The sequence below is a fragment of the Ruegeria sp. THAF33 genome (assembly GCF_009363615.1).
Classification (GTDB): Bacteria; Pseudomonadota; Alphaproteobacteria; order Rhodobacterales; family Rhodobacteraceae; genus Ruegeria.
In genome coordinates, this window is record NZ_CP045384.1 from 3327501 (window position 1) to 3442843 (window position 115343).

Below are 115343 nucleotides of genomic sequence, written 5' to 3' on the forward strand. Positions count from 1 at the left end.
TTCGATGAAGCCGGCCTGTGAGGGATCCGGTGGAGAGATCACTAGTGAGAATGATGACATGAGTAGCGACAAAGAGTGTGAGAGACACTCTCGCCGAAAGTCCAAGGGTTCCTGCTTAAAGCTAATCTGAGCAGGGTAAGCCGGCCCCTAAGCCGAGGCCGAAAGGCGTAGGCGATGGGAACTAGGTTAATATTCCTAGGCCAGGAGGATGTGACGGATTGCAGGTGTAGTTCAACCTTATCGGATTGGTTGGGCTGCTGAGCAGTTCCTGGAAATAGCCCTCCATCAGACCGTACCCTAAACCGACACAGGTGGACTGGTAGAGCATACCAAGGCGCTTGAGAGAACGATGTTGAAGGAACTCGGCAAAATACCTCCGTAAGTTCGCGAGAAGGAGGCCCGGTTCCTAGGCAACTAGGGGCTGGGGGCACAAACCAGGGGGTGGCGACTGTTTATTAAAAACACAGGGCTCTGCGAAGTCGCAAGACGACGTATAGGGTCTGACGCCTGCCCGGTGCCTGAAGGTTAAAAGGAGAGGTGAGAGCCTTGAATTGAAGCCCAGGTAAACGGCGGCCGTAACTATAACGGTCCTAAGGTAGCGAAATTCCTTGTCGGGTAAGTTCCGACCTGCACGAATGGCGTAACGACTTCCCCGCTGTCTCCAACATCGACTCAGCGAAATTGAATTGCCTGTCAAGATGCAGGCTTCCCGCGGTTAGACGGAAAGACCCCGTGCACCTTTACTACAGCTTCGCACTGGCATCAGGATTGTGATGTGCAGGATAGGTGGTAGGCTTTGAAACCGTGACGCCAGTCGCGGTGGAGCCTCCCTTGAGATACCACCCTTCGCACTCTTGATGTCTAACCGCGGTCCGTTATCCGGATCCGGGACCCTGCGTGGCGGGTAGTTTGACTGGGGCGGTCGCCTCCTAAAGCGTAACGGAGGCGCGCGAAGGTTGGCTCAGAGCGGTCGGAAATCGCTCGTTGAGTGCAATGGCAGAAGCCAGCCTGACTGCGAGACTGACAAGTCGAGCAGAGTCGAAAGACGGCCATAGTGATCCGGTGGTCCCGAGTGGAAGGGCCATCGCTCAACGGATAAAAGGTACGCCGGGGATAACAGGCTGATACTGCCCAAGAGTCCATATCGACGGCAGTGTTTGGCACCTCGATGTCGGCTCATCTCATCCTGGGGCTGGAGCAGGTCCCAAGGGTACGGCTGTTCGCCGTTTAAAGAGGTACGTGAGCTGGGTTTAGAACGTCGTGAGACAGTTCGGTCCCTATCTGCCGTGGGTGTAGGAGACTTGAGAGGAGTTGCCCCTAGTACGAGAGGACCGGGGTGAACGATCCACTGGTGGACCAGTTGTCGTGCCAACGGCAGTGCTGGGTAGCTATGATCGGACAGGATAACCGCTGAAGGCATCTAAGCGGGAAGCCCCCCTCAAAACAAGGTCTCCCTGAGGGCCGTGGAAGACCACCACGTCAATAGGCCGGAGATGTAAGCGCAGTAATGCGTTCAGTTGACCGGTACTAATCGCCCGATAGGCTTGATTTGATCCAGTAATGGAAAGACAAGACCAAAGCATACACCGACCTTGACAATGGATGATCGTGTCGCACCAAGCGACACTGTTGGTTGATAATTACAACCGTGCGGGAACGCGCATTCGCAAGCGAATACGCTGCCTCCCGCGCGTCGCCTTTTTGCAAAGCAAAAAGAGCGACGTGGGCTTTTCCTCGGTTTGGTGGTCATAGCGCAAGTGAAACACCCGGTCCCATCCCGAACCCGGAAGTTAAGCACTGCCGCGCCAATGGTACTTGGGCTTAAGCCCCGGGAGAGTAGGTCACCGCCAAACCTAGTAAAAGCCCACATCTCTCTAAACGATCAAAAAACAATACCCGGCCTTAAATAGCGCAAGCGATAGGCCAACCAAAGACCTCAAGTAGCGTAAGCGCTAGGTCACAAAAACTGTCGCGGGATGGAGCAGCCCGGTAGCTCGTCAGGCTCATAACCTGAAGGTCGCAGGTTCAAATCCTGCTCCCGCAACCAATAATTCCAGCAGACCGTTCGATCTATAAACAGTCCACTGGACTGTTCGCTAAACGATCAAACCTCGTCAGGCTCACAACCTGAAGGTCAGAGGTTCAAATCCTGCTCCCGTAACTAATTCTTAAAGCCACCGTTGGATCCACCAACAGTCCCTTAGACCGTTTGACCCGAAACTAATCCTCAATTGGCTAATAGATTCGAATTGGTTGAACGGTTGGTAGGCATCGATGAGTCAATTCCTATTTGGACCTGCCCACCGAGCGGAAACAAGGCTCTAAGCGACGGATTTAACTTCATTCGACTTTCGGTGTTAAAGAACTTTGCTTCCAACTCACATGAACTAACAGTAGAAATCACTGCTCAACTCGGTCTCGGCGAAGCGGCTTGCCGGGCTCAAAAATTGCAAAATTTTTCGAAAAACCTTAAACTCAGCAGATTAAGGTCAAAAGCCATTTCCGGTTTTTGACAGCAAAGTCATACGAATACAGAAAATTCTCGGCTGAAATTTATTTCGTGGAGCCAAAAATATGACTGGAAAAAACACCTTTATTGACATGCACACCCACCTGTTCACGGCGCGTTATTTGCCGTTGCACAGTATCTTCTACTTGTTCTTTTCAAAGTATTGGCTTTCGCTTGGATTGGCCGTTCTGGCGGTTCGTGTGACCCGCATGAGCGACTTCAGCAGACCCGCGACGGAAGAACCTGATCAGGATGATTTGATCGACGCATTGCTCAATCACGATGTCGACCAGCTTATGCGGGCCATTGCACATCCGGTTCGTGAGAAGATTAGAGAGTTTCAATCGACACCCAACCCCAGCCACCGGGATTGGAAGGACATAGAGGAGCTGATCCGAGCCCTGAACGATATTGACCATGATATCAACTATTCAAGGGCGGGCGACCTCCCAATAGGTGTTCAGCTTGTGGGCGGTGGCAGAATTTCTGACAGGTCCGCTTTTGGAGACAGTGGCACGGACCCTGATTTGCTGGATCGGTTTATGGCCGAGGCCTTCAGGGTCGCTGGTCAAAAAGCGGCAGAAAGCGATTTCTTTCATGAAGCTGAACACATGCGCTCAGGTGGGTTGTACAAACCTGGCTCTGATGCAGGCTTTCGTGCCGCAGGCATTCCAACCGATCAAACCGGTAGCATCTTTCAGTTGCTTGAATTCATTGTCATCATGACCTTGTCCGAGCGAAACCGGTTCAAAGCGCTCAAGAGGGATTTCAAGAAGAATGGTCAGCCGAGTGACCCGGAAGCCAGCCTTTTCGTGGGCGTCCTGCTGGATATGCACCGCGCCTTCGAAAAACTCAAGAAGCCTGGGATGCTTGGGTTCTTACCGCCGTATTTTGACTTCACCGAACAAATGGACCGGATGCAGTTGCTCGCGGCTGAGAACCCGAATGAATTGATCAATTTTGGTGCGGTTGACCCGTTTCGAGGCGGGAACTGGAAACAGATCGTTGATTCAGGCGTTGCACTCGGAATAACGGGCTACAAAATCTATCCGCCCTTGGGGATCCGCCCGATCGATATGCGCGGCTACCAGACCCCGGTCGCCTCTGGGCGAAGTCTGGACAAGTACAGAAAAAAAGCATCGAACCCTGCGCCCTACCCGATGGCACAGGCCAAGATGGGTGACATCATTCGCCATTTCTCCAGCCGCAACCTACGTTTGTTTGCCCATTGCAACCCGATGGGGTTTCAGGTGGAGGAAGGATACGGCATCTACTCCGATCCAGAGTTATGGAAGCACGCGATGGAGACCCACAATGCCCGGAACCTTTGGTTGTTCCTGGCGCATGGTGGTGGCGCAAAAGAAGTAGATTGGATGGGATGGGCAGCAACCAACAATTTCGAACAAACATTTGCCTATCGTGCTATTCGCTTGGTTGAGGAATTCGACAATGTTTATCTTGGCTTGGGTCATATTTTGGGAATTCTGGATCCAAAGCTTAAGACAAAGATATTCCAGCGGCTAAAATCAGTACTAGTGGGCAAGAGAACCAAGAACGCACCGCACCATTTCCGGGACAAAGTGTGTTTTGGAACGGATTGGGCGATGCCCCTGATGGTCGGCAGAACCCGTGAATACCTGATCGAATTTGACACGTTCTTCAGCGATCCACAGATCAGTCCTTGTGCACCAAACTTTTTTGAAGGGAATGCAAAAAAATTCTTGGGTATTTGATGGGTTTTCAGGCTGAGAGTGCCTGACCGGCGCCCAAGACAACCTGAATTTCCGATGGCCCTGTTTCAAGCGGATTCCCGGTGCAGGGGGCGGTTCAGGAATATTATATTGTGCATTGTAAATACATGTTATGTTGGTTGGGGGGTATTTTTATGAGTCGTATTTTGGAAGAGTCCTATAGGGCTTACGAACCTCGTCCTTTTACTGCGGATCAGCGCAAGGATGTCACCTTGTTGTTTGGTGGGGTCACATGGCGCGCCGAAAAACTGCTGGAAGGCCTGTTCAAAAGTGCGGGTTACAATGCGCAGCGCCTGCCTGATGTGACAGTTGAAGACTTGTACCTGGGACGTGAACTGGCGGATGTCGGACAGTGCTGCCCCACCGCCTTCACAACGGGCAACTTGTCGAGTTTTCTCAGAAACGAAGCCGAGGCTATCGGTGCTGACGAAGTGGCCGAAAAATATGTTTATGTGACCGCCGGAGCCTGCGGGGCCTGCCGTTTCGGTCAATATCACCAAAGCTATGAGCTTGCGCTGAAGAATCTGGGGCTCGAGGCGTTCAGGATGTTTCTGGTTCAGCAGCATGAAATCGATCAGTCGAAATGCAAAGACGCCGGTTTGCAGACTGATATTCACCTGCTGCTGAGCACGGCCTTGGGCATGATGGCAGCGGATGCCATTCAGGATCTGGAATACCAGCTGCGGCCCTATGAGCTAGAGCAAGGCGCGACCAACCGGGCGGCGCAGAAGGCGGTTTCCGAGATATACGACGCCATGTTGAGTAGGCCGAAGCAAATGCCGAAATGGGGATCGGTCCTGTGGCATTCGACGACCAGACGCTTTCTGAAGGCCATGAGGCGTGCACGCGACCACTTTGAAGACATCCAGCTTGATCGATTGAGGGTCAAGCCCATGGTCAAGATCACCGGCGAGTTCTATCTGGCCACCGCCGAAGGGGTGCAGAACTACAATATGCACAAATGGCTTGAAGGCGAAGGCGCCGAAGTGCAGCCGGCGCCGATGGTCGTATGGTTCGATTACCTGATGCGGTATGGCGGACAAAAGCTCAAGCTGGGCTTCGGGATAAAAGACAAAGCGCGTCAGAACTATGCTCTGTTGAAACTTGGGCAGCGCTTTTTCAGGTTCAAATACGATCAGATGCGCCGGATGCTTGGGGGCGTTCCCCGTCCGATGCCCGATCAGGACAAGCTGCGGAAACTGGCGGCTCCTTTTTTTGACAACATGATCAACGGGGGTGAGGGTGATTTGCTGATCGCCAAGGCGATCTGGGCGCATACCCAGCGAAAAGCACATATGATTTGCGAGCTGTCGCCCTATGGCTGCCTTCCAAACACAATGAGCATCGGCGCAATGGCGGCCGTACAGGGCCGGTATCCCGACATGCTGTATGCCCCAATCGAAGTAAAAGGGGACAGCGACGTACATGCTTTGTCGCGGTGCCAGATGGTGCTGGCGGACGCCAAGATCCGCGCGCAGGAGGAATTTGAATCTGCTCTTGCCGCCGCCGGGTTGACAGCGGACGAGGCCAGAAGGCGCGCCAAAGAGCATCCCAAGGTCAACACGCCATTTTGGAAAGTTCCCCATCGTGGCGCCGTGGGTACGGCATCCAATGTCGTGCTTGAGCTGGGAAATGCCACGTTGTGAAATTCGCTGGGGTAGATATTGGATCGACAACTGTAAAAGGCGTCGTGGTAGAAGATGGCGAAGTCATCTGGAAAGCCTATGGTCGTCACAAAACACGCCAGGCCGAGAAAACCCTTGAACTGCTGTCGCAGATGGAGCTGGAGGCCGGCCTGACCGCCGGTCGCGATGTTGTCACGTTTACAGGATCCGGGGCAGGGACACTGGCAGATCATGTGAACGCGCGGCAAATCCAGGAGGTTGTCGCCGTCGCCGCCGCCGTCGAAGCGTTGCATCCGGATGTGCATTTCGTGTCTGAAATTGGCGGGGAAGACATGAAGACGTTGTTCTTCACGCCAACCTCCGCAGGCAAGGCCAAGCAGGTCTATATGCAATCAGCGTGCAGTGGCGGTACGGGCACCTTTATCGAAAAGTCAGCACGAAAGCTGAATATTTCTCCGGACGAACTGACCACTCTGCCTTTCGATGGTCAAACTCTTCATCGGATCAGTGCCAAATGTGGGATCTTTGCTGAGACTGACGCAAACAGTCTGGTCAAGGCCGGAGTTCCCAAGACCGAAATCATCGCAAGCTTGTTTGACGCGGTCGTGCGGCAGAACCTGGCGACTTTGACAAAAGGCAACACCCCCACACCATCAGTGCTTTTGCTGGGCGGACCGAACATGTTCTTTCAAGGTCTTCAGCAGGCATGGGCAAGCCATTTGGCCGCGCTGTGGGACGAGCGCAATGTCGTATTGAAAGCTGGACAGAGCGTCACCGATGCTATCCTGGTCCCCGGCGACGCCTTGTACTATGCGAGCCTCGGCTGCGTCGAGATTTCTCGCCGGGAACAAAACGTATCCGGGGCCTATTCCGGCACGGATGGCCTGAAGTGGTGGGTTGAAACAGGCCAGCACGGTGAAAAGGCCAAAACCGGGCAAGAGGCCTTGGCCCGGAACGGTGAACTCGTCCGGTTCCTGAAGGATTTTACGCAACCCGTGATCCAGATGCCCCAGCCTGTTGCGGCCGAGACATATTATGTCGGGTGCGATTTCGGCAGCACCACGGTCAAGGCGGTGGCGTTGGACCGCGACGCGGAAATCAAGGCTTCGGTCTATCAGCACAGTCAGGGAAACCCGATCGAAGATGCCAAGTCCGTTTTCCGCAAGTTGCGTGATGCAGGGATCGAGAATATCGGCGCTCTTGGGCTGACGGGGTATGGGAAAGATCTGCTGAAGGATATTTTGGGGGCGGACGTTCCGGTGGTCGAGACGGTCGCACATGCGGCGGCTGCCATGCACATACATCCCGACGCAGACGCGATATGCGACGTCGGTGGGACCGATGTCAAAATCATGCTGTTGCGGCAGAAAGCGGTCGTCGATTTTCGGCTCAATTCCCAATGCTCTTCCGGCAATGGGGCGTTTCTTCAAGGCGTTGCCGAACGCTATGATGTCCGGCTTGAGGACTATGCCGAAAAAGCCTTCAGCGCCAAGCGGATGCCGAAACTGATGATGGGGTGCGGCGTGTTCCTTCAGTCCGACATCGTGAACCAGCAACGCAAAGGGTGGGCGGCAGAAGAGATTATGGCAAGCCTTGCCGCGGTCCTGCCTCTGAACGTTTGGGTCTATGCCGGGCAGTTTCAGAACCTCAAGGCCATCGGCCGGAAGTTTGTCCTGCAAGGTGGAACACATCGAAACCTGGCCGTCGTCAAAGCCCAGATCGATTTTATCAGGGGCAAAATTCCTGACGCAGAAATTACTGTGCACCCTCATGCTGGCGAGGCTGGCGCTTTGGGCGCCGCCCTTCTTGCGGTCGAACATGTGAACACCGGGCAAAAGTCCCGGTTCGTTGGGCACGACCGCGTCGAAGAATTGGAATATGTCAGCACTACCAACAGCAAAACCACCTGCAAGTGGTGTGCGATGAACTGTAGCCGGGCCTTTGTGGATGTTCAGATCCCCGGCGGTCGCGGCCGGGCAAACAGCAAGGTTCCTCTGGCGGAAGGGTGGGAGCGGGTGATTACCGGCAATTCCTGCTCGAAAGGATTGATTGAAGACGCAGCCGAGATGAAAGCGCGAAAAAAGCAAATCGACGAGGAAGCGAATGCCAATCCAAATATTGCAGAAAGCGTTCGCGAAGGCGCCTTTCGCTAAGTCCAAACCGCCCAAGCGGGATTTTCGGATCGGCATCCCTCGGGTCCTGAACCAGTGGTCGACGCACAGGTTTTGGACGACATTGTTCGTTGAACTGGGAATCAATCGCCGCAGTATCGTCTATTCGTCGGACACATCAGAAGTACAGCAGCTGAAATTCGGAAAAGGGCGCGGTGCTGTTGACTGCTGCTATCCTGTCAAATGTATGTCTGGCCATTATGGCGAATTGCTGAACGGGCAAAAGCGCCCCATTGATATACTGTTCGTTCCCATAATCCTGACTGTCCCATCCTTTTTGCGGGGTCATGTCCGGGAAAACATGGCCTGCCCGCGCGTCATTGCCGGCCCCGAAAGTACTCGGGCCGGCTTTCGGCGGGAAAAGGACGTGTTCAAGGAAATGGGCGTACACTATCTTTCGCCGGCCGTATCCTTGGCAGACCCACAAATTGCGACCCGGCAGTTGTACGATGCCCTGAAGGGCGTAATCACCGACTTGCGCATGACTGAACTGCGCGCGGCTGTTGCCACGGCTTACGATGCCCTTCAAGAGTTCGATCAGAGTCTGCGGCGGCAAAGTCTGGCGGTACTGTCCGAATGCGCCACGCAAAATCGACCTTGCATCCTAGCCTTGGGTCGCCCGTACCACATGGACACCGGAATTGGCCACGCCATTGAAAGCGAGTTGCAGGCCTTTGGTTATCCGATCCTCTGGGGTCAATATCTGCCATTGGACGCAGAGATACTGGACTGGTTGTACGGCGATCTGATCAAAGCCGGCCGAATTCAAAGCCCTTTTGACATTTCGGATATTTGGAAAACATCCCACAGCGCAAACACGAATGAACTTCTGTGGGCTGCACGCTATGGATCCATTATGCCCTGGATAACCTGTTCGATCCGGTTTTCCAGCTATGAATGCGGAATGGATCAGCCGACTTATTCGCCAGTCCAGGAAATCACCGAAGCGCTTGGAACGCTTTTCTTCGTGTTTCAGGATCTTGATGAGACGAAACCCGCCGGCTCTGTTCGAATTCGCGTGGAAACCATTGCTTACTATCTGGAACAGAAATCGCCGAATATCATTCAAAGCAAACTGGAGGCCCTGAAAACTGCACCACCTGAATTGCTGTTGCCAACTTGATCCATCGGTCGGTTTTCAAGGCAGTACGGCACCCGTTTGCGGGCACGAGGCCAAAAGCGGTTCAGCCTGTGTTGGCGCCGCGACGCGAAAGAGACTTCTGAACAAACAACCTGGGGCTTATCGACTAAGAAGCAGATTTGAGGGATATTTTGCATAGAGCTGGCGCGGGGGCGATGCTTTGCTTGAACACATTGTGGACTCTGAAAAACCCATCGACGATGGAAAAATAAGACGAAAGATGCAGGTTGTTAACGTTGCAGCCTTTATTGCGTCGCTTGGGTTTGGTTTCACAGCCTTCTACCAGTTCCAACTTGGACCAGACTGGAGATATCTTGCATGGGTGAACTTTGGGCTTGGCTTCGCGGCGCTGTTGACGATGACGCTGGATCGCTTCGGCCTTGAGGTCAAAGTCGCTTATTTTACAGTATGGTTATTCCTGTTCCTGGCCCATGACATCAGCGTCGGCAAAAACGGTGAAGATCACCTGGTCTTGCTTGTCGGCCCGCCCTTGCTTTTTTATTTTCTGGGGGCCGCATATTGGCGTTGGATCACTTTGATAACGATCCTCAGCGCAGCTTTGTTTATTTACATATCGCTTGTCGTTCCTTTGCACATACCGCCCGGCGAAACGATTTGGGATATTGTTACGCGATCATATCAAGACGGATTTGTTAGGCACCCTCAAGATGTTATTTTCATCGTGCTGATTTTGGGAATCGTCTCGGCGCTTTTTTTCACGTCCTATTCTGCAAACGCCGCAATAGATCGATACGAAGAAGCGTTGGAAAAGGAGTTCGCTGTTTCCGAGCGGCTGATAAATGTTCTTTTGCCTTCACGTATTGCCAAGCGCATCAAAGCGCACCCGGACAGGCTAATTGCTGAAAGAATTGATGACGCTACAATTCTGTTTTCTGATTTGTCTGGATTTTCTGAATTCGCGGCCGCCAATGGGGCAAGGGCGACGGTCAAATTGCTGGGCTCCGTGTTCTCGGCATTCGATGAACTGGTTTTGAGTTACAAGCTGGAGAAAATCAAAACCATCGGTGACAGTTACATGGTTGCAGGTGGTCTGGACCCCTCGGTCAAAGAGGCGCAACCGGATTCGGTTCGCATGGCGGCGTTGGCGATTGATATGATTGCGACGGTCGAGCGGGTGACAGACAATCTGCATCCAAAGGTGTCCCTGCGGGTCGGAATTCACAAAGGCCCGGTAATCGCAGGTGTAATCGGCGGCGACAAACCGTTTTTTGACGTTTGGGGTGATACAGTCAACATCGCCTCAAGAATGGAAAGCACCGGAGAGCCCGGGCGCGTTCAAATCTCACCCGAGGTAAGAGATGAGATAGCCGAATATGTGGATTGCGAGAGACGAGAGGTTATCAATATCAAGGGAAATGGCGAAATCCAACCGTATTGGCTGCTGAAAGTCCACGACAAACCTGCGACTTCACACTCGTCCGAGCGGCTCATCAAAGGCTGAAAACCTTATCTTCTCGGTGAAACGTTCCAATGTCAGTGCGGGTTCAATCAGTGACTGGAATGGGACGAACCTGGGTCAGCTGAAACAACGGACCGCTCGGAGGTAGCTGCGAGCCGTAGCCGGATGGCCTGTTGAGACGGTGAGAGCATGCCCTTGAAACCAGACCTTTTTTAAAAAACGAGCCGCCGGTTGGTGATCCCGGCGGCCCGGACTTGAAGCATTACAGTGAAACTGGGACAGCCGTAGTCAGCGGTTTCATGCAGCGACTTCCTGCTCGGGCGCGCTGAGCGAGATGACAAGCACCACGGCCGCACCGTTCAACCAATAAAACACCGCATCCAGTCCTGAGAACCCCAGAACGCTGGGTGCAAACAGGAAGGTGATGCCGACAATCAAGTCTACGGCCAGATGGAACTTGTAGGGAAGGACCCGCCAAATCCCAAGGTGGTGATCCGTCAGTACCGTCAGAACAAACGCGGCAACACCGGTGACAACCGACAGCCACAGGGCCAGGGGGTTGGATTGGCCCAATCCCAACAGGAACGGCAACGTCATGAGGGCAATGGCGACAGGGTAGTCGAGGTAAGCATGGACAGAGCGGGTAACGAAACGCAGGGACATGAGATCTTCCTTTTCTCAATCAATGATAAAGGGAAGGTAGGACGCCCAAGCCGAACGCTGAATTCCTGATCGTCTCTGATACTGTGCAGATCGTTCAGAAAACCTGGGGGATCAATGCATCGCTCGGTACGCAGCCGGTGACAGCCCAACCTGTTTCTTGAACACGCGTGAGAATGCCGCTTCGGAGGCATACCCAACCTCGGCCGCTGCATCTGCCACGTTCCATCGTGCCTCGGTCAGGCCGTGGCATGCGATCTGCATCCGCCAATCCGTGAGGTACTGCATCGGCGTAGTATCCATCTTTTCAGCAAAAAGCTGAGCAAAGGCAGTGCGCGACATACCCGCCACACGTGCCAAAGACGCGACGCTCCAGTCCTTGGCCGGGTCCTGGTGGAACGCGGTCAAGGCCCGCGAGATGCGCTGATCAGCAAATCCTGCCAATGCGGAATCCTGCGGGCTCTGACGCTCCAGATAGGCCCGGATCGCCTGAGCGAACAGGGCCTCGGACAGTTTCAGCGCGATAAGGTCTCCACCGATTCTTGCGCCTGAAACCTCAGAGCCGATCATGCGCAGGGTGGCTTCCATCCACGATCCGGCCTCTTCGCCATAATTCTCGATCAGGATATAGGGCGGCAGGCGGTCTATCAGCATATGCCCGGTGCCTTTTCGGCCGGCCGGGCCGGAAAAAGAGAAATGACCGCAGATCAGCTGTGTGTCCCGTTCCTCGTCATCACCGCCATAGACCAGCACGCCTTCGCCTGTGTAGCCCGCGCGCTCCAGCACCTGCTCCAGGGGCAATGCGTCCAACGGCTTGACCTCGGCACAGAGCAATGCGTGCGGCGCCCCGTGGGGGATCAGGATCAGGTCCCCCTGCCTCAACCGCAGCGTTTCGCCTGTGGTCGAGACATGAACCTTGAGCTCACCACGCTGCACAAAATGAAACCGCGCCACGTTTTCGAACCCCGGCACCTGAATTCCGAAGGGCGGTGTGAATGACGTGCGGAAGTAAAACGTGCCGCGCAGGGAAAGGCGGGTGAGAATATCGCTGAGAAGGTCCAACATGTGCCGAAGATACGCATTCTGTGCAATCCGTCCAGATGGCCGAACGGTTTGCACAAAAATTTGCACGTTTGGCAACAAAAAGCCCCCGACAAAGCGGGGGCAACAGCTTACGAGCGAACCAGTTTCTCGTAGTCTTCGGCGATTTGGCGGGTCAGGTCGCCGACCTCGAATGTATATTCGCCGATCTGTCCGACAGGCGTGACCTCGGCCGCGGTGCCGGTCAGCCAGCACTGTTCGAAGTCAGCCATTTCTTCGGGCTTGATGCGGCGCTCATGCACGGTGATGCCCTTGTCTTTCAGCATCTGGATCACCGTCTGGCGGGTGATGCCGTTCAGGAAGCAGTCTGCCAGCGGGGTATGCACCTCGCCATCCTTGACGAAAAACACGTTTGCGCCGGTGGCCTCGGCGACATATCCGCGCCAGTCCATAAACAATGCGTCCGAGCATCCTTTGGCCTCGGCCTTGTGCTTGGAAATGGTGCAAATCATGTAAAGACCCGCCGCCTTGGCATGGACCGGGATGGTTTCCGGGCTGGGGCGTTTCCATTCGGCGATGTCCAGCTTGGCACCCTGCATCTTGGCATCGCCGTAATAGGCGCCCCAAGGCCAGACTGCGATGGCCATGCGCACCGGATTGCGCGCCGAGGCCACGCCCATATCCTCGCCCGAGCCACGCCAGACCAGCGCCCGCACATACGCGTCCTGCAAACCGCTGGCTTTCAGCGCTTCTTCCTTTGCGGCTTCGATTTCATCAACCGAATAAGGCATCGGCATGTCCAGCGCTTCGGCCGAGGCGATCAGACGCTGGGAATGTTCGCGGCTTTTGAAGATCTTGCCGTTGTATGCGCGCTCGCCTTCGAATACCGATGACGCATAGTGCATTGCGTGGGTCAGAATGTGCACATTGGCCTCACGCCAGGGCACCAGCTTGCCATCCATCCAAATGGTGCCATCACGATCATCATACCCCGCCATGCGAAACCTCCTGAACCGGGTTGAGTTTTCGATTGTTGCGCGACTTAGGTCCGGTGCGGACATAATATTGCGCAAAAACTGCAATTCGATACCGCTCTACTCTTGGAATGTCAATAACGCTGACATAAACTCGGCCCGGTAGTAACGAATGAGGCATGATATGTCCGACATCCGTCCGGCCCCGCGTTATGGGGGCGAGAGCCTTTTGTTTTTGACCGATGAGCAATTGAGGCAGGGGATCGAGGCCATGTTCTTCGCCTATCGTGGCTTTACGGCTGATCCCGATCGCATCCTCGCAGAGATGGCCTATGGACGCGCCCACCACCGGGCAATCCACTTCATCAACCGCGCGCCGGGCACGACGGTCAACAATTTGTTGGCCATCCTTGGCGTAACAAAACAGTCGCTGAACAGGGTTTTGCGAACCTTGATCGAGGATGGTTTGGTGGAAAGCCGCGTGGGTACAGTGGACAAACGCGAACGCCACCTATTTCTGACAGAAAAGGGGCAGTCGCTGGAAACCACGTTGTCGGATGCTCAGCGGGCAAGAATGCGCGCCGCCTACAAGGATGCCGGTCCCGAAGCCGTGGCTGGATTTCGCAAAGTGCTTGAAGCAATGATGGATGCTGATATGCGTCATGCCTATACGAAACTTCGGGATACGACCACATGAGCGATATGGATGCCCATCTGCTGATTGTTGACGACGACGAGCGCATTCGTGATCTGCTCAAGAAGTTTTTGATGCGAAACGGGTTTCTGGTTACTGCGGCACGGGATGCGGCCCACGCGCGGCGCGTATTGTCGGGGTTGGATTTCGACATGATCGTCATGGATGTGATGATGCCGGGCGAGGATGGTGTCAGTCTGACCCGCGCTTTGCGGGAAACGCATACGACACCGATCCTGCTGCTGACCGCAAAGGGCGAGACGGAACACCGGATCGCGGGCCTCGAGGCCGGGGCGGATGATTACCTGGCAAAACCGTTCGAGCCGAAAGAGCTGCTGTTGCGGATCAACGCGATCCTGCGCCGGATGCCGGAAACGCCGGCAGAAGAAACCACGGCGAAGATCCTGAACCTCGGGCCCATCCGCTATGACATTGAACGCGGTGAGATGTGGCAGGGCGAAGATCCGGTCCGTCTGACCGCAACCGAAAGCCAGTTGATGAAGATATTTTCGGCCCAGCCCGGAGAGCCGATCAGCCGCGCCAAGCTGGTCGAGGACCTGGGGCGCGACAAAGGTCAGGCGCAGGAGCGCGCAGTGGATGTGCAGATCACGCGCCTTCGACGCAAAATCGAACAGGACCCCAAGCAGCCACGATATTTGCAGACTGTGCGGGGCGCAGGGTATATGCTTGCGCCGGATTGAGATGCCGCTGCGCGGCGTTTTTTGGCCTTCGGCGAGGATATTTGTAGTCAGATGAAGATGGGATCCCAATGACAACCGCCCTTTTGACCCACGCCGATTGTCTGGGCCATGTGACACCTGACGGGCACCCGGAGCGGGTGGCGCGGCTGGAGCATATTCTGCATGCGTTGGAAGCGCTGGAGCTGAAGCGGGTGACGGCTCCGATGGCTGCGGATGACGATCTTCTGCGCATTCACCCCGAGAGCTATGTTCGCGACATTCGGGCCGCGCGCCCTGCGGACGGGTTCGCACAGATCGACGGGGATACGCTCCTGTCTCCGGGATCGGTGGACGCAGCTTACCGCGCGGCGGGTGCGGTGGTGCGGGCCGTCGATCTGGTTTTAGGTGGTGAAGCCTCGAATGCATTCTGTGCCATTCGCCCGCCGGGGCACCATGCGGAAACCGAAACGGCCATGGGCTTCTGCCTGTTTGGAAATGCAGCATTGGCGGCGAAACACGCGCTGGACCATCACGGTTTGAAACGTGTGGCCGTGGTCGACTTCGACGTGCATCACGGCAATGGAACCCAGGACCTGTTGTGGGATGAAGCGCGGGCTTTGGTGATAACCAGTCAGCAGATGCCTTTGTGGCCCGGATCGGGCCGGCCCGAGGAAACGGGTGTTTACGATACGGTTCTCAACATCCCTCTGGCGCCCGACAGTGGTGGCGCCGAGATGCGTGCCGCCTATGAAACGAAGGCCTTTCCGCGCTTGCGGGCCTTCAGGCCGGAACTGATTATCATTTCCGCCGGGTTCGACGCCCATCAGGACGACCCGCTGGCCAATCTGAACTGGGCCACTGATGACTTCGCCTGGATCACCGCCGAGCTGTGCAGGATTGCCGACGAGGTTTGCGACGGTCGTATCGTCTCGACTCTGGAAGGCGGGTATGATCTGAACGCACTGGCCCAGGCCACACGCGCCCATGTGGAAGAATTGATAAAGGCAGCCCGATGACCCAGACTCCCGTAGACCAGATGACATTCGAACAGGCGATGAAAGAGCTTGAAGCCGTAGTTGGCCAGCTGGAACGTGGCGATGTCGCGCTGGATCAATCAATTGCGCTGTACGAACGCGGCGCGGCGCTGAAAAAGCGGTGCGAGGAGGAGTTGAAGCGCGCGGAAGAAAAAGTCGCAGCGATCACTCTGGACGCCAGTGGTCAGCCGACCGGTACGACGCCTGTTGAAGGTATGTGAATGTTCCCCGAAAGACTTGCGCAGGATGCTGCCAGCATTCAAAGCCATTTTGATCTGGTTTTGGGCGTGTTTGCAGACGTGGATGTCACCCGGGCCATGGCATATGCCACCCGAGGCGGAAAGCGGTTGCGCGGATTTCTGGCATTGGAAAGTGCCCGACTGCATGATGTTGAAGAAGACCGGGCGATCTGGCCGGCTACGGCCATAGAGGCGCTGCACGCTTATTCCCTGGTGCATGACGACCTGCCCTGCATGGATGACGATGACCTGCGCCGCGGGCGGCCCACCGTTCACGTAGAGTGGGATGAGGGCACGGCTGTTCTCGCCGGGGATGCCCTTCAGACGCTTGCTTTTGAACTTTGCACCTGTTCGCAGGTTGGGTCCGCAGACATTCGCGCAGACCTTGCCCTGACCCTGGCCAAAGCCAGCGGCGCACAAGGTATGGTGCTGGGACAGGCGCTGGACATTGCCGCGGAAACGGCCGCCGAACCGCTGTCGCTGGACGAAATCACGCGTCTTCAGGCCGGAAAGACAGGCGCCCTGATCGAGTGGTCTGCCTGCGTTGGCGCCGTTATGGCCCGATCCGATCCTGACCCGTTGCGCCGATATGCCCGGGCAATGGGTCTTGCTTTTCAGATCGCAGATGACATCCTTGATATTGAAGGCGATGCCCAAAAGGCGGGCAAGCGATTGCAAAAAGATACAGAGGCAGGGAAAGCCACTTTTGTTTCGCTTTTGGGTCTGCCTGCTGCCAAAGCCCGCGCAAGTGAGCTGGTGGAACAGGCCTGCGCCGCTTTGGACGGGTTTGGTCCGAAGGCGGAAACCTTGAAGGAAGCCGCCCGCTTCGTTATTGCCCGGGACAGCTAAGCCAGGAACGCGCCATATGTCTGACCGCCCCAATACGCCCCTGCTGGATCTTGTGAACCGCCCTGCGGATCTCAAGCAGTTCTCGGACGCGCAACTGCACCAGGTCGCACAGGAGTTGCGGGCCGAAACAATTTCGGCGGTTGCCGTGACCGGCGGGCATCTGGGGGCCGGCTTGGGGGTTGTTGAACTGACCACCGCCTTGCACGCCGTGTTTGATACGCCCCGAGACAAGATCATCTGGGATGTGGGTCATCAGTGTTATCCGCACAAAATCCTGACCGAACGACGTGATCGCATCCGCACATTGCGCATGAAAGGTGGGCTCAGTGGTTTCACCAAGCGCAGCGAAAGCCCCTATGACCCATTTGGCGCGGCGCATTCCAGCACGTCGATCAGCGCTGCTTTGGGCTTTGCTGTTGCGCGGGATCTGGGTGGTGTAACGCCCGAAGGGTTGGGCGACGCAATTGCGGTGATCGGCGATGGTTCGATGTCTGCGGGCATGGCCTTTGAAGCGATGAACAATGCAGGCCACCTGAAAAAGCGTCTGATCGTCATTCTGAACGATAACGAAATGAGCATCGCGCCGCCAGTTGGTGCGTTGTCCAGCTATTTGTCGCGTATCTATTCCGAAGAACCGTTTCACGATCTGAAAGCCGCTGCAAAAGGCGCTGTCTCATTGCTGCCCGAGCCGTTCCGGGAGGGCGCCAAGCGCGCCAAAGAGATGCTGAAAGGCATGGCGGTGGGCGGCACGCTGTTCGAAGAGCTTGGGTTTTCCTATCTCGGCCCGATAGATGGCCATGACATGGACCAGCTGCTGCCTGTTCTGCGTACGGTCAAATCAAGGGCAACCGGGCCGATTCTGATCCATGTATTGACGAAAAAAGGCAAGGGGTATGCCCCCGCCGAACAGGCCCGCGACAAAGGCCATGCCACGGCCAAGTTCGATGTGGTTACTGGGGAGCAAAAGAAGGCACCTTCAAACGCGCCCTCTTACACGTCTGTATTTGGCAAGGCGCTGGTGGATGAGGCCGCGCGTGACGACAAGATCGTTGCCGTGACCGCTGCGATGCCCGACGGAACTGGCCTCAACCTGTTCGCCGAGCGCTATCCGTCACGTTGCTTTGATGTGGCGATTGCCGAACAGCACGGCGTGACGTTTTCGGCTGCGCTTGCCGCAGGAGGAATGAAGCCGTTTTGCGCAATGTATTCGACCTTTCTCCAGCGTGGTTACGACCAGGTGGTACATGACGTGGCGATTCAGCGCCTGCCCGTACGTTTTGCAATCGACCGGGCAGGTTTGGTCGGGGCTGACGGCGCCACCCACGCGGGATCGTTCGACATTGCCTATTTGGCCAACCTGCCCGGTATGGTCGTCATGGCTGCCGCTGACGAGGCCGAGCTGATGCATATGGTGGCGACCGCCGCCGCGCATGACGAAGGCCCCATAGCGTTCCGCTATCCGCGCGGCGAAGGTGTCGGGGTCGACTTGCCCGAACGCGGTGAGGTTCTGGAGATCGGCAAGGGCCGCGTGATACGGGAAGGTGCGCGGGTTGCTCTGCTTTCATTCGGTACACGTCTGGCAGAGGTTCAGAAGGCGGCGGAATCTCTTTCAGCCAAAGGCATAACGCCCACGATTGCCGACGCTCGTTTTGCCAAACCTCTTGACCGTGACCTGATCCTGGACCTGGTGTCCCGCCACGAGGCGTTGATCACCATAGAAGAAGGGGCCGTTGGCGGTTTTGGCAGCCATGTCGCTCAACTTTTGGCGGATAAAGGTGTATTTGATCAGGGGCTGAAATACCGCTCGATGGTTTTGCCTGATATCTTCATCGATCAAGCCAGCCCCGCGGACATGTATGCGGTGGCCGGCATGAATGCCGAGCATATCGAAGCGAAAGTTCTGGACGTTCTGGGTGTCGCCTCGATCGGAGAGAAACGCGCTTAGCGCGCCTGTCGGCAGGGCAGCGGACGTTGCGAGGACCGAAATCCGTTTGACTTGGATTTATCTGGTGCCGCTGAGGGAAATCCAAAACCAAAATCTTGGAGCGCCACGGAACACTCATGTTTTCTGACCATACCTAAAATACGTTTCTATGTTTCCCGCTATTCCGTTCTGCACCACTATACCCCATAGCTAGGCTCAGGATGCATTATTTTTCGCTGCGCTGCGTGACTCACGGCTCCCAGAACGGAGCGGAGACATGAGCGATCTTTATTGACGAACCGACGCGCAGATGGCGAAGCTTGTCCCATTTTTCCCGAAGTCGCACAGCAAGCCCCGGGTTGATGACAAAAGGGTTTTGAGCGGTATTATCTTCATCAATCGCAATTGTTTGCGCTGGTGAGATGCCCCGGAAGCTTACGGACCGCACAAAACGCTTAACAGCCGATGGACGCGTTGGAGCGAGAAAGGCATCTTCGCACGGATCATGTCTGGTCTGGCCGCCCAGCATGGCGAAGAGACGACAGTCATGATTGACGCGACCTATCTAAGAGCACACTGCATTGCCACCAGTATGGCCGCAAAAAGGGGGCGTGGCCGACTGATCGGTAGAACCAAGGGCGGCATGAATACCAAGCTGCATGCTATCTGTGATAGCGAGGGTCGCCCGTTCAACCTGTTCGTTACGGCCGGGCAAATCAGTGAATAAATCGGTGCTCGGGCTCTGCTCAGCAGCATACCAAACGTGAATTGGCTTCTCGGGGATCGTGGTTATGACGCCGACTGGTTTCGAGAAGCGTTGAAAGACAAAGGGATACGCGTCTGCACCCCCGGGCGAAAGCAGCGAAAGACGCCTGTCGAGTACGACAAGCGCAGATACAATCGGCGAAACCGCATTGAGATTATGTTTGGCAGGCTTAGGGACTGGAGGCGCGTGGCGAAACGCTATGACCGTTGTCCCAAGGTCTTCCTATCAGCCATCGCACTCGCGGCAAACCTCATCTACTGGTTATGGGTCCTGACCTAGCCTGAGCCCAAAATTGCTTCAATCTTTGACAGGGTTGCGGAGTTCACTGCGACTCCCGCTTTGCTTGACGAAAGCCGGCTCTTGCGGCGGCCATCACCGGGCAGATGCGCGCCGTCCTGAGATCTGATCGACTCAACCAGAGTTGCCATGGCGTTTGAAAACAAACCTGCGGACGACGCCACGGGATCAATCGCAATGAAGAACTGCCCCGTTTTCGGGGGGCCACCGGCCGTTCCGGAAAAAGGCGATGCGTTCAACCCAAGTGTCGATCCGGTAAGGGCTGCGGCCATGACTTCGGTCAGCAAAGCAACACCCACGCCCTTGTAGCCGCCCGAGGGGGCCATGCTGCCTTTCAGTCCAACGTCAGGATCCGTTGTAGGGTTGCCGTCAGCGTCCAGCGCCCATCCGACGGGAATGGCCTTGCCTTCCCTTGCATGCTTCATCACTTCGCTTTTGGCGATGGTGCTGGCGCTCTGATCTATCAGCAGTGCGGGTTGACCATCTGTTCCCGGTGCAGCGATCGAGAACGGATTGGTCCCGACGACAGGTTTCGATCCGCCCGAAGGTGCGATGGATGCTGGCGCATTGGTGAACCCCAATCCGACCAGCCCTGCCTGGGCCAGCCGATACGTGTGATAGCCCAGCACACCGCAATTGTAGCTGTTTGTAATCGCCAAAGCGGCGATGCCCTGTTCCTGTGCCGCTGGGATCAGCGCCTCGAAACCCAGATCAATGGCCGAATGTGCAAACCCGGTTTTGGCATCGACGCGGATGAGGCCCGGACGCGGGGTTTCAAGGGCCGGTTTTGCCTGACCGTCCACCTTGCCGCATTGAACATGCTCGCAATAGATCGGGATATACGCCAGCCCATGGCTGGCCACACCGTCTGCCTCGGTCGCGGCTGTGGCAACAGCCAAAGGGCGCGCGTTTTCTTCGCTTGTGCCGGCGGCAACCAGCGCATTGAATGACAGCTCTTCGATTTCGGCAAGCGAGAGGGTTCTGGTTTCGGTCATCGGGTGGTCCTTCAATCGTTGTCTGACAAGCCTGAACCAGCGCCAAGCAGCCGGGATTCTTCAGTTGCGGGGGCATAGGTGCGATGCGCCACAGTGTTGAGGAATTGCCACGCCCCCGGATCCGGGTCAGCGCGGCTGTGCAAGGAACGGGTGGGTCTGATGCGGCCGGTTTCGGTTATCCCGACGCGATTTGCCCTCTCCATTCCGAAATCGCCACAGCTGAGATGAACACCATCAGTGGTCGCTGAAACCCCGTCCAATGTGATTTCCAAAGTCGATTTCCGCTTTTTCGCCATGGTGGCGACAAAGGGCAGCAACAGAAGAGGAGCGGCAACATTGGAAATCAGAACTTTGCCTTGCGACAGGGCGTCCGGGAAATCTGATAATGCTGATCCGGTCATAAGGGGACACAGATCCCGGGCGCCGGACCACACGCCGTCCCGGGCCTCTGGGATGTGATGTTCCAGGTGCGGCGCAAATTTCTGCTTAAGCAACTGGGCCAGGATCGCAGGCCCGTCAAACCCCTGGACGCACAGCCATCGGGTTGCTTTCGCAGCTTCTTCCGCCACACCCCAGGCATATCCAGCCCCACGGGTTGCGCGTTTGGCGGTGGCTTCCACTTCGTTCAACGAGAAGGTCATTGCGCAACCTCCGGATAAACCCAAAGATCGGCGTTCGCGGTGTTCAGCTCTTCCGGGTAGGGCGCGCCCGCATACATGCAGATACGCACCCACCGATCCGAACGCGGGTCGAAATGCGTCGCCCCAAAGAAGGACAGTTTGGCGCGCAGCATATCAATGGGCATCACCTGCGCGCTGATCGTGTTGTCTCGAATTTCACCGTAGGGAGCGATACGGCTGATTTGCGCGCGGCGCACGCTGTGGCGGTGTTCCGGATGGCGCAACAGAAACTCTGCTATCGGAGCGTCATCTAGCCAGTTCTGCAACGCTTCGAAAGCCAAGGTTGCATCCCGCGCCGGTGCAAGAGGTTGTTCATAATCCGAGATCGGCTCTTCGAACCGCTCGCCCAGCCGGGGTTCCAGCTTTTCTTCGGATACGTACCAGGCCCGCGCGCAGTTTTCGGCGGCGGCCCAATCAAGGTTCAAAGCCCAATCAAAGCTGTTCCGGATCAACGCACGCACCGCTGATACCGGCATGGTCCCATCAATCACCTGTGCAGAGGCGTCGGTGTCTGCCATGCAGCTCGCAAGCCCGTCAACAAGCGCGCCGTAAGGTTCAAGGATCAAAGAGGCCAGCAGCTCCTGACCTTCTTCGGTCAGCGCGGTTTCGGACCAAAGGATCAGACGGTTCCAGGGGTGATTCTGTGTCAGATCATCCTTGGCCAGGTATTTTTCGATTTCTTGCAGATCCGAATTCAGCGCCGCCAGCTTTTCCATCTGCACCGGGTGTTCAGATCGCCACCAGGCGATTGACTGTTTGCAGCGTGCAAAGACATCGCAAAAGACACGTGCCTCATCCGCCGAAGCCACATCAATGGACCGAACGCGCGAGATCGCCTCCTCGCGCACTATGATCCAGTTGTTGAACAGTACCGGGTGATTGACGATGAACGGTGCCATACCCAGGCCGGTCGAATTCCCGATACCCAGCCAGCGCGCGATGTCCGGATCAAGCTCTGCGGTCTGGTCTCGGCCTTTGACCCATGCCATGTGCTGTACCAGATCGCGCACAAAGGCGCGGGTCAGATAGACCGACAGCATCTCGATCTGGAACGGACCGCTGACTTCGGACCGGCCGGCTGTCTTTTCGCGGTCCGCCGCGCCGAATTTGCCCGAACCATAAACGGCCGTGGTCCGCATCAGATAGCCGACCTTGTAGATCTGTTCGAGGTCGGGTTGCCGTCCCGCAGCAAGCTGATCCACCACATGAGCCCAAAGCCGTACGGAACGGTTCGCCCGCGACAGGGACAGTTCGGCTTCGCTGACGCGTCCGGCTTCTTGCAACGGAACATTCTGCGACAGACGATCGATATCCTCCGCCGTTGGAATGCCGTCAAACAAGGTAAAGGTGGCATCCCAGGCCTCGGCAATCACCCGGTCCGATCGTTGATCGGGTGGCAGGTCATGGGCAAAGGCGACCAGCGAATAGGCCCGATCGGGGCCTTGCGCGGTATAGACCGCATGGCCCACACCCTTGTTGTCAATTTCGAACGCGGGGCGCGAAAAGCTCCAGTTTTCTTCGGCCATGCGACGCGTCAGCTGCCGCATAAAGCTGAGCCGACATTGGTGCAACGATCCCAAACGTGACAGCCGCATGACCGTGGATGGGTCACGTCTGGCGATCTCTGTCTGCGCGTGTGGTTCCATTTAGTTACCTTTGTGGGGCGAAGTTCTCGGCAAAGAACCGATACCAGTTCCCGCCCATGATCCCGGCCACTTCGTCATCGTTCAGGCCGGTCGCGCGTAACCCTTTTTCGATGTTGCCAAAGTCCCGGTTGTCCTGGAACCAACCCGGCATCGGTGGGAATCCCGGCGCCGAGGCCGAGCCTTCGCCATAGTCGATCTCTTTTGTCCAACGCCCCACACGCATCCATTCCACGACGCTGTCGGGCTGATCCTGACACAGGTCGGTGCCGATCCCCAGATGTTCGGCCCCGTATTTGTCGGCAGTGCGGGCGATCATTTCGCAAAAGCTCTCCAGCGTGCAATCGGACTTGTCTTTCAGGTGGTGAGGGTAGACCGAAAAGCCCAGCATCCCACCTTTTTCCGTTACCGCGCGGATGACGTCATCCCGCTTGTTGCGCAGGGCCGGGGACCATTCGTGCGGATTGGCGTGTGTAATCGCGATGGGCCGGTCCGAGATTTCAGCCGCCTCGATCGTGGAGCGGTCCGCCGAATGGCTCATGTCGACCACAAGGCCCACACGGTTCATCTCTTTGATGACCTGCTTGCCCATGCGGGTGATGCCGGTGTCTTCGGCCTCGTAGCAACCGGTCGCCAGCAGGGATTGGTTGTTGTAGGTCAGTTGCATGAACCGCGCGCCCAGATCGTGCAGGATTTCGACCAGCCCTATATCGTCTTCAATGGGCGACGGGTTCTGAAACCCGAAAAACACGGCGGTTCGGTCCGTTTTACGGGCCGTGTCGATATCGCTGACCCAGCGGCCTTTCATGATCAGATCCGGGTATTGCTCGAACCAGCGGTTCCATTTCTCGAAATTCAGAACCGTTTCGCGGAAATTCTCATGATATGCGATGGTGACGTGGATCGCGTCCACGCCCCCTTCGCGCAACTGGCGGAAGATCTTTTCCGACCAGTTGGCATATTGCAGGCCATCGATCCGCATCAGACGGGGCCTGCGCTGATATAGGCGGTTTTGACGGTCGTATAGAATTCAGCCGCCGCCTTTCCCTGTTCGCGGGGTCCGTACGAGCTGTCGCCCCGGCCACCGAAAGGCACGTGGTAATCGGTGCCAGCGGTGGGCAGGTTGACCGTCACAACACCGGTGCGCGCGTTGCGGCGGAAATGCGTGGCGCGGGCCAGCGATTTGGTCACGATGCCCGAGGTCAGGCCGAAATTGGTGTCGTTCACAACGCTCAGCGCCTCGTCATAGCTGCCGACCTTGATGACGCTGGTCAGCGGTGCGAACATTTCTTCGCGGTTGATGCGCATGTCGTTGGCGGTGTTCAGGAACACGCCCGGCGACATGTAGAAACCGTCATGGGGCATCTCCAGCCGCTGACCGCCACAGGCCAGCTCGGCGCCTTCGGTTTTGCCCAGTTCGACATAGGCAAGGTTTTCATTCAACTGCTGCTGGCTGACGACCGGACCCATCTGAACCCCGTCCTCCAGCGCGTGACCCACTTTCATTGCCTGCGCACCGGCAACCAATTTTTCGACAAAGGCATCATGGATGCCCGCGTGAACCACCAGACGCGACGAGGCGGTGCATTTCTGACCGGTGCCGCCAAAGGCCCCGCCCAGTGCCAGCGTCACCGCAAGATCCAGATCGGCGTCGTCCATGACAGTCAGCGCGTTTTTGGACCCCATTTCCATCTGCACCTTGGTCAGGTTCTGGATCGCCGCGGCGGCAATGCCTTTGCCCACGGGCACCGATCCGGTGAAGGAAATCGCATTAACCTTGGGGCTTTCCACAAGGCGCTGACCGATGGAACGGCCCGAGCCCATCACCAGGCTGAAAAGACCCTTGGGGATGTCTTGCCGCGCGATGATTTCGGTCAGGGCCACGGCCGAGGCAGGGGTGATGTTGGCGGGTTTCCAAACAACCGCGTTGCCATAGCAAAGCGCCGGGGCGATCTTCCACGAAGCCGTTGCGGTGGGGAAGTTCCACGGGCTGATGATGGCAACCACGCCAACAGCCTCGCGGCGCACGTCAACCTCGATGTCCGGGCGCACGGAATCGGCGTTTTCTCCGATCTGTCGCAGACATTCGGCCGCATAGTAGGTGAAGAACTGACCTGCGCGGTAAACCTCGCCCTTGCCCTCGGCCAGCGGTTTTCCTTCTTCACGGCTGAGCAGAGTGCCGAGCTCCTCGGCGCGGGCCATCAGTTCGTTGCCGATGGCGTTCAGCACGGCCTGCTTGCGCTCCAACCCATAAGCCGCCCATTCCACCTGGGCCGCGCGCGCCTGATCCAGCGTTGTCTCAAGCTGATCAGCACTGGCCTGCGCGAATATGCCGACCAGATCGCTCAGATCCGATGGGTTGCGGTTTTCGATTTCGCTTTCGCCGGCCAGCCATTCGCCGGCAATCAGATTCAGTTTGGTCACGTCAGGCCCCAAATTCGCAAATTTCAGTTTGCGAAAGAATGGAACTTGCCGGCGACATCAGTCAAACTCAAATAACTTTAGAAAACTTCAGAAAGATTGAAGCATGGCCGTGAAAGTGGAAATGCTGCGGTGCTTTTGCACTGTGGCCCAAACCGGAAACCTTGCCGAGGCAGCCAGCCGTTTGGGCCGCACGCAATCCGCGGTCTCAATGATGTTGAAACAATTCGAGGAGCATCTTGGAAAGAAACTGTTTGAAGGCGAACGGAAAAACCACCTTTCACCGCTGGGTCAGCAAGTTCTCGACCTCGCAATCAAACAGGTGCGGGATTTTGATCAGGCCGTTCAGAACATTGAACTGGCGGCACAGGCCGAGCATGGGCTGATCCGTATCGTATCGGTGCCGTCCGTGGGGGCGTTGGTCTTTCCTGCCCTGCTGGATCATATGACGTCTCGCTTTCCCGGCCTGAAGATCGAGCTGCGCGACGGAGATTCGCAGCAGGTTCTGGATGCGGTTGCCGGCGACACGTCTGATATCGGGATAGCGTCAGGCCACTTTCCGCTGAATGGGGTCAGTGCAGAGCCGCTGTTTCAGGACCGCTTTGGTTTGGTTGCAGCATCCGATCATCCGCTGATGACACGGGCCGAACCGCCAGCCATTTGCGATCTGGTGGCTCAGCCTTTCGTGCGAAACGCCTTGTGTGACTTTATCGAGTCCGCGCCTTTCCGAGAGATTTTGAACAGGGCCGAGGTCACCATTCACAACACGCATTCCCTGATCACGACTGTCAGGGCAGGCCAGTGGATCACGGTCCTGCCGCAGACCGTCGCGCAATTCATTCCGGACGCAGTCGCCTTTCGTCCGATTTCGGATTTGCCGGACAGGCGCGAGGTGTATCTATACGTTCGGGAAAGGTCGCGATTCCGAGAAATCTCGGAGGCCTGCCGTTCATTTGTCCTGTCGAGTGGATTTGGAAATTCAAGCCTGTGAATGCATCAAAAGGGGATTAACTCTGCTCAAAATCATAAATTAATTTGGTTTTTGCAGACTCACGCCCGCTGCCATGCTAGGTTCTCGTTTGAAGTGGGGGACTTCAGAGGGGCGATATGTCTCAAGACCTGAGGGGCTGGTTGAGCGCAAATGGATTAAACGAGTACGCGCAGGCCTTCATTGATAACAAGATCGACTTTTCCATTCTGCCTGATTTGACGGCCGAGGATCTGATCGAAATCGGTGTGACCGCTGTCGGCGATCGTCGGCGGCTTTTGCGTGCCATCGAGCAACTTGATTCCTCGCAGATCGCCGCAGAGCCCGAACCCGCAGCGCCGCACGAACCTGCGCGGCGGCAGGTCACGGTGATGTTTGCGGACCTGACCGGGTTCACGAAAATGTCCAGCAAGCTGGATGCCGAGGATCTGCACGCGTTGCTCAATCAGTTCTTCAGCAAAGTGGACAATGTGGTCGAAAAATACGGCGGACGCATCGACAAGCATATCGGTGATGCGGTCATGGCCGTTTTCGGAGCGCCGATCTCACATACCAATGACACGGAAAGGGCAGCACGGGCCGCAGCTGAAATTCATGCGGTTCTTCCAACGTTATCACCGCCACTGTCCTGTCATATCGGTATCTCTTCGGGGCAGGTCATCGCCAGTACGACAGGCAGCCAGTCGCACACGGAATATACAGTGACAGGGGACGGGGTGAATCTGGCGTCTCGGCTGACAGATATCTCAGGGGGCGGCGAGACTCTGGTCTCACATGACATTCAACGCGCGCTGGGCCCGTTGTTCGTGGGCGAATCTATCGGAGTCAAGGCGATCAAGGGGTTGAACGAGCCGGTTGAGGTCTGGCGTCTGGACCGGTTAGCCAGGAACATTCGGACCAGACGGCACAAATTCATCGGGCGCGAGCGCGAGATGTCGATTTTCTCGGCCACATTCGACCGATGCCAACGCCATGGAAAAGGTGAAGTGCATATCGTTCTGGGCGAACCCGGAATTGGAAAAACCCACCTGTCCGAGCAAGTGGCGGAACTGGCGACAAGCCTGTCCTACACGATCCACAACGGCGTTGTGATGGACTTCGGCGCGCGCGAAGGTCATTCAGCCATTCAGACCGTTGCACGCAGCATTCTGGGGCTTGAAGCGTCAGACGGGGCGGAAACCGGGGCGGCCGTTGCAAAAGAGGCTATTACCAAGGGCTGGGTCAGCCCTTCCAACGCTGCGCATCTCAATGCTTTGCTTGAACTCGAGCAGGATCCGGGCCTGGCCGAGGTCTATGCGGTAATGGACAATAAGACCCGTCTGCGGGGGCGGCGGCAGGTGCTGGAGGAGCTGCTATCCGCCAGCAGTCGGGAATCGCCCCTGCTTATTCAGATTGAAGACATCCACTGGGCGACGCCCGACATCCTGGGGGCGTGTTCTCATATCGCCGCGGTGACGCGGAACACGCCCTGTGTGTTGATGATGACCAGCCGGGCCGAGGGCGATCCGATCGACAGAGAGTGGCAGATGGCCACGGATGGCGCGCTGGTATCAAAACTGGAACTGGCACCGATGGGAGAAGAGCACGTCAGGCAACTGGTCGAAGAGTTCCGGGCCATCGATCGCGACTTGCTGGAAACCTGCGTCCAGCGCGCCGGTGGAAATCCGTTGTTTCTGGAACAGCTGTTGCGAAACACCGATGTGCTCAAACAGGAAACTGTGCCGGGCAGTATTCAGGGTATCGTTCAGTCGCGATTGGATGCGCTGGATCGCGCCAGCCGAACCGCCATTCAGGCCGCATCGGTTCTGGGTCAACGGTTCTCGCCCGAAGTTCTGAATTTCATTCTGGGTGAAGGGCATCTGGACACCAGCAACCTGATTCGCTCGGCGTTGATCCGAGAGGCAGGGCCCGATTTCATGTTTACCCACGCGCTGATCCGGGACGGGTCCTATGCAACACTGGTCAAATCCGAACGCGCCCGCCTGCACCGGCAGGCGGCTCAGTGGTTCGAAGACAAGGATGCAACCTTGCGCGCCCAGCATCTGGACCGGGCCGGGGCCAATAACGCGGCACAAGCCTATCTGGAAGCAGCCGACAAATTGATTCAGGCCTTCCGCTTCGACGATGCCAGCCCGCTGATCGAGCGTGCTTTGGAATTGCCGTCCCCGGCGGGTGTCCGATTTGACCTGCTGTGCGCGCGGGGCGAAACGCATCGGTTGCAGGGGTTGTCAAACGAAGCTTTGGACGAGTTCAAGGACGCGGCCAGTTTGGCGGAAACCGATGAACAAATCGCCCGGGCCCATATCGGGCTGGCGCAGGCGGCGCGGCAAGCAAGCCTGTATCAGGACGCGCTGGAAGCGCTCGACATTGCCGAGGCAGCAGCACAGCGCTGCGGGTCCGAGGAAGATGAGGCCCAGATAAGCTATGTGCGCGGCAACGTCTACTTCCCGCTGGGACGGAACAAAGAAGCCCTGAAGGCCAACGAGCGGGCGCTCTTGCTTGCCCGCAAGCTGGAATCCCCGCGCCTTGAGGTTGGGGCGCTGAGTGGGTTTGGCGACGCCAATTTCATGAAAGCCTCGATGAAGACGGCGGCGGGGTTCTATACCCAAGCCGCTGAACGGGCGCGTGAAAAAGGGCTGGTTCGGGACCTTGCGGCAAATCTGCACAATCTCAGCGTGGCGCGCAGCTATACTGGGGATGTCGGTCAGGGCCGAGCAGATGCCAATGAGGCGATTGAAATCTCGCAGACGTATTTCGCCTTCGTTCCGGAATGTGTCGCGCAAACATGCCTTGGTGTGGCCGAGACCTTTCTGGGCAGCCTCGACCGTGCGCTGGAAGCCTTTGGCGTTTCCGCCGAAATCGCAGAGCGTGTGGGAGCAAAACGCCTTGAAGCGCAGGCGTTGGAACATCTGGCCAGAACGCAGGTTTATGCTGGTCAGGTCGGGCGCGCACGTGAAACCGGTCTGCGAGCGGTCGAAATTGCGCTTGAACATGGCCGCAACTTTGTTGGACCCAAGGCCCTTTCAGCCCTGGCGATGGCCGAAACGGACCCGGATGAGCAAACGCGCCTTTTGAAACTGGGTTCCGAGATCATCGCCGAGGGATGTGTCGGCCACAGCCATCTGCACTTTTTCCCCGATGCCAGCGCCGTCATGCTGGCGCGTGGAGATTGGGATGCCGCACTTGAATATGCGGATGACCTTGCCGCGTTCACCAGGAACGAGCCGTTGCCGATGGTTGACCTGTCCATTCGTCAAACACGGCTGTTGGCCGAGAGCGGAAGGCAGAATATTCCACTGTCAGAGCATAGCGGTTTTGCCGGTATGACCGAGCATTTTGCCGCGATGGGCATTACCCAATCCTTGCTGGGCCGCGCGGATTTTCTGACCGGTTAGGCGGCAAGGCAGGAGGCTGAATGAGCGTCGAAAAAAAGGTTTGGCTTATCTCTGGCCTGCTGACCTTTGGGTTGGCCGCCTTGTTGCTCAAGCTTTGGATCGAACTGAACCATTTCGAGGAAGACCTGACGCAGCTGCCCGATCAGGCTTCGGTAGATGCGTATCTGTGCAGAATGGACGTGGCGCCGGACTATCGTTTGAGAACGGGGATTTTCATAAAGTCGTTCAGCTTTCTGGGCGCCAGTGACGTGCGGCTTACCGGCTATATCTGGCAGCACTACAAGGAAAAGGAACATGATGCGATCCTTCCCGCCGAAGGTGAGGTTGGATTTCTTCTGCCCGAAGCGGTCGATACGGCAAGCGGCCTAGTTGAAGAGGCATACCGCTTGTCACAACCCGACGGCGTCTTGATTGGTTGGTATTTTGAACAAACCCTGCGCCAGAGCTTCGACTACACCAGCTATCCCTTCGATCATAAAACGGTTTGGGTGAGGTTCTCGCCCGCTTCTTTCGAGGTCAATATCGCGCTGGTTCCTGACTTCGAGGCTTATCCGGCGACCGGACCGGATGACATTTTCGGGATCGACAACCGGATCGTGATGGGCACGTGGGAGCGAGAAAACACCTATTTCGACTACAAGCTGTCGAAACTGGATACGACGCTGGGCATCCGGCAGAACGCTTACCAGACCAACACGCCCGAGTTGCATTACAACTTCGTCATCAAACGCAATTTTGCAAACGCGTTCATCGTTCACATGATCCCGTTGCTGGTCGTGGTGATGCTGCTGTTCGGTGCGGTCATGACCGTCACGCGCCGCGAGGGTCTGGTAGAGCGGCATGACTTCAGCACGTCCAGCGTGATCGGCACCTGTTCGGTTCTGTTCTTCGTGATCCTGCTGGCCCATGTGCAACTGCGCGAAGGATTCGCCGGATCGCCCGTGATCTATATGGAGTCGTTCTTTTTCCTTATGTATTTCATGTTGTTGGCAGTTTCGATCAACACGTACCTTTTCGCGTCAGAGGCGGTAACGTCGCTGCGGATCATCCATTATCGGGACAACCTGATTCCAAAGGCCAGTTTCTGGCCCTTCGTGCTGCTGTGCATGGTGGCGATCACGGCCTATAACCTCAGCATCAAGGATAGCGCGGAACCGCCACCGATCAGCACGCGGGAGTGTTAGGCCACGGGTTCAAACCCGGGTTTGGGTTCGCCTTGCGCCATATCCAGCGTGTAGTCGCTCACCACTTCGGACGTACCCTCGCGCCAGCTTTTCAGGTATTTTTCCGGATCCGCGATCACATAGGCATATGCGGGTTTCATCGCCCCGTCGATGACGACGTTGATTTTCTTGCGCACATAGACATTCTCGGGTGAGCCGGGGCCGTGATACCCTTCCAGCCTGTCCAGTTCGCGGAGACCGGATTCGGTGACACGGTAGACCTCTCCACCCACTTGCTTGCCCATCCCCTGCTGATCCACAAGCGTTGCCATGCGATGCAGATACCCACAGTTGGGATTGTCGCAGAATGGTTCCTTCGGGATGATCAGGGGCATCGGTTGCCGGGTGCGCGCCATTCCCACGAAGTCGTTAAGAACTTTGCTGTGTGCGTCATGATTGGGGAAGCCCTGCTTCAGGGACCCATAGGTGAAATACAGGTAGGAGGGTTCTTTGACGGCCACGAAGCTTTCGTCACGCCCCTGTTCAGGGTCTGCCATCTTCAGGTTGTGATCTTGCGCCCAGGCGTCCAGCATGGAACGGATTTCCGGTTCGATCTGCATGCCCTGAACGAATTCGATGCACGGGGTCGCATCCATGTCTTCAGCCCGCAGCAGGATTTCCACCATCTTCGGTGCCTTGTTCATCACCGCCACATGCAATGCGGTGAACCCGTGATCGTTGACAATGTTGACGTCGATATCCCTGTCGATCAGGTCTTGGGCGGCCTCATAATCCGGCTTGCCCAGATCATGGCCGCTTTCGCCCAGTTCGCCTTCACCGCCCGCTGCATAGTGCAACAGTGAATCTCCATGGGCCTCGTCCACGATGTTGACGCCCACGACCCCTTCGTCGATGGCGCGGAACACGCGCTTCCATTCGTTGATGTCATCGGCGGCAGCGGCTTCGCGCGCCCATTTGCAGACGCGATACTTTTGGTCGTCCAATTCCTCGAACGCATCCGCCAAAGCTTCCATGATCTGGTCCGGCGTTGCCATCATGCCGATGCCCATTCGGCCGTTCGAAAGGCGACCTTCGCGCGGTCCGACGAAATCGACCCCAAGCGTCTTAAGCTTGTCGACGTTGTTCTGCGTGGTGATATTGTTCCACATATTTGTATTGCACGCGGGACAGAGGATCACGGGTTTCTTCTGGTATTGCCAAGCCACGAAGACCGAGGTCAAAAGATTGTCGGCGATGCCATTGGCAACTTTACCCATCGTGTTGCAGGTGATGGGGGCCACGATGACGCAATCTGCCCAGTCACATAGTGCCAGATGCGAGGCGCGCACCGGCATGTCGAAATTCAAATAGCGGAAATTCCACTCGTCATCGTCGCGGTAATAGTCATTGTGGGTGATTTTGGCGTCGATCCGTTCGGCACCGAAATCCCGAAAGAACTTCTCGGCCGAAACAGACGGGATCAGTTTCACGTTATGCCCCGCGTCGACAATACGTTCGACAAGCTCGGGGATCTTGTCCGCCGCCGACGACCCGCAGGCGCAGAGCAATACGTTTCGCTTTCCGGCGTTTACTTGATTCATCACCCCCTTGGGGTAGCCGAACGGGTTCTTCTCAAGGCTTGGGGTTTCATTCAGTTCGGATACCGGCAGCCCTTCCTTGCGCATCCTGGCCTGCAATTCACCGGCCTGGATCATGTCTACGATGTCTTCCAGCTTTTCACTTTTGCTGATGCATTTCCCTTTGAAAAACAAATACGGCACGTCCGGTCTTTCGCCCAGCGTCACCAGTTGCCGCCGCATCCTGATCATATTGGGATCGCGCCCGCCCACGTCGATCTGCTTGACGGTCGTTGCCCCGATATTCGAAAGAATGCTGCGAAGCATATAGGACCACGGGTCTTCGTCCTCGTAGAACAGAACCATCGTATTGTGCTTGATGATGCTGGCAACATCGCTTGGGTTTTCGGGCGGTTCGACCTCTTCGATCACCAACAATGCAGGGTCTTCGAGATCCCGCAGACCACGGAAAATGTTGCCCCGCGGCGCTTGCCAGACCTGCGAGGTTGCCGGACTCATATCGACTATGGTCACAACGTCTTCATCCTCGTCATAGTCTATGCACAGGCACCAGAACTCTTCGAGCAACGCAGTTTCCCGGAACACGTTGTCCGGCGGGCGGATCGCCTCGATCCCGGTGACGCGATTGAAGTCGATGTTGATCATCAGGTGGCGATTGCTGTCGGGGGTCAGGCTTTTCAACTGCACCTTGAACCAGTCTTCGGGGGTTTGGATTGATTTGTCGTCGCGGGTCTCAAAGCTCTGGAACGAACTGCTCAGATGCAGGTTCTCGGATTGTCTGATATACTTTTCGACCATGTCGTGCATGTCTTTGGCGGTGGCGACCCGGCGGACAGTATCCGTGAACGACACCTGGGCCGCCCGCAGCAACTCGTCCTCGTCCACCCTGTAGTCGCCGTGAATGGCGAGGCTTTCCACCAAAACGCCTATCGAGTTCATGTTGGGGGTCGCCCGGCGGAACAGGTTGCGGCGTTTCTTGGGGTCTTTCGCCAGGTAACGTGTGCTGTCGACGTAGTTGCACCGCTGCTTGAAGGTCTTCAGATGCGTCTTGACCGCTGCCCGTGCTGAAAACCGCAACAGGCCGCGGGACCGCATCGAGGTTCCATCACGATCCGACATGGCTTGCCACAACCGTTCGACGGTTGTCACCCAAAGCTTGCCGTATTTCTCAGGGTGCACATCCATCATATGCACCAGCCCCGTGCTTGGATTGCACTTGGCGATGACGGCAAAATGGCCGCCGGGCATAGTCTCGTTGCCATGGGCAAGACCGACCTGGAAATTCGCCACCAGAATGTCGTTGTCACCGCCCAGCCGGTTGGATTCGTCGATCGCCTCAAGCAGCAGCGGCACACTGGTTGTGTCTGCGTCCATGAAATAGGCCTGAACCTGAACCCTCTCGCGCAGCCCCTGCGTGTGAATGTAGGTGCAGGCGACGTCAAAAAGCTCGCCCAGCGAGATTCCGTCGTTCACGACAAAGGACGAGGGCAATGCGCATTCGCGGAAGATGTCATTCACTTCGCAGCTGAACCCCAGCGCCGACATGCTGAGAGCGGCCGCCGTGACACTGCAACAATTGATCGGCTGCTGAAAATTCTGCAACTGAACGCTGACCAGATCACCAAACATCGTTGCAAAACAGGGTTGCCGGACGCTCTCTGGTATCTGAAGCCAGTTCTGGCTGGATAGATACGCCAACCGGGTTCCATCCAGCGCAAGCGCTTCAAGGCTGACAGGGATATCCGAGATCTGAAGGTGTTCTTCATAGAAGTAATCACCGACATCCGCGCTGGCCAATGGTTTCCCGTTCTGGCGCAACTGAACCACGCCACGCAGCACGATATACATGCCGTTCGCTGGCAGAACCGCGTTTCCGGTCACCTCGATACATTCGAATTGTGGGTTGATGACGGCTGGGTCGGCGATCTGAGCTTTGCCCGGAAGGACATCATATATCATCTTCCAGTCTGCGTCGCTTGGGGTGTAAGGTCTGGATTTGGAAATTTGATCTATGGTCACAACTGTGTCCCCCCGGAGTTGCGTTGCAATATTTCAATCTTCGGTCAGCCAGTGCCTCTGGTTCTTCGAAGCTCGGACACCGGTCATTCAGAATAATAGACCTGCCTGTTATCTGTGTTTGTTCCTGGCAAGGGCCGTGTTGCTGATGGAAAAAGTATGAACAAAATGGCCCAATTGGCTGCACAGTATCCGATATTTGAATAAAAATCACGAGTGCAGTTGCGGAGGCGGCTGCTGCCTTGCGTGGCGGAACATCTGCCATCCGCGATTTGGATTGCGCGGGTCACGGGTGCCAGCCTTCGGGCAGACAATCTGTGAAGGGCTTTGGGGATCAGTCGAGGAAAAGGTAATCCAACTGCATGATGGCTTGGGCTTTGTCTTCACCAACCCCAAGAAACTTGGCAATAACCGCTTCGTTCTCGGCGCGCGGGGCCGTTTCCCGCAGGCGCAGGTAATTGTCCAGCCGGGCGGCGCGGATCCGTTCGGATTCATAGCCCAGATCGTTGCGAAGCGTCGGCAGCAAGGAAGCAACGGTTTCGGTTGGGCTGTTGTCTCCGGCCAACCCGACGCGACGCGCGTGGCCGATCAGATAGTCGTCCGAGTATTCGCATTCGATCTCAAGCACGTGAGTTTTGGCCTGGTCGCCGCAGAAATCCTCGAGCGCGTCAAGATTGGCCGGGTCAAGGCACAGCACCAGCTGATCCGACCCGAAACTGTCGAACAACAGGCGCAGAACGGCGCGCCGGTGACGAGAGCGCTTGGTCAGTGTGGATTCGATCCCGCCCAGGTCCGGCAGCAACGTATTTTCTTCGTTGAACAGGTATTCTACGCAAGGAATACCCGTTTCAGATGCGATCTGATCGACAAGACGTTTGGCGACATGCCATTTCTTGCAGACGATCACGAACAGTTCCCGTTCCGGGCCGAGTACGCTCGCGGCTTCCCAGAAGCGTTGTCCGAACCGGCGGCCGATACGCCCGCGGCCGGTGAGAAACGCATACAGATTGCGCCCCTCGTTCGAGATCGGGAAATCGACACCCTCACTTGCATAGAGCGAGCCGAGCCGGGCCTTCAACTCATGCGCCTCGGCGCTGATCTTGCGGGCGAACAGATAATCCTGGCCCAGCAACATGTCATAATGATCATTGTAGAACGTGACCGGCATTCCATAGTCCGAGAACATCAGGAAGGTCGGCGTTCGGTTTTCAATCTCGTTTTTTGGGATCAGGTGACGCACCAGCGTCTGAAAGAAGGTTTCATCAGGGATCCACGTGGTCGAAAAAAAACGGATCACATCCCGGCGCTGACGCAGGAAATCCAGAATCATTTCGACGGTTCTGCGACGCAGGCACCACCATTGGCTGCCGATCATCATCTGAATGTCCTGGGGGATGTCCCGCGTCAGACCGAGGCGCTTTTGCAATTCATAGGCGGCATAAAACAGCTTGGACTGTGTGCGCTCGTTGAAGTAGTGGCGATAGATCAGCCGGTCTTCCTTCATGCCGGTCTTGATCCAGTTGCTTTCAAAGAAATCGTGACTTTCGATGAAATCCTTGTCGTTATCGTCGAGGTAACGGTGCGTGTATTCAGCGGTTTTAATCGCCATGCAGTCACCCGACAGCATGTAGAAATGTGTGGCGCGGGGGAAATTTTCCACGGCGGCTTCCAGGGCGTTCAGCGTGGCCCGGACCAGCGACCATTCTCCCCAGCCGCATCTGACGCGTTTTTTTGCAAAGGTCACATTGGGGTTCTGATCCAGTGCGGAACGAATGCGCTCATAGGCTTCGGCGCTGGCGCTGGCGTCAAAATGGATGGCCATGCAATCGCCGACAGCGGTCAGTTGTTCGGCCTGTGCAATGATGGCTTCAGGGTCCTTGTGACACAGCAATATATAGGCGACTTTTGCCATTGAGATTACGCAATATCCGTTTCTGCCTGATTTCAACCGTGATACTGAGGATGAACGATTGAATAAACAGAATAATTTTGGTTCTTTGTAACCAAAAGCTGGCGTATCGGATCGAGACCTGGCCAGCGGAGGAGGCGCAGCAGATGGGGTTTCCCGGTACCTGGATGACCGAGAGCGAAAGCATGGTGTACCGCGTGGTGCCCAAATGTGCCTGCTCGACCATTGGTCAGATCATGTATTTCTCGGATCATGGTCAGTTCTTTGACGGTGACATCCATGATGCCAAGGACGGCATGCACAAATGGGCATTTGATCAGAGCCAGGAGCTGATCTCGAACAATGTGCGCAATCACGCGTCCTATTCGTTCACTTGCGTGCGCAATCCCTACACCCGCATCCTCAGCTCATTCTTTGACAAGATCTGTGGCATTCAGCGCAACGGCAAGAGATACCGCGGCAATCTGGTGCCGACGCTGATCTATAACTACGGGATCGAAGTGGGCGGCGACGACGGCAAGGGAGAGTTTGACCAGATCGCCAGCTTCCGCCGGTTTCTGCTGTTTGCACGTGATACGATCCGGTGGCGGCGCCCGATGGACCCGGACATTCACTGGTCTGCGATGTCAGGCCACGTGTCTACCTTCATCGTGAACGGCGGTCACTATGACCGTATATTCTGGACAGAAGCGTTCAATGACGGGATGCAGGATGTTCTGGACAATGTCGAGCTGAAGCACCCGGTCAATTTGTCCGAAATCCCACGGTTCAATGAATCCGAAGGGCATGGGCCAAAACGTGCGCATCCGGTCGAGGACTACTTTGACGATCTGTCAATGCATCTGGTCTATGAGATCTACAAGCAGGATTTCGAGCTGTTCAAATACGACTTCGAAAACCCGGCGAACAAGATGCCGATCGGTGAAATCGATCTGGACGAAATCCACGCCAAATTGGGCGACTGACGGTGGGGGTGCTTCCGCCCGTCGTCGATATTTCTTGCGAAACATCTCCTCCGGTTGGGCCCGGCGCCGCGCGTTGCGCGGCGCCGGGCCCAAGGCCAAACGTGGCATCGGCGAAGCTGATGGTGCGATTTGGGCGTGGGAGCTCTTGAGGGCGGTTGATTACCCGGCTCGCCGCCTCGGCAAGCCGGTCGCGCAGGTGCTTAGACTTGGCGAACAGCCCCTTTTGCTGCGCTTGTCGTCAGCTTGGCATAGGCCTTGAGCGCGGTTGACACCTTGCGCTTGCGCGGTGCGGCGGGCTCCCACCCCTTTGCGTCCTGTTCTTCGCGGCGGGCGGCCAGCTCTTCATCCGAAACCGCCAGATGAATGGTGCGGTTGGGGATGTCGATCTCGATCGTGTCGCCATTCTGAACCAGACCGATCTCACCGCCTTCGGCCGCTTCGGGTGATACATGTCCGATCGACAGGCCTGATGTGCCGCCCGAGAAACGGCCATCGGTCAGCAACGCGCAGGCTTTGCCAAGTCCTTTGGACTTCAGATATGACGTCGGATATAGCATTTCCTGCATCCCCGGGCCTCCGCGCGGGCCTTCATAGCGGATGACGACCACATCGCCTTCTTTCACCTTGCCCGTAAGAATGTCGTTGACCGCCTGATCCTGACTTTCGCACACGTAGGCCGAGCCGGTGAATTTCAGGATATTGGCGTCCACGCCAGCAGTTTTCACGATACAGCCGTCGCGGGCGATATTGCCGAACAGAACGGCCAGACCACCATCCTGGCTGAACGCGTGTTCTTTCGAGCGGATCACGCCGCCTTCGCGGTCGGTGTCCAGTTCCTTGTACCGGTTGGACTGGCTGAACGCCTGTGTGGTGCGCACACCGCCGGGGGCGGCCTTGAACAGCTCCTGCGCCTTTGGATTGTTGGCGACCTTGATGTCCCAGTTGGCGATCGCTTCGCCCATTGTGGCCGAATGTACCGTGTTGCATTCCTCGTGCAGCAGGCCTGCGCGGCTGAGCTCTCCGAGGATCGAGAAGATACCTCCGGCGCGGTGGACGTCTTCCATGTGCACATTTTCGGTGTTGGGCGCGACTTTGCACAGGCAGGGAACGCGGCGGCTCAGGCGGTCCATGTCGGACATGGTGAAATCGACGCCACCCTCATGCGCAATGGCCAGCAGATGAAGCACCGTATTGGTGGACCCGCCCATGGCGATGTCGAGGCTCATGGCGTTTTCGAATGCTTCGAAGGTGGCAATCTCGCGTGGGAGAAAACCTTTTTCGTCCAGATCATAATGGCGCTTGGTGATCTCGACGATCCGGCGGCCTGCCTCAAGGAACAGCTCTTTGCGGTCGGCATGTGTCGCCAGTGTCGAGCCGTTGCCCGGCAGAGCCAGGCCCAATGCTTCGGCCAGACAGTTCATCGAGTTCGCAGTGAACATGCCAGAACAGGACCCGCAGGTCGGGCAGGCATTCTCTTCGATGTGTTGAACCTGTTCGTCGGTGAATCTGTCGTCCGCCGCGGCGACCATGGCGTCGACGAGGTCGATTTTCTTGGCATCCAGATCTGCGATATCGATCTTGCCGGCCTCCATCGGCCCGCCCGAAACAAATATAGCAGGGATGTTCAGGCGCATCGCGGCCATCAGCATGCCGGGGGTGATCTTGTCGCAATTCGAAATGCAGACCATCGCGTCGGCACAATGCGCGTTGACCATGTATTCGACCGAATCCGCAATGACTTCGCGCGAGGGCAGCGAATACAGCATCCCGTCATGGCCCATTGCGATGCCGTCATCCACCGCGATCGTGTTGAATTCTTTTGCAACGCCACCGGCGGCCTCGACCTCGCGCGCAACCATCTGACCCAGGTCCTTTAGGTGGACGTGACCGGGCACGAACTGGGTGAACGAGTTGACGATGGCAATGATCGGTTTGCCAAAATCATCGTCTCCCATGCCGGTGGCGCGCCAAAGGCCGCGTGCGCCAGCCATGTTGCGGCCGTGGGTTGAGGTTCTGGATCGGTACAATGGCATGATGCTGTTTCCCTGTTGCCTCGGGTTGCATGTCTTGGGGTTCGTACGTTATAGCGCACGTACCACATGTGCGCTATAACGCACAAGAGGATTCGCGGGACGATGAGATGAACTCTGACGATATAACGCTGAAACTGCGAGACGTGCGCGCGGCATCGGGCCTGAGCCTGTCGAAAGTGGCCGAGATGACGGGCGTGAGCAAAGCCATGCTGGGGCAGATCGAGCGCGGCGAATCCAGCCCGACCATCGCAACGCTGTGGAAAATTGCCAAGGGGTTTCAACTGCCGCTCAGCGCGCTGATCGATACGATGAACGGGGATCCTTCGGTTTTTCAGACCGTAACTTTCCCCGGCACGATCGAGGTCAAGATCGTCTTTCCATTCGATCCCGCTCTGGGGGCCGAGACGTTCCACGTCAACCTCAAGCCGAACCAAAGCCACGAGTCGCCCGCCCACGCGACAGGCGTGACCGAGGAGGTCTTTGTTCTGAACGGCACGCTTGAGATCCTGCGCGGAGACGAGTGGGTTTCCCTACAGGCCGGGCAGGGGTTGCGTTTCGCGGCCGATCTTCCGCACGGGTATCGCGCCGGTCCAACGGGGGCGGCCTTTCTGAACATGCATCATTACGCCCAACACACCGAATTTGTAGAGAACGGCAAGGCCCATTCATGACCGCATTTTTCGACAGCCTGACCATCGTCGACGCCATCGGCTCTTTCGGGGCCTTGATCGTGGTCGCTGCTTATTTCGCAACACAGATGCGGATGATGAACTCGGATGATCTGGCCTTTCCGGTGATCAACCTGCTGGGCTCGGTGCTGATCGTGTATTCCCTGCTCCAGAATTTCAATCTCGCGTCAATGTTGATCGAGGGGTTCTGGATTCTGATCAGCCTCATTGGGATTATCCAACATTTCCGCCTGCGCAGCGCCAAGTGAGCGCTATCCAGCCTTGAACCCCTATGCCGCCGGGTATAGGGAAAAATCAAGCGCGCTTAGGGGAGGCTTTGATGCAGGACGATCCAAAAACCCTCGTATCCACCGAATGGCTGGCCGCGCATATGAAGGATCCGGATCTGCGGATTCTGGACGGGTCGTGGTACTTGCCCGCGCAAAATCGTGATGCACGGGCGGAATATGACGCAGGCCACATCCCCGGGGCGCGGTTCTTTGACATAGACGAGATATCAGATCACCGTTCCGACTTGCCGCATATGGCGCCTCCGGTCGAGAAATTCATGTCGCGCCTGCGGGCGATGGGTGTGGGTGATGGTCATCAGGTCGTGGTTTACGATGGCGCCGGGCTGATGTCGGCCGCGCGCGTCTGGTGGCTGTTCCGTCTTATGGGGCAGGAAAACATCGCGGTTCTGGATGGTGGATTCCCCAAATGGCAGGCGGAAGGGCGCGAGGTTGAAGACCTGCCGCCAGTCATCCGTGATCGTCATATGACCGTCCGGGTGCAAAATCAGCTTGTTCGGGATGTCACGCAAGTTTCCGCCGCCGCCAAGCTGGGTGATCATGAGATCATCGACGCCCGTTCTGCCAGCCGGTTTTCCGGGGCCGAAGCCGAACCGCGCGAGGGGCTGCGCTCGGGGCATATTCCGGGTTCACGCAATGTCCCCTTTGGCCAGTTGCTGAACGCCAATGGTACCATGAAGTCGCCGGAAGAGTGCCGCGCCATTTTCGAGGCCGCGGGCGTCGATCTGTCGAAACCGGCGATCACCTCGTGCGGGTCTGGCGTGACCGCCGCGATCCTCAGCCTTGCGCTTGAGCGCATGGGCAAGAAAGACCACTCGCTTTATGACGGCTCATGGGCTGAATGGGGCGCCTTCCCGACCCTGCCCGTCGCAACCGGAGAGACCTGATGTTCGAGAACCTGAAACCGCAGCCTGCCGACAAGATCCTGGCGCTGATGCAGATGTACCGCGAAGACCCGCGTGATCAGAAGATCGACCTGGGCGTCGGCGTCTACAAGAATGCCGAGGGCGTGACGCCCGTGATGCGCGCGGTCAAAGCAGCCGAAAAGCGCATTCTCGAAGAGCAGGAAACCAAAGCCTATACCGGTCTGGCCGGTGATCCGGCCTATGCCGATGCGATGATCGGCCTGATCCTCGGCACTTCGGTTCCGCGTGGCAACATTGCCGCTGTCGCGACCCCGGGTGGTACCGGCGCGTGCCGTCAGGCGTTTGAGATGATCCGCATGGCCAACCCGTCGGCGCGTGTGTTCGTGTCGAACCCGACCTGGCCGAACCACCTGTCGATCCTGAACTATCTGGGGATGGAGGCCGTCCCGTACCGGTATTTCGACGGCGAAACCCGTGGTGTCGATTTCGACGGCATGATCGAAGACCTGAAGACCGCCAAAGCGGGTGATGTGGTTCTGCTGCACGGTTGCTGCCACAACCCGACCGGCGCCAACCTCAACATGGTTCAATGGCAGGAGGTCGTGAACCTGATCAACGCGCTTGGCCTCGTTGCGATGATCGACATCGCCTATCAAGGCTTCGGCGACGGTCTGGAAGAGGATGCGCAAGCAACACGTCTGGTCGCGTCTTCGGTCAAGGAATGCCTGATAGCGGCGTCATGCTCGAAGAATTTCGGCGTTTATCGCGAACGCACCGGTTTGCTGATGGCCATCAGCGCCGATGCCGGGCAGACCGCTTTGAACCAGGGCACATTGGCATTCCTGAACCGTCAGAATTATTCCTTCCCGCCCGACCACGGCGCACGTGTTGTGACCACGATCCTGATGGACGAAGCCCTGCGCGCCGACTGGATGGCCGAACTGGAAGAGGTGCGCCTGTCGATGCTGGGCCTGCGTCGCCAACTGGCCGACGAACTCCAGCGTCTGAGCGGCTCGGACCGCTTTGGTTTCATCGCCCAGCACCGCGGCATGTTCTCGCGCTTGGGTGCGGCCCCTGAACTGGTCGAGAAACTGCGCGTTGAACACGGCATCTACATGGTTGGCGACAGCCGCCTGAACATTGCCGGTCTGAACGCCAACACCGTTCCGATCCTTGCGCAGGCGATTGTCGACGTCGGCGTCTGATTTTCAGGCATTGCGAAACAAGAAACCCGGGCACGAATGCCCGGGTTTTTTTGTTTGGGTGGAAGTGGGATCAGCCTTTCGAGAACTCGGGATAGGCTTCCATGCCCAGTTCGCCCATGTCGAGCCCGTTGATCTCTTCTTCCTCGCCCACCCGCAGGCCGACGGTGGCCTTGAGGATCGAGAACAGGATGAAGCTGACCACGAAGACGAAGATGCCGATGGCCGCGAAGCCGATGATCTGGGTCACGAAGGACGCATCACCGTTGGTCCATGCCACGATGAAGGTGCCCCAGAAGCCCGCGATCAGGTGAACCGGGATGGCGCCGACCACGTCATCAATCTTCATCTTGTCCAGCAGCGGCACGGTGTAGACCACGATCACGCCGCCGATGCCGCCGATGATCAGCGCCTGGAACAGCGACGGTGCCAGCGGTTCGGCGGTGATCGAGACCAGCCCGGCCAGCGCGCCGTTCAGAACCATGGTGAGGTCGACCTTGCCATACATCACCTGTGTCAGGATCAGGGCGGCGACGGCACCGGCGGCGGCGGCCATGTTGGTGTTGGCGAAGATACGGCTGATGTCGGCCATGTCACCGATCGTGCCCATGGCCAGCTGCGAGCCGCCGTTGAAGCCGAACCAACCCAGCCACAGGATGAACGTCCCCAGGGTTGCCAGCGCCAGGTTCGAGCCGGGGATAGGCACAACTTTGCCTTCCTTGTTGTATTTACCGATGCGCGGGCCCAGTACGATGGCACCGGCCAGAGCTGCGAAGCCACCTGCGGCGTGAACCAGGGTCGAGCCGGCGAAGTCGCTGAAGCCCATCTCGGACAACCAGCCGCCACCCCACTGCCAGGACGCTTCGATCGGGTAGATGATGCCTGTCAGGACGATCACGAAAAAGAAGAAGGGCCACAGTTTGACGCGCTCGGCCATGGTGCCCGATACAATGGACGCGGTGGTGGCGCAGAACATCAGCTGGAAGAAGAAGTCCGATCCGACGGACGCATATGACAGGTCGGTTTCGACACCTTCCAGACCAACCGGTTCCAGTGACGTTGGCGAGAACGCGCCCAGAATGCCGGTGATGGTCCAGCCGTCGCCCGGATACATCAGGTTGAAGCCCACCAGCCAATACATGATGGCTGCAAAGGAAAACAGGCCCATGTTCTTGATCAGCTGCATGGCAACGTTCTTGGAACGCACCAGGCCGGCTTCGAGCATCGCAAAGCCCGCAGCCATCCAGAATACCAGAAAACCGCCGACCAGAAACAACAGCGAAGTCAGGATGTATTGCGTATGCTGCGCAGTCTCGCCGGTGGCCTCTTGCGCCAGGCCCATCTGCGGCAGCGCGACGATCGCCGCGGCAGGAATGAGAGATTTCATCAGGTTCATGTTCAGTCCTCGAATGATTGTCGGTCGCGGCGCCTACAGCGCCTCTTCGTTGGTTTCCCCGGTCCGCACGCGCAGCGCCTGCTCGACATCGAGGACGAAAATCTTGCCGTCGCCGATCTTTCCGGTCTTGGCGGTTTTGGTGATGGTCTCGACGATCTGGTCGGTCATCGCGGCAGGCACCACGATTTCCAGCTTGATCTTGGGCACGAAGTTCACCGCGTATTCGGCCCCCCGATAGATTTCGGTGTGGCCGGATTGCGAGCCGAAGCCCTTGATCTCGGTTACCATCATGCCGCGCACGCCGGCCTCGGTCAGTGCCTCGCGCACCTCCTCCAGCTTGAACGGCTTGATTGTCGCAATGATCAGTTTCACGTCTTTCCCCTCTGGTTCTCCGGCGGAACCGGTTTGTTTGCACCTGCAGAAAAATGCGCGACTGATCGTGGTAAGAAACGGCTCTTGAGGCCAAAGGATCGCCAAACGGCGAAAAATTGCACATTATTTGCACAAAATAGGCGATCTGATTAAATAATAGGCAGTATTGTGAGGGGAAATTTCGGAAATTCGGACCTCTACATACTCAGATCACCGGGGTATGGTGGCGCAAAAGAAAACCCGGGCAGAGTTTGAGCATGACTGAGTCCAAGCGACGCAAGCCGAAATTGGTTGCGGATAAAAGGTACCCGTCAAAGGGTCGTAAACCGTCGGCATCCAAGCGCCCGGCGGGCAAGAAGGCGACGGCTCGCAAAACCACCTCACGCAAAACTGCGCGCAAAAAGACGCGCAAAAGATCGGGGGGCAAAGGCGGCGGCATCTTGCGTCGTTTCTTCCGTTGGGTCTGGCGCATGGTCTGGGGTCTGACCTGGCGGGTCGGAGCGGTCGTGGCCATCCTGATCGCCTTGGCGGTGGGTGTCGTCTATTCCTCGTTGCCTGACTTGGATGCCTTGTTGGACGGCCGTGCGCGCGGGTCTGTCACGCTGCTGGACCGCGACGGCAAAGTGTTTGCCTGGCGGGGCGACCAGTTTGGCGGGGTGATCACTGCTGATACGGTGTCGCCGCATCTGAAAAACGCCGTCATCGCGACCGAGGACAAACGGTTCTATCGCCATTTCGGGGTCAGCCCGCGCGGTGTGGCAAGCGCCGTGCGCATCAACCTGAGCGAAGGGCGCGGCCCGTTGTCCGGGCATGGCGGGTCAACCATAACGCAGCAAACGGCCAAACTGCTGTGTCTGGGCGTGCCTTATGATCCGACAGAATGGGAATCAGAGGCCGCCTATGAAGCCGATTGCCGTCAGGGATCGCTGTGGCGCAAGGCCAAAGAGGCCATTTATGCAATGGCGATGGAGGTGAAATACTCCAAGGATGAGGTTCTGACGATCTACCTGAACCGGGCTTTCCTTGGTGCAGGCGCGCGCGGGTTCGAGGCCGCAAGCCAGCGGTACTTTGGCAAGTCCGCCGCCGAAGTCTCGCCAGCCGAGGCAGCGATGTTGGCCGGGCTGTTGGTTGCGCCCACACGCTATGCGCCGACGAACAATCTGCAACGGTCGCAGGACCGGGCCCGCCTTGTAATCGGTCTGATGGAGGATCAGGGCTATCTGACCGCTGCGCAGGCCAGCGAAGCGCGGGCGCGCCCGGCCCAACTGTCCGAGGCGGCGGCTGCGCGGGCCGGGGGGTATTTTGCAGATTGGGTCATGGCCAGCGGGCCCGAGTTCTTTACCCGCAACACGACCGAAGATGTGGTGATCCGGACCACCTTGGATCAGCGCATTCAGACCTCAGCGGAAGAGGCGCTGAAATTCATCTTTCAGGAAAAAGTGCGCGAAGGATCAAAGGCACAGGCGGCCATTGTGGTGATGTCGGCCGACGGTGCGGTGCGCGCGATGGTTGGTGGGCGCAAGACACGCGTGTCTGGCGCGTTCAACCGGGCGACGCAGGCGTTGCGACAGACGGGATCATCGTTCAAGCCATTCGTCTATGCCACCGCGCTGGAACTTGGATATTCGCCGCTGGATACGGTGATGGATGAACCCTATTGCGTCGATATTCCGGGGTCAGGCCAGTGGTGCCCCAAGAACTACACCAACAAGTATTATGGGCGGGTGACCTTGGCGGATGCGCTGAAAAACTCGCTGAACATACCGGCGGTGAAAGTGGCCGAGATTTCCGGCCTGGACAATGTTCGGACGGTGGCCAGCGGCTTTGGGATTGCCAGCGACCTGGCACAGGGGCCTGCGCTGGCGCTTGGTGCATCTGAAAGCACGTTGATCGAGATGACCGGGGCTTATGCGGGCATCCTGAATGGCGGTTCACAGGTTGAACCTTATGGGCTGACCGAACTGAAGCTGCTGGGCGACGAAACACCCGTCATGGTCACGACGACCGGTATTGGCGAGAGGGTGATCAATGAAAAGGCTGCCAAACAACTGACCTGGATGATGGAGCGCGTGGTCTCTGAAGGAACCGGCGGGCGGGCCAAATTGCCCGGCTGGCAGGTGGCGGGCAAGACCGGCACGACCCAAGCCGCGCGCGATGCGTGGTTCATCGGGTTCACGGCGGATTATGTGACCGGGGTCTGGATGGGGTATGATGACAACACGCCCTTGTCCGGCGTGACCGGTGGTGGCTTGCCGGCCGAGATCTGGAAAGAAACCATGCTGCGCGTGACCGAGGGCATGACGCCCACGCCCTTGCCGATGATGGCGCCGGAACCACCGGTTCAGGTTGCCCAGCCGCAGCCCCGTCGAAAGCGCGGAGGTTTTGCCAATGACATCAACAATCTGCTGAAGAACATTTTCGGCGGCAATTAAATCAATCTCGAAAACGCCAAAACAAAAAAAGGCGGTGCCCGGTGCACCGCCTTTTGTCATTTCTTACTTTCGTTGCTTAGACGCTTGCGTCCAATGCAGATAGGATCGCGTCGCCCATTTCGCTGGTCGAGACGGGCTGAACGCCCTCATCCGCAAGCAGGTCGCCGGTGCGAACGCCGTCGGCCAGAACCTTCTCGATCGCAGCTTCCAGCCGATCGGCTTCCTCACCCTGATCAAAGCTGTAGCGCAGAGCCATCGCAAAGCTGAGAATGCAGGCGATCGGGTTGGCTTTGCCCTGACCCGCGATATCGGGGGCGGATCCGTGTACGGGCTCGTACATCGCCTTGGGGCGTCCATTGGCCATCGGCGCGCCCAGCGATGCCGACGGCAGCATACCCAGAGACCCGGTCAGCATCGCGGCGCAGTCGGACAGGATGTCACCGAACAGGTTGTCGGTCAGGATCACGTCGAACTGTTTCGGCGCGCGCACCAGCTGCATGGCACCGTTGTCGGCATACATATGGCTCAGCTCAACTTCGGGGTAGTCAGCGGCAACACGGTTGACCACTTCGCGCCACAGGATACCCGATTCCATCACGTTGGCTTTTTCCATCGAGCACAGCTTTTTGTTCCGGCGCATCGCCAGTTCAAAGGCCGAGCGTGCGGCGCGTTCAATCTCGGATTCGGTGTAACGCTGGGTGTTAATGCCGACGCGTTCATTGCCTTCCTCGAAGATGCCGCGCGGTTCACCGAAGTAGACGCCCGAGGTCAGTTCGCGCACGATCATGATATCCAGACCGGCAACGATGTCTTTCTTCAGCGACGAGAAGTCAGCCAGCGCGTCAAAGCACTGGGCCGGGCGCAGGTTCGAATACAGGTCCATTTCCTTGCGCAGGCGCAGCAGGCCGCGCTCGGGCTTCAGGCTGAAATCCAGATCGTCGTATTTCGGACCGCCGACAGCGCCCAGCAGAACCGCGTCGACCTCTTGCGCCTTGGCCATCGTCTCATCGGACAGAGGCTTGCCGTGGGCGTCATAGGCGGCACCGCCGACCAGATCCTCGCTCACGTCAAATTGAAGACCGCGATTGGCGCCGAACCAATCGATGATTCTGCGCACTTCGGCCATGACTTCCGGGCCAATTCCGTCTCCGGGCAGGATAAGGAGCGAAGGGTTGGACATGAAGGGTCTCCTTGCGTTTTGTTGCACAGGGCCTAGCGTCTGCGTTGCATCGGGTCAATGAGACGAACCTGCCAAAACAGAAGGAAAACACATGCTGACTCCTGGAAATCCGGTTCCTGCGCTGAAAATCGAAACTGTTGCCCATGGCAGCTTCGATCTTGACGCGGACAAGGGCGAAAACGGGACGCTGGTGATTCAATATCGCGGGCTGCATTGCCCGATCTGCATCAAGCAGATGGCCGAGGTCGAAGCGGCGCTGGATGACTTCGCGGCGCTGGGCGTCGAGGTTATCATGATCACCACCGATACAGCCGAGCGCGCAGCGGAAGCCGCCGAAAAAGCCGGAGCGTCGCGCCTGCGTGTGGGCCACAGCCTTCCCCTGTCCGCTGCGCGGGATGATTGGGGTCTTAACATCTCGACCAAGCGCGAAGGCAGCGCCGAACCGGATCTGTTCGCAGAGCCGGGGCATTTCTACATCACACCCGACCGCACGCTGTACTATGCGTGGCAACAGACCACGCCTTTCGGTCGCCCGTCCATGTCGGATATTGCGGGTGGTTTGAAATTCACATTGGGCAACAACTATCCCGCGCGTGGAACTTATACCGGTCCGCTTTGACCCTCAAAGAGCGGCTTTGAGCCCTTCTGCCAACAAATCCCAGACCCTGCGGATGCGCGGGGTCTGGCGCATGGCCTGAGGTGCGGCCAGCCACACGGGTAGAATCGGGATGTCTACATCCAGCGGCAGGATTTCCACGTCGGGGTCGGCTTGGGCAACCTGTACCTGGCTGAAGCCTATGCCACAGCCCGCCCGGATCAGTTCCCAATAGGCGCTTTGCAGGTCACAGCGGGTGGCAAAACTGTCGCGGCTGGCTGGCCATCCCTTTTCACGCATGGCTTTGATGATCTCCTGGTTCGCGTCAAACCCCACCAGATCATGCGTAAACAGTTCTTCGGGTGTCTTGGGGCGCCCCTTCCGGTCCAGATAGGACTTTGCCGCACAAAAGCACAGCGGCACATCCCCGAGATAGCGGGAAATGAGATCCACCTGCGCAGGACGATACATCCGCACGGCGATATCCGCCTCGCGATAAAGCAGATTCTCGGTGGTGTCAGTGGCCACCAGTTCAAGCTGGATCGTGGGCTCCTGCTTGCGGATGGACGCCAGTATCGGTGGCAGCAGGTGATGCGAGGCAAAGACGGATGCGGTGATGCGCACCGAACCTTCAAGCTGTTGCGATTGCCCAGCAGCGGCAAGACTGAACGCGGTCATGGCGCTGTGCATCTGCTGGGCCATCGGCAAAAGCTGTGAACCCGCTTCGCTGAGCTTCAGACCACGCGCGTGGCGATCGAAAAGAGAGACACCCAGCTCGTCCTCGAGGTTTTGGACCTGCCGCCCTAAAGTGGGTTGGCTGCGATTTAGATGCCGTGCGGCGGCGGACAGCGATCCCGTCTCGGCCACGGCCAGAAAGCATTGGATCAGAGACCAATCTGCATGTGTCAGAGCTTTGTCCATTCAGAAATGAATACACGTTCTGCGAATTGCGGCAATTCCTTGCGCGAAGTGAATGGCTAGATTGATCTCAGTCAGGAGGCAAACATGGCACAATCTGCACTGGTACTGGGCGCAACAGGTCGTTTTGGACGCAACGCAGCCCTGGCGTTCAGGCGCGCGGGCTGGGACGTGACAGAATTTGACCGCAGGTCTGATTCGCTGTCACAGGCGGCGCGCGGCGTGGACGTCATCGTGAACGGATGGAACCCGCCCTATCCCGATTGGGCACGCGATGTGCCGGTGCTGACCAAACGAGTGATAGATGCGGCCTCAGATACGGGGGCGACCGTGATCGTGCCGGGCAATGTCTACGTATTTGGTGAAAATACGCCGGGTCCATGGTTGGGCGGGACTCCGCATCAGGCCACCAACCCTCTGGGCCGGGTTCGGATCGAGATGGAAGAGGCCTATCGCGCGTCAACCGTGCACACCATCCTTTTGCGCGCCGGGGATTTCATCGACACCAATGCATCCGGAAACTGGTTCGATCAGGTCATGATCAAACGTCTTTCGCGCGGTCAGTTCGTTTACCCCGGTGATCCGGACGCACCGCACGCTTGGGCCTTTCTGCCTGATCTGGCCCGCGCCGCCGTCGCGCTGGCAGAGATGCGGCAAGACCTTCCGCGTTTTTGCGATGTTCCCTTTGAAGGGTATACTTTGACCGGGACGCAGATTGCTCAATCCCTTTCACAAGTCACCGGCCGGCCGGTTGCAGTGCGGCGCATGAAATGGTGGCCACTGCAATTGGCCCGCCCGTTCTGGCGCATGGCCCCTCATTTGATCGAGATGCGGTACCTCTGGCACGTGCCGCATCAATTGGATGGCGGCTATATGAAAGAATTGCTGGCCTCGTTTTCTAAAACGAAGCTAGAGGATGCCTTGCGTTCCGCCATTCCGTCCCAACGTGCCGCTTCGTCGCCAACAACCGGGAACAGGGGCGAGGTTCTAGGGTAGGGTTATGTCAACCCAGACCAGTCGATGCCTGCTGGCGCGTCGGGCACTGTCGTACAGCGTGTCACCTTCCACGGGCCAGACAATGCCGGTTTCCAAGATCTGCAGATCACTGGACGGCAACACATAGTCAACGCGCATTTCCCCGGTGGCTTTCCATTCGACCGTTGCTGATGACCCCGATGGATCCTTTGGTATCGGGTCCTGCACCTTGGGATCGGTCAAAAGCGCGCGAATGGCCTGTTTGTGGCCTTCTCCGCGGCTCGGGTCGAGATTGGCGTCCGCGGCTATCACGAAGGGGCCTTGAGGAACTGGCCCCAGACCGCCATTCAGAAAAACCGACCACAGGCGAATCTCATCCCTGTTGCGCAGACCGTTGCGATCCTCGGGTCCGTCAAAAACCGGTGGGGCAGCGTGAAAGGTCATCAGGCTGAATCGCCCCTGCGGGGTTTCGATCGGAAGCACCCAATGCACGGTCGAGGACAGGCGCTGAATGTCGTGCGCAGCTTGAGACGGGAAGGGGAGCCCATCCTTGCGTGGCAAAGCAGCCCCAGGCAGGTCTTTCCACCGCAGATCGGTGTAATCCTGAACGTCATCGGTCATGATTTCGAAACGGGACAACACCGCCACCCCTCCGTGGCCGGTGAACTTCCCCCAGCCCTGCGCGTCTCCGGGGCCTTGCGTTTTGCCATCACCGTCCAGATCCAGCGGCGTTTCCAGCCCAGCATTTGGTTGGGCGGAAAAGTGATAGGGGAAATCCAGGCCTGCCTCGCGCAGTTTCTCGGACAGGGCGCTCAGGGCTGCGCCTTCGAGATCCCAGTCGATGCCTTGCAGGGCAATGACATCAGGTCGCGCAGCGGCAATGACCTCGACAACGGCTTCAACCTGCGCATCATCCCGCTGGATGTCGCGCAGCAGCAGGCCGGGGCCGTTTCTGCTGAGTTCAGTGTTGTAGGTGGAGATGCGATAAACCTCTGCCTGCACCGATAAAGGCAGCAGCAGCAGAACAAGGGCACGGATCATGCGGCTTGCGTTGTCTCGCTTGTCGAATAGGCACGGCGCTTTTCCACGATCAGACCCGCGATGCGAAGCGTCGCCATGCCGCGCATGATCATGCTGGCGGGCAGGAAGGCCCAGGCGCACATTGTCCAGATCAACGTTTGCGGATTGCTCAGCGAGATCGGGGCGACGACGCTGCTCATGAGCTTGATTACAGCCGGAATGAGGAAGGGAAGCAGAACGCCAATGCAGATATTCAGGCGGCCATCGCGTTGCAGACGGGTAACGACATCGCCGCCCTTGGTCGGATCAAACAACGGTAGATTGGTCCACACGTTGAAGGCGCCATTGCCCGTGGGCCAGCCACGCACTTTGACCGCATAGGCAAAGCTGGCGACGGTGACCAAGGCGGCCACATAGGCCACACTGGCTGCGATCCGAACCAATTCGATCAACGGCTGGCCCGCATCCAAGGGCAGCATCAGCACGATCAACCGAACCGGGGAATAGGGAAAGTCCGCGACATTCGCGACGGCCAGACCCGCGGTGTAGGCGAACGCGGTCAGCTCAGTCGGCTCATAGGCGTTTTTGCAAACCAGGGTCAGAAAGGTGACCATCGACATCAGCCCGACAAACCGCAGACGGTTCACCGGCGGCGCATCGCGAAATTCAATAAAGCTGGGAAAGGCGGAATTGTACTCGGCGAATGTCAGGATGAACGCGAGAATCGCGAGGAAGACCAGAATCTCGGTCCCGTTCGTCGATGATACAGGCAGGTACAACGCGGGTGTCAGCACCATCAGTGCCACAAGTATTCCGCGTATCGCCGCCCCTGTTGTGCGCGCAATCACTATCCGAACCCTTTTTCAAACCGGATAAGTCGATCTTCGCCGACTTACATTCCAACTTGTGCCCATCGTCTCGAGTTTTTGACGGATGCCTCTTTAGCGCCAACATGGACGATAAGCGGCATTTCGCTCAAGACAGGGTGCAGAAAACACGTGATTTCGGGCAAAATGATGGCGCAACTGGTGCGGGATTGCATCATTTTCGACGCAAATCCGACGTGTATCTCAATGTGAGACCAAGATGTTGTGGTTCTGGTAAAATCAACCCCAAGAATGAGAACGGGGCCGCCTTGGCGACCCCGTTAGGTTGAGTATCCAAAGAATCGGCTCGGGCCTTACACCCAGGGGCGGGCCTGACTTGCGTGATCCTCGAATTTGTCGATGTGGTGGTCTTTTTCCATGGTCAGACCGATATCGTCCAGACCGTTCAGCAGGCAGTGCTTGCGGTGCGGATCGATGTCGAATTCGATCACGACCCCATCCGAAGTGGTGATCTGCTGATCTTCCAGGTGCACGGTCATGCGGGCGTTCTCACCCTTATGTGCGTCTTCCATCAGGATCGCGTGGTGTTCTTCTTCGACCACGATCGGCAGGATGCCGTTCTTGAAGCAGTTGTTGAAAAAGATGTCGGCAAAGCTGGTCGAGATCACGACCTTGATGCCGAAATCCTTGATCGCCCAGGGTGCGTGTTCGCGCGACGAGCCGCAGCCGAAATTGTCGCCGGCGACCAGAATTTCGGCCTCGCGATAGGCGGGCTTGTTCAGGACGAACTCTTGGTTCTCGCGCCCGTCATCATGATAGCGCATTTCATCAAACAGCACGACGCCAAGGCCGGACCGTTTGATGGTTTTCAGATGCACTTTGGGAATGATCATATCGGTGTCGATATTGATCAGTGGCATCGGGGCGGCCACCCCGTGGACTTTTTCAAACTTTTCCATGTCTGCACTCCTGCAGGAGAGGGCCGCGCCCGTATCCCGCGATTAAGCTTCTTTCGCTTCTGTTGTTTCGTCCTTGGGTGCGTTCTTGACGAAGAACGCCATGAACACCAATCCGAACCCGTTGAACAGCATCTCGATGCCCAGCAGGATACCCAGAAGGCTCAGCAAAGCGGCGGGTTCGCTGCTTGCATAAGACCAGATGATACCTGCGAGGATGATCGACAAGATGCCCGAGATCATCGTGGGCCAGAAAAACTGTGTTCCTTTCATCTGGAACGACAGAATGACCCGCGCGATGCCGCCTGCCATGAACAGGATCAGCATCACGGTTGCCAGCGTCAGTGTTCCCTGTAGCGGGTGATCCAGAAAGGACCAGCCCAGGAACAGCATGACCGCACCCATGATGAGTGACAGAATCTTGTTGCCTGTGCCTTCGACGGTGAAACCGCCGACCACCTGCATCGCGCCCGCAATCAGCAGCAGCGCACCGGTTACGACCGTTACGGCAAGCGAAGCCGCAATCGCATTGCCCAGCGCAAAGACGCCGAACGCAATTGATAGAAGCCCCAGCAGGAGCCATTTGACCCAGTCACTCATTTGTTCAATCCCTCAAATATCTAGATATGAGGGCACCTTACATCAATTCACGGACGTCTGTCAGCCGTCCCGTGATTGCCGCTGCGGCAGCCATTGCCGGGCTCAGCAGATGTGTGCGCCCGCCCCGGCCCTGACGGCCTTCGAAGTTGCGGTTCGAGGTCGCGGCACAGCGTTCGCCCGGTTGCAACTGGTCGGGGTTCATCGCCAGGCACATCGAACAGCCTGCCAGACGCCATTCGAACCCGGCCTCTTTGAAGATGTCGGCCAGGCCTTCTTCTTCGGCCTGGGCGCGGACCAGCCCCGAACCAGGCACGACCATGGCGCGCATCCCGTCCTTGATCTTCTTGCCTTTCAGGATTTCGGCCGCGGCACGCAGGTCTTCAATACGTCCGTTGGTGCAGGACCCGATAAAGACGGTGTCAATCTCGACATCGCTCAGCTTCTGACCGGCTTTCAGACCCATATACTCGATTGACCGGCGGGCCGCCTCGACCTTGCCGCCTTCGAAATCCTCGGGGTGCGGCACGGTTGCAGTGATCGGCAGAACATCCTCGGGGCTGGTGCCCCAGGTGACGACAGGCGCGATGTCTTCGCCACGAATCGTGACAACCTTGTCGAAATGCGCGCCTTCGTCGGTGTAGAGTGTTTTCCACCAATTCATCGCGGCTTCCCACTGCGCACCTTTCGGCGCATGCGGACGGCCTTTGACATATTCGAACGTGGTTTCATCCGGTGCGATCAGCCCTGCGCGTGCGCCGCCTTCGATGGCCATGTTGCAGACGGTCATGCGGCCTTCCATCGACAGGTTGCGGATGGCTTCACCGCAATACTCGATGACATAGCCGGTGCCGCCGGCGGTGCCGGTTTCGCCGATCACGGCCAGGGTGATGTCCTTGGCGGTCACGCCCGGCTGCAATTTGCCGGTGATTTCCACCTTCATGTTCTTGGATTTCTTCTGGATCAGGGTCTGCGTGGCCAGAACGTGTTCGACCTCGGACGTACCGATGCCATGGGCCAATGCGCCGAATGCGCCATGGGTGGCGGTATGGCTGTCGCCGCAGACGACGGTCATGCCCGGCAGGGTCCAGCCTTGTTCGGGGCCGACGATGTGCACGATGCCCTGACGTACGTCATTCACCGGGTAGTAGTGAATGCCGAAATCCCGGGCGTTCTTGTCCAGCGCTTCGACCTGAATGCGCGATTCCGGGTTTTCAATACCGTTCACCCGGTCCGGTGTGGTCGGAACGTTGTGGTCCGGCACGGCAATGGTCTTTTCTGGCGCGCGCACCTTGCGGCCAGCCATGCGCAGGCCTTCGAACGCCTGCGGGCTGGTGACCTCGTGGACCAGATGGCGGTCGATATACAGCAGGCAGGTGCCATCATCGGCTTCGTGCGCGACATGGGCATCCCAGATCTTGTCATAGAGTGTTTTGGGGGACATGTGTCCTCTCCCGTATGTAATGAGAAATAGCTGGCGAGTTGGCTCAGGCGACGGGTAGGCGCGCCAGGACCGTGCGGGCAGCCCCAAAGAACCGTTCGCGCAGACGCGCGCGGTCTTCCAGATTCTGTTCTTGGGCCACATTGAGTCTCATGCGGTTCAGATATACCGCGCCTTTGCTGCAATCAAGGTTCAAAACCGGTGTCAGACTTGCATCGCCTAGCATTGCTGTCCAAGCTGCCGTGCAGGAGGCGCGTATGAACCAAGACCTGATCCCCAGCTCGCTGACAGACCTTTACAACAACATGGTCGCGGGGTTCTCTTCCGAGCTTCAAGAACTGGTCGAGTTGGTGGTTACGCCGGGCTGGCGGCAGTATCAGTTGGTCATCATCCTTTTCCTTTGGGCGCTGGCTTTCCTTCTGAAAGTCTTGACACAGCCACGATGGGATGCCTGGACGCGTGCCCGCACCGGATGGCCGAAATGGCGGCTTCGCACCATGGTACAGCTGATGCAGCGACTGACGCTGGTCTATTTCGTGCTGCTGTCCTGGCTCTTGTATCAGGTTATGCAGCATGTCACCTGGCCGTCGCGCAGTTATCTCATTGGGATCATTGCAACCCTGGCAACTGCGTGGCTGGCGATTGCACTGGTCGCGAGGCTTGTCCGCAACCGGACGCTGCGACGGATATTCAAGTGGGCAATGTGGGTCTATGCAACGCTTGTTGCGTTGAATCTGACGGATGACGTGGCCGAATTCCTTGATGGGGTCGCGATTTCCGTCGGTGACCTGCATATTTCGGTGCTGGGCATTCTCAAGGCCATCCTGCTGATCGGAGTCCTGTTGACGCTGGCCCGCATCGGCACCCGCGCGGCCGAGCGTGGATTGCAGAGCAATGACGACATCACTCCGTCCATGCAGGTGTTGTTGGCCAAGGGAATTCAGGTGCTGCTGTATGGCGCGGTCTTTCTGGCTGCGATCCGCACGCTGGGCTTCGATCTGACCGGCATTGCGCTGTTGTCGGGCGCGATCGGCGTGGGCATCGGGTTCGGCCTGCAAAAAGTGGTTTCGAACCTCATATCGGGGATCATTATCCTGATGGATCGGTCGATCAAGCCAGGCGATGTGATCTCGCTGGGCGATACGTTCGGTTGGATCAATGCGCTGGGCGCACGCTATGTCTCGGTTGTCACGCGGGACGGGCGGGAATACCTGATCCCGAACGAGGACCTGATTACCAACCAGGTGGTGAACTGGTCGCATTCCGACAAATTCGTGCGGTTGGATCTGGATTTCGGCACCAGCTATGAGGATGACCCCCACAAAGTGCGCGCAACGGCGATCCGGGCTGTGAAGGCGGTGACCCGCGTGCTGAGTGGCGGAAAACATGAACCGGTTTGCCATATCACCGGTTTTGGCGACAGCAGCGTGGATTACGTGCTGCGGTTCTGGATCAGCGATCCGACCAAGGGGCTGACCAACATTCGGGGCAATGTTTACCTCGCCCTCTGGGACGCCTTCAAGGCCGAGGGGATATCGATTCCCTTCCCTCAGCGCGAGGTTCGGTTGCTGTCGGACGGCGCAGACTCGCAACAGATCGCCAAAGAGTGAGCGCCTGTGCGGCCCCTAAAGCGCCCGTTCATTGAAATGTTGCATTCCCCTTGTTACCTTATTAGTACCCCGGCGCCGGGGTTTCACGGCGCGCAGCAAAGGAGGACTATGTCCTGTCACTACATACACAGGCGGGTTTGCCCGCCGAAGACGGGGCCGGTGTAATGGCCCACTCTCAGTCAATCAGCGACAAGCTGCTTGAGCGTATCCTTTCCTCACTTTCCGATGACAAGGCCGAAGACGTCGTGCAGATCAACCTGCAAGGCAAGTCGTCTGTCGCGGATCACATGGTCATTGCTTCGGGTCGGTCGACCCGTCAGGTCTCGGCCATGGCGGAAAAGCTGACGGATCGCATCAAGCAGGAATTCGGTTTCACCTCGAAGGTCGAAGGCAAGGATGCCGGCGATTGGGTGCTGATCGATACGGGCGACGTGATCGTCCATATCTTCCGCCCCGAAGTGCGCGAATTCTACCAGCTGGAAAAGATGTGGCTGCCTCAGGGCGGCAGCGCCTCGGCGAACTGAGGCGCCATCCCGGCCCGTATTGAGGGGCCGGAGGCGAGAGAGATATGCGTATCAGCATAGTTGCGGTCGGGCGATTGCGCGCCGGACCGGAGAAGTCCCTGCTTGATGATTACCTGACCCGCTTTGATCGGACCGGCCGTGGCCTGGGCCTTGGTCCCGCGCGGGTGATCGAGGTTGATGACAAGAAAAACGCAGGCATGGGGGCCGAAGCCGCGTTGCTGCGCAAGGCGCTGCCCAAGGGCGCGGTGATCTGTACGCTGGACGAACGCGGGCGCGTGATGTCTTCGCCCGATTTTGCCAAGAAACTGGGTAGTTGGCGCGATGCGGGGCGGCAGGATCTGGCGCTGATCATCGGCGGAGCGGACGGAATAGACCCTGCTTTGCGGGCCGAAGCCGACTTTTCCCTCTCGTTCGGGTCGATGGTCTGGCCTCATATGCTGGTCCGTGTGATGCTGGCTGAGCAACTGTATCGGGCCGCGACCATTCTGTCAGGTGGCCCCTATCACCGGGTCTGACATGGCGCAGCTTCTGATCGTTTACCATTCGCGCACAGGTGGTGCCCGGCAGATGGCCGAAGCGGCGGCTGAATCGGCACGGGCAGAGACCGAGGTTGAGCTTGTGCCTGCGGATCAGGCGGGGCCGGAGGATGTGCTGGCCGCCGACGGCTACATCTTCTGCGCGCCAGAGAATCTGGCGGCGATCTCTGGCTTGATGAAGGAATTCTTCGACCGCTGCTATTACCCGGTTCTTGGACAGATCGAAGGTCGCCCATATGCGCAGATGATTTGCGCCGGGTCGGACGGAGAGAATGCAGCCCGCCAGATCGCACGGATCGCCACTGGCTGGCGGTTGAAAGAGGTCCAGTCGCCGCTGATTGTCTGCACGCACGCGCAAACGCCCGAGGCCATTCTGGCCCGAAAAACCATTCCGGAAGATCAGCTGGATCGGTGTCGTGAGATCGGCGCCGCGTTGGGTGCGGGCCTGACCATGGGGATTTTCTGAAGGTCAGTTCAGTTCGACCAACGTCGTGTCTTCGTTCCAGCCATCCACATTGCACCGGGCCTGAATCTGCACCTGTGAAACGTTTTCCGGAATCACCACGCCACCAAGCGAGCGGGTAAAAGGTTGTTCTGTCTCATGCGGGTGGTGCAGCACACGCATTCCCAGTTCATTCCCGTCCATGTCCAGAACGCGCCAGCCGTCGGCGTAATGATCCCAGCCTGTATCGGGATGCCGGATTGTCACGTCGAACCGCCACGTGTCACCGGTGGCACTGGCGCGGACCTGCTCGACTGTCGGCGGGTCGGCAAGGGCAGGGGCAGCCAGAAGGGCACTGAGAATCACATATCGCATGGATCGAACGTACGGTGTAACGCGGCGCATGGGGATCACGTCTCTGTGTTTGAGGTTTGGGCCATGAGGATCGCGCGGGAATGCGATGCAAACTCGCGGCGATACAGGACACCGAATGTGATCATCGTGCCCAACACCAATGCCATCGGTCCAAGAAACCACGCCAGCGAAGCAAGGGCGAAATAGGTGGCGCGAAGACCGCGGTTGAAGCTTCGGGCGGCGGTCACGCAGATCTCGGCCGCCTGACCGGCCCGAGGATAGGCGTTTGGGTCTTCAGGATCGTTTGGAACCGAGGCCATCAAAACGGCGCAATACCCAAAAAGGCGATGTGCCCAGACGTATTTCAAAAAAGCATTGGCCAGCAGCAGGACAACCACAAGTATCTTGATTTCCCAGACCATCGCCGGTGCGCTGCCGATGGCAAGATCCGTCGCCACCCCGGCCAATCGTTCGGTATTGCCCAACAGGGCCAGACCACCCCCGATGGCAATCATCGTGGTCGAGGCGAAAAAGGTGCTGCCTTGCCGCATGGCAGCCACGACCTGCGCATCGAACATCCGTGGCTGACGCGTCACCATCTCGTGCATCCAGTCGCGGCGGTAGCCATCCATCACAAGGGCGACGGACGGCTTCTGTGGTGACGGGTGTTCGATCTTCCATCCGATCCACAGCCACGCACCCAGCAATATTGCAATGGCAGCATAATCCAGAGGGGAAAATAGGGCGGCACGTTCGATCCAGGTCATGGCGCGACAGTACGACCGGACATCGGAACTTGCCAGAGTGGTAAATTGGTAATATTATTTTACCAAAGGGAGGGATGCCATGGAAATGCCAAAGCCAAGCCCGGACGTACTGAGCCGGAAAAGCGCGATCGTTTCGCGGCTGTCGCGGGTTTTGCCGGATACGGCAATTATCCATGATCCGGCTGAAACCCGAGCCTATGAGTGCGATGCCCTGACGGCTTACAAATGCCCGCCGATGCTGGCCGTGCTGCCGTCGAGCACGCAGGAAGTCTCGGACGTTTTGCGCATCTGCCATGAAGAAGGCGTGCCTGTCGTGCCGCGCGGTGCGGGTACGTCGCTGGCCGGCGGGGCATTGCCAACGGCTGATTGCGTCATTCTGGGCGTCGCGCGGATGAATGAGGTGCTGGAGGTTGACTATGACAACCGTTTCATCAGGGTGCAGACGGGCCGCACCAATCTGAGCGTCACCGGCGCGGTCGAGGAGGAGGATTTCTTTTATGCGCCTGATCCTTCCTCGCAACTGGCATGCGCCATTGCCGGCAATATCGCGATGAATTCAGGTGGCGCGCATTGCCTGAAATATGGCGTGACAACGAACAACCTTATGGGCGTGACCATGGTGATGATGGATGGCAGTGTCGTCGAGATCGGCGGCGCGCATCTGGATGCGCCCGGTCTGGACCTTTTGGGCGTCATTTGCGGCTCGGAAGGTCAGTTGGGCGTGGTGACCGAAGCAACACTGCGCATTCTGCGCAAACCCGAAGGCGCGCGGCCGGTTCTGATGGGGTTCGACGACAACGAAGTCGCGGGTCAGTGTGTTTCTGACATTATCAAATCGGGCATTCTGCCGGTCGCGATCGAGTTCATGGACACGCTGTGCATTAAAGCCTGCGAAAACTTTGCGCACGCCGGCTATCCCGACTGCCATGCGCTGTTGATTGTCGAAGTGGAAGGGTCGGAAGCCGAAATTGACCATCAATTGTCGAAAATCATCGAGATCGCCAAACGCCACAACCCGGTCGAGCTGCGAGAAAGCCAGTCAGCCGAAGAAAGCGCAAAAATCTGGCTTGGTCGGAAATCCGCATTCGGCGCCATGGGGCAGTTGAACGACTACATGTGCCTTGACGGTACGATCCCGGTGTCGGCCCTGCCAACGGTGCTGCGCCGTATCGGCGAGTTGAGTGAAGAATTCGGTCTGCCTGTCGGGAACGTTTTTCACGCAGGGGATGGGAACATGCATCCGCTGATCCTTTTCGATGCCAACAAGCCGGGTGATCTGGAAAAATGCGAGGCATTCGGCGCCGAAATTCTGAAACTATGCGTGGACGAAGGCGGTTGTCTGACCGGTGAGCACGGCGTTGGCATCGAGAAGAGGGATCTCATGTCGCATCAATATGCGCCTGCCGATCTTGAAGCGCAGATGGCGGTCAAGGACGTTTTTGACCCCAAATGGCTGCTGAACCCTGCCAAGGTGTTTCCACTGAACGTTTCGGAAACCCGCCGCCACGCGCAGATTGCTGCCGAATAACAGGATCTAATAACGGATTTTGCCATGAAACCTGAATCAGAATCTGAACTGGCCGACATGGTGACCGGATTGAAAGAGCCTGTTTGCATCGTCGGTGGCGGCACGCGCGCGGTCACCGGTCCCGACGCGAATATCGAAACCGGGGCTCTGCGTGGCATTTCGCTTTACGAACCCGGAGCACTTACTCTTGTGGCCAAGGCCGGGACACCATTGGCAGAGATCCAGGCCGTGCTGGAGGCGGAAGGTCAGCAACTGGCGTTTGAGCCGATGGATCACCGCAGTTTGCTTGATACTCAAGGTGAACCAACGATCGGCGGTGTCGTCGCGGCCAATATCTCGGGCCCGCGGCGGATTCAGGTCGGTGCCTGCCGGGATTTCCTGCTGGGTGTGCGTTTCGTCGACGGGCGCGGGCAGGTGGTCAAGAATGGTGGGCGAGTTATGAAAAACGTCACCGGTTATGATCTCGTTAAATTGATGGGTGGGTCTTGGGGAACACTGGGAATTCTGACCGAAGTGTCGTTGAAGGTGCTGCCCAAGCCGGAAAGAGTGGCGACTTTGTCCGTCGCCGTTCGGGATGCCGGCAGCGCGGTGAAAATTCTTTCCGCTGCGTTGAAATCACCCTTTGAAGTGACTGGTGCCGCCTATGACCCGGCGGGTGGAAATGCCCTGCTTAGGGTTGAGGGATTTGCAGAGTCGGTGACGTACAGGATCGGTCGGTTGACCGCCTTACTGGCAGATTTTGGTGAGGTGACAGACGAGGGAGACGCCACAGCGCTTTGGACCGGGATCCGCGACGTTCACCCATTTCAGGGCAAGGACGGGGACGTCTGGCGGCTTTCGGTAAAACCGAGTGACGCGGCGGAGATTTCGGCGCGCGCCGAAGCGGATCAAACGCTGTTTGATTGGGGCGGTGGTCTTGTCTGGCTGCGGGTCCCGGCCGGCACGGATGTGCGTGGCCGGCTTGGTTCGTTTTCGGGTCATGCCACTTTGGTGCGATCCGACCACGACACGATCAGAAAACTGGGGCGATTTCATCCGGGACCCACATCAATATCGGCTCTGACAAAGGGCTTGCGTGCGAAATTTGATCCTCGCGGTTTGTTCAACCCGGGGCTGATTGGATAGGGCGATGCAGACAACATTCACGGATGAGCAATTGCAAGACCCGGCAATCCAGCGCTCGAACGAGATTCTGCGAAACTGCGTCCATTGCGGATTTTGCACGGCCACGTGTCCGACATATCAGGTGCTGGGAGACGAGCTCGACAGTCCGCGTGGGCGCATCTACCTGATCAAGGACATGCTGGAAAACGAGCGTGTGCCCGACGAAAAGACGGTCAAGCACATCGACCGCTGCCTGTCCTGTCTGGCCTGCATGACCACCTGCCCGTCAGGTGTGCATTATATGCATCTGGTCGATCACGCGCGCGAATATATCGAGGCCAACTACAAGCGCCCGCTGACGGATCGGGTGTTGCGCTGGGTTCTGGCGCAGATCCTGCCTTATCCGATGCGGTTCCGTTGGGCCCTGATCGGGGCCAGGCTGGGTCGTCCTTTCCGGTTCCTGATGCCAGATGCCCGGCTGCGCGCGATGTTGGAGATGGCGCCCAAGCATATCCCGTCTGTCAGCCGCAACGATGATCCGCAGAGTTTTGCGCCCGGCGGTGAACGAAAGATGCGAGTGGCGCTGATGACGGGCTGCGCACAAAAGGCACTGAACACCGATATCAATGACGCCACGATCCGCCTGCTGACACGGTTGGGGTGCGAGGTCGTGATCGTCGAAGGTGCCGGGTGTTGCGGAGCTTTGACCCATCACATGGGCAAGGTGCAAGACAGTCATATGGCGGCAACCGCCAATATCAGAGCCTGGAAACGGGAAATGGACGGTGATGGGTTGGATGCCATTGTCATCAATACCTCTGGCTGTGGCACCACCGTGAAAGATTATGGGCATATGTTTCGCAATGACCCGCTTGCCGAAGATGCGGCGCGTGTGTCTGCAATCGCCATGGATGTCAGTGAACTTCTGATCCAGCTGGACCTGCCGGCGGGGGAAAACCAAAACCTGACCGTCGCGTATCATGCGGCCTGTTCATTGCAGCATGGGCAGAAGATCAAATCCTATCCCAAAGATTTGCTGAAACACGCGGGTTTCACGGTTGTCGAACCCGCCGACAGTCATTTGTGCTGCGGCAGCGCGGGAACGTACAACCTGATGCAGCCGGAAATATCAGGCCAGTTGAAACAGCGAAAAGTCAGAACACTTGAGGCGAAAAAGCCTGATATCATTGCCGCCGGCAATATCGGGTGCATGATGCAGATCGGTTCTGGTACGCAACTGCCGATCGTTCATACAGTAGAGTTGCTGGACTGGGCGACCGGCGGGCCAAAGCCACCGGCCTTGCAGAGAACAGGGAACCCGGTTCCCGTCTTGCGGTGAATCATGCTGATGCCAGCGCGCATCATTTCCCAGGGAAATACCTTTGGTGCATGACCGCCCTATTTTCGCCCAACGCGGCACGTAGGACAAAAGCTTCGAAGTGAGTCTCGGAGAACCGCGTGCGTAACTGGATCAAGGCGATCGTGCTCTGTGTCTTGCCATTGGCGGCCACGGCGCAGGACACTAGGCTGGAAAGCCTGGATACGTCGGATTCCGGGCGCGAGTGGATGGCTGTCGGGCGGTTGGATATCGCCGGCGCAGGGTTTTGCACCGGAACGCTGGTGTCGCCGACCCTTGTACTGACAGCGGCGCATTGCCTGTTCGACAAAAGATCAGGACAACGGATCAACCCTGCGGATATCGAGTTTCTGGCCGGGTGGCGTTTGGGACGTGCGTTGGCCTATCGGACCGCGCGCCAGGCTGTGATCCATCCGGACTACCAATATGGCGTCGATTCTACGGCCGACCGGGTAAGCGCGGACGTGGCATTGATCGAGCTGTGGCAGCCGATCCGCAATACAGCCGTCATTCCATTTGAGTCGGGCGATCAGCCCAAACGTGGCGCTGAAGTGGGCGTTGTGTCTTATGCGCATGACCGATCAGAAGCTCCGTCGCTGCAACAGGTCTGCTCGGTCATGAACCGGCAGGCCGGGGTTATGGTCATGTCCTGCGATGTTGATTTCGGGTCTTCGGGGGCACCCGTTTTTTCTTTCACGGGCGCGCGTCCTCAGATCGTATCGGTGGTTGCGGCCAAGGCCAGTATGGACGGCCAGAGTGTCGCAATTGGAACCGCGGTTGAGCATTCGCTGCAATTGCTGCGTGACGAACTTTCTGCGGGGCGGGGATTTGGGCTTTCCTCGTCCGGATCGGGAACGAACAAGAACATAGGCGCAAGGTTCATTCGACCATGATGAGAGTCTTCTGGAGCCTGTTATTGGGCCTGAGCGTCTTGGCAACATCGCCGCAAGCGCAATCCAACAAGCGCAAGCTGACCGACCGGGATGACCTTTATGGTTGGGAGGCTATCGGTCGGCTGGATGTCCGCGATGCCTCGTATTGCACCGGCACGTTGATCGCGCAGGACATGGTGCTGACCGCAGCCCATTGTGCGGTGGATCGTCGTACCGGGAAGACTTATGTGCCCGAAGATATCACGTTTCGTGCAGGCCTTAGCAACGGCAACGCCTTGGCCGAGCGTCAAGTCACGCAAATCGCCCTTCATCCCAGCTATGGGGCGCAGAACCCGCTGTCGCACGAAGGTGTCCAGTTGGACGTGGCCCTGATGCGGCTGAACGAGCCTATCCCGTATTCGGTCGCCGACCCTTTTGCGCTGCACAGCGGCCGTGTTCCGGGCAACGAGATCAGCATTGCCTCGTATGGGCGCGGACGGTCCGAGGCGATCACCCGAGAGCGTTCGTGCCGTATCATCGACCGCAGGCAGGGTCTGATCACCTTTGATTGCGACATTACTTTCGGGTCTTCCGGGTCTGCAATTCTGGCGAAAAACGGTGCGCGCTGGCAGATCCTGTCCGTGGTATCGGCAGTAGGGACGAACGGCCGCAGAAAGGTGGGGTTTGGCATGGAGCTTGACGGGATCGTCGCCGAGCTCAAGGCCATCATGCGGCGCGATGCACCTCAGCCCAAAGCGTCGATCCGCCGATTGCAGGTCGGGTCCGGTAAGTCAGGATCTGGTGCGAAATTCATCAGTTCTGGCGGGGGTTGAACTCGGCGAAATCGCTACCCATGTGATGTGTATCGGACCGCCACAACGGGGTCCGGTACCTGAAATCGCCCGTCCAGTCGGAGGGCACTTATCGCAAATCGCTCAAGAATGAGGATATGACACATGCGTACGTTTGATTTTGCACCGCTGCACCGCGCCACCATTGGCTTTGACCAGATCGCCGACATGATGGATCGCGTTCTGACCAACGATGGGGCCCAGCCCAGCTATCCACCCTACAACATCGAAAAAACCGATGTCGACACCTACCGGATTTCGGTGGCCGTTGCCGGTTTTTCGGAAAACGACCTGACCGTGGAAGTGAAAGAGAATTCGCTTGTCGTGGCAGGTAAAAAAGCCGCCGAAGACAAAGAGCGCACCTATTTGCACCGTGGCATCGCCACCCGCGCGTTCGAGCGTCGGTTTGCACTGGCGGATCATGTCCGCGTCACCGGTGCGAGCCATGAAAACGGCATGCTGAACATCGAACTGAAGCGCGAGGTTCCAGAGGCCCTGAAACCGCGCCGGATCGAGATCACCTCGGCCAAAGCCATCGAGAAGGATGTGGTGGACGCCAAAGCCGTGAACTGAGGCTTCTGAATATCCCGCGGCAGTTCACTCCTCCCGGACTGCCGCAACACACGCCCCGCGTTCCTCCAGACGCGGGGCGTTGTGTTTTGGGCGTGTGCGAAAACTGGTTCCCAGCAAATTATCCGCCTGATAGTCTTGGGTATTATGGAAAGCCGACCAAAACGTCGACTAGCAGCTATCCTGGCAGCCGACATCGCCGGCTACTCAAGATTGGTTGGTCTGGACGAAGAAGGTACCATCGCAAGGCTTCGCCTGATCCGCAGCGACGTCATAGAGCCGGCGATCGCCCGGCATTCAGGGCGCATCGCGAACACTGCGGGAGACAGCTTTGTGATCGAATTTCGCAGCGCCGTCGATGCGGTTCACGCTGCCGTGGAAATTCAGGCCGACCTTGCAAAGAGAAATGCGGGTACCGATCAAGATAGCGTCATCACGTTTCGGATCGGCCTGAATGTCGGCGATGTGGTTTCGAACGGGGATGACATCCTTGGCGACGGGGTGAACGTTGCCGCGCGGCTCGAAGCACTGTCAGATCCCGGTGGTATCATTGTTTCACAATCCATCGTCGATTATGCGCGCAACAAAGTGCCCTATAGTTTTGCCCCGATCGGGCCACAGAACGTCAAGAACATCGCAGACCCAGTTCAGGCCTTTCGCGTAGAAGCGGAAATTTTGCCTTCACCGCGAAAAAGCCGCACACTGAGGAAATCCCGCTGGCTGCCGCTGGCGGCTCTGCTCGTGATGTTGGCGGCTGTTGGGCTTTTTCTGACGAAACCGTGGAAGGCTGGCCAATTGCGCGCATCAGAGGCGCAGATGGTTTACCCTTTGCCGGACCTGCCTTCCATCGCTGTGTTGCCGATTGCGAATTACACCGATGACCCATCCAAGGAGATGCTGATCAACGGTATCTCTGAGGATTTGATCACGGACCTGTCCCGAATATCCGGATTGTTCGTCATCGCCGGTAATTCATCCTTCGCATACCGCGACAGAAACATAGATATCGCACGTTTCGCTGAAGAACTTGGGGTTCGCTACGTCGTTGACGGCAGCGTGCGACGTGCGGATGAAGACTTCCGGATCAACATTCGCCTGACCGACACATTGAGCGGGCGATTGATCTGGGCGGACAGGTTTGATGGCGCGATTGATGACATCTTTGAAGTGCAGAAAACCATTGTTCTCGCAATTGCTCAGGAGCTGGATCTTCCACTCGACCCTCAAAGCCGGCAAGCCATCGAAAGCGTGGAAACCCAGACCATTGCAGCACGCGAAGCCTTCCAACGCGGGTGGGAGTTGTATTCGCAGTTCAACGAACAGGACAACCTTGCGGCAATTCCCCATTTTGAAAAGGCCGTGGAACTGGACCCGGATTATGGGCGTGCCTGGGCGACGCTTGCTCTGGCGCATTTGCGACCGCACATCTTTCATCATTGGAATGGGTTTGCAGAGTCAGGCGCGCAAATGCATATCGGCCTGTTTTACAGATATTACCGGGATGTGATGGAGCAGGATACCGCCCTGGTGCACGTTATCCGGGCTATTGTCAGTCTCAACCTTCCGGATTGGGACAGTAACCTACGGGTAGGTCGGGGGACGGAAGAAGCCAGACGAGAAGCAGCGAAAGCCATCGCGCTGCAACCCAGCGACCCCGAGGCGCATCTTACGATGGGATGGGCGCTGATTGCAGCTGGTGAGCCCGAGGAAGGATTGGCCTTTGTACAGGCTGCGACCCGGCTGGATCCCAATTATCCCAGCCACTACGCGCTGTTTGAAGCGGCGGCTCTTTACGCATTGAATGACCTGACGGGCGCGGCAGATGTGATCGAGAAAGAGTTGAACAGAAATCCGCAGGCAACCGAGCTGATGCCATTTGCAGCCTCGGTTCTGGCCCTGAATGGAGATCGCCGTGCGGGCAGGGCCATCATCGACCGATGGCAAAAGGGCAAGCATGCCGGTGTCATACAGGACGCTGTTCAGAATTACTTTTTCATCATTCGCTGGGTCGGTGAGAACCAGCATTTGAACGCCCGGCTGAACGACGGGCTGCGTCTGGCGGCGTTGCCTCCGGAAAAAACCATAGCAAGTCTGAGGGCGGACCTGTCACGGGGGGATGCCAAAGATCAGCGGACGGCAGCCCAATCGCTGGCCCTGTTTGGTCCCGAGGCAGAGCCAGCGGTGCCGGAATTGATCGCGCTTCTTGAAAGCCCGTCGGTGTTTGTCCGCAAAGAGGCAGCCATTGCATTGGGGAAAATAGGTGGCGCGGCGTCCTCTGCATTGCCCGCGCTGGAAGCCATGGTGGACGGTTCGTTACAGGGAAAGTTCGCGACCCGTGCAATCGAACAAATCCGCGACAAATCCGCAGAATAGCCGTGTCAGCGTCGATTGGGTCACCGCCATGAACAGTCAAAAGACGACGCGATTGCGTTTCCGGACGCGGGGTCTCTGCCCACCGCAATGGGACAGAGACCGTATTGGATCAGACCGACATGCAGACGTATTTCATTTCCAGATAGTCTTCCATGCCGTGATGGCTGCCTTCGCGGCCCAGACCGGATTGCTTGACGCCGCCGAACGGGCCCAGCTCGGTCGAGATGATGCCGGTGTTCACGCCGACGATACCGTATTCCAGCGCTTCGGCCACCTTGTAGACGCGGCTCAGGTCCTTGGCATAGAAATACGAGGCCAGACCAAAAATCGTGTCATTGGCCATGGCGATCACGTCGTCTTCGTCCTCGAATTTGAACAGCGGGGCCAGCGGGCCAAAGGTTTCGTCCTGCGCCACCAGCATGTCCTGCGTCACGCCGGTCACGATGGTTGGCTGGAAGAACGTGCCGCCCAGATCATGAGGCAGACCACCAGTCAGAACCGCGCCGCCCTTGTCGGTCACGTCCTTGATATGTTCCTCGACCTTGGCGACCGCGTCGGCGTTGATCAGCGGGCCGGTGGTGGTGCCTTCGGTCAAGCCGTCGCCGATCTTGAGTGCCTCTACTGCCGTTTTCAGTTTGGCCGCGAATGCGTCATAGATGCCGGCCTGCACATAGATACGGTTCGCGCAGACACAGGTCTGGCCATTGTTGCGGAACTTGCACAGCATCGCGCCTTCGACGGCGGCATCCAGATCGGCGTCGTCGAACACGATGAACGGTGCGTTGCCGCCCAGCTCCATCGAACATTTCATGACCTGATCGGCTGCCTGGCGCAGCAGGATGCGGCCCACTTCGGTCGATCCGGTAAAGGTCAGCTTGCGCACACCGGGGTTTTCGCAGAACTCCTTGCCGATCTCACTGGCCTGCGACGAGGGCACCACGTTGAACACGCCCGCAGGTACGCCGGCCTGTTCCGCCAGCAGCGCCAGTACCAGCGCCGACAGGGGCGTTTCGGTGGCCGGGCGCGCTACAAACGCGCAGCCGGCGGCCAAAGCCGGGCCTGCCTTGCGCGTGATCATCGCGTTGGGGAAGTTCCACGGCGTGATTGAGGCCGCAACGCCGATCGGCTGTTTCATCACCATGATCCGCTTGTCGCGCTGATGGCCGGGAATGGTCTCGCCATAGACGCGCTTGGCCTCTTCACCGAAGAACTCGATGAAAGACGCGCCATAGCCGATCTCGCCGATGGCTTCGGCCAGGGGTTTGCCCTGTTCAGCGGTCAGGATCCTGCCCAGATCCTCGGCGTTTTCCATCATCAGATCGAACCAGCGCCTCAGGATGGCTGCACGTTCCTTGCCGGTCAGTTTGGCCCATTCCTTCTGCGCGGCTTCGGCCTGTGCGATTGCTCCGGCGACCTGAGCGCGGCTGACGTCTGCCACTTCGGCGACCACATCGCCCCGAGCGGGGTTTGTGACTTTGAACGTGCCATTGTCACCGTCTACCCAGTGACCGCCGATATAGGCTTTGGTTACAAGCAATTCGGGGTTCTTCAGGATTGACTTCAGATCGGTCGTTGCGTCCAGCATGATAAGCCTCCGGCGTGAATTGGGTTGCGCGCACCCAATCAGGTGATGTCTCAATTGTCTATGGCCACTCTGGATGTGGGATCAATCCAGATTTGATCAAAAAAATACTTAACAAGTTAAATTAATCGAGTCACCCGAAATCTGCGCGTTTCATTGGCCGGTCTCGCCTTTCTTTTTGCCAAGGAGTTTGCCAAAGTCTGGGTGAATTTTGAGACCCAGGGGATGTAAATCAGTGTAACATTCCCTATCTTATTGGGTAATAGAAGAAAAAAGGGATAGAAGCGATGTCGAACCAGCAATTCGAAGCGTTGATAGAAGAGACTCAAGCCAAAGTGCGCGAAAGCCAGTCTCAGATCGAAGGGCTGACCTCGCGCATTGAAGCGGCCCGCGCCAAGATCGGCACTGCCGAGGCCGATATCGACATCGAAAACGCCACGCTCGAGGATGTGCACGCCCATACCGAGGTGATGAACGCCAATATCGCCGAGCTGATCATGGGGCTGGACGACGTCACCAGCGCGTTTTCCAAGGATTTTGACGAGATGCGCTCGAAAACCGGGTGGGAGTCGTTTGTCGGCATCTTCTCGAAAGGTAAATCCGAGTCGATGCGGCAGGAGCGGATGCGCACCGCCAATATCGATGACAAGCTGCAAGACCTGATCGCCAAATCCGACGTGATCGTCAAACTGCTGCAAGGGCAGTTGGCCGTGCTGGAGGAACAGCGCGTGAAGGTCGAGGACAACCTGACCGTCACGCTGGACGATCGCGAGGCGACTGTGGCGGAACTCGAGGCGCTGCGCGCCGAGATTCAGGGTATGGATCCGACGATCATCACGCTGGAAAACAAGATCAGCGTCGAACAGGACGCCGCCGCGCGTACCCAGTTGGAAACCGAACTGGCCGAGCTGAACAAGCAATACAACGCCAAGGTTCAGGAAGAACAAGTCAAGTTGGCCAAAAGCCAAACGCTGGAGCGTTACATCGAAAAGGGCAAGACCTGGGTCGATTCGCTGCAAAACCAGGCGGCGACGCAGATGGTGCTGATCAACAAACTGCAAACAGACACGCAGCAACGCGTGGTGCTGTATGATGCCCTGACCAAGTCGCTGAAAACCGCGCAGCAGCAGGACGTGGCCCACCGCATCAACGAGATCGGCGTGCAGACCGACCAAGAGGCTCAGACGGCAATGGCCGCCATCGGCACCGCGACCAACCAGAAAATGGCCGACATGCTTGAGGCGCACGAGGACCACATGGTCTTTGCCCGCGACGTGCTGGAGAAAAAGGCCAAGGCGGACGAACGCTTTGCCCGCCGGTTCGCATCGATTGTCGAGAAGCATGATAAGAATTTGTATGGGTCTTAATGCTGTTTGGTTTTGAGAACCCGCATCGACCGACTCGAATAAAGAGTCTCAAAGAACTTGACCCAAGCTTTAAGCCAAGATGGTTCAAGATTTGCTTTGGAGCAGTTCTGTCGTGTTTTCCCTTTGCCTTCTTGGCTGTGATTGGCAGTGAACTAGAGATGCATTGGCTTATGTTGCTGAGCATGCTGGGAATGATTTTTGCAGCGTCGACAACATTCTTAGTTTGTTTCGTCCCGTTCGTGCTTGCCTTCGTCGGGTACTGGTGGCCATGGTTAGGCTTAAAGTCTGTTCAACTAGACAGTTGGCTGCAACGCGATCTGGATTGGGGTGGAACGAAATGACTAACCCAACCCAAGACCATGTTGGCCTGACCGACACTTTCGCCTCGCGCCGCTATTTCCGCAAATTCGAGGTAATCACTGTCCACCTTCTGCGCGTGGCCGCGACGATGGAGGCTGAGGGCGCGATCAATAAGCAAGAGGTGCGCATCGTGTCGCGTTACCTCTCGGGGTTGCTCTACACCTTCCGCGCGCTCAGCATGAAATACCTTCTGGTCGGGCGCGATACCGGGCGGTTCTTTGGCAGCCTTGCCATGGACAAGCGCGACAGCGGGTTTCCGGTGGCGGCCGAGTTGCTGACCATGGCCAATGACGCGCAGCAGGCGCAGGTGCATCTGGCGAACATGCCCTCGGAAGAGGATCTGAAAACCGACATGGTGCGAACGATCATTGGTGAGCGGGATATCCCGACCAAGTTGCAATTCGCGCTGTCCCAAAGGCTCTATTACGAGGAATTGTTGAAAGGTCAGCTGTTCTGGGCCCGCAACGATCCGGAATGCCACTGGATCGGGAATGAGGGCGAGCGACGCAAGTTCCTGATCCATTGGGCGGTCTATGACAGCCAGATCAACCTGCCGGTGATCTATCTGATGCAGCTGGAGGATAGCGGCAAAACCGCCCTTCCCAAAGACCAACGCCGCTGGCCCGAGGTGCAGGCGCATCTGATGGCGCAATCCTTGGGCGGGCTGAAACTGGTGACCATAGCCAAGGGGTTCGATCAGGATTTCGACGACCTGCACCCCAAACATTTGCGCCGCATCCATGTGGGGCCGATGTATTCCTCGACCTATACCGAGCAATCCGGCCCCCTGCGGCAGGTGTTGGAGGACGCACAGGCGCCCGAAGGTCAGGATTGGGCGCTGGCCTGGACCACCGAGGAGTTGGAAAGCGAAGAGGTGATCGAAGAACGCGCCGGTTGGTTTTCCACCGTCGAACGCGAGGTCTTTGCACTGGACCCGTTCGGCGGGCAGGGGGCCGAGACCGGGGCCACGCGCACGCAACGCTCGATCATCCTGCCCCAGCGGCCATTTCAGGTTCTGGCCGAGCGCAACCCGCCAGGCTTTGCCGATGTGCGCAAGTTCGTCGTCAGCAAGACCGGACAGGTGCTGAGATATTGAATTTTTCGCCTCCGGCGGGAGTATTTTTGAAAAGATGAAGCAAGGGCGGTTATTGAGATGAGTTTGACGTCAGATCAGATGGAATTGCGCGAAGACGACATTCGCAAGCATTATCCCGCAGCGACCGCCCTGTTGAACGGGTTCGAGCACGCACCGCGGATTGCCAAACTCGTTGAGGCCGCCGTCGAACGGTCTCCGGGTGTGTCGACGGGGCGGCGGTTTCGGTCGACGACACCGGGTTTGGTGACACGGCGCACGGTGCGCGCGGATGGGGTGCATCTGGTTGAACGAATCGAGGCGTCGGATGATGGCGATACGCTGGTCTCACCCCCGCAGGCGACTGCGCAGCAGGCCATCCGGCGCGCGATTGCCATCGCTCTGGCCGTGGCCGAGGCCTATACGGAGCAGACGCCGTTGGCCGATCTGAAACGTGCCAATTTGGCCGGGGATCTACCTGCCGCGCGCAAGACTGAATTCTCGGAATTGCTGACCGCCGAGGCTTTGATCACGCTCCATACGTTCGGCAACGCGCTGGCCTATCTGATGTCTTCGCATCTGGGCGAAACCACCGTTGATCTCGGTGAGATCGAAGAGGTTCTGACCGACAATGGCCAGCTTGCCCTGCATGGCGCGCTGTGGGAGCTGGATCAGGTGCTGGCCAAACACGCCCCCGACGACGCCCATCTGATCGCGGCTACCAGCGCTTATGCCGAACAACTGATGGAAAAGGCCGCCCTGCGTGCAGGGTCCGCAGGCCATCTGGCCCCGTTCCAGAATGCTGCCTGGCATATCGAGGCGGATGACCTGACCATCCGGGGGTTTGAGCCGGCCTCAAAAGCCAAATCCACCACGCTCACCATGACGTTCAAGAAACCGAATGAGGTGGTCGGCAACCATATCGCCAAATATCAGGCCATGAAACTGGCGAAGATGGTGATGGCCTACGACTTCGACCGCCGCCTGAACCCGTTTGCCGAGCTGGGCGGGTTCATCTTTACCTTCATGGGCGACGGCAAGCCGGGTACCGGCAAAACCACCCTAATCCAGATGATGGCCGGGCTGATCCATGATTATTGCCAGAACGCTGGCTATCCGTTTCGCTATCAGAACCTGAGCACCGACAATATCGACAGCTATCAGGGCAAGTCCGGCCAGAACGCCAAGGCCTTCATCAACGCGATCATCGACCCCTCGGTCATCGGGTTCGGCACCATCGACGATATCGACCAGCTGGCGGGCAAGCGCGGCGACCGGCAATCGTCAGCCGGTCAGCTGGAAATCACTGCCGTGCTGATGGAGAGCTTTGCCGGCGCCAACACTGTCGTGCGCGGCAACTGCACCTTTGGCATGTTCTCGAACTACCCCGAGAATGTGGACGACGCCCTGCGCCAGCGGGCGGGCGCGCGGTTCCTGGTGGACGGGCCGCAAACGCGCGAGGATTACATCGACATCCTGCACCTGCTGATGGGCCGCAACCACGACATTCCGCTGGGCGAGCACGAAGCCTATGCCGCGCAGGAAATCAAAAAGGCCGTCGCCGCCAGCTTCGAAAGCCATTCCCGCCCGCATGAGGACGCCTTGCTGCAGGTCTATGACCGGGTCTCCGGCGAGATCGGCCAGATGGATACGATCGCCAAGCTGGGCACCTACCTCAAGGCGATTCAACAGGCGGATGAGCGGTTCACCGGCCGCGCGATCAAGAACATCACCGACGCGGTCAAAGTCCGCGCGATGGATTTCGAACTGCCCGACGAATGGATGGAGAACCCGGACCTGTTCCTATTCCGCGACTACGACACCAAGAAGGCGATGATCGAGGACCTGCGCCAGCCGATTACAGTCGAGATGGTGATCCAGGAGATCAACCGCTATGCCGACAGCGAGTTCCGCTATGCCGACAAGAGCGACGAGGTCGCCATCGAGAACGCCGTCCGCGAGATGGACCGGATGGAAGAGGCCAAGCGACGGTATCTGGAGGGGAAGGGGTAGAATTCATTTATGAAAGCAATTGAGAAAATAGTCGAAATCCCAATCTATTGGGACGACCTGAAATCGCTTTCACTTGACGAGAAAGCCCTTCTTGCGTTGGCAAGCAACGCCGCTTCTGAGTCTAATACGATTAGCAAGCTGTACTTGTTTTCCACTCACAAGATGACGGGGGACGAAATCGTGGACTCGGCGATTTCAATTCAAATCATGGTTTTGCTAAGATACTGGTCTGCAAAACTCTTTGAGTTTTTTGAAAGCATCTCCGAGATATCCAATTCCCGCGGTACAAAAGACGATAACGTTATTCGTCTCGCCAAGGAATCCTTCGATGCGTTTTCAATACTTGAAGAACTTCGTGGATACGAAATTGCCCGCGCCATAAGGCACGAAGCTACCAATCACTATTCCTTCAAGGCCGCCAAAAAGATCATCGGTCACGTTTCAGATCGAGCGAACTGCAAGCTATACTTGCACAACAAAGATGGGAACTCATGGTATCCATTTGGCGAAGAAGTAATGTTTAGTGGGCGTCTAAACCGAGCCGGCGCATCCCTTAGGACTAAAGAGGAAAAAAACCAGCTACTGAAAGACTGGTTGGACTGGAACCTGAGTGCGACACGGTGGGCTAACAAAGCATACGAGTTGATCGCAACCGAATTGGTTTTGGATCGCTTGCCGGATAGAAACGCGAGACAAAAATTGCTATGGTTAGAACCCGAGCTTGTGGGTGAAATTGAAGGGCGAAAAACACCGGTCTTTCTGAGAAACGGGGTAGGCAGATGATCCGCCTCATCGAAAAAGGCCTGATGTTTGGCAACCTCGTCCACATCTCCAGCCCGGCTCTGGTCGAGCGGTATAACCGCGCGCTGCAGCACCTGGCGGGCAAGACCACGGCGCTGACGGATTTTCATGTCGATATCTCGGGCTATTCGCCGGAGGTGGGGATTGAGCTGGACGACCCGCTCTACCTCAACCCCAACGGGGTCAACCGGCAGTTCATCCTGCTGACAACCGAGCAGAAACGCGCGCCTCTGTTGAACGTCAAATTCTCGACCTCGCGTGATATCCTGCGCGAATTCATTGAGATGAACGAGGCGCAGTTGTTCGCCCTGACCGCCACCGATGCGGTGGCCGGAGAGCTGGTGAACTCGGTCTTCAAACTCACCACACCGCGCGACCTGTTGAACCTGCGCAAGATCGAGATCGAGGCCGACACGGTTGGCGGCACCCTGCGCAAGGCCCAGCAACTGGCGGGCATGGTCGAACGGTTCAAAACCGAAGAGGACGCCTGGTTCGATGATGTGCTGATCGCCAGGATGATCGAAACCGCTAGGGAGACCGGTGACGTCACCCGAAACCCGGTGCGCCTGCGTCATACGGATTTTGAGCAGCGAAATTTCTGGACGGCACATTTCGGTGGGCTTTATCTTTTTCCCGATGTTGATCACCCGGCAGCGATTTGCATGGGTGAAAAGCCTGACGACCTGCCGATCAAATACACGTTTGATCCGTCGCAGCGGAACCAGATTGCCAAATTTCTGGACTACAACGATCTGGTTGAGCCCATCGTCAAGGCGCGCGGCGTGGATGCGGCCGCGATCCTGCAACAGAAGATGGATTTCCTGACCGTCGATGCGGCGGCAGATGCCGATGTCAACCTGACCGGGCTGGATCGCAGCGACATGCGGCGGTTGGCCCGGAACCACGCGGATCGCCTGCCGCAGGCCTATCACGGGCTTGCGCAACTGCTGCGCTGGGCAAGTGACGGGGGTCCGTGGCCGCGCATCACTTCGGACCACCCGGCCTATTTCTACACGCTACGCGCCGCCGATACGCCGAACCGCGATCTGGTGAACATGCTGTTGTCCGAATTGGCCCCGCTGGACCCGCGCCAGATGTTCATCTGCCACAAAGAATTGTTCTACCGAACATATTCGGGCTGGCCCGAGAGCAAGAAGGCCTATGTGGCCGACTTCCTTGCACGCGAATATCAGGTGGACAAGCAAGGCGCCCGCGCCGCCCTGTTCGGACATGAGCCGGATATGAGCGGCGACGATCGCGTCAGCGATGACATAATTGCCCGGGTCGGTCCGTGGGGTACGGTGAGGAAAGGTTGAAATGATTGGATTGTTGCGCCTTTTGCTGATCTTGCTGGTGATCCAGACGATTGCCTATGTCGGGCTGTCTTTCTATTCGCGCAGCATACGCCGGCGCAAACTGGAGAACTGGTGGGACGAAAAGGGCAAGACGGGCAACAAAGAAGCCTTTGTCGAACGCGGATTGCATGTGTATGACAACTCGTTTCGGCGTAAACTGATCCTAGGTGTCTATATCGTGCCGTGGGTGGCGATTGGCGCGCTGATCTACATCGTGAACTACATGTGAGGGTTTAGGCATGGCCTATGTGAAATGGGCGTTCATTATCATTTTCTGGGGTACGATTGCCGTGATCCTGCAATATTCTCTGCCCCAGCATGACATTGTGCGCATCGTCAACACCTATGAAGAACGGCAGGATCTGAACGACTGGACCCGGATCTTCTGGTCAGAGCCGGAAGATCAATCCACCAGCCTGTCCAACCGGGATGTGCAGTTCATTCAGGCGGTGCGGGCCAACGGAAAACCCATCGTGTACCGAAATGAGGATACCGGCTGGGGATGGCCCCCGTATTTCAAGTTCGACACGGCGAACCTGTATACCGAGGCCAATGATGCGAAATCCACCAAAGAAAACCCGAAATGGGTGGTCGTAACCCACTACGGGTGGCGTAACGAATTCATGTCGATCTTTCCCAACGCCATTTTCATCAAAGACGTTGAAGGGCCGGATGTTCGGATCATTCCCTGGTTCAATATCATCTTCCTGACGATCTTTGCGGCGTTCGTCTGGGCGATATGGGTGCGTTGGCGCAGGTTCCGGCAAGCACGGATTGATCCGATGATCGAAAACGTGGAAGACGGCCTATATGCGGCCGGTGACGCCATAGAAGAGCGACACAACAGATTTCGACGCTGGCTGGACAGTTGGAAATCGAAATAGATACAAGCTTTGGTGGGCGTGCCAGCAGCGCGCCCATCCAGCTGGCGGTGCCCTTCACCTGACGATGAATTCCGCATGCAGCGCGCCTGCTGCCTTGATCGTTTTCAGAATGTCGATCATGTCCTGAGGCGAGACCCCAAGCGCGTTCAGACCTGCGACAACCTCGGACAACGTGGTGGCCTCGGGGATTTCGGCGAGGCCGGTTCCCTCTTCTTCCTCGATCCCTGCGATTGTACGTGGCACGACCACTGTTTCACCTCTGGCGAACGGGTTGGGCTGCACCGCAATCGGTGCTTCCTGAACCGTCAGAGTCAGGTTGCCTTGAGACACTGCAACACGCGAAATTCGGACCTCCTGCCCCATGACAATGGTGCCAGAGCGCTGATCGACAACAACGCGCGCTTTCGATTCAGGCTCGACCAGAATGTTTTCGATACGCCCTATAGCGTGGGCTGTCGAAAGCGCCTGCGTCGCCGCGACGTTGATCTCAACCGTGCCGGAATCCCGCATGATTGCCACGGCTCTGTTGAACTCGGTGTTTATCGCGGTTTCGATGCGCGCGGCTGTGGTGAAATCAGGCTCTCTGAGCGCAAGGCGCATCTGAGTGAGAGTTGACAAATCGAAGTCAATTTCACGCTCGACCCTTGCACCGGATGGGATCACGCCCGAAGTTGGCACCCCACGCACGACCGAGGCTGCCTCTCCTTCAGCCGAAACGCCACCTGCAAGGATTGTGCCCTGCGCGACCGCATAGATTTGGCCATCGGCAGCGTTAAGCGGGGTCATGATCAATGTTCCACCCAACAGGCTGCTTGAATCGCCTATGGCTGAAACCGTTACATCGATTTGACCCCCCACCCGTGCAAAAGGCGGCAGGCTGGCCGTGACCAATACCGCTGCCACGTTTTTGGGCCGGAAATCCTCACCTGTGACGTTGACGCCAAGACGTTCGAGGATATTGGACATGATTTCTTCGGTGAAAGGCGCGTTGCGTAACCCATCGCCGGTTCCGTTCAAGCCGACCACCAGGCCGTAACCCACCAGATCGTTGCCCCGTACACCGTCAAAATCCACGAGGTCCTTGAGACGGATTGTCCCTGCCCAAGCCATGCCGGGAAGGAGAAGCAGGAGAAAAATCAACGCCCTCATCTCAGAAAGTTCACCAGCGACAGGTTCGCATTGCGAACGGTTACGGAATACAGGCTTTCCAACTGAAATTGCACCGTTTGCAGTTTCGCTGCCGTCTCATAAGGATCGGCCGCGATCAGTTCGTTTCGGCTGAATTCCAGGCTGGTTCGGGCCGACGAATTGCGTGTTGCCGCCTCTTCGATGCGGGCTTCGGCCGCCCCGACCTTTGCCCGGAGTTTGACGGTGGCATCCTGTGCGTTGGCCAGTTCGACCCCTAACTTCGTGAACAAAGCGGTGCGTTGATCGGGCGAAAGTGCCAATGCGCTGTCGGTGGCCAGCGCCGCAACGGCGACATCCCTGAGTGCGGCCTTGAACGCCGGGTCCGTTGCCGTGATCGGCAGCGTGACGCTTTCGTTTTCCGAAATCTGCATCGGAGACAGGGTGCTGTTTGACCCCTGATAAATCACGGCGTCGAAACCGGCTGGGTCATTGAACCAGTTTTCTGCCGCCAGCCTGATATCAGCGACCGTGGCAAGCCCCGTCAACTGCGATTTCAGCGCCGTCAAAAGATCGTTCGAAGATTGCAGGGGCGACACATCGGTGGCGGCACCGGAAAACAGGCTGCGCCCTCCTACGCGCGTGTTCAGTGCCGAGATCATCGTGTCCAGCTCATTCTTCGCCTGCTGGGACGCTTGTTCATGATTGACGGGCTGATTGGCGGTTCCGTAAGCCAGCAAAGACGCGGTCATGTCTCCGACCGAATCTCCGAAGGTTTTCAGGCTCAGTTGCATGGTATCGGTGAACAGGGCCGCTTCGGACGTTGCGATGCCAAAGGCGTCGAGTCTGGCGAGGCTGCGGTCGAGATCCAGAATTTGCGAATAATCCCCGCCAAGCCGCCCCGACACGTCCTGTACCCGCCCGGTGGACATTTCATAAGACAGGGTTTCGATCTGGGTTTTGATATCTGTTGCGCGGGTTCGCAAGGTCATTCCTCGCGCCAAATCGCCGATAGAAGTGATATTCATGGTCACAACCTCAGAAGAGTTTCCATAAGCTCGTCAATAACCGAGATGACACGAGCGTTTGCGGCATAGGTCTGTTCGACCTGCATGAGCCGCTGTAGTTCCTGATCGGTATCTACGCCCTGCGCGGCCTCGATCTGCGCCATTTGCTGCTGGAAGCTGTTTGAAAAAGTCTTGCTTTGATCTGCGGCATGGGCGTGTGCGCCCGCTTTCGACAACAGGGCCTCGGTCAACTCGGCAGCGCGCATGTTTCCCGTGCCGAACAGCCCGCCGGGTACCGGACGTGCGTCGTTCAATATGTTCCCGAACGCGCGCAATTGAGCAGCCTGCCCGGGGTCACCCGGAGTTGCGGCACCCAGACCCGCGCGCAGTTTCCAACTGTCCCCGCCATCGTCAGGGTCCACGGTTGAATTGAGTGAAATCCGTGAAGCAAGCCCGACAACAGATGCAGGATCAAATCGGTTGCCGTCGTCGGTGAACAGACCAGGATCTGTCGCAATAGCCGACGAATCCAAACCGGGCGTTTCAAATCGTTCAATCAGGTCCCTTGCAACCGTGTCGAGCTGAACCTGCGCCTCGACTGCCAAGTCGTCGCGGATGGTGAACTGCGCCATCAGTGCCCCGCCGCGTATTTGAGCGTTGTCTCCACTTGTCCGTACCGGGTTGCCGTTCATCTCCAGACCGGACAACAGACCATTTGCCACGGTCATGTGAGGCTTTGTTTCGCCGGTCGTGGAAAAAGTGAACTCCGAGGCCGTGCCTTCCAGCAGGATCAGCCCGCCCTCCGAGTACAGGGATACCTGATCATTGGCGCGCGGCACGACATTGACCGGGATCAAGGTATTGACCTGGTCGATCAGGACATGCCGCTGATCCAGCAGGGCACCGATGTCACCGCCAGAGTTTTGAATGGCGGGAATCTTGGCGTTCAGGTCTTCGATATCTTTCAGAGTCTGATTCAGGGTGTTGATCTGGGCGCCAATTTTTCGATCAGCATCCGAGCGTGCCTGGCGTACGCCTTCGGACGCCGCGTTCAGCTCGTTGGTCAGATCGCGGGTCGAGCGCGCAACCTGATCCAGCCGTTCGATCGAGTCAGGCAAACTGGCCGCCGTGATAAAGGCGTTTTCCAACGAGGACAAACGAGTAGACAGCGAAGGGCCGTCATCAGAAGACCCCACCAGTTGTTCGAACCGTGCGTGAAATTCTGAAACGTCCGACCGAAAGGCGAGTTCGGCATCAGACGAACGTCTGTTGGCGGTCAAAACCGGATCCTGATGCCGGATCACGCCAACGGTGCGTACGCCATTTCCGGATATAGGGCTTGTTGCAAGTTCCAGGGACCGGCGCGCATAGCCTGGGGTCAGCGCATTCGCGATGTTTCCGGACACCACAGCGGCCCCGCGACTGGCCGCAGTCAGCCCGCCCAATGCGTTATTGAGTGCTGTCGACATGTTCATGAGGCCGCTCCTTTCTTTGGGTCAGAGCTGGATTAACGTTTCAGGTTTGTCGTTTCCTGCAACATCTCGTCCACCGTCTGGATCACCGTTGCGCTGGAGGAGTAAGCACGTTGCGTCTGAATCAATGAGGTCAGCTCGGTCGCTACATCCGTGGTGGATTCCTCACGCGCGAAAGAAACAAGATCCCCGGTCGGGCCTTCGCCGGCATTCCAAAGAAAGAAGGTACCGCTTTCACGGGAAGGCGCGTAAGTCTGACTGTCCAACGCGGTTAAACCGTTGGGATTGGGTACATCTGCCAACGGAATCTGGTACATCCGGCGACTGACGCCGGTGTCGTAGAACGCGTAGACATATCCTCTCTCATCGACCTGAACGCTGGTCATTGTTCCCACGGCAGAACCGTCACGTGTGATCGAAACAGGCGCGAACGTGTCGGACAATTGGGTTATCCCGTCTGCATCTCCGATCAGGCCGATATTGACCTCCATCGCTCCGCCGGCGACGTTGACCATGACACTGCCCGTTGCTGGATCATAAGCTCCGCCAGAAACAGGTGTGACGCTGGCCAGAGTGCCGCCTGCCGTACGGTTGTCGGTGAATGTCAGCGTGTATTCACCGATGACTGCGCCACCCGACGCCGAGTCACGCAAGACCATGGTCCATTCGTTGCTGCTGCCGGTTGCGGGAACCGTTGGGATCAGCTGGATATCGACGCTTTCAGACTTGCCGAGATTATCGAAATACTCAACCGACAAAGGTTGAACGTCGCCCGGCGCGCCCGCATTTGTCGCCGTGGCCGGAAGGTTCATACGCAGTTTCATTTCTGTGGTTGGTGAACCCGACAGCTGGTTCACGCTCAGCTGAATGGGTTCAAGCGCGGCGGGTGTATCGCGCGAAACCGGTGGAATAGTGCCATCAGGTGCCGCGGGCCACCCCAGAAGAACAAGGCCTGATTCGGTAACCAAATACCCTTCTTCGTTGGTGCGGAACGACCCGGTGGTGGTCAGTAGCATCTCGTTCGAATTATTCCCGATCTGCGAACTGGGGCGCACAGGCAACATGCCGCGCCCGCGAACTGCCAGATCGGTAGAGTTGCTCGTCGTCACCAGGGGCCCGCGTTGATCAATCATGCGCTGGCTTGTCGTCCGCACGCCGCCTGCCGAATAGCTGCCACCCTGGCCCGACGTGACCATTGAATGAAAATCCGTCTCGACCCGTTTATACCCATAGGTTGAAGAATTCGCGATGTTGTCGGAAATCGTCGCCAACCTGTTGGCATTGGCTTTCAGCGCCGCCACACCGGCATTGAGCGAAGAGGAAATGGTCATGGGTGCGCCCTTCTGTTGCGTCCGTCTTTGATGCAACAGGTAACGCGCTGCCCCTTAACAGCGCGCTAACATGTAAAATACGCTCTATCATTTAGGGCTGGCGCAGAAAGATCACTTCGATCCTGTTGTTCCGCGCAGCCATGGGATTGTCGGCGAACAATTCTCGGTCTGCATGGCCCGTAACACGATCCATCCTTTGTGCCGCAACGCCCTTGTCCTGTAGCAATTGACGCAATTTTTGGGCCCTTGCCGTGGACAACTCCCAGGCTGTGTTGCGCGCCTGTACGACCGGAGATGCGCTGACATGCCCTTCGACAGCGATCGAATTGACGACAAGATCCGAGGCTCGGGCGAGGATCAGGGCCAGGGACCGCAGAAAGCTGGTTGGCTTGTCAGAACCCGATTCGAACAATGCCTGATCGTCGGTGTCGAACAGTTCCACCACCAATCCTTCATCGGTGACCCGTGTGACGATATGCTTGAGCAGTTTGCCCGAGACCTCGCTTTCACCCGTGCGCCCCAGCAGTTGCGCCTCCAACGTAGAGAAATCTTCCTTGGCCCCTTTGCCGCCGCCCACGGCTTTCACTCCGATCGAACCACGGGCCTGATGCGATTCGGTCGGATGTGTGGTTGTGGCACCCTGACCGTCTCGCAGCAGCACTTCTTCAGACAGCATGCTGTCGCCACCAAACGCCCCGTCCCCGCCGCCGGATTCCGGGCTTAGCGGGATTGTCGGTGCGAAATAATCCGCCAACCCTTTTCGTTGCTGTTCCGTTGTTGCGTTCAGCAGCCACATCAACATGAAGAAGGCCATCATGGCCGTCACAAAGTCGGCATACGCGACTTTCCACGCGCCACCGTGATGGCCATCGCCACCCGATACACGCTTCTTCTTGATGATGATTGGCGCCGCATTGGTTTGCGCACCCATCTCCACCACCTTTTTATCACCCGACTATTGGAATAGCAGTGCAGGTCTTAAGGCGGCCTTAATACTTAAAACTGTTCCGAGTTCACTAACGCGGCAGGCCGGCCGAGGCACGGCGCAGAATCAGGGACAAGCGGTTAAAGCTGTTTTCAATTCCTTCGGAATCGGGTTTGCCGAAAAACGCGTCCAACTCCTCATGAACGCGCACGGCCTGATCCAAGAGCGGATCTGATCCTTCTGAATACAGCCCGGCCTTTATCATGACTTCAGATTGTTCGTAGCTGCCGACAAGTTTGCGGGTTTCGTTGATCATCTGGTTCTCTGCCTCTGACGCGGCCTCTGGAAGGCTGCGGGATACGGATTTGCTGAGGTCGATGGCCGGGAAGCGCCCGCGTTCGGCAATCTCGCGGCTGAGTACGATATGCCCGTCCAACACACCGCGCAGAATGTCAGCGATGGGTTCATCCATGTCGGACCCCGCAACCAGGACGCTGAACACGGCGGTGATATCACCCTGCTCCTGCGTGCCGGGGCCTGCGCGTTCACACAGATTGGCAATCAGGGGGGTGACAGAGGGTGGATACCCTCGGAGCGACGGGGCTTCGCCCATGGCAACGGCGATTTCACGGTGCGCTTCCGCGAAACGGGTTACCGAATCGGCCAGAAACAGGACGTTCAGCCCCAGATCCCGCAGAAACTCTGCCGCCGACATGGCCGACCACGCGCACCGTCTGCGCGCCAATGCAGACTGGTCGGACGTCGCAGCGACCACGATAGTGCGCTTCATGGCTTCCGGGCCTATGGCGCGGGCAACAAACTCGTTCACTTCACGCCCACGTTCGCCGACAAGAGCCACCACAACCACGTCAGCCTGCATGTAGCGCGCCAGCGTCGACAGCAGCGTCGATTTTCCCACACCCGATCCCGCAAACAACCCAACGCGTTGACCGCGTACAATCGGCAGCATGGTGTTGAGAACCGATAGTCCGGTGGCCATCCGCTTTCCCAATGGCTTGCGCGCCACCGCAGGCGGGGGGGCTTGCATGATATCGCGATCCTGTGGCCCGTTCAGCAGGGGTTTTCCGTCCAGCGGTTTGCCAAACGGATCAATGACGCGCCCAAGCCAGTGCAATGCGGGCGCGAACCCCGGCGAGGGATCAAGGTACACACGGTCCCCGAGGCTGACACCGTCCGGGGCGGAACCCGGAATCATGTGGATATGGTCTGCACCGACATGCAGCACTTCACCGGCCAGATCGGGCCCCGCGCGCCGCCGCAATGTAAGCAAGTCTCCGATTCGCGCATGTTCGTTGAGGCCACTGATCTCGATCAACCCTTGTGCGACGCTACTGACCAGGCCCACGTGGCGGATCAAAGTCATCCGATCGAATTCATGTTTCAGAAGCATCGGGTCGAGATCGGACATCTTGGGTTCTCCAATTGGGTTCTGAAAACGGTTTCTAAAGGAATCGGGGTTAAGCCTTGATTGAAATTGATCGAGGGAGAAGCCCCGATGTTCTATGACTTGAACGTCCTTAAGACTGCGTACGCAATGGCAACCCATGCCGGGCAACGGCAGGCGGTGATTGCGCGCAACATGGCCAATGCGGATACGCCAGGCTACCAGCCGCGCGATATCGAACCCTTCCATACAGCACTTGAAACCTCGGGACGCGAAGTGACCATGGTGGCTACGCGGCGGGGTCATCTGCACGGCGGTACAGGTGCGCAGCCCTGGGCAGAGCACCAGGCCGTTCCGTCGGGTGATCCAAATGGCAACGGTGTATCGCTTGAAGAAGAGATGCTGAAATCGGTCGAGGTCAAACGACAGCACGACCGCGCGTTGGCGATCTACAAATCCTCGATGAACATCCTTCGCACCAGTCTGGGGCGTGGTTAAGGGGGCCGAGGATGAGCGATTTTTCCCACTCACTTGCGGCATCCGCCAGCGCCCTGCGTGCGCAGGCAGCCCGTCTGCGCCACGTGTCCGAAAACATATCGAATGCGGATACGCCAGGGTATCGGCGCAAGACGGTGCCGTTTGAGACCATAGAAAAAGATGGTCAGAACGTGGTGAAAGCTGGCCGCGTAAAGCTTGATCGACGCGACCTGACACGAATTTTCGACCCCGGCCACCCGATGGCAGATGCCAGCGGTCACTATCTGGGATCGAATGTCGATCTGATGATCGAAATCGCTGACGCGCGTGAGGCGCAGCGGAGCTACGAAGCCAACCTCAAGATGTTCGATCAAACACGGCAAATGTCGTCGTCGTTGATGGAATTGCTCAGAAAATAAAGGACAGCCAGAATGGACATCCGATCCCTGACCGCCGCACAAAACTATGCCGGCGCACGCCCCGCAACACAGGCCGATCCCGAACATACCGGGATGGCGCAGGGGCTGAAGGCAAGTTTTCAGGACTTTGCATCCACGTTGAAACACAGCGAGCAGATGTCGCAGACCGCGATTGTCGGGCAAGCCGACCCGCACGCGCTGGTGCAGGCGCTGGCACAGACCGAACTGGCCGTCGAGACAGCTGTGATAGTTCGCAACAAGGTGGTCGAGGCCTATCAGGAAATCCTTCGGATGCCGGTCTGATACCATGCTGAGCGAAGGTCTTTTCTATGACATCGTGCGTCAGGCTCTCTGGATCGCCGTCATCACATCGGTCCCGATTCTGGCAGTTGCTCTGGTGTCAGGCCTGATCGTTGGTCTGTTTCAGGCCCTGACGTCGATACAGGAAATGACACTGACCTTTGTTCCCAAACTGATCGCCATCGTCGTCGTGTTCTGGATCTCGATGGGGTTCATGACTCAGACCCTTGTTACGTTTTTCACCGGTACGCTTGTTCCATTGATCGCAGGAGGTCGCTGATGGACACCGCCTATGTCACCCTGTCCCGCCAGTCCGGGCTGATGGATGAAATGCGCCTGGTGGCGAATAACATCGCAAATGCCAACACGACCGGCTATCGCCAGCAGGGGCTGGTGTTCTCGGAATACATTCGAGATATGCCGAACAGCCCGTCCCTCTCCATGAGCCGGGCCGAGGCGCGAAATTCGTCAATGCAACAAGGCGTGCTGACGCAAACCGGCGGGCAATTTGATTTTGCCATCGAAGGCGACGGGTTCTTCATGGTCGAAACCGAGAACGGCAACCGGCTGACGCGGGCTGGCAGCTTTTCTACCAATGCCGATGGCGATCTGGTTTCAATGGATGGTGCGCGCGTGCTCGATGCCAATGGCGCGCCTGTGTTCATCCCGCCTGATGCCGCGTCAATCGATGTCGGCAGCGACGGAACGCTGAGTGTCGATGGCCAACTTCTGGGTCAGCTGGGCGTTTTCAACGTCGCCGACACGAACGAACTTGTACGCGAAGGAAACACTCGTTTCCGCACCGACGGTGCGATTGAGCCGGTCGACGAGCCGGTGGTTTTGCATCGCTTTCTCGAAGGGTCAAACGTGAATGCGATTCAGCAAGTGACCCGTTTGGTGGAAATCCAGCGCGCCTATGAGCTGGGGCAAAGCTTTCTTGAGAGTGAAGATGAGCGCGTGCGTGGAGCACTCAAGGCGCTGATGCGCTGATTTGGATGAGGAGAGTTGGACATGCGGGCCCTTAAAATTGCCGCCACCGGGATGACAGCACAACAGATGCGGGTTGAGACGATCTCGAACAACCTCGCGAATATGAATACCACCGGCTACAACGCCCGACGGGCCGAATTCGCCGACCTGCATTATCAACAGATGGCGCGGGCCGGCACCGTGAATGCGTCGGACGGAACGGTTCTGCCCACGGGTATTCAACTGGGTCTGGGTGTGCGACCGGAAGCGGTGACAGTGCAATTGGAACAAGGGGCCTTGTCGGCCACCGGGAGCGATCTGGATGTTGCAATCGAAGGTCGCGGATATCTGGAGGTGACCTTGCCCAGCGGTCAGGCCGCGTATACGCGCGACGGCAGTTTGAAGCGGTCGGCAGAGGGCCTGATCGTCACCTCTGACGGGTTTGCGGTTTCGCCGGAAATCACCATCCCTGACGATGCGCGTTCTGTTTCGATCAACGCGTCGGGCGAAGTCTATGCGTATTTTGACGATTCCCCCGAAGGTCAGTTGCTTGGGGAGTTTACGCTGGCCAGTTTTTCGAACGCCAAAGGCCTGGAAGCCGTCGGAGGCAATCTGTTCAAGGAAACCGAAGCTTCGGGTGCTCCGGTTCTGGGTACGCCGGGCGAAGACGGTCTGGGAACTTTGCGACAGGGTTATCTGGAAGACAGTTCGGTTGACGCCGTTCGCGAAGTTACCGAGCTGATCGAAGCGCAACGCGGCTATGAGATGAATGCCAAAGTCATCACGGCGGTGGACCAGATGATGAGCGCGACAACGCAGGTACGGTGATGCGACATCTGGTTCTTTCTCTGGTGCTTCTGGCGCCAATTGCCGCCCAGGCTGACATTGTGGTGCCGACACGCACGATCCGGGCCAAGGAAGTCATTTCTGCGGCCGATCTCGAGTTGAAGCCAACAGATGTTGCCGATGCAATTTCAGACCCTGACCTTCTGATCGGACAAGAGGCCCGGGTGGCGCTCTACCCCGGTCGGCCAATTCGCGGCTCTGATGTCGGGCCACCTGCCATCGTGGATCGAAACGATTTGGTCGTGCTGGTGTTCAGCAGCCAACCCTTGTCGATCACCACCGAGGGCCGGGCCTTGGGGCGCGGCGCGGCGGGGGATCGCATTCGGGTCATAAACCTTTCATCCCGAACAACCGTAACAGGCCGAATCCGTCCGGACGGTCAAATCGAGGTACAGTGATGCACGGATTGCCAAAAACCCTTGTCCTGACGGCTTTTGCCTTGTCCGCATGTGGTCGAATGGATCATTTGGGCAAACCGCCAAGTTTCACACCCAACGAGGATTCCCCGGAACAGGTTGCAATGTTGTGGCCGGGTTTGCCATTGCACACCCAACCCCAGCGAAACGTCGACCGGTCCTCTTTGTGGAGTGGCGGGCAGCATTCGTTGCTGGGCGATCAGCGGGCGATCAAGAAAGGTGACATCCTGACCGTCGTCATCGAGCTGGACGAGAAGGCAGAAATTTCGAACAACACCAGACGATCCAGATCTGGGTCCGAGACCCTCGAAGTCCCCAGCCTCTTCGGCCTGCCTCAGCGCGTGCAAAAGAACCTGCCCCAGGGCGCGTCACTGGATGAAGCCGTTTCGATTGAAGCGGATTCCTCGAGCTCTGGCCGGGGATCCGTCAGGAGAAACGAAAAACTGACTCTGCGTGTTGCCGCAACAGTGCTGGATGTGTTGCCGAACGGAGTTCTTTCAATATCGGGATCCCAGGAGTTGCGGGTCAACTTCGAACTGCGAGAGCTTCTTGTGACGGGATATGTCCGCCCGCAGGACATCTCGCGGCAAAACGAAATAACCTATGACAAAATCGCGTCAGCGCGCGTGTCATATGGCGGCAGAGGCCAGATAACGGATGTCCAGCAACCCCGCTATGGTCAGCAAGTTCTTGATTCCCTTTTGCCGTTCTGAGGTGAGATCGTGGTTGCGAAATTGATTCCCGTGATTCTTCTGATTGTTGGACTCGGCGCGGGTATTGGCGCGGGTCTGGTTCTTGCACCTGCAAAAAAACCTGAAACTGCCGTTGCCGAAAAAGAAGCAGTCAAAGAGGATAAGTCGGCCGGCAAAAAAACCGGGAAATCAAAGGAAAAAGGCAAGGGGGAAAGCTTTGGTTATCTGAAAATGACCAAGCAATTCGTCGTCCCCGTTGTAAAAGACGACCAGATCGAAGCCATGGTAACGCTGTCGCTGAGCCTTGAGGCGAACCCGGCCATCACAGAAACCTATTATGCGATCGAGCCTAAACTCAGGGATGGCTTTCTTCAGGTTCTTTTTGACCATGCAAACACGGGCGGCTTTGACGGGACTTTTACAGAATCCGGGAACCTGGATGTTTTGCGGAATTCCTTGCTGGAAGTGGCGCGCAAAGAATTTGGCGACAACGTGTCCAAAGTGCTGATCCTGAGTGTAAACCGACAAGATAGCTGACACTGACCGGCCCGATACGTCGGGTCGGTCAAGCTAGGGACCGAAGTGCTTTTTGGCATTTGCTTTTCGGTTTGCCTGCTGAATTTTCTTCCGCAGTGTTTCCACCGCTTGTTTTCGCCCAAAGGCAGTACGCAAAGCTTCCATTCCGGCCAGATTCTGCGCGCGCGTTCGTGCCAGTTGCAGGTTCAATTGTCTCCGCGTCGCGGACTCCCAACTATTCCAGAGAACGTCGGTCCCTGAAACCTGATAGCCTTCGACCTTGGTGCTGTCTTGGCGCGCCTGACGGAGTTGACCGTCCAATCTGGCAAGTTGCTGCTTGATCCGTGCCTCGGCCTCCAGGATCGGTCGCAGCGCTTGAAATTGCTTCTGAAACGCTGCGTCGGTCACTTTTTCCAGATCGGGTAATTGCGTATGAGTCATCGAACTTGCTCCTTCGCGCGTTTTCGCATCGCTTCGGCAAACCGGATCGCGGCGGCAACAGGACGATAGTGCTCTTCGGCGATCTCCTGACCTATGTCCACGGTCGCGTGAAGTGCGCGAGCTGTGGGAGGGTCTGAATGGATCGGAACGCCTGCTTCTCCTGCGGCGGATCGGATGGTGGCGGCGATTTCGTCCACCCCTTTGGCAACGCAAACCGGGGCGCTGCCCGCAACCCGTGCCCATTTAAGCGCCACAGCATAATGGGTGGGGTTTACGATCACGACATCCGCGCCTGGAACATTTGCCAACATTTGGTTGGTTGCGATTTCCTGTGCGCGCTGGCGCCGGTGTTGTTTGACATGTGGGTCGCCCTCGGCATCCTTGGTTTCATCCATGATCTCCTTGCGCGACATACGGTTCTTGCGCATGTGTTCGGCATATTGCCAAAGGAAATCGACAACCCCGATGGCCAGTGCGATTGCGATCACGATGAACAGAAAGCGAAACAGCAGGTTCATCATGAGCAGAATGGATGACTTTGCCGGCGCCGCGCTAGCAGACAGAATCTCGGTTAGATTGGCTTTCAGAAAAAGCGCAAGGCAGGCGCTGTAGATCAACAGTTTGGTGGTGCTTTTGGCAAACTCGAACAGGCCGCCCCGCCCGAACTTGTTCTTTGCGTTCGAAACCAGAGAGATACGCGATAGCTTTGGTTTCAATTTGCTTGGGGCAAAGATCAGCGCGCGCTGGGCGATCAAGTTCAGCAGAACAGCCGCGGCAGGAAGGCAGAACAGCAAAGCAACAGGCAGCAGGGTACTTTTCAAAACCCCCGCAACCGGAGCATGCGATGGCCCATCCGTCAGAAGCCGTGCAAATTCGTCGGACTGATCGATCAGAACCATGAACCCGGTGCCCATATGCTCGACGCTGTATTGACCGACTGTAAGCAGGGAGATCAGAAGCCCGGTATATGCCGCCACAACCGACAAGTCGTTGGATTTTGGAACCTCACCCTTCTCGCGCGCCTTCAGCAGCTTTTGCGGTGTCGGCTCGTATGACTTGTCGCTGTCGTCATCACCTGCGCTCATCTTTGCACTCCCATCGGGTTGGCGAAGAAGGTGATCAGCGCGTCAGCCCACACGGACAGGATCAGCGGTGTGCCGGTAAACAGCAGAAACAGCCCGGCGAAGGTGATTGCAGGAGCACCAACGAAGGCCACCATCAGCTGGGGCATTGCCCGGTTGATGACCCCAAGTGCCAGGTTGTAGATCAAAGAGGCGATGACGAACGGTGTTGCCAGTGCAAAAGCCAGCCCAAAGCTGTTGGCGACCTGATGCAATCCCCAGCGCGACGCATCCGCAGCATCAGGTGCCAGCCCTATTGGGAACAGGGCATAACTCTGGATCAGGAACTGCGCGGCCCGGATGTGCAGGTCCATGATTACGGCAAGTGTCAGCCCTGCCAGGGTCAGCAGGTATCCCATGGCTGGGACCGGATCGGCCGCCGCGCCACCCAGCAGTTGCGACAATGACGTGGACTGAGCCGCAATAGACCCCGCGGTTTGCAGCGCGAGAACGAACAGGCGCAGGCCTATCCCCAGGACAAGCCCGATCAGAACTTCGGTGCCGACCAGCCGCACGGTCGCCCAAAGGCTGGGATCTATTCTGACGGGGGGCGCAGCGGGCAGTATGATCAGCGTGAAAGCAACGGAAGCACCAAGCTTTACCCGTGTCGGAATACTGCGCTCACCGAAAGCTGGAAGCAGCGAAACAAGAGCGGAGACGCGCAGAAACACGACAAAGGCCTGCCAGATTGCTTCGGCCAGCTGCGACAGCATCTCTGGCGGCAGGGCAATCACGCTGCAACAGTTCCGACCAAGGCAGGTTTGGCTTCCAGCCCGATTTCTTCGAAGGACAAAACCGGGTTGGACACGCCGCGTGCTTGCATGACGGTGCGCAGCAACCGACGACGCCGGGTCGAGGTCACGACGGCTGGAAACAGACCGTTGTCAGCGGATTTGGCGATGGTGCTCACGACTCCGTCGGCCAGTTTGTTGAACACGTTCGGGGGCAGCGCGACATCCATGCCGGTATTTGGGGCGTCGATCTGGTAAGAGGCGAATGTGTCCTCCCATTCCGGGGCCAACTGGATCAGAGGGATCGAACCATCCTCGCGCTTCATGTCCGCGACCAGCTGAAAGCCAAGACGCTGACGCACAAGTTCACAGATGCCTTCGGGCTGGGTTGTGGTCAGCCGCGCCTCGGCGACACTTTCAAGGATCAGCGCCATGTTCCGGATCGACACACGTTCGTCGAGCAACAGGCGCAGAACAGCGTGCAACGTGTCGATCGGCACTTTGTCGGGGATCAGTTCATCCAGCAGCTTGCGGTTGGCTTCGGCGCGTACCGGGTCGCTCAGGCGGGTCATTTCCGACAGCAGGCGCCGGAGGGATTTCAGTGTCAGCAGGCGCGAGAAGTTCTGTTTGATGATCTCCAGCAGATGGGTTGCAAGAATCTCGGGCGGTGAAACTATGGTGGCACCGCTCAGCGCGGCGTCCTCCTGATCTTTCGGCAGGATCCAGCGCGCCGGAGCACCATAGACCGGCTCGGTCACGTCATTGCCCTCCGGCAGCAGGTCAAACCCGTCCTGCACGAGCGCCAGGATGAGATCGGGATGTAAGACACCGCGTGCCTGTTCGACGCCCTGAACCTTGATCACATACGTTCCGGTCGGCAGGTCGGCGCGGTCGGTCAGGCGGATTTCGGGCAGGATCAGGCCAAAGGTCGACGCCACATAGGTCCGCATATTGGCAATACGAGCGTCCAGCCCCGTGCCAGGATTCAGAACCATGCTGACCAGATCCGGAGCGAACTCCAGATGGACATCATCCAGGTCCAGGATGTCGCCGATAGCCTGGGATGTCGGCGCTTCGGTTTCGGTCGAGGGCAGTTTTGCCGACGCGTCTGCGTCTTGCTGCTTTCGGTGAACATTGTAAGCCGCATATCCCAGAATGGCCGCGCCGAGGATGAACGGCAGAAAAGGAAGACCGGGCACCAGAGCGAACAGGACCATGAGCACCGCGACGGTGGACAATGCTGCCGGGTGGCGGCCAAGTTGAGAAAAGATGGCGTTGTCCGTGGCCCCCTGCGTGCCGCCCCGTGCCAGCAGAAGGGCAGACGCTATGGAAATGATGACGGCGGGAATTTGGGACACCAACCCGTCGCCGACGGTGAGAATCGCATAGGTTTCGAACGCCGCGGCCACGGGCATTCCATGTACGACGACGCCCATGACCAGGCCCATGACGAGGTTCAGCAACGTGATCAGAAGCCCGGCGACGGCGTCACCTTTCACGAATTTCGACGCACCGTCGAGCGAACCGAAGAATGTCGTCTCCTGCTGTTCCAGCTCTCGCCGTTCCTTGGCCTGCTGATGATCGATTGCCCCGGCGGACATGTCGCTGTCGATCGCAAGTTGTTTGCCGGGCATCCCGTCCAACGCAAAGCGCGCGCCGACTTCGGCCATGCGGGCGGCGCCTTTGGTGATGACCATGAAATTCACGATCAGCAGCACGCCGAACACCACCAGGCCAAGAAAAATGCTGCCGCCCATGACGAAACTGGCAAAACCTTCGATCACGTCTCCTGCGGCATCCGGGCCAGTGTGCCCCTGCCCGATAATCAGTTTCGTCGACGACACATTCAGCGACAGGCGCAACATCAAAGACGCCAGCAGAATCGTCGGGAAGGAGGAAAAGTCCAGCGGGCGTTCAATGAACAGGGTCAGGGTGAAGATCAGGATGGCCAGCGCAAAGGAGGCCGCCAACCCCACGTCCAGCACCCAGGCTGGCATGGGCAGGATCATCATGACGATGACCGTCATCAGCGCAATCGCCAGCAGGACAGTAGGCGAAAACAGCGACTGGATGTCTACCTTGGGCACGCGAAACTCCTAGTTGAAGGCGATAAACGCGGTTGCGGCGCCTGCGGCTGGCACCAGAGACCCAAGCGCGCCGGTGCGGGGCGAGGCCGTCGGAATGGGAATCAAGGGGAGTCCGGCTCCGGTGAACGGATCCCGAGACGTGCCCGCAACCCGGGTTCGGGGGACTCCTTCGAGCTGTGCCAGCACCGTTTGAAACCGCTCTTTGTAAGCTTCGGCAAGGGGTGTCGTGCGGGAATGATAAGCCCCCGCGGCTGCGGGCCACGAACCAAGCTCGGCATGGAGTTCATTCAGGAACCGGGCGGCGTAGGTCGCGTTCTCATCTGGATCGAACATCGCGTCGATCGAACGGAAGGCTTTGCCGTGCCAGCGATAATTGATCTGAAAACAGCCGACATCAAAGCTGCGGGTGCCCGATTTGAAGATTTTGAACGCATAGGCCTTGGCTTCGACCTCGGACTTGAACCAGTATCCCTGACCGCCGACGTTGATTGTCCAAGGCCAAGGCTGCAACCGGCCGTCCAACCTGCGCCCGGTTTCAACGCGCGAGATGGCGCGGAGCACGTCCAGGGGCACGCCTTCGGACAAAGCGGCGCGGCGCGCGGCATGATCGCACAGGTCACCGGTTTTGGCATCTGGCATGGCAAACCCTGCCTGCGCAAAAAGCACATGCACCATCATGAGTAAAAGCGGGAACTTCTGATTTGGCATTCTGCCGGTCCGGGATTCTGATCTCTCCCGGCCAAGCTAGCCAACGATCGGTTTACAGAGAGTTATCGCCGCTTCAGTTTCGATCTATCCTGCGCCCGAAAACAACGCTGGTATTGGTGCGCAAGACACCGGGAATTTTCGCCAGGTCATCGACCAGAATGTCCAGATCCTCCAGCCTCGGCGCCTCTGCGGACAGCATAAGGTCGAACTCTCCGTTGATCGACAGGCACAGTTTGACTTCGGGGTAGGCTTCGAGCCGCTTGATGATCCGGCTGGTTTCCTTTTGCTGCACTTCGAGCATGACGATGACTTGCACTTTCGGCGTGTCTTCGGTGGACCCCAGGCGCACGGAGTATCCTTCGATCAGGCCGCGCTGTTCCATCCGGTTTATTCGCTCGTGCACGGTTGTCCGGGCAACACCCAGCGTGGTCGCAATCTGCGTGGTCGAGGCGCGTGCGTTGGCTTGCAGGGCGGCGATTATGCGACGGTCAAGCTGGTCCATTGGGGCTCTGGTTTGTGGTCATTGCGGGTTGAGATCAGGTCCAAGCGCCCGCTCAGGGTTCGCGCGGGATGCGCGGGTGCAGATCGTCGATGATGATCGGATGCGCGTGCGGGCCCGACCCGGCCAGATGTGGATGATCGGGCGGCAGGTCGGGGTGATCATGGGTGATCGGTTCCTGGTCGAGGCGCGGCCACAGGCCGATTGCACCGACGACGCCCGCCACGGACAGCGTCGCCATGCTGCTGAGTGTGACCGTCGGGCCGAACACGGTCATCAACCACCCTGCCAGCGGGTAAAGAACCAGCCAGCAGCCATGCGAAAGGGTAAACTGTGCGGCGAAGACGGCAGGGCGATCCTCGGGGTGGGCCGACCGGGTCAAAAGGCGGCCCGAAGGTGTCAGGGTGGTGGAGTATCCAAAACCGGTAAATGCCCACAACGCGGTCAGCAACCCGAGCGACAGAGGAGCAATTGCGGCCAACATCGCGGCGACGGCCATGGAGCCAGTGGCAAAAACGGCGCCCGCGACCATGACCCGACGGTCCTCGATCCGGTCCAGAAGGCGGGGCAAGGTAAAGGCTGCAAGCATCGACCCGCCCCCGAAACCGGCCAGGGCAATGGCCACCGCGCTTTCCGACAGGCCAAGATTGGCGCGCACGATGACCACAGTGTTCACGATCACCATCGAGCTCAGGGCCGCTGCACTCCAGCTGAGCGCAAGCAGTCCGCGCAACCTGGGTGTCTTCAGATAGATACGTATGCCGCGTGTGGTGCGGTCATAGATGCCGCGGGGTCGGCTTGGCTTAGGTGACGGAAGCACGACTGAGACAACCAGCATTGCCGATGCGACAAAACCAAGCGCGGTACCCCAGAACAGGCTGTTGAAGCTGACCAGCAGCAGCAATGCGGCGGCGAACATCGGACTCAGCAGGCTTTCCAGATCGTAGGCCAGGCGTGAAAGTGACAAGGCACGCGTGTATTCAGCTTCGTCTGGCAGAACGTCCGGAATCGTGGCCTGAAAGGCGGGCGTAAAGCCCGCCGACGCCGATTGGAGCACGAAGATCAGCACGTAGATTTGCCAGACTTCAGTCACGAAAGGCAGACACACTGCAACCGCTGCGCGGATCAGGTCCAGCACGACCAACATCTTGCGACGATCCAGACGCTCGGCAAAAGCAGCGGCGAGCGGTGCAACGGTGACATAAGCCACCATCTTGATCGTCAGTGCCGTGCCAAGGACAAGTCCCGCAGCATTCCCGGCCAGATCAAAGGCGAGCAGCCCAAGGGCGACCGTGGCCAGCCCGGTTCCGGTCAGAGCAACGATCTGGGCGGCGAACAGGTGGCGGTATGTGCGGTGTTTCAGAATACTCAGCATGGCTTAGAGGTACTTTGTAATCGCCTTGAAGTCTTCGATCCCACCGCCATCGTCGTCAGCGGACAGGCAGTGTTCGATATGATCATGAATCAAAGCGCGTTTGGCATTGGTGACGGCCTTTTCTACTGCAAACAACTGTTGGGCGACGTCCGAACAGGGCGCGTGCTCCTCGAGCATGGCAATGACCTTGGCCAGGTGCCCATGGGCCCGCTTCAGCCGGGCCGTGATCTGCGAATGTGACTGGTGGGTGTTGTCTGACATGGCTTATCCATATCCTCCCGATGGGGATATGGTCAAGGATTTGGCATCGAATGGCCCGCGACTTTCGGACGGCGTTGAGTTTGGGGACCAAACCGCCTATCTCGGGGGCGACATCGCACAAAGGAATAGTCGCGTGGCGAACCATTTGTACAAAAACGATCTGCCGGATGGGCTGGATCTGGGCCCGGTTGTGGCCATTGACTGTGAAACCATGGGGCTGAACCCGCATCGCGATCGCCTGTGCGTGATTCAAATGTCAGGCGGTGACGGAAACAGCCATATCATTCAGGTGGACAAGGGCCAGACCGAAGCCCCAAACCTGAGTGCCATGCTGGAAAACCCCGATGTCCTGAAGCTGTTCCATTTCGGGCGGTTCGACATCGCCGCGATGTATCACACCTTTGGTGCCCTGGCCGCGCCGGTTTACTGCACCAAGATCGCCAGCCGGCTGGTGCGCACCTACACCGACCGCCACGGGTTGAAGAACCTGTGCCAGGAACTGATCGGCGTGGATATCTCGAAACAACAGCAGATGAGCGACTGGGGCGCTGAAACCCTGACCGATGCTCAGCTGGACTATGCGGCCTCGGACGTTCTTTATCTGCACCGCCTGCGCGACGAGTTGAACAAGCGACTGGCGCGCGAGGGCCGGACCGAGATGGCGCAGGCCTGTTTTGATTTCCTGCCGATGCGTGCGAAGCTGGATCTCGCCGGTTGGCCCGAAACGGATATCTTTGCACACTCATGACCGACACCGAAGCATTCCTGAGAACCGCCCGCCAGGTCGTCACCGACGAGGCCCGCGCGCTGGACGTGCTGGCCGACAGCCTTGACGAGCATTTTGCAGAGGCGGTGCATCTTATCCTGAAAGCAACCGGGCGCATCATCATCAGCGGCATCGGAAAATCGGGCCATATCGGCCACAAGATTGCCGCCACTCTGGCCAGTACCGGAACGCCTGCCTATTTCGTGCACCCGGCCGAGGCCAGCCATGGCGATCTGGGCATGGTTTCCAAAGGCGATGTGGTGCTGGCGATTTCGAATTCTGGCGAAGCGCCCGAGCTGGCCAACCTGCTGGCCTTTACGCGCCGCTTTGGCATTCCGCTGATCGGGCTATCCAGCAAGCCAGAAAGCACGTTGATGAAACAGGCCGATGTGCATCTGCTGATACCGTCGATGGGCGAGGCCTGCGGTTTCGGCATGGTGCCTTCGATCTCGACGACGCTGACCCTAGCCATGGGCGATGCGCTGGCCATTGCGCTGATGAAGTATCGCGACTTCCGCCCCGAGGATTTTCGCGCCTTCCACCCCGGCGGAAAGCTGGGTGCGCGGCTGAGTACGGTGCGTGATCTGATGCATACAGGCGAAGCCCTGCCTCTGGTCGCGGCGAACACCCCGATGAGCGACGCGCTGATCGAAATCAGCCAAAAGGGTTTCGGCGTGGCCGGTGTAACGGATGCGCAGGGGCATTTGTCGGGCATCATTACGGACGGTGACTTGCGGCGACACATGGACGGTCTGCTGGACAAAACGACCGAGCAGGTCATGACCGCCAATCCGACCACCATAACACCGGACGCATTGGCCGAAGAGGCGGTGGCGATCATGAATGATCGCAAGATCACTTCGCTGTTTGTGGTCGACGAGGCTGCATCCGGGCAGGCGCTGGGACTTCTGCATATCCACGACTGCTTGCGCGTCGGTCTGGGCTGAGGGAGGCCGAATTGGACAGGTATTCCCGCATGGTACAGTTCCTGAAGGTTCTGTTGCCGCTTGCGGCCATTCTGATGCTGTCTACAGTGTTCCTGCTATCCCGCAGCATCGAAACCAACGTATCAGTGCCATTCGCAGAAAAAGACATTGACGAGCGGTTGGCGCAACAGGTGGTCACACAGCCGAAATATCGCGGGACAACCCGCAAAGGCGAGGATGTTCAGATCGAAGCCATCCAAGCCAAGCAGGGCGGCGAAGACGAAACCCCGACCGCATCCGAATTTCGGGGCCGGCTGGGGCTTCTCAGCGGTGGAACGATATTTCTGGATTCCAATTCAGGTTTGATCCGCCCTGATGAGGGCACGGCAACTTTTGTCGGCGACGTGGTGATTACCACTGCCGACGGGCTTCAAGTCACGACTGACCTGCTCAACACGTCGCTGGACGAAATCCGGGGCGACACGCCGGGGCGGGTGAACGGAACCGGGCCGATCGGCAATTTTTCCGCCGGACGCATGACCTTTGGGACTGAAAAAAAGGACGGACCGGTCCATATTGTTTTTACAGACGGCGTGAAGCTGGTATACGAGCCTGAAAAAGCAGAAAGATAACCTGTGTTCGATTTTCGTTTTGTTCCTTTGTGCCTTGCTCTGTTTGCAGGTGCCGTAACCGCGACTGCGCAGGAGGCGCAGGTGGCTTTTGGTTCTGCAAATGCCGACCCGAGCCTTCCGGTCGAGGTCACATCCGAAATATTGAACGTCAACCAGGAGGACGGTTCTGCCGAATTCCTCGGAAATGTCGTCGTCATTCAGGGCGAAATGCGGCTGACCGCTGAACGGGTTCTCGTGATCTACAACGAGGAACGCTCGGCGATTGAACGGATGGAAGCCACCGAGAATGTTGTTCTGGTCAGCCCGCCGGATGCGGCAGAGGGCGATTGGGCGGAATACACGATAGATTCCGGTGTGATCGTCATGAAAGGCAATGTCCTGCTGACGCAAGGCCCCAGCATCATCAGCGGCGATCAGATGAACGCCAATCTGACAACGGGCACAGCGACCATGACCGGGCGCGTCAAGACGATCCTTCAGCAGGGAAACAACTGATGGCGCGACCCGACCTGTCAGTGGCCGAAGGCAATTCCGGGCTGCGCATCGAGAAACTGCGGAAATCCTACCGTAAGAAAACGGTGATCCGCGATGTATCGATGACACTGGACCGGTCCGAAGTCGTTGCCCTGTTGGGACCCAACGGGTCGGGTAAGACCACGACCTTTTATTCCGTGGCGGGGCTTGTTTTCCCAGAGGCCGGCAAAGTCACGATTGACGGCCAGAATGTTACGACGTTGCCGATGTACCGGCGTGCGCGGATGGGCATCGGTTACCTGCCGCAGGAGATGTCGATCTTTCGCGGCATGAGCGTCGAAGACAATATCGCCGCGGTGCTGGATATCACGGTTCCTCATGCTCACAGGCGGAAAGAACGGCTGGAAGAGCTGTTGTCGGATTTCTCGATCGAACATCTGCGCCGCGCGCCTGCTCTTGCCCTTTCCGGCGGTGAGCGCCGCCGCGTTGAGATAGCGCGATGTTTGGCCGCAGACCCGAAATATCTTTTGTTGGACGAACCATTTGCGGGTGTTGACCCGATCAGCGTCGGCGATATCCGGCATCTGGTTGCCGACCTAAAAAAACGGGGGATCGGTGTTCTGATCACCGACCATAACGTGCGGGAAACGCTGGAAATTGTCGACCGGGCCTATATCCTGCATGACGGGCAGGTTCTGATGTCGGGCACACCAGACGAGGTCGTCGAGAACGAGAATGTCCGCCGTGTCTATCTTGGCGAAAACTTCCGTATTTCATAGGCTTGTTATGGTCTGCGTCGGATGCATGGCGGAAATCGCGTATATACACACCTGTTTTGATTGACTCTTCCCTCGTCTCTTGCCTCAATTGTCCCATGGCATTTACCCGGTTCCAGTCTGGAGATCGTTGTCCCTTCGTTGAAGGGCTGGAGTTAAGACAACCGCGGAAAGTGTCTCGACCCCCCACCCGATAAAAACAAGTTCGTCGCGTAACGTGACGTCAGAATGGGTGTGAATTGTGAAGGAGATCACATGCGTTACCAAATCAGCGGAAAACAGATCGACATCGGTGCGGCGCTTCAGACTCACGTGCAGACCGAATTGGGCGAGGTTGTGGGTAAATATGCCCAGCGGCCTACCGATGCCAACGTCGTCTTTTCCCGTTCAGCGCATGAATATGTATGCGAAACAACAGTGCACCTGTCCACCGGGCTGACCGCTCAGGCCAAGGCGCATGCAACCGAAATTTATGCGGCGTTCGAGGCATGCTGCGACAAAATGGAAACACAACTGCGGCGCTATAAGCGTCGTTTGAAGGACCACCACAAGGATCGGTCCGAGCCGGTTGAACTCTTTGGAGCGTCCTCTTATATCCTCGCTTCTGATGAATCGGACGCGGCCGATGAACCCGAATCGCTGCAGCCCATGATTGTGGCTGAGATGGAAACAAAAATCCCATCTTTGAGCGTTGGTGAAGCCGTGATGCAAATGGAACTTGCCGGTGCCCCGGTGCTGGTGTTCAGAAATGAGAACAAGGATGGATTGAACGTCGTGTATCGTCGCGAAGACGGTAACATCGGCTGGATTGATCCTTAACAGGCAAGGATACGGGGCCGCACCCGCCGACGCGGGTGCCGTGCCTATGGAGCGTGATCATGGAGCTTTCGAGCATACTGAAGCCCGAAGCAGTACGTGTACTATCCGCCGCTTCCAGCAAGAAGCGGTTGTTTCAGGAAATCGGCGATGTCGCAGCCGCCAATCTGGGCCTCGATTCTCAGGCCGTCGTCGACTGTCTGCTCGAACGGGAAAGCCTTGGCCCGACGGGCGTGGGGCATGGCGTTGCGCTTCCGCACGCGCGGTTGCCCGAGCTTGATTCGGTTTCGGGCGTATTCGTCATGCTGGAAAAGCCCATCGACTTTGGATCGGTTGACCGTCAACCCGTGGACATTGCCTTTGCACTTTTTGCGCCGGAAGAGGCCGGCGTCGATCATCTCAAGGCGCTGGCCCTTGTGTCACGCACGCTGAGGGACACCTCGGTGTGCACCAAGCTTCGGGCGAACCCCGATCCGGTCAAGCTTTATGCGATCCTGACCGAAGCGCAGTCCATGCAAGCAGCGTAATCAGAAAAAAAGCCCCCGGATTTCGGGGGCTTTTTTGTGTGTACGGTGATCGGGGTCAGCCGCCGGTTCCCATTTCCAGCGTCCACCAGATTTTCCCGCCTTTTTCCTGATGCCAGGCGAACCCCATCTGCGTGGCCTTGGGGTCCATGATCACGGCGCGCGGTCCGGGTTCCTGCATCCAAGCGGCAAGGGTTTCGGTTTCGGTTTCGTAGGTCTCGGAAATTGCTTCACCGAGGAACGTGCCGAAATATCCGACCCGTGCAGCCCGATCGATCGGAGAGGAGCCGTCGGACCCGAAGTGCCAGGGCCGGTTCTGTCTGGCCATGTCCTTGGAATGGGTCGCCGCTGCTGCGTTCAGCTGCGAGTTCAGCTGGACAGGCTGCAATCCTTGGGCCTGACGCAGGGCATTGACCGAATCAACCATACGGAACTGCAACTTTTCCGGGTTGCCGCGAATTTTGTAGACCGTGGGCAGCGGGCGACCGTCTGCACCGATGGTCGTGGTGCCGGTGTCTGTACATGCCGCCAGCGCGACAAAGCAAATCAAGAGTAAAGAAACGATACGCGTCATGATCGACCTGGTTATTGTGTCATTACAGGGCATAGCGCGCCTGACAGCTCTGAGCAAACGCGCAATAGCCTAAACTTGCGTGATTCTGCCGGTTTGATTTGCGACTGAAGCATTCTGGCAATAGAATGTCACGGATTTCAGACCTCACTTGAACACAGGACCCGTTGTCATGGTCAAAAAGCGCATTCAAACGTCCACACGCAGGGGTTTTCTGGCTGGGGCCACCGCGACGCTGGCAACCCCCGCACTGGCGCAGTACATCCCCGGTGATCCGCTGCGTCCTGCACCCGAACCCGAGCCTTCGGTGCGCCGCAACGTATCGGGTTTCCGGGCGCTGGATTGGCAGCCGTACTTTTCGAACACCAGAAACGGTGCCATTCTGGTCGATACCGTGTCGCGCGCGCTGCACTATTGGTCAGATGATCAAAGTATATACAAACTCTACCCTTCATCGGTTCCCCTGACCGAGGAACTGACCCGCCGGGGGCGTACCAGCGTAATCAGAAAGGTTGAAGGGCCCAGCTGGTCTCCGACACCGTCCATGAAAAAGCGAAACCCGGAATGGCCTGACTATATCCCTCCGGGGCCGGATAACCCGCTGGGAACACATGCTTTATACCTGAGTTGGAAGTACTATCGCATTCACGGAACGCACGATACGCGAAAAATCGGACGCCGGTCGTCGAATGGCTGTATCGGTCTGTTCAACGAAGACATTGCCGAGCTGTTCTCGATGGCGAAGGTCGGCACGCAAGTGTTGCTAATTTGACGACATTTTCGTGTGGGAACCCGCTTAGCGGTCAAGTTGCAATTGCATTCCAGCGTCAATGCTGATTAGAAAAAACCACGAGGTAAGTCTTAGATGTGTGGTTCCGGGCATTGGAACTGCGCAAATTCTGGAGGTTAATATGAAGAAACTCGTTCTCGCTGCTGCACTGACTGCTGCTGCTTCGACCGCTTATGCTGGTAACCTGGAAGAGCCGGTTGTTGAAGCACCTGTTGTTGTAGAAGAAACTCAGGGTTCGTCGCAGGGCATCCTGCTGCCGCTGATCCTGCTGGTCGTTGTTGCTGCTGCTGTTGCTGCAAGCTAATCCGACACGGAATTCATGAAAAAGGCGGTGGAGCAATCCACCGCCTTTTTTATTTTCCCAAGGCTGTGCAGGTCAGTCCAGCCAGCCGCGCAAGTTTTCTTCGATCACTGTGCCCAATGCAGCTATGTGCGCCGCATCGTCATTGAGACATGGAATATAGGTGAAGGTTTCGCCGCCCGCTTCTTCGAAGCTCTCCTTGATCTCTTCGTTGATCTCTTCCAGCGTTTCGATGCAGTCGGCCGAGAAAGCCGGCGCGATGACCGCTATGTTCTTTTTGCCCTGTTTGGCCAAATCCGCCACATGATCCACTGTATAGGGTTTCAGCCATTCCTCGGGGCCGAATCGCGACTGGAACGTTGAAACCAGTTGATCGTCAGACCATCCCAGCCGTTCCTTCAGCAGCCGTGTCGTCTTGGCGCACTGGCAATGATAGGGGTCACCCTGTTGCAGATACCGTTCCGGCATCCCGTGATACGAGCAGACCAGAATATCGGGTTTTGTCTCCGCCGCTGCATAAGCACGTTCAACGGATTGCGCCAGAGCGTCGATATAGGCGGGTTGGTCGAAATAGGCCGGTACGGTTCGCGTGGCAGGCTGCCAGGCCTCATCCATCAGTGCACGAAAGAACTGGTCATTGGCGGTGGCCGTGGTTGCGCCCGCGTATTGTGGGTAAAGCGGGAAAAACAGAATACGGTCACAGCCCGCGGCAACCATCTCGCGCACTTTGGACTTTGTTGACGGGTTGCCGTAGCGCATGCAGAAATCGACCATCACCTGATCCCCGTACCGATCCTGCATCGCATCGCGCAGCTTGGCAGTCTGGTCCTTGGTGATCGTCATCAGCGGGCTTTCGCCCTTTTCATGGTTCCAGATCGATTTATAGGCTTCACCCGAACTGAATGGCCGTTTGCTGAGGATGATCCCCTGAAGAATCGGTTGCCATTTCCATTTCGGATAGTCGATGACCCGCTGATCCGACAGAAACTCGTTCAGATAGCGACGCATCGGCCAATAGGTGTAATTGTCCGGTGTGCCCAGATTGGCCAGCAAAATGCCAACACGGCCCATCTTGACCTTGGGATGGTCGGCAGGGGCATGAGCGGGACGGGTGGCATCAAACATTTGAGCATTCCTGAGTTTTCGTGTTCCGACCTGAGATAAAGGGATTTGGTTGCGCGTCAATCCGGCAGTTTGCCCTCTTTCGTGCGCAGGGCATCTGCCAGGCGCATTTGGGCTGAACCCGGGCGCAGCGGCTTTGGTTGGCTGTCATCGGGGGACCAACCGGTCAGGCAAATCAGTTCGAAGGTTGCGGTAAGACGGCCTGTTCCCGTCGAAAAGTGATCCGAATAGACGCGCTGTGCGGCTTCGAACACTCTGCGTCGGGTCGGGCATTTCAACCGGGCAGCCAGAGCGTTGGTCTCACCCATATCCCTCAGATCATGCATCAGGTGCCAGATATCGCGGTATTCTGCCGTCAGCGGTACGGCATCGGCCACTGGCAATGCCAGACCGGCCCGTTGCAGCAACCCACCCAGATCGCGCAGTTCGGCCATGGGGGCGATGCGGGGGCTGAGCCCGCCCGTGACTTCGATTTCGGCCTGACCCAGTGCGGCGCGCAATTCGTGAAGGGTTTCACCCCCAAGGCATAGAACAAGAACCAGCCCATCCGGTTTCAAAGCTCTTTTGCATTGGATCAACTGGCCGACCGGGTCATTGGCGCAGTGCAGCGCCATCGCATGAACTATCAGATCATGCGCACCGGGTTGCAGCGACAGCACATCGTCATCCGCGACAATGGCGGCATCCGGAAAAATGTCCGCCCAAAGCTGTGGGAAAGGGGTCACAACCGCAGGTGCCGTAAAGGCTCTGTTAACCATGGAGAGCCGATCCTGAACCTCATCAATGGCGGCGCGGTGCAAGAACAGGGCGTCGTCCTTCGCGCGGGCGCGATGATGCAGAATGGCGTTACGGTCGAAAAGAGAGGGTGCGGTGGGCTCGGGCAGTTTCATAGGTCGCAAGTATCGCATTGCGCAGCGGATTCAAACTGCCCTTGCACTGATCTACCCGCCGCGTTGCATGGGCTGCGGAGAGCTGACGGAATCCGATTTCGGCCTGTGTGGGGCGTGTTGGCGGGATACGCCGTTCATCGGTGGCACGGTTTGCGAAAGCTGTGGTGTGCCCGTGATCGGAAGTGCAGACAGGTTCCGGACCGAGTGCGACGATTGTCTGAAAACCCCTCCGCGCTGGAACGCGGGCCGCGCTGCGCTGATGTATGATGGGAAGGCGCGGTCACTTGTTCTGGCCTTGAAACATGGTGACCGGACTGAACTGGCCCGCCCCGCTGCGCGTTGGATGGCGCAGGCCGGGCGCGAGCTGTTGCGTCCCGGGATGGTGATTGCTCCGGTGCCGTTGCATTGGTCACGCCTGCTGAAACGGCGATACAATCAGTCTGCGCTGCTGGCACGCAACCTGGGGCGAGAAACCGGGTTGGACTGCGTGCCAGATCTGCTGGTGCGCAAACGGAGGACCCCGGTGATGGACGGAAAGACCGCGCGGGAAAGGGGCGAAGCCTTGGCAGGCGCAATTGACGTCCACCCAAGGCGGGCACTGCATTTGAAGGGGCGCGATGTCCTGCTGGTGGATGACGTGATGACATCCGGCGCGACGCTGGCGGCGTGCACTCGTGCGTGTCAGGCCGCAGGGGCAAATCATATTTTCGTGTTGGCACTGGCGCGCGTTGCCAAGGATGCCTAATTCGCCCAAGATCGCACGAAACCCAAAGGGACCGGAACATGAAGCCCGTAGAAATCTATACCTCGCCGCTCTGTGGTTTTTGCCACGCGGCCAAACGTCTGCTGAAGCAGAAAGGCGTTGAGTTCAAGGAAGTTGACATTCTGATGCACCCCAAACGCAAGCCCGAGATGATCCAGCGTGCAGGTGGCAAACGCACCGTGCCTCAGATTTTCATCGGGACACAGCATGTGGGCGGCTGCGACGACCTTTACGAGCTGGAGCGGCAAGGCAAGCTTGACCGTCTGCTTGCGGCCTGATGAAGACCGCGCTGCTGCAAATCACCTCGTCGGATGATCCGGTCGAAAACCTGGACATGGTGCGCGCCATGGCGGCCGACGCGGCAGGGCAGGGCGCGCGGTTTATCCTGACGCCAGAGGTCACGAATTGCGTGTCAAACAGTACGACGCGGCAAAACGAGGTTCTTCAGCACGAAGAAGACGACATCACCTTGGCCGGCCTGCGGGCTCAGGCCGCCCGACTGGGCGTGTGGGTGTTGATCGGGTCACTGGGGATCAAGACTCATGACGCTGACGGGCGGTTTGCCAACCGGTCTTTCATGATCGATCCGCAAGGTCGGATCGTGGCGCGTTACGACAAGATCCATATGTTCGACGTGCAGGTCACCGAGACCGAGACGTTCCGCGAATCAAAGAACTACCGCCCCGGCGAAAAGGCGGTCATAGCCGAAACTGATTTTGGCAAAGTGGGTTTGACCATCTGTTATGACATCCGGTTTCCGTACCTGCATGCGGCTTTGGCGCAGGCAGACGCGCGAATCCTGACCGTTCCGGCAGCGTTTTCACCTGTTACGGGCGCCGCGCATTGGGAATCGCTGTTGCGGGCCCGGGCGATTGAGACAGGCTGTTGGGTCTTGGCCCCCGCGCAAACGGGGGAACACCCATCAACGCGCGGAAAGACGCGTTTTACCCATGGGCACAGCATGGTCGTCGACCCGTGGGGAAAGGTGCTGATCGACGCAGGTACCGATCCGGGCATTCACATTTTCGATTTGGATGATAGTTCTGTGACAGAGGCACGCCGCCGCGTGCCGTCGTTGACACACACCCGGTCTTTCACTGGACCCTGACAGAATTGAACAATGACGGAAGACACCAACGCCCTTGCGGTCACGCTGTTCAGCGAGATCCTGACCGCGGATCAGTTGTTGCGCAACCGGCTCAGCCGGGTGCTGCCCAAGGGTATGGAAATTTCGCATTTCTCGGTGCTGAATCATCTAGTTTTCGTCGGGGACGAACGTAGCCCGGCGCAACTGGCCAACACATTCCACGTGACCCGTGGCGCGATGACCAATACTTTGGCCAAGCTGGAATGGGCCGGGTACATCCACATCCGCCCCGACTGGGACGACGCCCGCCGCAAGATGGTGGCGATCAGCCCCGCAGGTCGACGGGCGCGGGATCAGGCGATTTCCTCGATTGCCCCGCTGATCAACCGCGTGGTCGGAGAGCTCGGGCCGGAGCGGGTCCGCAGCGCCCTGCCGGTGCTTCGGGACTTGCGCATGCAGTTGGAGGGGGAATAACTCCCTACTGTGGCTTCACGCTCGCCGTCACGTAGTTCACGCTCAAGTCCCGATCCGAGATGGACCAGCTCCAAAGGATCGGGTTGAACACGAACCCCTTGCGGTCCACCGGGTCCAGCCCGGCCTGACGCAGCAGGTCAAACAGCTCGTCCGGCGTAATGAACTTGTTCCATTCATGCGTGCCGCGCGGCAGCCAACGCATGACGACCTCGGCCCCGAAAATCGCCATGGCGTAGGATTTCGGGTTGCGGTTGATGGTTGAACAAATCTCCAACCCGCCGGGTTTGAGCAAGTGACGCGTGGCGGTCAGATAGGACAGGGGATCAGCCACGTGTTCGACCACTTCCATGTTCAGCACAACATCGAATTGCTCACCGGCAGCGGCCATGTCCTCGGCCGTGGTATGGCGATAGTCGATCTTCAGCCCGGACTGTTCAGCGTGAATGCGCGCCACGGGCAGATTGCGTTCCGCGGCGTCGGCGCCCACAACGTCGGCCCCAAGACGCGCCATTGGTTCGCTCAGCAGCCCGCCGCCGCAACCGATATCCAGCAGGCGCAGGCCTTCCAACGGAATAGGCGACTTTAGGTCGCGATCGAATTCTCCGGCGATCTGCTGCGTTATATAGTCCAGCCGGCACGGGTTAAGCATGTGCAATGGTTTGAATTTTCCGTGCGGGTCCCACCATTCCGCGGCCATCGCCTCGAATTTTGCGATCTCGGACGGGTCCACCGTGTTCGGATGCGCTTGCATTCCTGTCTCCGTGTGCTCTTTTACGCTTAAGGACTATATAGGGCGATAATGGACAAGTACCCGGACCAAAAGCGCGCAGTTCAATATCTGTACCCGCCGATCGACCCTTTCGACCAGCGGATGGTCGATATGGGCGATGGGCACCGTATTTATGTGGAACAATGCGGTAATTCTGACGGCATACCCGTCGTGATCCTGCACGGGGGGCCGGGTGGGGGGTGCAGCCCGGCCATGAGGCGATACTTCGATCCACAGGCCTACAGGGTGATTCTGTTTGACCAGCGCGGATGTGGCCGGTCGCGCCCCACCGCCTCGGTCGAGGACAACACGACGTGGCATCTGGTGGCCGACATAGAGCGGCTGCGCAAACTCTTCGAGATCGAAGAATGGATCGCTTTTGGCGGAAGCTGGGGGGCGACTCTGGCGTTGATCTATGCCCAGACCCATCCCGATCGCGTCAGTCGATTGGTGTTGCGCGGGGTGTTCCTTGCGACTCAGGTCGAGCTTGACTGGTTTTACGGCGGCGGCGCCGGGCGGTTCTGGCCCGAGCAATGGCAGAAATTCACCTCGCTGCTGCCCGAGGTTGAACTGGACGACACCATTGCCGCCTATAACAAACGTCTGTTTTCGGGCGACCGCGCGACAGAGATCCTGTATGCGCGGGCCTGGTCGCATTGGGAAAACGCGCTGGCCTCGATCCACACCAACGGATCGGTTGGCGAAAGCCCCGGCGAATACGCGCGCACCTTTGCGCGGCTCGAGAATCACTATTTCTCCAACAAGGCGTTTCTGGAAACGGACGGGCAGATTCTGGATCAGATGGACCGGATCGCGCATATCCCCGGCCATATCGTGCAGGGGCGCTATGACATGATCTGCCCGCCGCAAGCCGCGTGGTCGCTGGCGGAACGCTGGCCGAATGCCGAACTGAAAATGGTTCGTCAGGCGGGGCACGCCCTGTCCGAGCCGGGCATCAGCGCGGAACTGGTGCGAATCATGGACCGTGTGGCGGAGGGTGTCGCATGACCCGCATCGATCGCCGTGCTCTCTTTGCCTCTGGTGCCGCTGCCGCATTGCTGGCGGCGACAGGAGCATCCCTTGCCGGTACGCCCAAGAAAGGCGGGACATTGCGTCTGGCCGTTCCGCGCGATGACAGCCTCGAGCAAGTGGCGCGTGGGGCCGTTTTCGACACAATGACTGAAATCGCCCCGGATAGTACGTTGCGCGGTGAGCTTGCGACCGGCTGGCAAACCGACGCAGACGCACGGGTCTGGAACTTTGATCTGCGTGATGACGCGGTCTTTCACGATGGCGAACCGTTGCAGATTGCCGATGTCCTGGCCGTTCTGGCCGAAATCGGAAGGCCCGAGGCGCTTGCCCCCAACCGCCTGCGGCTGGAACTTGCCGAGGCAAATCCCGGATTGCCTTTCCTGTTGGCCGACAGCCGCTTTGTCGTTGCGCGCGCCGGTGAAACCGTATCCCCGTTGCGCAAGGCCAACGGCACCGGCTGCTATCGTGTCGAACGGGCAGAAGATGGCCGCCATTTTCTGGGCCGCCGTGTCGAGGGGCATTACAAAGAGGGTCAGGCCGGATGGGCTGACGCGTTTGAGGTCATTGTAATCCCGGACCCTGCCGTGCGGGCCGAGGCGCTGCGGGACGGGTATGTCGATATCGCGGCGCTTCCGGATCGGGCCGGAATGCGAGGCACGCGCGGTGTCCGGTTCCACCCGTCCGAGGCCGACATGGCCCTTGCCGTATCGAATGCTGTCGGGATGCCGCGGCAGATTGCCGGGAATGGTGCGCTGGACGATGGCCGCATCGCCGAACGGTGGTGGATGGTGTAAATCCGAATGCGAATCCCTCGGGGGGTTGCAGACTCGGGCCATCCTGCGTATATGCAGTTTCAACAGCGGCGCGTTGGACTTCTGGTCCAAGGCTCCACCGGAAAATTCGACGGGCCGCGCGCCCGTTTTTTTGTGCCCGACTGACAGGGTAGAGTACCAGATGACAAACGACCTGATAGCAAAAGCTGCCATTGACCGGCGACTGGCCGAGATCATCACGCCCGTGATCGAGGATCTGGGCTATGAGCTGGTCCGCATCCGCCTGATGAGCGGCAAGCAGACCACGCTTCAGATCATGGCCGACAAGCCCGATGGCGGTATCGAAGTGGATGATTGCGCCGAAATTTCCAACGCGGTCAGCGCCACGCTGGATGTCGAGGACCCAATCCTTGATGCCTATACGCTCGAGGTGTCCAGCCCCGGCATCGACCGCCCTCTGACCCGTCTGAAGGATTTCGAGACCTTCGAAGGGTATGAGGCCAAGATCGAGACCGCCGAACTGATTGACGGCCGCCGACGCTTCAAGGGCGAATTGGCCGGGATCGAAGGGGACGAGGTTCTGATCAACATCCCCGAGGGGGATGAAACCATCACCATCGGTCTGCAATTCGACTGGCTGAGCGATGCCAAGCTGGTCCTGACCGATGACCTGATCAAGGAAATGCTGCGCCAGCGCAAGGATGCCGGCGCCCTGAACGAAAACGCTTTCGACGAGATTGAGACCGAAGGGTCCGAAGAGGAGACGAACTGATGGCAATCACCTCAGCAAACCAGCTGGAGCTGTTGCAGACCGCCGAGGCCGTGGCCCGCGAAAAGATGATCGACCCCGGCCTGGTTGTCGAAGCGATGGAGGAATCGCTCGCCCGTGCCGCCAAGAGCCGCTACGGCGCCGAGATGGACATCCGCGTCAGCATCGACCGCAAGACCGGCAAGGCGACGTTCACCCGTGTTCGCACGGTGGTCGAAGATGACGAGCTTGAAAACTATCAGGCCGAAATGACCGTCGAGCAGGCAAAGCAGTACATGGAATCGCCCGAGGTTGGCGACGTCTTCGTCGAAGAAGTTCCGCCGGTTGAAATGGGTCGGATTGCGGCTCAGTCCGCCAAGCAGGTCATCCTGCAAAAAGTGCGCGAAGCCGAGCGCGACCGTCAGTACGAAGAATTCAAGGATCGCGCGGGCACCATCATCAACGGTGCGGTCAAGCGCGAAGAGTTTGGCAATGTCATCGTCGATCTGGGCGGTGCCGAGGCGGTTCTGCGCCGCAACGACAAGATCGGCCGCGAAAGCTATCGCCCGAATGACCGGGTGCGCGCCTATATCAAAGAGGTTCGCCGCGAAGTGCGTGGCCACCAGATTTTCCTGTCGCGCACCGCGCCGGAATTCATGGCTGAGCTGTTCAAGATGGAAGTACCGGAAATCTATGACGGCATCATCGAGGTCAAGGCCGTGGCCCGTGACCCCGGTTCGCGCGCCAAGATCGCTGTGATCTCGTATGACGGCTCGATCGATCCTGTCGGGGCCTGCGTTGGTATGCGTGGCAGCCGTGTTCAGGCCGTTGTGAACGAGCTTCAGGGTGAAAAGATCGACATTATCCCGTGGAACGAAGATCAGCCGACCTTCCTGGTGAACGCGTTGCAGCCTGCCGAGGTTTCCAAGGTGGTTCTGGACGAAGAAGCCGGCAAGATCGAGGTCGTCGTGCCCGAAGAACAATTGTCGCTGGCCATCGGTCGCCGCGGTCAGAACGTGCGTCTGGCCAGCCAGCTGACCGGTCTGGACATCGACATCATGACCGAAGCCGAAGAATCGGCCCGCCGTCAGAAGGAATTCGAAGCCCGTACCAAACTGTTCATGGACAGCCTGGATCTGGATGAATTCTTTGCTCAGCTGCTGGTCTCGGAAGGCTTCACCAACCTCGAAGAGGTTGCCTATGTCGAGATCGAGGAACTGCTGGTCATCGACGGCGTTGACGAAGGTACCGCGCAGGAACTGCAAACCCGCGCCCGCGAGTTCCTGGAAGCACAGGCCAAGGCGGCACTGGATGCGGCGCGTGAATTGGGGGCCGAGGACAGTCTCATTGAATTCGAAGGCCTGACACCCCAGATGGTGGAGGCGCTGGCCAGGGACGACGTGAAGACTCTGGAAGACTTTGCAACTTGCGCCGACTGGGAACTGGCCGGTGGCTGGACGACCGTCGATGGTGAGCGTGTCAAGGATGACGGTGTATTGGAGCCTTTCGGCGTAACGCTGGAAGAGGCGCAAGATATGGTCATGACGGCGCGTATCCTGCTGGGTTGGGTTGATCCGGCCGAGCTGGAACAGGCGGAAGAAGACGCCGACGGCGACGCAGCAGACGAGGAGGTCGAGGCCTGATCTCGGGCTTCGAGTGGCGTGTATGAGTCGCGGTGGCGCCCATAAGGATCGGTCCGACGGACCCGAGCGCAAGTGCATCGCCACGGGCGAGGTGCAGCCCAAATTCGGGTTGATCCGCTTTGTGGCGGGGCCGGACGGTCAGGTTTTTCCGGATGTCGCGGCGAAATTGCCCGGGCGGGGGGTCTATGTGGCGGCGGATCGTGCCGCCCTGGACAAGGCCGTTGGCAAGAAACTGTTTGCGCGGGGGTTCAAGGCGCAGGTGTCTGTGCCGAAGGACCTGGCGGAAAAGGTTGAACAGCAGATCGCGCGGCGCGTTGTCGAGCTGCTCAGCCTGGCGCGCAAGTCCGGCGACGCGGTTGCCGGGTATGAAAAGGTCAAGACGTGGCTGGACCGGGAAGAGGCGCAGGTGCTGATTCAGGCCGCTGATGGATCGGGGCGCGGCAAGTCCAAACTGAGCACGCCGCACTTCGGGAAATACATAGGTTGGCTGACGGCAGACGAATTAGGACAGGCATTTGGGCGCCAAACGGTGATTCATGCGGCCTTGGCCTCTGGCGGACTCGCCAAACGTGTTGTAGAGGAAGCGCAGCGCCTGCGTGGCTTGCGCGAAACGGATGACGGCGGCAGGGGCCGCGCGGAAGGGTAAGTAGCTTTATGAGCGATAATGACGGCAAAAAGACATTGGGTCTTCGTGGCGGGGCACGCCCCGGAAATGTGAAACAGAGTTTCAGCCACGGACGCACCAAGAATGTCGTGGTGGAAACCAAACGCAAACGCGTGGTGGTTCCCAAGCCGGGCGCAGCAAAGCCGGGTGGCGGTGCTGCACCTTCGGGTGATCCGTCGCGTCGTCCTGCGGGCATTTCCGATGCGGAAATGGCGCGCCGCATGAAGGCGTTGCAAGCGGCCAAGGCACGCGAAGCCGAAGAGGCCGCAGCGCGCGAGGCTGCTGAAAAGGCGCGCGAAGAAGAGCGCGCACGCCGCCGTGCGGAACAGGAAGCCAAAGAACGCGAACAGCGCGAAGCCGAAGAGCGTGCGCGTCAGAAGGCTGAGGAAGAAGAACGCAAGCGCAAAGAGGCGGAAGAAGCTGCCAAACGCGCCGCTGCCGCGCCCGCACCGGAAGAGCCCAAAGCGGCTCGCGCCCCGGCCAGCAAACCTGCGCCGGCAGCCACACCGCGCAAACAGGATCGCGAACGTGAGCAGCGTGGCCGTGGCAAGGGTCGTGACGACAACCGCCGTTCGGGCAAGCTGACTCTGGGTCAGGCGACCGGTGGCGAAGGCAACCGTCAGCGCTCGATGGCCGCGATGAAGCGCAAGCAGGAGCGTGCGCGTCAGAAAGCCATGGGCGGTGCCGTTGAACGGGAAAAGGTGATCCGCGACGTACAGCTGCCCGAGGCGATCATGGTCTCGGAACTGGCCAACCGTATGGCCGAGCGTGTGGCTGACGTGGTCAAATCGCTGATGCAGATGGGCATGATGGTCACGCAGAACCAGACCATCGACGCAGACACCGCGGAACTGATCATCGAAGAATTTGGCCACAAGGTCACTCGCGTATCCGATTCGGATGTTGAAGACGTCATCAAAGAGGTCGAAGACAGCGAAGACGATCTGCAGCCGCGTCCGCCGGTCATCACCATCATGGGTCACGTTGACCACGGCAAGACCTCGCTGTTGGACGCAATCCGCGACGCGCGCGTTGTGGCGGGTGAGGCCGGTGGCATCACCCAACATATCGGCGCGTATCAGGTGAAAACCGATGGCGGCACCACGCTGACCTTCCTCGACACTCCGGGCCACGCGGCGTTTACGTCGATGCGCTCGCGCGGCGCTCAGGTTACGGATATCGTGGTTCTGGTCGTCGCGGCTGACGACGCGGTGATGCCGCAGACGATCGAAGCGATCAACCACGCAAAAGCGGCCGAAGTGCCGATGATCGTGGCAATCAACAAGGTCGACAAGCCGGATGCAAACCCGGACAAGGTGCGCACCGATCTGCTGCAGCACGAAGTGATCGTTGAGAAAATGTCCGGTGACGTCCAGGATGTCGAAGTGTCCGCAATCACGGGTCAGGGTCTGGACGAATTGCTGGAAGCCATCGCGCTTCAGGCCGAGATTCTGGAACTGAAAGCAAACCCGAACCGCGCCGCCCAAGGTGCCGTGATCGAGGCGCAGCTGGACGTGGGTCGTGGCCCGGTTGCCACGGTTCTGGTTCAGAACGGCACGCTGCGTCAGGGCGATATCTTCGTTGTAGGTGAGCAGTACGGTAAGGTCCGTGCGCTGATCAATGACAAGGGTGAGCGCGTCAAGGAAGCTGGCCCCTCGGTTCCGGTCGAGGTTCTGGGCCTGAACGGTACGCCCGAAGCGGGCGACGTTCTGAACGTGACCGAGACCGAAGCGCAGGCCCGTGAAATCGCCGCTTATCGCGAACAGGCCGCCAAGGACAAACGCGCCGCGGCAGGTGCCGCGACCACCCTTGAACAGCTGATGCAGAAGGCCAAGGAAGACGAGAACGTGGCCGAGCTGCCGATTCTCGTCAAAGCCGATGTGCAGGGTTCTGCCGAAGCTATCGTTCAGGCGATGGAAAAGATCGGCAACGACGAAGTGCGCGTGCGCGTGCTGCACTCGGGCGTGGGTGCGATCACCGAGACGGATGTTGGTCTGGCGGAAGCCTCCGGCGCGCCGGTCTT

General features: G+C 58.0%; 110 protein-coding genes, 1 tRNA gene, 2 rRNA genes and 1 pseudogene (2 of these 114 cut by a window edge). 72 read left to right on the forward strand and 42 right to left on the reverse strand.

Going from position 1 to position 115343, the window contains the following annotated elements; translation table 11 throughout:
- From FIU92_RS16665 to FIU92_RS16700, 8 genes are all read left to right on the forward strand, one after another.
- Positions 1-1552 (forward strand): 23S ribosomal RNA (locus tag FIU92_RS16665); it begins 1314 nt to the left of the window's first position.
- A gap of 186 nt (positions 1553-1738) precedes the next feature.
- A 5S ribosomal RNA gene (rrf, locus tag FIU92_RS16670) occupies positions 1739-1853 on the forward strand.
- Between the two features lie 117 nt (positions 1854-1970).
- Positions 1971-2047: transfer RNA gene (locus FIU92_RS16675), tRNA-Met, on the forward strand.
- A 527-nt stretch (positions 2048-2574) separates the two neighbouring features.
- Entirely contained in the window at positions 2575-4242 is a 1668-nt protein-coding gene (locus FIU92_RS16680; RefSeq protein WP_152459682.1) for a hypothetical protein, read from the forward strand.
- A gap of 152 nt (positions 4243-4394) precedes the next feature.
- Positions 4395-5906: a hypothetical protein gene (locus FIU92_RS16685; protein ID WP_152459683.1), complete on the forward strand. Its 1512-nt coding sequence runs from the start codon at positions 4395-4397 to the stop codon at positions 5904-5906.
- Positions 5903-8038 (forward strand): BadF/BadG/BcrA/BcrD ATPase family protein, encoded by a 2136-nt coding sequence (locus FIU92_RS16690; protein ID WP_152459684.1) that lies wholly within the window; start codon positions 5903-5905, stop codon positions 8036-8038. The genes FIU92_RS16685 and FIU92_RS16690 overlap by 4 nt, the downstream gene beginning before the upstream one ends.
- Entirely contained in the window at positions 7989-9179 is a 1191-nt protein-coding gene (locus FIU92_RS16695) for an acyl-CoA dehydratase activase-related protein (protein WP_152459685.1), read from the forward strand. Before FIU92_RS16690 ends, FIU92_RS16695 begins: the two co-directional genes overlap by 50 nt.
- Before the next feature lie 178 nt (positions 9180-9357).
- Entirely contained in the window at positions 9358-10659 is a 1302-nt protein-coding gene (locus FIU92_RS16700; RefSeq protein WP_152459686.1) for an adenylate/guanylate cyclase domain-containing protein, read from the forward strand.
- Between the two features lie 255 nt (positions 10660-10914).
- Here FIU92_RS16700 and FIU92_RS16705 read toward each other — a convergent pair whose 3' ends face one another.
- The 3 genes from FIU92_RS16705 to FIU92_RS16715 form a co-directional block, all read right to left on the reverse strand.
- Positions 10915-11280: a hypothetical protein gene (locus FIU92_RS16705; RefSeq protein ID WP_152459687.1), complete on the reverse strand. Its 366-nt coding sequence runs from the start codon at positions 11278-11280 to the stop codon at positions 10915-10917.
- 111 nt (positions 11281-11391) lie between these two features.
- Positions 11392-12342, reverse strand: a complete 951-nt coding sequence (locus tag FIU92_RS16710; RefSeq protein WP_152459688.1) for an AraC family transcriptional regulator — start codon at positions 12340-12342, stop codon at positions 11392-11394.
- Positions 12343-12449: 107 nt separating this feature from the next.
- Positions 12450-13316, reverse strand: coding sequence for a branched-chain amino acid aminotransferase (locus tag FIU92_RS16715; RefSeq protein WP_152459689.1), 867 nt, complete (start codon positions 13314-13316; stop codon positions 12450-12452).
- A 160-nt stretch (positions 13317-13476) separates the two neighbouring features.
- Here FIU92_RS16715 and FIU92_RS16720 point away from each other — a divergent pair, with 160 nt between their 5' ends.
- The 7 genes and pseudogenes from FIU92_RS16720 to FIU92_RS16750 all read left to right on the forward strand — a co-directional run bounded on the left by FIU92_RS16720 (position 13477) and on the right by FIU92_RS16750 (position 19757).
- Positions 13477-13989, forward strand: coding sequence for a MarR family winged helix-turn-helix transcriptional regulator (locus FIU92_RS16720; protein ID WP_152459690.1), 513 nt, complete (start codon positions 13477-13479; stop codon positions 13987-13989).
- Entirely contained in the window at positions 13986-14687 is a 702-nt protein-coding gene (locus FIU92_RS16725; RefSeq protein ID WP_152459691.1) for a response regulator, read from the forward strand. The genes FIU92_RS16720 and FIU92_RS16725 overlap by 4 nt, the downstream gene beginning before the upstream one ends.
- Before the next feature lie 68 nt (positions 14688-14755).
- On the forward strand, positions 14756-15682 hold the full coding sequence (locus FIU92_RS16730; RefSeq protein WP_152459692.1) for a histone deacetylase family protein: 927 nt from the start codon (positions 14756-14758) through the stop codon (positions 15680-15682).
- Positions 15679-15921 carry an exodeoxyribonuclease VII small subunit gene (locus tag FIU92_RS16735; RefSeq protein ID WP_152459693.1) on the forward strand — a complete coding sequence of 81 codons (243 nt, stop codon included), beginning with the start codon at positions 15679-15681 and terminating at the stop codon, positions 15919-15921. Before FIU92_RS16730 ends, FIU92_RS16735 begins: the two co-directional genes overlap by 4 nt.
- Positions 15922-16788 (forward strand): polyprenyl synthetase family protein, encoded by an 867-nt coding sequence (locus FIU92_RS16740; RefSeq protein WP_152459694.1) that lies wholly within the window; start codon positions 15922-15924, stop codon positions 16786-16788.
- 16 nt (positions 16789-16804) lie between these two features.
- On the forward strand, positions 16805-18733 hold the full coding sequence (gene dxs / locus FIU92_RS16745; RefSeq protein WP_152459695.1) for a 1-deoxy-D-xylulose-5-phosphate synthase: 1929 nt from the start codon (positions 16805-16807) through the stop codon (positions 18731-18733).
- Positions 18734-19022: 289 nt separating this feature from the next.
- A pseudogene (locus FIU92_RS16750) lies at positions 19023-19757 on the forward strand (IS5 family transposase).
- Here FIU92_RS16750 and FIU92_RS16755 read toward each other — a convergent pair.
- The 5 genes from FIU92_RS16755 to FIU92_RS16775 are packed head-to-tail and all read right to left on the reverse strand — an operon-like array spanning position 19754 to position 25517.
- Positions 19754-20770 (reverse strand): Ldh family oxidoreductase, encoded by a 1017-nt coding sequence (locus FIU92_RS16755; protein ID WP_152459696.1) that lies wholly within the window; start codon positions 20768-20770, stop codon positions 19754-19756. The pseudogene FIU92_RS16750 and the gene FIU92_RS16755 overlap by 4 nt on opposite strands.
- Positions 20771-20781: 11 nt before the next feature.
- Positions 20782-21411 (reverse strand): DUF3726 domain-containing protein, encoded by a 630-nt coding sequence (locus FIU92_RS16760; protein WP_152459697.1) that lies wholly within the window; start codon positions 21409-21411, stop codon positions 20782-20784.
- On the reverse strand, positions 21408-23096 hold the full coding sequence (locus FIU92_RS16765) for a hypothetical protein (protein WP_152459698.1): 1689 nt from the start codon (positions 23094-23096) through the stop codon (positions 21408-21410). The genes FIU92_RS16760 and FIU92_RS16765 overlap by 4 nt, the downstream gene beginning before the upstream one ends.
- 4 nt (positions 23097-23100) lie before the next feature.
- The gene (locus tag FIU92_RS16770; protein ID WP_152459699.1) at positions 23101-24075 is read right to left on the reverse strand and encodes a membrane dipeptidase; all 975 of its coding nucleotides are present in this window, start codon (positions 24073-24075) and stop codon (positions 23101-23103) included.
- Positions 24075-25517 carry an aldehyde dehydrogenase family protein gene (locus FIU92_RS16775; protein WP_172978516.1) on the reverse strand — a complete coding sequence of 481 codons (1443 nt, stop codon included), beginning with the start codon at positions 25515-25517 and terminating at the stop codon, positions 24075-24077. The genes FIU92_RS16770 and FIU92_RS16775 overlap by 1 nt, the downstream gene beginning before the upstream one ends.
- Before the next feature lie 103 nt (positions 25518-25620).
- On the opposite strand from FIU92_RS16775, the gene FIU92_RS16780 reads away from it, so the two are divergent.
- The 3 genes from FIU92_RS16780 (at position 25621) to FIU92_RS16790 (ending at position 31081) form a co-directional block, all read left to right on the forward strand.
- Entirely contained in the window at positions 25621-26505 is an 885-nt protein-coding gene (locus tag FIU92_RS16780; RefSeq protein WP_152459701.1) for a LysR family transcriptional regulator, read from the forward strand.
- 116 nt (positions 26506-26621) lie between these two features.
- The gene (locus FIU92_RS16785) at positions 26622-29897 is read left to right on the forward strand and encodes an adenylate/guanylate cyclase domain-containing protein (RefSeq protein ID WP_152459702.1); all 3276 of its coding nucleotides are present in this window, start codon (positions 26622-26624) and stop codon (positions 29895-29897) included.
- 20 nt (positions 29898-29917) lie between these two features.
- The gene (locus FIU92_RS16790) at positions 29918-31081 is read left to right on the forward strand and encodes a hypothetical protein (protein WP_152459703.1); all 1164 of its coding nucleotides are present in this window, start codon (positions 29918-29920) and stop codon (positions 31079-31081) included.
- Here the strand turns inward: FIU92_RS16790 and FIU92_RS16795 are convergent.
- A complete protein-coding gene (locus tag FIU92_RS16795) occupies positions 31078-34677 on the reverse strand; it encodes a flavoprotein (protein ID WP_152459704.1) in 3600 nt (1199 codons plus the stop codon). The two genes, FIU92_RS16790 and FIU92_RS16795, sit on opposite strands and share 4 nt — an antisense overlap.
- 331 nt (positions 34678-35008) lie before the next feature.
- The gene (locus FIU92_RS16800; RefSeq protein ID WP_152459705.1) at positions 35009-36586 is read right to left on the reverse strand and encodes a DUF5928 domain-containing protein; all 1578 of its coding nucleotides are present in this window, start codon (positions 36584-36586) and stop codon (positions 35009-35011) included.
- Positions 36587-36729: 143 nt separating this feature from the next.
- Here FIU92_RS16800 and FIU92_RS16805 point away from each other — a divergent pair, with 143 nt between their 5' ends.
- A complete protein-coding gene (locus tag FIU92_RS16805; RefSeq protein ID WP_152459706.1) occupies positions 36730-37548 on the forward strand; it encodes a sulfotransferase family protein in 819 nt (272 codons plus the stop codon).
- Positions 37549-37748: 200 nt separating this feature from the next.
- Here FIU92_RS16805 and ilvD read toward each other — a convergent pair whose 3' ends face one another.
- Positions 37749-39581 (reverse strand): dihydroxy-acid dehydratase, encoded by a 1833-nt coding sequence (gene ilvD / locus FIU92_RS16810; protein WP_152459707.1) that lies wholly within the window; start codon positions 39579-39581, stop codon positions 37749-37751.
- A gap of 107 nt (positions 39582-39688) precedes the next feature.
- On the opposite strand from ilvD, the gene FIU92_RS16815 reads away from it, so the two are divergent.
- The 4 genes from FIU92_RS16815 to FIU92_RS16830 all read left to right on the forward strand — a co-directional run bounded on the left by FIU92_RS16815 (position 39689) and on the right by FIU92_RS16830 (position 42628).
- On the forward strand, positions 39689-40252 hold the full coding sequence (locus tag FIU92_RS16815; protein ID WP_152459708.1) for a helix-turn-helix domain-containing protein: 564 nt from the start codon (positions 39689-39691) through the stop codon (positions 40250-40252).
- Positions 40249-40518, forward strand: a complete 270-nt coding sequence (locus FIU92_RS16820; protein WP_152459709.1) for a hypothetical protein — start codon at positions 40249-40251, stop codon at positions 40516-40518. Before FIU92_RS16815 ends, FIU92_RS16820 begins: the two co-directional genes overlap by 4 nt.
- A 71-nt stretch (positions 40519-40589) precedes the next feature.
- Positions 40590-41444, forward strand: coding sequence for a 3-mercaptopyruvate sulfurtransferase (gene sseA / locus FIU92_RS16825; RefSeq protein WP_152459710.1), 855 nt, complete (start codon positions 40590-40592; stop codon positions 41442-41444).
- On the forward strand, positions 41444-42628 hold the full coding sequence (locus FIU92_RS16830; protein ID WP_152459711.1) for an amino acid aminotransferase: 1185 nt from the start codon (positions 41444-41446) through the stop codon (positions 42626-42628). Before sseA ends, FIU92_RS16830 begins: the two co-directional genes overlap by 1 nt.
- A 70-nt stretch (positions 42629-42698) precedes the next feature.
- Here the strand turns inward: FIU92_RS16830 and FIU92_RS16835 are convergent, their stop codons facing one another.
- Positions 42699-44021, reverse strand: coding sequence for an ammonium transporter (locus tag FIU92_RS16835; protein WP_152459712.1), 1323 nt, complete (start codon positions 44019-44021; stop codon positions 42699-42701).
- Positions 44022-44054: 33 nt separating this feature from the next.
- Positions 44055-44393 carry a P-II family nitrogen regulator gene (locus FIU92_RS16840; protein ID WP_152459713.1) on the reverse strand — a complete coding sequence of 113 codons (339 nt, stop codon included), beginning with the start codon at positions 44391-44393 and terminating at the stop codon, positions 44055-44057.
- A 257-nt stretch (positions 44394-44650) separates the two neighbouring features.
- On the opposite strand from FIU92_RS16840, the gene FIU92_RS16845 reads away from it, so the two are divergent.
- Complete coding sequence (locus FIU92_RS16845) at positions 44651-46825, forward strand: transglycosylase domain-containing protein (RefSeq protein ID WP_152459714.1); 2175 nt, start codon at positions 44651-44653, stop codon at positions 46823-46825.
- A gap of 76 nt (positions 46826-46901) precedes the next feature.
- Here the strand turns inward: FIU92_RS16845 and leuB are convergent, their stop codons facing one another.
- Positions 46902-48005: a 3-isopropylmalate dehydrogenase gene (gene leuB / locus FIU92_RS16850; protein ID WP_152459715.1), complete on the reverse strand. Its 1104-nt coding sequence runs from the start codon at positions 48003-48005 to the stop codon at positions 46902-46904.
- Between the two features lie 91 nt (positions 48006-48096).
- Between leuB and FIU92_RS16855 the strand changes: the two genes are divergently transcribed.
- On the forward strand, positions 48097-48624 hold the full coding sequence (locus FIU92_RS16855) for a redoxin domain-containing protein (protein WP_152459716.1): 528 nt from the start codon (positions 48097-48099) through the stop codon (positions 48622-48624).
- 3 nt (positions 48625-48627) lie between these two features.
- On the opposite strand, the gene FIU92_RS16860 is transcribed toward FIU92_RS16855, so the two are convergent.
- Positions 48628-49521: a LysR family transcriptional regulator gene (locus FIU92_RS16860; RefSeq protein ID WP_152459717.1), complete on the reverse strand. Its 894-nt coding sequence runs from the start codon at positions 49519-49521 to the stop codon at positions 48628-48630.
- Between the two features lie 84 nt (positions 49522-49605).
- Here FIU92_RS16860 and FIU92_RS16865 point away from each other — a divergent pair, with 84 nt between their 5' ends.
- Positions 49606-50514 carry an epimerase gene (locus tag FIU92_RS16865; RefSeq protein ID WP_152459718.1) on the forward strand — a complete coding sequence of 303 codons (909 nt, stop codon included), beginning with the start codon at positions 49606-49608 and terminating at the stop codon, positions 50512-50514.
- Here FIU92_RS16865 and FIU92_RS16870 read toward each other — a convergent pair.
- From FIU92_RS16870 to FIU92_RS16895, 6 genes are all read right to left on the reverse strand, one after another.
- Positions 50506-51534: an endonuclease/exonuclease/phosphatase family protein gene (locus tag FIU92_RS16870; protein ID WP_152459719.1), complete on the reverse strand. Its 1029-nt coding sequence runs from the start codon at positions 51532-51534 to the stop codon at positions 50506-50508. The genes FIU92_RS16865 and FIU92_RS16870 overlap by 9 nt on opposite strands.
- Positions 51531-52361: a hypothetical protein gene (locus tag FIU92_RS16875; protein ID WP_152459720.1), complete on the reverse strand. Its 831-nt coding sequence runs from the start codon at positions 52359-52361 to the stop codon at positions 51531-51533. Before FIU92_RS16875 ends, FIU92_RS16870 begins: the two co-directional genes overlap by 4 nt.
- 332 nt (positions 52362-52693) lie before the next feature.
- Positions 52694-53299 carry a 3-isopropylmalate dehydratase small subunit gene (leuD, locus tag FIU92_RS16880; protein ID WP_152459721.1) on the reverse strand — a complete coding sequence of 202 codons (606 nt, stop codon included), beginning with the start codon at positions 53297-53299 and terminating at the stop codon, positions 52694-52696.
- A 42-nt stretch (positions 53300-53341) separates the two neighbouring features.
- Positions 53342-53896 (reverse strand): HdeD family acid-resistance protein, encoded by a 555-nt coding sequence (locus tag FIU92_RS16885; RefSeq protein WP_152459722.1) that lies wholly within the window; start codon positions 53894-53896, stop codon positions 53342-53344.
- A gap of 37 nt (positions 53897-53933) precedes the next feature.
- Complete coding sequence (gene leuC, locus FIU92_RS16890; RefSeq protein WP_152459723.1) at positions 53934-55337, reverse strand: 3-isopropylmalate dehydratase large subunit; 1404 nt, start codon at positions 55335-55337, stop codon at positions 53934-53936.
- Positions 55338-55380: 43 nt separating this feature from the next.
- On the reverse strand, positions 55381-55488 hold the full coding sequence (locus tag FIU92_RS16895) for a hypothetical protein (RefSeq protein WP_010438763.1): 108 nt from the start codon (positions 55486-55488) through the stop codon (positions 55381-55383).
- A gap of 103 nt (positions 55489-55591) precedes the next feature.
- On the opposite strand from FIU92_RS16895, the gene FIU92_RS16900 reads away from it, so the two are divergent.
- From FIU92_RS16900 to FIU92_RS16915, 4 genes are all read left to right on the forward strand, one after another.
- Positions 55592-56944 (forward strand): mechanosensitive ion channel family protein, encoded by a 1353-nt coding sequence (locus FIU92_RS16900; RefSeq protein WP_152459724.1) that lies wholly within the window; start codon positions 55592-55594, stop codon positions 56942-56944.
- A 164-nt stretch (positions 56945-57108) separates the two neighbouring features.
- Positions 57109-57468 (forward strand): ribosome silencing factor, encoded by a 360-nt coding sequence (gene rsfS, locus FIU92_RS16905; protein ID WP_058276550.1) that lies wholly within the window; start codon positions 57109-57111, stop codon positions 57466-57468.
- A gap of 44 nt (positions 57469-57512) precedes the next feature.
- A complete protein-coding gene (rlmH, locus tag FIU92_RS16910; protein WP_152459725.1) occupies positions 57513-57983 on the forward strand; it encodes a 23S rRNA (pseudouridine(1915)-N(3))-methyltransferase RlmH in 471 nt (156 codons plus the stop codon).
- Position 57984: 1 nt separating this feature from the next.
- Entirely contained in the window at positions 57985-58470 is a 486-nt protein-coding gene (locus FIU92_RS16915) for a flavodoxin family protein (RefSeq protein ID WP_152459726.1), read from the forward strand.
- Positions 58471-58473: 3 nt separating this feature from the next.
- On the opposite strand, the gene FIU92_RS16920 is transcribed toward FIU92_RS16915, so the two are convergent.
- Both FIU92_RS16920 and FIU92_RS16925 read right to left on the reverse strand, forming a co-directional pair.
- Positions 58474-58851, reverse strand: a complete 378-nt coding sequence (locus FIU92_RS16920; protein ID WP_254705324.1) for a hypothetical protein — start codon at positions 58849-58851, stop codon at positions 58474-58476.
- Between the two features lie 5 nt (positions 58852-58856).
- Positions 58857-59567, reverse strand: coding sequence for a DUF599 domain-containing protein (locus tag FIU92_RS16925; RefSeq protein ID WP_152459727.1), 711 nt, complete (start codon positions 59565-59567; stop codon positions 58857-58859).
- Between the two features lie 79 nt (positions 59568-59646).
- On the opposite strand from FIU92_RS16925, the gene FIU92_RS16930 reads away from it, so the two are divergent.
- From FIU92_RS16930 to FIU92_RS16960, 7 genes are all read left to right on the forward strand, one after another.
- A complete protein-coding gene (locus FIU92_RS16930; RefSeq protein ID WP_152459728.1) occupies positions 59647-61095 on the forward strand; it encodes an FAD-linked oxidase C-terminal domain-containing protein in 1449 nt (482 codons plus the stop codon).
- A 24-nt stretch (positions 61096-61119) separates the two neighbouring features.
- Entirely contained in the window at positions 61120-62220 is a 1101-nt protein-coding gene (locus FIU92_RS16935) for an FAD-binding protein (RefSeq protein WP_152459729.1), read from the forward strand.
- A gap of 4 nt (positions 62221-62224) precedes the next feature.
- Positions 62225-63538 carry a glycolate oxidase subunit GlcF gene (gene glcF / locus FIU92_RS16940; RefSeq protein WP_152459730.1) on the forward strand — a complete coding sequence of 438 codons (1314 nt, stop codon included), beginning with the start codon at positions 62225-62227 and terminating at the stop codon, positions 63536-63538.
- Positions 63539-63657: 119 nt separating this feature from the next.
- Positions 63658-64449, forward strand: a complete 792-nt coding sequence (locus FIU92_RS16945) for a serine protease (RefSeq protein ID WP_171171842.1) — start codon at positions 63658-63660, stop codon at positions 64447-64449.
- A complete protein-coding gene (locus FIU92_RS16950; protein ID WP_152459731.1) occupies positions 64446-65261 on the forward strand; it encodes a serine protease in 816 nt (271 codons plus the stop codon). The genes FIU92_RS16945 and FIU92_RS16950 overlap by 4 nt, the downstream gene beginning before the upstream one ends.
- Before the next feature lie 123 nt (positions 65262-65384).
- A complete protein-coding gene (locus tag FIU92_RS16955; protein ID WP_152459732.1) occupies positions 65385-65852 on the forward strand; it encodes an Hsp20 family protein in 468 nt (155 codons plus the stop codon).
- A 144-nt stretch (positions 65853-65996) separates the two neighbouring features.
- Positions 65997-68222: a tetratricopeptide repeat protein gene (locus FIU92_RS16960; protein WP_152459733.1), complete on the forward strand. Its 2226-nt coding sequence runs from the start codon at positions 65997-65999 to the stop codon at positions 68220-68222.
- Between the two features lie 109 nt (positions 68223-68331).
- Here FIU92_RS16960 and FIU92_RS16965 read toward each other — a convergent pair whose 3' ends face one another.
- The gene (locus FIU92_RS16965) at positions 68332-69807 is read right to left on the reverse strand and encodes an NAD-dependent succinate-semialdehyde dehydrogenase (RefSeq protein WP_152459734.1); all 1476 of its coding nucleotides are present in this window, start codon (positions 69805-69807) and stop codon (positions 68332-68334) included.
- Between the two features lie 284 nt (positions 69808-70091).
- On the opposite strand from FIU92_RS16965, the gene FIU92_RS16970 reads away from it, so the two are divergent.
- From FIU92_RS16970 to FIU92_RS17000, 7 genes are all read left to right on the forward strand, one after another.
- Positions 70092-71171 carry a hypothetical protein gene (locus tag FIU92_RS16970; protein WP_152459735.1) on the forward strand — a complete coding sequence of 360 codons (1080 nt, stop codon included), beginning with the start codon at positions 70092-70094 and terminating at the stop codon, positions 71169-71171.
- A gap of 337 nt (positions 71172-71508) precedes the next feature.
- The gene (locus tag FIU92_RS16975) at positions 71509-72627 is read left to right on the forward strand and encodes a hypothetical protein (protein WP_152459736.1); all 1119 of its coding nucleotides are present in this window, start codon (positions 71509-71511) and stop codon (positions 72625-72627) included.
- 57 nt (positions 72628-72684) lie between these two features.
- On the forward strand, positions 72685-74616 hold the full coding sequence (locus tag FIU92_RS16980) for an ATP-binding protein (protein WP_152459737.1): 1932 nt from the start codon (positions 72685-72687) through the stop codon (positions 74614-74616).
- 9 nt (positions 74617-74625) lie between these two features.
- Complete coding sequence (locus FIU92_RS16985; RefSeq protein WP_152459738.1) at positions 74626-75399, forward strand: hypothetical protein; 774 nt, start codon at positions 74626-74628, stop codon at positions 75397-75399.
- Complete coding sequence (locus FIU92_RS16990) at positions 75396-76733, forward strand: DUF6638 family protein (protein ID WP_152459739.1); 1338 nt, start codon at positions 75396-75398, stop codon at positions 76731-76733. Before FIU92_RS16985 ends, FIU92_RS16990 begins: the two co-directional genes overlap by 4 nt.
- Position 76734: 1 nt before the next feature.
- Complete coding sequence (locus tag FIU92_RS16995; RefSeq protein WP_152459740.1) at positions 76735-77001, forward strand: hypothetical protein; 267 nt, start codon at positions 76735-76737, stop codon at positions 76999-77001.
- Positions 77002-77011: 10 nt separating this feature from the next.
- A complete protein-coding gene (locus FIU92_RS17000; protein WP_152459741.1) occupies positions 77012-77656 on the forward strand; it encodes a DUF1523 family protein in 645 nt (214 codons plus the stop codon).
- 54 nt (positions 77657-77710) lie between these two features.
- On the opposite strand, the gene FIU92_RS17005 is transcribed toward FIU92_RS17000, so the two are convergent.
- The 6 genes from FIU92_RS17005 to FIU92_RS17030 form a co-directional block, all read right to left on the reverse strand.
- Complete coding sequence (locus FIU92_RS17005; RefSeq protein ID WP_152459742.1) at positions 77711-78805, reverse strand: flagellar basal body P-ring protein FlgI; 1095 nt, start codon at positions 78803-78805, stop codon at positions 77711-77713.
- The gene (locus FIU92_RS17010; RefSeq protein WP_152459743.1) at positions 78802-79809 is read right to left on the reverse strand and encodes a flagellin; all 1008 of its coding nucleotides are present in this window, start codon (positions 79807-79809) and stop codon (positions 78802-78804) included. The genes FIU92_RS17005 and FIU92_RS17010 overlap by 4 nt, the downstream gene beginning before the upstream one ends.
- 2 nt (positions 79810-79811) lie before the next feature.
- Positions 79812-81263, reverse strand: a complete 1452-nt coding sequence (gene flgK, locus FIU92_RS17015) for a flagellar hook-associated protein FlgK (RefSeq protein WP_152459744.1) — start codon at positions 81261-81263, stop codon at positions 79812-79814.
- A 32-nt stretch (positions 81264-81295) separates the two neighbouring features.
- Positions 81296-82591, reverse strand: coding sequence for a flagellar hook protein FlgE (locus FIU92_RS17020; RefSeq protein WP_152459745.1), 1296 nt, complete (start codon positions 82589-82591; stop codon positions 81296-81298).
- Positions 82592-82682: 91 nt separating this feature from the next.
- Positions 82683-83522, reverse strand: coding sequence for a flagellar motor protein MotB (locus FIU92_RS17025; protein ID WP_152459746.1), 840 nt, complete (start codon positions 83520-83522; stop codon positions 82683-82685).
- An 85-nt stretch (positions 83523-83607) separates the two neighbouring features.
- A complete protein-coding gene (locus FIU92_RS17030; RefSeq protein ID WP_172978517.1) occupies positions 83608-84945 on the reverse strand; it encodes a FliI/YscN family ATPase in 1338 nt (445 codons plus the stop codon).
- 87 nt (positions 84946-85032) lie between these two features.
- Here FIU92_RS17030 and FIU92_RS17035 point away from each other — a divergent pair, with 87 nt between their 5' ends.
- Genes FIU92_RS17035 through FIU92_RS17075 form a run of 9 tightly spaced genes read left to right on the forward strand, consistent with a single transcriptional unit; the run spans position 85033 to position 89577 of the window.
- Positions 85033-85419 carry a FlgB family protein gene (locus FIU92_RS17035; RefSeq protein WP_152459747.1) on the forward strand — a complete coding sequence of 129 codons (387 nt, stop codon included), beginning with the start codon at positions 85033-85035 and terminating at the stop codon, positions 85417-85419.
- Positions 85420-85430: 11 nt separating this feature from the next.
- On the forward strand, positions 85431-85817 hold the full coding sequence (flgC, locus tag FIU92_RS17040) for a flagellar basal body rod protein FlgC (protein WP_152459748.1): 387 nt from the start codon (positions 85431-85433) through the stop codon (positions 85815-85817).
- 12 nt (positions 85818-85829) lie between these two features.
- Positions 85830-86120 carry a flagellar hook-basal body complex protein FliE gene (gene fliE / locus FIU92_RS17045; protein ID WP_152459749.1) on the forward strand — a complete coding sequence of 97 codons (291 nt, stop codon included), beginning with the start codon at positions 85830-85832 and terminating at the stop codon, positions 86118-86120.
- A gap of 4 nt (positions 86121-86124) precedes the next feature.
- Positions 86125-86397 (forward strand): flagellar biosynthetic protein FliQ, encoded by a 273-nt coding sequence (locus FIU92_RS17050; protein ID WP_152459750.1) that lies wholly within the window; start codon positions 86125-86127, stop codon positions 86395-86397.
- Complete coding sequence (locus FIU92_RS17055) at positions 86397-87107, forward strand: flagellar hook-basal body complex protein (RefSeq protein ID WP_171641966.1); 711 nt, start codon at positions 86397-86399, stop codon at positions 87105-87107. Before FIU92_RS17050 ends, FIU92_RS17055 begins: the two co-directional genes overlap by 1 nt.
- 21 nt (positions 87108-87128) lie before the next feature.
- On the forward strand, positions 87129-87914 hold the full coding sequence (gene flgG, locus FIU92_RS17060; RefSeq protein WP_152459752.1) for a flagellar basal-body rod protein FlgG: 786 nt from the start codon (positions 87129-87131) through the stop codon (positions 87912-87914).
- On the forward strand, positions 87914-88330 hold the full coding sequence (gene flgA, locus FIU92_RS17065; RefSeq protein ID WP_152459753.1) for a flagellar basal body P-ring formation chaperone FlgA: 417 nt from the start codon (positions 87914-87916) through the stop codon (positions 88328-88330). The genes flgG and flgA overlap by 1 nt, the downstream gene beginning before the upstream one ends.
- Entirely contained in the window at positions 88330-89061 is a 732-nt protein-coding gene (flgH, locus tag FIU92_RS17070; RefSeq protein ID WP_152459754.1) for a flagellar basal body L-ring protein FlgH, read from the forward strand. The genes flgA and flgH overlap by 1 nt, the downstream gene beginning before the upstream one ends.
- A 9-nt stretch (positions 89062-89070) precedes the next feature.
- Complete coding sequence (locus FIU92_RS17075) at positions 89071-89577, forward strand: flagellar basal body-associated protein FliL (protein WP_152459755.1); 507 nt, start codon at positions 89071-89073, stop codon at positions 89575-89577.
- 33 nt (positions 89578-89610) lie between these two features.
- Here the strand turns inward: FIU92_RS17075 and FIU92_RS17080 are convergent, their stop codons facing one another.
- From FIU92_RS17080 to FIU92_RS17115, 8 genes are all read right to left on the reverse strand, one after another.
- Complete coding sequence (locus tag FIU92_RS17080; protein WP_152459756.1) at positions 89611-89997, reverse strand: hypothetical protein; 387 nt, start codon at positions 89995-89997, stop codon at positions 89611-89613.
- On the reverse strand, positions 89994-91082 hold the full coding sequence (flhB, locus tag FIU92_RS17085; RefSeq protein WP_152459757.1) for a flagellar type III secretion system protein FlhB: 1089 nt from the start codon (positions 91080-91082) through the stop codon (positions 89994-89996). The genes FIU92_RS17080 and flhB overlap by 4 nt, the downstream gene beginning before the upstream one ends.
- On the reverse strand, positions 91079-91852 hold the full coding sequence (locus FIU92_RS17090; protein ID WP_172978518.1) for a flagellar biosynthetic protein FliR: 774 nt from the start codon (positions 91850-91852) through the stop codon (positions 91079-91081). Before FIU92_RS17090 ends, flhB begins: the two co-directional genes overlap by 4 nt.
- On the reverse strand, positions 91849-93876 hold the full coding sequence (gene flhA / locus FIU92_RS17095; RefSeq protein ID WP_371419753.1) for a flagellar biosynthesis protein FlhA: 2028 nt from the start codon (positions 93874-93876) through the stop codon (positions 91849-91851). The genes FIU92_RS17090 and flhA overlap by 4 nt, the downstream gene beginning before the upstream one ends.
- A 69-nt stretch (positions 93877-93945) precedes the next feature.
- Positions 93946-94644, reverse strand: a complete 699-nt coding sequence (locus FIU92_RS17100; protein WP_371419721.1) for a transglycosylase SLT domain-containing protein — start codon at positions 94642-94644, stop codon at positions 93946-93948.
- 73 nt (positions 94645-94717) lie between these two features.
- Complete coding sequence (locus FIU92_RS17105) at positions 94718-95146, reverse strand: Lrp/AsnC family transcriptional regulator (RefSeq protein WP_152459759.1); 429 nt, start codon at positions 95144-95146, stop codon at positions 94718-94720.
- A gap of 52 nt (positions 95147-95198) precedes the next feature.
- The gene (locus tag FIU92_RS17110) at positions 95199-96518 is read right to left on the reverse strand and encodes an MFS transporter (protein ID WP_152459760.1); all 1320 of its coding nucleotides are present in this window, start codon (positions 96516-96518) and stop codon (positions 95199-95201) included.
- A 3-nt stretch (positions 96519-96521) separates the two neighbouring features.
- Positions 96522-96779: a metal-sensing transcriptional repressor gene (locus tag FIU92_RS17115; protein WP_152459761.1), complete on the reverse strand. Its 258-nt coding sequence runs from the start codon at positions 96777-96779 to the stop codon at positions 96522-96524.
- A 133-nt stretch (positions 96780-96912) separates the two neighbouring features.
- Here FIU92_RS17115 and FIU92_RS17120 point away from each other — a divergent pair, with 133 nt between their 5' ends.
- The 7 genes from FIU92_RS17120 (at position 96913) to ptsN (ending at position 101696) form a co-directional block, all read left to right on the forward strand.
- On the forward strand, positions 96913-97527 hold the full coding sequence (locus FIU92_RS17120; RefSeq protein ID WP_152459762.1) for a ribonuclease D: 615 nt from the start codon (positions 96913-96915) through the stop codon (positions 97525-97527).
- A complete protein-coding gene (locus FIU92_RS17125; protein WP_152459763.1) occupies positions 97524-98492 on the forward strand; it encodes an SIS domain-containing protein in 969 nt (322 codons plus the stop codon). Before FIU92_RS17120 ends, FIU92_RS17125 begins: the two co-directional genes overlap by 4 nt.
- Before the next feature lie 29 nt (positions 98493-98521).
- Positions 98522-99103 (forward strand): LPS export ABC transporter periplasmic protein LptC, encoded by a 582-nt coding sequence (lptC, locus tag FIU92_RS17130; protein WP_245218082.1) that lies wholly within the window; start codon positions 98522-98524, stop codon positions 99101-99103.
- A 3-nt stretch (positions 99104-99106) separates the two neighbouring features.
- Positions 99107-99598 (forward strand): LptA/OstA family protein, encoded by a 492-nt coding sequence (locus tag FIU92_RS17135; protein WP_152459765.1) that lies wholly within the window; start codon positions 99107-99109, stop codon positions 99596-99598.
- The gene (gene lptB / locus FIU92_RS17140) at positions 99598-100356 is read left to right on the forward strand and encodes an LPS export ABC transporter ATP-binding protein (protein ID WP_152459766.1); all 759 of its coding nucleotides are present in this window, start codon (positions 99598-99600) and stop codon (positions 100354-100356) included. Before FIU92_RS17135 ends, lptB begins: the two co-directional genes overlap by 1 nt.
- Before the next feature lie 252 nt (positions 100357-100608).
- Entirely contained in the window at positions 100609-101172 is a 564-nt protein-coding gene (gene hpf, locus FIU92_RS17145) for a ribosome hibernation-promoting factor, HPF/YfiA family (RefSeq protein ID WP_152459767.1), read from the forward strand.
- 59 nt (positions 101173-101231) lie between these two features.
- Positions 101232-101696, forward strand: a complete 465-nt coding sequence (ptsN, locus tag FIU92_RS17150) for a PTS IIA-like nitrogen regulatory protein PtsN (protein ID WP_117872900.1) — start codon at positions 101232-101234, stop codon at positions 101694-101696.
- Positions 101697-101751: 55 nt separating this feature from the next.
- On the opposite strand, the gene FIU92_RS17155 is transcribed toward ptsN, so the two are convergent.
- Complete coding sequence (locus FIU92_RS17155) at positions 101752-102267, reverse strand: CAP domain-containing protein (RefSeq protein WP_152459768.1); 516 nt, start codon at positions 102265-102267, stop codon at positions 101752-101754.
- A gap of 169 nt (positions 102268-102436) precedes the next feature.
- Here FIU92_RS17155 and FIU92_RS17160 point away from each other — a divergent pair, with 169 nt between their 5' ends.
- Both FIU92_RS17160 and FIU92_RS17165 read left to right on the forward strand, forming a co-directional pair.
- Positions 102437-103036 carry a L,D-transpeptidase gene (locus tag FIU92_RS17160; RefSeq protein ID WP_152459769.1) on the forward strand — a complete coding sequence of 200 codons (600 nt, stop codon included), beginning with the start codon at positions 102437-102439 and terminating at the stop codon, positions 103034-103036.
- Between the two features lie 139 nt (positions 103037-103175).
- Entirely contained in the window at positions 103176-103358 is a 183-nt protein-coding gene (locus FIU92_RS17165; RefSeq protein WP_117870963.1) for a hypothetical protein, read from the forward strand.
- Positions 103359-103430: 72 nt separating this feature from the next.
- Here FIU92_RS17165 and hemH read toward each other — a convergent pair whose 3' ends face one another.
- Positions 103431-104480: a ferrochelatase gene (hemH, locus tag FIU92_RS17170; RefSeq protein WP_152459770.1), complete on the reverse strand. Its 1050-nt coding sequence runs from the start codon at positions 104478-104480 to the stop codon at positions 103431-103433.
- Between the two features lie 56 nt (positions 104481-104536).
- Positions 104537-105367 carry an SAM-dependent methyltransferase gene (locus FIU92_RS17175; protein WP_152459771.1) on the reverse strand — a complete coding sequence of 277 codons (831 nt, stop codon included), beginning with the start codon at positions 105365-105367 and terminating at the stop codon, positions 104537-104539.
- Here FIU92_RS17175 and FIU92_RS17180 point away from each other — a divergent pair.
- From FIU92_RS17180 to FIU92_RS17195, 4 genes are read left to right on the forward strand one after another with little or no spacing between them, the layout of a single operon-like run.
- Entirely contained in the window at positions 105348-106112 is a 765-nt protein-coding gene (locus FIU92_RS17180; protein WP_371419722.1) for a double zinc ribbon domain-containing protein, read from the forward strand. The two genes, FIU92_RS17175 and FIU92_RS17180, sit on opposite strands and share 20 nt — an antisense overlap.
- 38 nt (positions 106113-106150) lie before the next feature.
- A complete protein-coding gene (gene grxC / locus FIU92_RS17185) occupies positions 106151-106408 on the forward strand; it encodes a glutaredoxin 3 (RefSeq protein ID WP_152459773.1) in 258 nt (85 codons plus the stop codon).
- Positions 106408-107238, forward strand: coding sequence for a carbon-nitrogen hydrolase family protein (locus tag FIU92_RS17190; protein WP_152459774.1), 831 nt, complete (start codon positions 106408-106410; stop codon positions 107236-107238). The genes grxC and FIU92_RS17190 overlap by 1 nt, the downstream gene beginning before the upstream one ends.
- A 12-nt stretch (positions 107239-107250) precedes the next feature.
- Positions 107251-107691, forward strand: coding sequence for a MarR family winged helix-turn-helix transcriptional regulator (locus FIU92_RS17195; RefSeq protein WP_152459775.1), 441 nt, complete (start codon positions 107251-107253; stop codon positions 107689-107691).
- Between the two features lie 4 nt (positions 107692-107695).
- On the opposite strand, the gene ubiG is transcribed toward FIU92_RS17195, so the two are convergent.
- Positions 107696-108442 (reverse strand): bifunctional 2-polyprenyl-6-hydroxyphenol methylase/3-demethylubiquinol 3-O-methyltransferase UbiG, encoded by a 747-nt coding sequence (ubiG, locus tag FIU92_RS17200; protein ID WP_152459776.1) that lies wholly within the window; start codon positions 108440-108442, stop codon positions 107696-107698.
- 48 nt (positions 108443-108490) lie between these two features.
- On the opposite strand from ubiG, the gene pip reads away from it, so the two are divergent.
- The 6 genes from pip to infB all read left to right on the forward strand — a co-directional run.
- Positions 108491-109468 carry a prolyl aminopeptidase gene (gene pip / locus FIU92_RS17205; protein WP_152459777.1) on the forward strand — a complete coding sequence of 326 codons (978 nt, stop codon included), beginning with the start codon at positions 108491-108493 and terminating at the stop codon, positions 109466-109468.
- The gene (locus FIU92_RS17210; RefSeq protein ID WP_152459778.1) at positions 109465-110286 is read left to right on the forward strand and encodes an ABC transporter substrate-binding protein; all 822 of its coding nucleotides are present in this window, start codon (positions 109465-109467) and stop codon (positions 110284-110286) included. Before pip ends, FIU92_RS17210 begins: the two co-directional genes overlap by 4 nt.
- Before the next feature lie 160 nt (positions 110287-110446).
- On the forward strand, positions 110447-111037 hold the full coding sequence (rimP, locus tag FIU92_RS17215; protein WP_152459779.1) for a ribosome maturation factor RimP: 591 nt from the start codon (positions 110447-110449) through the stop codon (positions 111035-111037).
- Positions 111037-112656 (forward strand): transcription termination factor NusA, encoded by a 1620-nt coding sequence (gene nusA, locus FIU92_RS17220; RefSeq protein WP_152459780.1) that lies wholly within the window; start codon positions 111037-111039, stop codon positions 112654-112656. Before rimP ends, nusA begins: the two co-directional genes overlap by 1 nt.
- A 22-nt stretch (positions 112657-112678) precedes the next feature.
- Entirely contained in the window at positions 112679-113302 is a 624-nt protein-coding gene (locus FIU92_RS17225) for an RNA-binding protein (RefSeq protein WP_152459781.1), read from the forward strand.
- Between the two features lie 8 nt (positions 113303-113310).
- Positions 113311-115343, forward strand: partial view of a translation initiation factor IF-2 gene (gene infB, locus FIU92_RS17230; RefSeq protein ID WP_152459782.1) — the 5' portion only. Its footprint extends 442 nt past the window's final position; the window shows 2033 of its 2475 coding nt (coding positions 1-2033); the start codon lies at positions 113311-113313; its stop codon lies off the right edge, out of view.

Coding starts and splice junctions, on each gene's coding strand:
- FIU92_RS16765 (WP_152459698.1), bottom strand. CDS start 23,096: ATGGAACCACACGCGCAGACAGAGATCGCCAGACGTGACCCATCCACG.
- FIU92_RS16680 (WP_152459682.1), top strand. CDS start 2,575: ATGACTGGAAAAAACACCTTTATTGACATGCACACCCACCTGTTCACG.
- flgG (WP_152459752.1), top strand. CDS start 87,129: ATGCGGGCCCTTAAAATTGCCGCCACCGGGATGACAGCACAACAGATG.
- FIU92_RS16760 (WP_152459697.1), bottom strand. CDS start 21,411: ATGACCTTCTCGTTGAACGAAGTGGAAGCCACCGCCAAACGCGCAACC.
- FIU92_RS16920 (WP_254705324.1), bottom strand. CDS start 58,851: ATGCGCCGCGTTACACCGTACGTTCGATCCATGCGATATGTGATTCTC.
- dxs (WP_152459695.1), top strand. CDS start 16,805: ATGTCTGACCGCCCCAATACGCCCCTGCTGGATCTTGTGAACCGCCCT.
- FIU92_RS16685 (WP_152459683.1), top strand. CDS start 4,395: ATGAGTCGTATTTTGGAAGAGTCCTATAGGGCTTACGAACCTCGTCCT.
- FIU92_RS16705 (WP_152459687.1), bottom strand. CDS start 11,280: ATGTCCCTGCGTTTCGTTACCCGCTCTGTCCATGCTTACCTCGACTAC.
- FIU92_RS17225 (WP_152459781.1), top strand. CDS start 112,679: ATGAGTCGCGGTGGCGCCCATAAGGATCGGTCCGACGGACCCGAGCGC.
- FIU92_RS16755 (WP_152459696.1), bottom strand. CDS start 20,770: ATGACCGAAACCAGAACCCTCTCGCTTGCCGAAATCGAAGAGCTGTCA.
- FIU92_RS16830 (WP_152459711.1), top strand. CDS start 41,444: ATGTTCGAGAACCTGAAACCGCAGCCTGCCGACAAGATCCTGGCGCTG.
- FIU92_RS16805 (WP_152459706.1), top strand. CDS start 36,730: ATGGGGTTTCCCGGTACCTGGATGACCGAGAGCGAAAGCATGGTGTAC.
- FIU92_RS16950 (WP_152459731.1), top strand. CDS start 64,446: ATGATGAGAGTCTTCTGGAGCCTGTTATTGGGCCTGAGCGTCTTGGCA.
- flgK (WP_152459744.1), bottom strand. CDS start 81,263: ATGAACATGTCGACAGCACTCAATAACGCATTGGGCGGGCTGACTGCG.
- FIU92_RS16815 (WP_152459708.1), top strand. CDS start 39,689: ATGAACTCTGACGATATAACGCTGAAACTGCGAGACGTGCGCGCGGCA.
- FIU92_RS17035 (WP_152459747.1), top strand. CDS start 85,033: ATGTTCTATGACTTGAACGTCCTTAAGACTGCGTACGCAATGGCAACC.
- ubiG (WP_152459776.1), bottom strand. CDS start 108,442: ATGCAAGCGCATCCGAACACGGTGGACCCGTCCGAGATCGCAAAATTC.
- FIU92_RS16955 (WP_152459732.1), top strand. CDS start 65,385: ATGCGTACGTTTGATTTTGCACCGCTGCACCGCGCCACCATTGGCTTT.
- FIU92_RS16785 (WP_152459702.1), top strand. CDS start 26,622: ATGTCTCAAGACCTGAGGGGCTGGTTGAGCGCAAATGGATTAAACGAG.
- nusA (WP_152459780.1), top strand. CDS start 111,037: ATGGCAATCACCTCAGCAAACCAGCTGGAGCTGTTGCAGACCGCCGAG.
- FIU92_RS16720 (WP_152459690.1), top strand. CDS start 13,477: ATGTCCGACATCCGTCCGGCCCCGCGTTATGGGGGCGAGAGCCTTTTG.
- sseA (WP_152459710.1), top strand. CDS start 40,590: ATGCAGGACGATCCAAAAACCCTCGTATCCACCGAATGGCTGGCCGCG.
- pip (WP_152459777.1), top strand. CDS start 108,491: ATGGACAAGTACCCGGACCAAAAGCGCGCAGTTCAATATCTGTACCCG.
- hemH (WP_152459770.1), bottom strand. CDS start 104,480: ATGTTTGATGCCACCCGTCCCGCTCATGCCCCTGCCGACCATCCCAAG.
- ilvD (WP_152459707.1), bottom strand. CDS start 39,581: ATGCCATTGTACCGATCCAGAACCTCAACCCACGGCCGCAACATGGCT.
- FIU92_RS16835 (WP_152459712.1), bottom strand. CDS start 44,021: ATGAACCTGATGAAATCTCTCATTCCTGCCGCGGCGATCGTCGCGCTG.
- FIU92_RS17175 (WP_152459771.1), bottom strand. CDS start 105,367: ATGAAACTGCCCGAGCCCACCGCACCCTCTCTTTTCGACCGTAACGCC.
- FIU92_RS16790 (WP_152459703.1), top strand. CDS start 29,918: ATGAGCGTCGAAAAAAAGGTTTGGCTTATCTCTGGCCTGCTGACCTTT.
- FIU92_RS17115 (WP_152459761.1), bottom strand. CDS start 96,779: ATGTCAGACAACACCCACCAGTCACATTCGCAGATCACGGCCCGGCTG.
- FIU92_RS16960 (WP_152459733.1), top strand. CDS start 65,997: ATGGAAAGCCGACCAAAACGTCGACTAGCAGCTATCCTGGCAGCCGAC.
- FIU92_RS17165 (WP_117870963.1), top strand. CDS start 103,176: ATGAAGAAACTCGTTCTCGCTGCTGCACTGACTGCTGCTGCTTCGACC.
- flgH (WP_152459754.1), top strand. CDS start 88,330: ATGCACGGATTGCCAAAAACCCTTGTCCTGACGGCTTTTGCCTTGTCC.
- FIU92_RS16710 (WP_152459688.1), bottom strand. CDS start 12,342: ATGTTGGACCTTCTCAGCGATATTCTCACCCGCCTTTCCCTGCGCGGC.
- FIU92_RS16980 (WP_152459737.1), top strand. CDS start 72,685: ATGAGTTTGACGTCAGATCAGATGGAATTGCGCGAAGACGACATTCGC.
- FIU92_RS16695 (WP_152459685.1), top strand. CDS start 7,989: ATGCCAATCCAAATATTGCAGAAAGCGTTCGCGAAGGCGCCTTTCGCT.
- FIU92_RS16800 (WP_152459705.1), bottom strand. CDS start 36,586: ATGGCAAAAGTCGCCTATATATTGCTGTGTCACAAGGACCCTGAAGCC.
- lptC (WP_245218082.1), top strand. CDS start 98,522: ATGGTACAGTTCCTGAAGGTTCTGTTGCCGCTTGCGGCCATTCTGATG.
- FIU92_RS16855 (WP_152459716.1), top strand. CDS start 48,097: ATGCTGACTCCTGGAAATCCGGTTCCTGCGCTGAAAATCGAAACTGTT.
- rsfS (WP_058276550.1), top strand. CDS start 57,109: ATGGCCCACTCTCAGTCAATCAGCGACAAGCTGCTTGAGCGTATCCTT.
- FIU92_RS17195 (WP_152459775.1), top strand. CDS start 107,251: ATGACGGAAGACACCAACGCCCTTGCGGTCACGCTGTTCAGCGAGATC.
- FIU92_RS16895 (WP_010438763.1), bottom strand. CDS start 55,488: ATGAGACTCAATGTGGCCCAAGAACAGAATCTGGAAGACCGCGCGCGT.
- FIU92_RS17160 (WP_152459769.1), top strand. CDS start 102,437: ATGGTCAAAAAGCGCATTCAAACGTCCACACGCAGGGGTTTTCTGGCT.
- FIU92_RS17000 (WP_152459741.1), top strand. CDS start 77,012: ATGGCCTATGTGAAATGGGCGTTCATTATCATTTTCTGGGGTACGATT.
- FIU92_RS16975 (WP_152459736.1), top strand. CDS start 71,509: ATGACTAACCCAACCCAAGACCATGTTGGCCTGACCGACACTTTCGCC.
- FIU92_RS17100 (WP_371419721.1), bottom strand. CDS start 94,644: ATGCCAAATCAGAAGTTCCCGCTTTTACTCATGATGGTGCATGTGCTT.
- leuC (WP_152459723.1), bottom strand. CDS start 55,337: ATGTCCCCCAAAACACTCTATGACAAGATCTGGGATGCCCATGTCGCG.
- FIU92_RS16925 (WP_152459727.1), bottom strand. CDS start 59,567: ATGACCTGGATCGAACGTGCCGCCCTATTTTCCCCTCTGGATTATGCT.
- FIU92_RS17050 (WP_152459750.1), top strand. CDS start 86,125: ATGCTGAGCGAAGGTCTTTTCTATGACATCGTGCGTCAGGCTCTCTGG.
- FIU92_RS17055 (WP_171641966.1), top strand. CDS start 86,397: ATGGACACCGCCTATGTCACCCTGTCCCGCCAGTCCGGGCTGATGGAT.
- FIU92_RS16845 (WP_152459714.1), top strand. CDS start 44,651: ATGACTGAGTCCAAGCGACGCAAGCCGAAATTGGTTGCGGATAAAAGG.
- leuB (WP_152459715.1), bottom strand. CDS start 48,005: ATGTCCAACCCTTCGCTCCTTATCCTGCCCGGAGACGGAATTGGCCCG.
- FIU92_RS17190 (WP_152459774.1), top strand. CDS start 106,408: ATGAAGACCGCGCTGCTGCAAATCACCTCGTCGGATGATCCGGTCGAA.
- lptB (WP_152459766.1), top strand. CDS start 99,598: ATGGCGCGACCCGACCTGTCAGTGGCCGAAGGCAATTCCGGGCTGCGC.
- FIU92_RS16915 (WP_152459726.1), top strand. CDS start 57,985: ATGGCGCAGCTTCTGATCGTTTACCATTCGCGCACAGGTGGTGCCCGG.
- rimP (WP_152459779.1), top strand. CDS start 110,447: ATGACAAACGACCTGATAGCAAAAGCTGCCATTGACCGGCGACTGGCC.
- FIU92_RS16870 (WP_152459719.1), bottom strand. CDS start 51,534: ATGATCCGTGCCCTTGTTCTGCTGCTGCTGCCTTTATCGGTGCAGGCA.
- grxC (WP_152459773.1), top strand. CDS start 106,151: ATGAAGCCCGTAGAAATCTATACCTCGCCGCTCTGTGGTTTTTGCCAC.
- FIU92_RS16865 (WP_152459718.1), top strand. CDS start 49,606: ATGGCACAATCTGCACTGGTACTGGGCGCAACAGGTCGTTTTGGACGC.
- FIU92_RS17025 (WP_152459746.1), bottom strand. CDS start 83,522: ATGGGTGCGCAAACCAATGCGGCGCCAATCATCATCAAGAAGAAGCGT.
- FIU92_RS17125 (WP_152459763.1), top strand. CDS start 97,524: ATGACCGACACCGAAGCATTCCTGAGAACCGCCCGCCAGGTCGTCACC.
- FIU92_RS16985 (WP_152459738.1), top strand. CDS start 74,626: ATGAAAGCAATTGAGAAAATAGTCGAAATCCCAATCTATTGGGACGAC.
- flhA (WP_371419753.1), bottom strand. CDS start 93,876: ATGACGGTCATCGTCATGATGATCCTGCCCATGCCAGCCTGGGTGCTG.
- FIU92_RS16930 (WP_152459728.1), top strand. CDS start 59,647: ATGGAAATGCCAAAGCCAAGCCCGGACGTACTGAGCCGGAAAAGCGCG.
- FIU92_RS16970 (WP_152459735.1), top strand. CDS start 70,092: ATGTCGAACCAGCAATTCGAAGCGTTGATAGAAGAGACTCAAGCCAAA.
- FIU92_RS16965 (WP_152459734.1), bottom strand. CDS start 69,807: ATGCTGGACGCAACGACCGATCTGAAGTCAATCCTGAAGAACCCCGAA.
- fliE (WP_152459749.1), top strand. CDS start 85,830: ATGGACATCCGATCCCTGACCGCCGCACAAAACTATGCCGGCGCACGC.
- FIU92_RS16990 (WP_152459739.1), top strand. CDS start 75,396: ATGATCCGCCTCATCGAAAAAGGCCTGATGTTTGGCAACCTCGTCCAC.
- FIU92_RS17030 (WP_172978517.1), bottom strand. CDS start 84,945: ATGTCCGATCTCGACCCGATGCTTCTGAAACATGAATTCGATCGGATG.
- flgC (WP_152459748.1), top strand. CDS start 85,431: ATGAGCGATTTTTCCCACTCACTTGCGGCATCCGCCAGCGCCCTGCGT.
- FIU92_RS17155 (WP_152459768.1), bottom strand. CDS start 102,267: ATGACGCGTATCGTTTCTTTACTCTTGATTTGCTTTGTCGCGCTGGCG.
- FIU92_RS17210 (WP_152459778.1), top strand. CDS start 109,465: ATGACCCGCATCGATCGCCGTGCTCTCTTTGCCTCTGGTGCCGCTGCC.
- FIU92_RS16995 (WP_152459740.1), top strand. CDS start 76,735: ATGATTGGATTGTTGCGCCTTTTGCTGATCTTGCTGGTGATCCAGACG.
- flgA (WP_152459753.1), top strand. CDS start 87,914: ATGCGACATCTGGTTCTTTCTCTGGTGCTTCTGGCGCCAATTGCCGCC.
- FIU92_RS16780 (WP_152459701.1), top strand. CDS start 25,621: ATGGCCGTGAAAGTGGAAATGCTGCGGTGCTTTTGCACTGTGGCCCAA.
- FIU92_RS17010 (WP_152459743.1), bottom strand. CDS start 79,809: ATGAATATCACTTCTATCGGCGATTTGGCGCGAGGAATGACCTTGCGA.
- flhB (WP_152459757.1), bottom strand. CDS start 91,082: ATGAGCGCAGGTGATGACGACAGCGACAAGTCATACGAGCCGACACCG.
- FIU92_RS16935 (WP_152459729.1), top strand. CDS start 61,120: ATGAAACCTGAATCAGAATCTGAACTGGCCGACATGGTGACCGGATTG.
- FIU92_RS16770 (WP_152459699.1), bottom strand. CDS start 24,075: ATGCGGATCGATGGCCTGCAATATGCCAACTGGTCGGAAAAGATCTTC.
- FIU92_RS17080 (WP_152459756.1), bottom strand. CDS start 89,997: ATGACTCATACGCAATTACCCGATCTGGAAAAAGTGACCGACGCAGCG.
- ptsN (WP_117872900.1), top strand. CDS start 101,232: ATGGAGCTTTCGAGCATACTGAAGCCCGAAGCAGTACGTGTACTATCC.
- FIU92_RS16735 (WP_152459693.1), top strand. CDS start 15,679: ATGACCCAGACTCCCGTAGACCAGATGACATTCGAACAGGCGATGAAA.
- FIU92_RS16885 (WP_152459722.1), bottom strand. CDS start 53,896: ATGAGTGACTGGGTCAAATGGCTCCTGCTGGGGCTTCTATCAATTGCG.
- FIU92_RS16860 (WP_152459717.1), bottom strand. CDS start 49,521: ATGGACAAAGCTCTGACACATGCAGATTGGTCTCTGATCCAATGCTTT.
- FIU92_RS17005 (WP_152459742.1), bottom strand. CDS start 78,805: ATGAGGGCGTTGATTTTTCTCCTGCTTCTCCTTCCCGGCATGGCTTGG.
- FIU92_RS16725 (WP_152459691.1), top strand. CDS start 13,986: ATGAGCGATATGGATGCCCATCTGCTGATTGTTGACGACGACGAGCGC.
- FIU92_RS16740 (WP_152459694.1), top strand. CDS start 15,922: ATGTTCCCCGAAAGACTTGCGCAGGATGCTGCCAGCATTCAAAGCCAT.
- leuD (WP_152459721.1), bottom strand. CDS start 53,299: ATGGAAAAGTTTGAAAAAGTCCACGGGGTGGCCGCCCCGATGCCACTG.
- glcF (WP_152459730.1), top strand. CDS start 62,225: ATGCAGACAACATTCACGGATGAGCAATTGCAAGACCCGGCAATCCAG.
- FIU92_RS17020 (WP_152459745.1), bottom strand. CDS start 82,591: ATGACCATTTCCTCTTCGCTCAATGCCGGTGTGGCGGCGCTGAAAGCC.
- FIU92_RS17105 (WP_152459759.1), bottom strand. CDS start 95,146: ATGGACCAGCTTGACCGTCGCATAATCGCCGCCCTGCAAGCCAACGCA.
- rlmH (WP_152459725.1), top strand. CDS start 57,513: ATGCGTATCAGCATAGTTGCGGTCGGGCGATTGCGCGCCGGACCGGAG.
- FIU92_RS16730 (WP_152459692.1), top strand. CDS start 14,756: ATGACAACCGCCCTTTTGACCCACGCCGATTGTCTGGGCCATGTGACA.
- FIU92_RS17110 (WP_152459760.1), bottom strand. CDS start 96,518: ATGCTGAGTATTCTGAAACACCGCACATACCGCCACCTGTTCGCCGCC.
- hpf (WP_152459767.1), top strand. CDS start 100,609: ATGCGTTACCAAATCAGCGGAAAACAGATCGACATCGGTGCGGCGCTT.
- FIU92_RS16900 (WP_152459724.1), top strand. CDS start 55,592: ATGAACCAAGACCTGATCCCCAGCTCGCTGACAGACCTTTACAACAAC.
- FIU92_RS16715 (WP_152459689.1), bottom strand. CDS start 13,316: ATGGCGGGGTATGATGATCGTGATGGCACCATTTGGATGGATGGCAAG.
- FIU92_RS16820 (WP_152459709.1), top strand. CDS start 40,249: ATGACCGCATTTTTCGACAGCCTGACCATCGTCGACGCCATCGGCTCT.